This is a genomic window from Microbacterium psychrotolerans, from assembly GCF_031085295.1.
Lineage (GTDB): Bacteria > Actinomycetota > Actinomycetes > Actinomycetales > Microbacteriaceae > Microbacterium > Microbacterium psychrotolerans.
This window is the reverse complement of sequence record NZ_JAVFWO010000003.1, coordinates 1-113,400: the sequence shown is the minus strand read 5'-3', so window position 1 is coordinate 113,400 and position 113,400 is coordinate 1. Positions and strand designations below refer to the sequence as shown.

99 protein-coding genes and 2 pseudogenes (1 of these 101 only partly in view) are annotated in these 113,400 nt (G+C 71.1%); 53 read left to right on the top strand and 48 right to left on the bottom strand.

What is annotated here, in order from left to right:
• Positions 1-372, top strand: partial view of a hypothetical protein gene (locus tag Q9R08_RS09685; RefSeq protein WP_308867807.1) — the 3' portion only. 156 nt of this gene lie to the left of the window's left edge; only the last 372 of its 528 coding nucleotides appear in the window; its start codon lies off the left edge, out of view; the stop codon is at positions 370-372.
• A 50-nt stretch (positions 373-422) separates the two neighbouring features.
• Complete coding sequence (locus Q9R08_RS09680; RefSeq protein ID WP_308867806.1) at positions 423-914, top strand: SprT-like domain-containing protein; 492 nt, start codon at positions 423-425, stop codon at positions 912-914.
• Between the two features lie 6 nt (positions 915-920).
• On the opposite strand, the gene Q9R08_RS09675 is transcribed toward Q9R08_RS09680, so the two are convergent.
• A complete protein-coding gene (locus Q9R08_RS09675; protein WP_308867805.1) occupies positions 921-1,562 on the bottom strand; it encodes a 2-phosphosulfolactate phosphatase in 642 nt (213 codons plus the stop codon).
• A gap of 81 nt (positions 1,563-1,643) precedes the next feature.
• On the opposite strand from Q9R08_RS09675, the gene Q9R08_RS09670 reads away from it, so the two are divergent.
• Positions 1,644-2,150, top strand: coding sequence for a hypothetical protein (locus Q9R08_RS09670; RefSeq protein WP_308867804.1), 507 nt, complete (start codon positions 1,644-1,646; stop codon positions 2,148-2,150).
• 8 nt (positions 2,151-2,158) lie between these two features.
• On the opposite strand, the gene Q9R08_RS09665 is transcribed toward Q9R08_RS09670, so the two are convergent.
• Positions 2,159-2,752 (bottom strand): NADPH-dependent FMN reductase, encoded by a 594-nt coding sequence (locus Q9R08_RS09665; protein ID WP_308867803.1) that lies wholly within the window; start codon positions 2,750-2,752, stop codon positions 2,159-2,161.
• A gap of 143 nt (positions 2,753-2,895) precedes the next feature.
• Here Q9R08_RS09665 and Q9R08_RS09660 point away from each other — a divergent pair, with 143 nt between their 5' ends.
• Positions 2,896-4,638: a gluzincin family metallopeptidase gene (locus Q9R08_RS09660; RefSeq protein WP_308867802.1), complete on the top strand. Its 1,743-nt coding sequence runs from the start codon at positions 2,896-2,898 to the stop codon at positions 4,636-4,638.
• Complete coding sequence (locus Q9R08_RS09655; RefSeq protein ID WP_308867801.1) at positions 4,635-5,939, top strand: ComEC/Rec2 family competence protein; 1,305 nt, start codon at positions 4,635-4,637, stop codon at positions 5,937-5,939. Before Q9R08_RS09660 ends, Q9R08_RS09655 begins: the two co-directional genes overlap by 4 nt.
• A 58-nt stretch (positions 5,940-5,997) precedes the next feature.
• Here Q9R08_RS09655 and Q9R08_RS09650 read toward each other — a convergent pair whose 3' ends face one another.
• Together Q9R08_RS09650 and Q9R08_RS09645 are read right to left on the bottom strand one after the other, a co-directional pair.
• Positions 5,998-7,458 carry an ABC transporter permease gene (locus tag Q9R08_RS09650; protein ID WP_418001347.1) on the bottom strand — a complete coding sequence of 487 codons (1,461 nt, stop codon included), beginning with the start codon at positions 7,456-7,458 and terminating at the stop codon, positions 5,998-6,000.
• 23 nt (positions 7,459-7,481) lie between these two features.
• The gene (locus Q9R08_RS09645; RefSeq protein WP_308867799.1) at positions 7,482-8,300 is read right to left on the bottom strand and encodes an ABC transporter ATP-binding protein; all 819 of its coding nucleotides are present in this window, start codon (positions 8,298-8,300) and stop codon (positions 7,482-7,484) included.
• Positions 8,301-8,441: 141 nt separating this feature from the next.
• Between Q9R08_RS09645 and Q9R08_RS09640 the strand changes: the two genes are divergently transcribed.
• Positions 8,442-9,131 carry a hemerythrin domain-containing protein gene (locus Q9R08_RS09640; RefSeq protein ID WP_308867798.1) on the top strand — a complete coding sequence of 230 codons (690 nt, stop codon included), beginning with the start codon at positions 8,442-8,444 and terminating at the stop codon, positions 9,129-9,131.
• A 34-nt stretch (positions 9,132-9,165) separates the two neighbouring features.
• Here Q9R08_RS09640 and Q9R08_RS09635 read toward each other — a convergent pair whose 3' ends face one another.
• Positions 9,166-9,819, bottom strand: a complete 654-nt coding sequence (locus Q9R08_RS09635; protein ID WP_308867797.1) for a response regulator — start codon at positions 9,817-9,819, stop codon at positions 9,166-9,168.
• Positions 9,816-11,018 (bottom strand): sensor histidine kinase, encoded by a 1,203-nt coding sequence (locus Q9R08_RS09630; protein ID WP_308867796.1) that lies wholly within the window; start codon positions 11,016-11,018, stop codon positions 9,816-9,818. Before Q9R08_RS09630 ends, Q9R08_RS09635 begins: the two co-directional genes overlap by 4 nt.
• 272 nt (positions 11,019-11,290) lie before the next feature.
• Between Q9R08_RS09630 and Q9R08_RS09625 the strand changes: the two genes are divergently transcribed.
• The 9 genes from Q9R08_RS09625 (at position 11,291) to Q9R08_RS09585 (ending at position 21,482) form a co-directional block, all read left to right on the top strand.
• Positions 11,291-12,139, top strand: coding sequence for a nitrilase-related carbon-nitrogen hydrolase (locus Q9R08_RS09625; RefSeq protein ID WP_308867795.1), 849 nt, complete (start codon positions 11,291-11,293; stop codon positions 12,137-12,139).
• Positions 12,140-12,149: 10 nt separating this feature from the next.
• Positions 12,150-13,583 (top strand): dihydropyrimidinase, encoded by a 1,434-nt coding sequence (hydA, locus tag Q9R08_RS09620; protein ID WP_308867794.1) that lies wholly within the window; start codon positions 12,150-12,152, stop codon positions 13,581-13,583.
• A 30-nt stretch (positions 13,584-13,613) separates the two neighbouring features.
• Positions 13,614-14,630 carry a TIGR03842 family LLM class F420-dependent oxidoreductase gene (locus Q9R08_RS09615; RefSeq protein ID WP_308867793.1) on the top strand — a complete coding sequence of 339 codons (1,017 nt, stop codon included), beginning with the start codon at positions 13,614-13,616 and terminating at the stop codon, positions 14,628-14,630.
• Positions 14,631-14,640: 10 nt separating this feature from the next.
• Positions 14,641-15,570, top strand: coding sequence for an ABC transporter permease (locus Q9R08_RS09610; protein WP_308867792.1), 930 nt, complete (start codon positions 14,641-14,643; stop codon positions 15,568-15,570).
• Positions 15,567-16,358, top strand: a complete 792-nt coding sequence (locus Q9R08_RS09605; RefSeq protein ID WP_308867791.1) for an ABC transporter ATP-binding protein — start codon at positions 15,567-15,569, stop codon at positions 16,356-16,358. The genes Q9R08_RS09610 and Q9R08_RS09605 overlap by 4 nt, the downstream gene beginning before the upstream one ends.
• A complete protein-coding gene (locus Q9R08_RS09600) occupies positions 16,355-17,188 on the top strand; it encodes an ABC transporter permease (protein WP_308867790.1) in 834 nt (277 codons plus the stop codon). Before Q9R08_RS09605 ends, Q9R08_RS09600 begins: the two co-directional genes overlap by 4 nt.
• A 59-nt stretch (positions 17,189-17,247) precedes the next feature.
• Positions 17,248-18,438: an ABC transporter substrate-binding protein gene (locus tag Q9R08_RS09595; protein ID WP_308867789.1), complete on the top strand. Its 1,191-nt coding sequence runs from the start codon at positions 17,248-17,250 to the stop codon at positions 18,436-18,438.
• Positions 18,439-18,565: 127 nt separating this feature from the next.
• Entirely contained in the window at positions 18,566-19,882 is a 1,317-nt protein-coding gene (locus Q9R08_RS09590; RefSeq protein WP_308867787.1) for an aspartate aminotransferase family protein, read from the top strand.
• 67 nt (positions 19,883-19,949) lie between these two features.
• A complete protein-coding gene (locus Q9R08_RS09585; RefSeq protein WP_308867786.1) occupies positions 19,950-21,482 on the top strand; it encodes a CoA-acylating methylmalonate-semialdehyde dehydrogenase in 1,533 nt (510 codons plus the stop codon).
• Between the two features lie 44 nt (positions 21,483-21,526).
• Here Q9R08_RS09585 and Q9R08_RS09580 read toward each other — a convergent pair whose 3' ends face one another.
• Both Q9R08_RS09580 and Q9R08_RS09575 read right to left on the bottom strand, forming a co-directional pair.
• Entirely contained in the window at positions 21,527-22,507 is a 981-nt protein-coding gene (locus Q9R08_RS09580) for a diacylglycerol/lipid kinase family protein (RefSeq protein WP_308867784.1), read from the bottom strand.
• Positions 22,508-22,529: 22 nt separating this feature from the next.
• Complete coding sequence (locus Q9R08_RS09575; protein WP_308867783.1) at positions 22,530-23,000, bottom strand: Lrp/AsnC family transcriptional regulator; 471 nt, start codon at positions 22,998-23,000, stop codon at positions 22,530-22,532.
• A 124-nt stretch (positions 23,001-23,124) separates the two neighbouring features.
• On the opposite strand from Q9R08_RS09575, the gene Q9R08_RS09570 reads away from it, so the two are divergent.
• The 3 genes from Q9R08_RS09570 (at position 23,125) to Q9R08_RS09560 (ending at position 26,498) form a co-directional block, all read left to right on the top strand.
• Positions 23,125-24,573, top strand: coding sequence for a DUF6421 family protein (locus Q9R08_RS09570; protein WP_308867782.1), 1,449 nt, complete (start codon positions 23,125-23,127; stop codon positions 24,571-24,573).
• Between the two features lie 93 nt (positions 24,574-24,666).
• On the top strand, positions 24,667-25,380 hold the full coding sequence (locus Q9R08_RS09565; protein WP_308867781.1) for an SDR family NAD(P)-dependent oxidoreductase: 714 nt from the start codon (positions 24,667-24,669) through the stop codon (positions 25,378-25,380).
• A 47-nt stretch (positions 25,381-25,427) separates the two neighbouring features.
• Positions 25,428-26,498: a threonine aldolase family protein gene (locus tag Q9R08_RS09560; protein ID WP_308867780.1), complete on the top strand. Its 1,071-nt coding sequence runs from the start codon at positions 25,428-25,430 to the stop codon at positions 26,496-26,498.
• A gap of 107 nt (positions 26,499-26,605) precedes the next feature.
• Here the strand turns inward: Q9R08_RS09560 and Q9R08_RS09555 are convergent, their stop codons facing one another.
• The 3 genes from Q9R08_RS09555 to Q9R08_RS09545 form a co-directional block, all read right to left on the bottom strand.
• Positions 26,606-28,264, bottom strand: coding sequence for a coiled-coil domain-containing protein (locus Q9R08_RS09555; RefSeq protein ID WP_308867778.1), 1,659 nt, complete (start codon positions 28,262-28,264; stop codon positions 26,606-26,608).
• A gap of 205 nt (positions 28,265-28,469) precedes the next feature.
• Positions 28,470-30,383, bottom strand: coding sequence for a M3 family metallopeptidase (locus Q9R08_RS09550; RefSeq protein ID WP_308867776.1), 1,914 nt, complete (start codon positions 30,381-30,383; stop codon positions 28,470-28,472).
• A 62-nt stretch (positions 30,384-30,445) separates the two neighbouring features.
• Positions 30,446-31,033: an NUDIX hydrolase family protein gene (locus tag Q9R08_RS09545; protein WP_308867775.1), complete on the bottom strand. Its 588-nt coding sequence runs from the start codon at positions 31,031-31,033 to the stop codon at positions 30,446-30,448.
• 121 nt (positions 31,034-31,154) lie between these two features.
• Between Q9R08_RS09545 and Q9R08_RS09540 the strand changes: the two genes are divergently transcribed.
• From Q9R08_RS09540 to Q9R08_RS09525, 4 genes are all read left to right on the top strand, one after another.
• Complete coding sequence (locus Q9R08_RS09540; RefSeq protein ID WP_308867774.1) at positions 31,155-31,820, top strand: alpha/beta hydrolase; 666 nt, start codon at positions 31,155-31,157, stop codon at positions 31,818-31,820.
• Positions 31,821-32,093: 273 nt separating this feature from the next.
• Positions 32,094-33,758, top strand: coding sequence for an ABC-F family ATP-binding cassette domain-containing protein (locus Q9R08_RS09535; RefSeq protein WP_308867773.1), 1,665 nt, complete (start codon positions 32,094-32,096; stop codon positions 33,756-33,758).
• Positions 33,759-33,862: 104 nt separating this feature from the next.
• A complete protein-coding gene (locus tag Q9R08_RS09530) occupies positions 33,863-34,045 on the top strand; it encodes a PspC domain-containing protein (protein ID WP_308867772.1) in 183 nt (60 codons plus the stop codon).
• Positions 34,046-34,105: 60 nt separating this feature from the next.
• Positions 34,106-34,288 carry a PspC domain-containing protein gene (locus Q9R08_RS09525; RefSeq protein ID WP_308867771.1) on the top strand — a complete coding sequence of 61 codons (183 nt, stop codon included), beginning with the start codon at positions 34,106-34,108 and terminating at the stop codon, positions 34,286-34,288.
• A gap of 113 nt (positions 34,289-34,401) precedes the next feature.
• Here the strand turns inward: Q9R08_RS09525 and Q9R08_RS09520 are convergent, their stop codons facing one another.
• Positions 34,402-34,872, bottom strand: coding sequence for a hypothetical protein (locus tag Q9R08_RS09520; RefSeq protein ID WP_308867770.1), 471 nt, complete (start codon positions 34,870-34,872; stop codon positions 34,402-34,404).
• 111 nt (positions 34,873-34,983) lie between these two features.
• On the opposite strand from Q9R08_RS09520, the gene Q9R08_RS09515 reads away from it, so the two are divergent.
• From Q9R08_RS09515 to Q9R08_RS09470, 10 genes are all read left to right on the top strand, one after another.
• Entirely contained in the window at positions 34,984-39,840 is a 4,857-nt protein-coding gene (locus tag Q9R08_RS09515) for an ATP-dependent helicase (RefSeq protein WP_308867769.1), read from the top strand.
• Positions 39,833-40,621, top strand: a complete 789-nt coding sequence (locus tag Q9R08_RS09510) for a DNA-formamidopyrimidine glycosylase family protein (RefSeq protein WP_308867767.1) — start codon at positions 39,833-39,835, stop codon at positions 40,619-40,621. The genes Q9R08_RS09515 and Q9R08_RS09510 overlap by 8 nt, the downstream gene beginning before the upstream one ends.
• Before the next feature lie 287 nt (positions 40,622-40,908).
• Positions 40,909-42,117, top strand: a complete 1,209-nt coding sequence (locus tag Q9R08_RS09505; RefSeq protein WP_308868473.1) for an ABC transporter ATP-binding protein — start codon at positions 40,909-40,911, stop codon at positions 42,115-42,117.
• A gap of 99 nt (positions 42,118-42,216) precedes the next feature.
• Positions 42,217-43,401, top strand: coding sequence for an extracellular solute-binding protein (locus tag Q9R08_RS09500; protein WP_308867766.1), 1,185 nt, complete (start codon positions 42,217-42,219; stop codon positions 43,399-43,401).
• Complete coding sequence (locus Q9R08_RS09495; protein ID WP_308867765.1) at positions 43,394-44,332, top strand: ABC transporter permease; 939 nt, start codon at positions 43,394-43,396, stop codon at positions 44,330-44,332. Before Q9R08_RS09500 ends, Q9R08_RS09495 begins: the two co-directional genes overlap by 8 nt.
• Entirely contained in the window at positions 44,329-45,249 is a 921-nt protein-coding gene (locus tag Q9R08_RS09490; RefSeq protein WP_308867764.1) for an ABC transporter permease, read from the top strand. The genes Q9R08_RS09495 and Q9R08_RS09490 overlap by 4 nt, the downstream gene beginning before the upstream one ends.
• 26 nt (positions 45,250-45,275) lie before the next feature.
• Positions 45,276-46,931, top strand: coding sequence for an amidohydrolase (locus Q9R08_RS09485; protein WP_308867763.1), 1,656 nt, complete (start codon positions 45,276-45,278; stop codon positions 46,929-46,931).
• 25 nt (positions 46,932-46,956) lie between these two features.
• A complete protein-coding gene (locus tag Q9R08_RS09480) occupies positions 46,957-47,517 on the top strand; it encodes a cysteine hydrolase family protein (protein ID WP_308867762.1) in 561 nt (186 codons plus the stop codon).
• 124 nt (positions 47,518-47,641) lie between these two features.
• The gene (locus tag Q9R08_RS09475; protein ID WP_308867761.1) at positions 47,642-49,072 is read left to right on the top strand and encodes an NAD(P)/FAD-dependent oxidoreductase; all 1,431 of its coding nucleotides are present in this window, start codon (positions 47,642-47,644) and stop codon (positions 49,070-49,072) included.
• Positions 49,069-49,398, top strand: coding sequence for a cupin domain-containing protein (locus Q9R08_RS09470; protein WP_308867760.1), 330 nt, complete (start codon positions 49,069-49,071; stop codon positions 49,396-49,398). The genes Q9R08_RS09475 and Q9R08_RS09470 overlap by 4 nt, the downstream gene beginning before the upstream one ends.
• A gap of 13 nt (positions 49,399-49,411) precedes the next feature.
• Here Q9R08_RS09470 and Q9R08_RS09465 read toward each other — a convergent pair whose 3' ends face one another.
• Entirely contained in the window at positions 49,412-50,995 is a 1,584-nt protein-coding gene (locus Q9R08_RS09465; RefSeq protein WP_308867759.1) for a PucR family transcriptional regulator, read from the bottom strand.
• 167 nt (positions 50,996-51,162) lie between these two features.
• Here Q9R08_RS09465 and Q9R08_RS09460 point away from each other — a divergent pair, with 167 nt between their 5' ends.
• The 4 genes from Q9R08_RS09460 to Q9R08_RS09445 all read left to right on the top strand — a co-directional run bounded on the left by Q9R08_RS09460 (position 51,163) and on the right by Q9R08_RS09445 (position 55,327).
• On the top strand, positions 51,163-52,731 hold the full coding sequence (locus Q9R08_RS09460) for a CoA-acylating methylmalonate-semialdehyde dehydrogenase (protein ID WP_308867757.1): 1,569 nt from the start codon (positions 51,163-51,165) through the stop codon (positions 52,729-52,731).
• A gap of 22 nt (positions 52,732-52,753) precedes the next feature.
• Positions 52,754-54,163, top strand: coding sequence for an aspartate aminotransferase family protein (locus tag Q9R08_RS09455; RefSeq protein ID WP_308867756.1), 1,410 nt, complete (start codon positions 52,754-52,756; stop codon positions 54,161-54,163).
• Between the two features lie 143 nt (positions 54,164-54,306).
• Positions 54,307-54,714, top strand: coding sequence for a transferase (locus Q9R08_RS09450; protein ID WP_308867754.1), 408 nt, complete (start codon positions 54,307-54,309; stop codon positions 54,712-54,714).
• 43 nt (positions 54,715-54,757) lie between these two features.
• Positions 54,758-55,327: a thermonuclease family protein gene (locus Q9R08_RS09445; protein ID WP_308867752.1), complete on the top strand. Its 570-nt coding sequence runs from the start codon at positions 54,758-54,760 to the stop codon at positions 55,325-55,327.
• A gap of 4 nt (positions 55,328-55,331) precedes the next feature.
• On the opposite strand, the gene Q9R08_RS09440 is transcribed toward Q9R08_RS09445, so the two are convergent.
• Complete coding sequence (locus tag Q9R08_RS09440; RefSeq protein ID WP_308867750.1) at positions 55,332-55,730, bottom strand: DUF1304 domain-containing protein; 399 nt, start codon at positions 55,728-55,730, stop codon at positions 55,332-55,334.
• Positions 55,731-55,765: 35 nt separating this feature from the next.
• Here Q9R08_RS09440 and Q9R08_RS09435 point away from each other — a divergent pair, with 35 nt between their 5' ends.
• Positions 55,766-56,521 carry a LysR substrate-binding domain-containing protein gene (locus Q9R08_RS09435; protein ID WP_308867749.1) on the top strand — a complete coding sequence of 252 codons (756 nt, stop codon included), beginning with the start codon at positions 55,766-55,768 and terminating at the stop codon, positions 56,519-56,521.
• 196 nt (positions 56,522-56,717) lie between these two features.
• Here the strand turns inward: Q9R08_RS09435 and Q9R08_RS09430 are convergent, their stop codons facing one another.
• The 4 genes from Q9R08_RS09430 to Q9R08_RS09415 form a co-directional block, all read right to left on the bottom strand.
• Positions 56,718-59,207, bottom strand: a complete 2,490-nt coding sequence (locus Q9R08_RS09430; RefSeq protein ID WP_308867748.1) for a CHAT domain-containing protein — start codon at positions 59,205-59,207, stop codon at positions 56,718-56,720.
• Positions 59,208-59,277: 70 nt separating this feature from the next.
• Positions 59,278-61,326, bottom strand: coding sequence for a S8 family peptidase (locus tag Q9R08_RS09425; protein ID WP_308867747.1), 2,049 nt, complete (start codon positions 61,324-61,326; stop codon positions 59,278-59,280).
• Positions 61,327-61,399: 73 nt separating this feature from the next.
• Positions 61,400-61,867, bottom strand: a complete 468-nt coding sequence (locus tag Q9R08_RS09420) for a hypothetical protein (protein WP_308867746.1) — start codon at positions 61,865-61,867, stop codon at positions 61,400-61,402.
• A complete protein-coding gene (locus Q9R08_RS09415) occupies positions 61,857-62,474 on the bottom strand; it encodes an RNA polymerase sigma factor (protein WP_163617665.1) in 618 nt (205 codons plus the stop codon). The genes Q9R08_RS09420 and Q9R08_RS09415 overlap by 11 nt, the downstream gene beginning before the upstream one ends.
• 124 nt (positions 62,475-62,598) lie before the next feature.
• Here Q9R08_RS09415 and Q9R08_RS09410 point away from each other — a divergent pair, with 124 nt between their 5' ends.
• Positions 62,599-63,342, top strand: a complete 744-nt coding sequence (locus tag Q9R08_RS09410) for a glutamine amidotransferase-related protein (RefSeq protein WP_308867745.1) — start codon at positions 62,599-62,601, stop codon at positions 63,340-63,342.
• 2 nt (positions 63,343-63,344) lie between these two features.
• Here Q9R08_RS09410 and Q9R08_RS09405 read toward each other — a convergent pair whose 3' ends face one another.
• The 4 genes from Q9R08_RS09405 to Q9R08_RS09390 all read right to left on the bottom strand — a co-directional run bounded on the left by Q9R08_RS09405 (position 63,345) and on the right by Q9R08_RS09390 (position 67,183).
• Positions 63,345-64,145, bottom strand: a complete 801-nt coding sequence (locus Q9R08_RS09405; RefSeq protein WP_308867744.1) for a tryptophan-rich sensory protein — start codon at positions 64,143-64,145, stop codon at positions 63,345-63,347.
• Between the two features lie 75 nt (positions 64,146-64,220).
• Complete coding sequence (locus tag Q9R08_RS09400; RefSeq protein WP_308867743.1) at positions 64,221-64,706, bottom strand: glutaminase; 486 nt, start codon at positions 64,704-64,706, stop codon at positions 64,221-64,223.
• Positions 64,703-65,902, bottom strand: a complete 1,200-nt coding sequence (locus Q9R08_RS09395) for a cation:proton antiporter (RefSeq protein ID WP_308867742.1) — start codon at positions 65,900-65,902, stop codon at positions 64,703-64,705. Before Q9R08_RS09395 ends, Q9R08_RS09400 begins: the two co-directional genes overlap by 4 nt.
• A 96-nt stretch (positions 65,903-65,998) precedes the next feature.
• Positions 65,999-67,183 carry an ABC transporter permease gene (locus tag Q9R08_RS09390; protein WP_308867741.1) on the bottom strand — a complete coding sequence of 395 codons (1,185 nt, stop codon included), beginning with the start codon at positions 67,181-67,183 and terminating at the stop codon, positions 65,999-66,001.
• Positions 67,184-67,248: 65 nt separating this feature from the next.
• Between Q9R08_RS09390 and Q9R08_RS09385 the strand changes: the two genes are divergently transcribed.
• Entirely contained in the window at positions 67,249-67,839 is a 591-nt protein-coding gene (locus tag Q9R08_RS09385) for a TetR/AcrR family transcriptional regulator (protein WP_308867740.1), read from the top strand.
• Between the two features lie 27 nt (positions 67,840-67,866).
• Here Q9R08_RS09385 and Q9R08_RS09380 read toward each other — a convergent pair whose 3' ends face one another.
• The 4 genes from Q9R08_RS09380 to xylA form a co-directional block, all read right to left on the bottom strand.
• Positions 67,867-68,655: a GTP pyrophosphokinase gene (locus tag Q9R08_RS09380; protein WP_308867739.1), complete on the bottom strand. Its 789-nt coding sequence runs from the start codon at positions 68,653-68,655 to the stop codon at positions 67,867-67,869.
• Positions 68,656-68,728: 73 nt separating this feature from the next.
• Positions 68,729-69,574 carry a transposase gene (locus Q9R08_RS09375; protein WP_308867738.1) on the bottom strand — a complete coding sequence of 282 codons (846 nt, stop codon included), beginning with the start codon at positions 69,572-69,574 and terminating at the stop codon, positions 68,729-68,731.
• Between the two features lie 64 nt (positions 69,575-69,638).
• Positions 69,639-70,943 carry a xylulokinase gene (xylB, locus tag Q9R08_RS09370; protein WP_308867737.1) on the bottom strand — a complete coding sequence of 435 codons (1,305 nt, stop codon included), beginning with the start codon at positions 70,941-70,943 and terminating at the stop codon, positions 69,639-69,641.
• A gap of 186 nt (positions 70,944-71,129) precedes the next feature.
• Positions 71,130-72,320, bottom strand: coding sequence for a xylose isomerase (gene xylA, locus Q9R08_RS09365; RefSeq protein WP_308867736.1), 1,191 nt, complete (start codon positions 72,318-72,320; stop codon positions 71,130-71,132).
• A 100-nt stretch (positions 72,321-72,420) separates the two neighbouring features.
• Between xylA and Q9R08_RS09360 the strand changes: the two genes are divergently transcribed.
• A complete protein-coding gene (locus Q9R08_RS09360) occupies positions 72,421-73,584 on the top strand; it encodes an ROK family protein (protein ID WP_308867735.1) in 1,164 nt (387 codons plus the stop codon).
• A 15-nt stretch (positions 73,585-73,599) separates the two neighbouring features.
• Here Q9R08_RS09360 and Q9R08_RS09355 read toward each other — a convergent pair whose 3' ends face one another.
• Complete coding sequence (locus tag Q9R08_RS09355; RefSeq protein ID WP_308867734.1) at positions 73,600-74,595, bottom strand: LacI family DNA-binding transcriptional regulator; 996 nt, start codon at positions 74,593-74,595, stop codon at positions 73,600-73,602.
• A 174-nt stretch (positions 74,596-74,769) separates the two neighbouring features.
• Between Q9R08_RS09355 and Q9R08_RS09350 the strand changes: the two genes are divergently transcribed.
• The 4 genes from Q9R08_RS09350 (at position 74,770) to Q9R08_RS09335 (ending at position 80,268) form a co-directional block, all read left to right on the top strand.
• The gene (locus Q9R08_RS09350; RefSeq protein ID WP_308867733.1) at positions 74,770-76,059 is read left to right on the top strand and encodes an ABC transporter substrate-binding protein; all 1,290 of its coding nucleotides are present in this window, start codon (positions 74,770-74,772) and stop codon (positions 76,057-76,059) included.
• 62 nt (positions 76,060-76,121) lie between these two features.
• Positions 76,122-77,075, top strand: coding sequence for a carbohydrate ABC transporter permease (locus Q9R08_RS09345; protein ID WP_418001340.1), 954 nt, complete (start codon positions 76,122-76,124; stop codon positions 77,073-77,075).
• 14 nt (positions 77,076-77,089) lie between these two features.
• Positions 77,090-77,968 carry a carbohydrate ABC transporter permease gene (locus Q9R08_RS09340; protein ID WP_308868472.1) on the top strand — a complete coding sequence of 293 codons (879 nt, stop codon included), beginning with the start codon at positions 77,090-77,092 and terminating at the stop codon, positions 77,966-77,968.
• Positions 77,965-80,268: a beta-xylosidase/alpha-l-arabinosidase gene (locus Q9R08_RS09335; protein ID WP_308867731.1), complete on the top strand. Its 2,304-nt coding sequence runs from the start codon at positions 77,965-77,967 to the stop codon at positions 80,266-80,268. Before Q9R08_RS09340 ends, Q9R08_RS09335 begins: the two co-directional genes overlap by 4 nt.
• 75 nt (positions 80,269-80,343) lie before the next feature.
• Here Q9R08_RS09335 and Q9R08_RS09330 read toward each other — a convergent pair whose 3' ends face one another.
• The 4 genes from Q9R08_RS09330 to Q9R08_RS09315 are packed head-to-tail and all read right to left on the bottom strand — an operon-like array spanning position 80,344 to position 84,843.
• Positions 80,344-81,849 carry an alpha-N-arabinofuranosidase gene (locus tag Q9R08_RS09330; RefSeq protein ID WP_308867730.1) on the bottom strand — a complete coding sequence of 502 codons (1,506 nt, stop codon included), beginning with the start codon at positions 81,847-81,849 and terminating at the stop codon, positions 80,344-80,346.
• Positions 81,846-82,940 carry a Gfo/Idh/MocA family protein gene (locus tag Q9R08_RS09325; protein ID WP_308867729.1) on the bottom strand — a complete coding sequence of 365 codons (1,095 nt, stop codon included), beginning with the start codon at positions 82,938-82,940 and terminating at the stop codon, positions 81,846-81,848. The genes Q9R08_RS09330 and Q9R08_RS09325 overlap by 4 nt, the downstream gene beginning before the upstream one ends.
• Complete coding sequence (locus Q9R08_RS09320; protein ID WP_308867728.1) at positions 82,937-83,629, bottom strand: ThuA domain-containing protein; 693 nt, start codon at positions 83,627-83,629, stop codon at positions 82,937-82,939. Before Q9R08_RS09320 ends, Q9R08_RS09325 begins: the two co-directional genes overlap by 4 nt.
• Positions 83,626-84,843 (bottom strand): Gfo/Idh/MocA family protein, encoded by a 1,218-nt coding sequence (locus tag Q9R08_RS09315; RefSeq protein ID WP_308867727.1) that lies wholly within the window; start codon positions 84,841-84,843, stop codon positions 83,626-83,628. The genes Q9R08_RS09320 and Q9R08_RS09315 overlap by 4 nt, the downstream gene beginning before the upstream one ends.
• A 195-nt stretch (positions 84,844-85,038) precedes the next feature.
• On the opposite strand from Q9R08_RS09315, the gene Q9R08_RS09310 reads away from it, so the two are divergent.
• From Q9R08_RS09310 to Q9R08_RS09300, 3 genes and pseudogenes are all read left to right on the top strand, one after another.
• On the top strand, positions 85,039-86,037 hold the full coding sequence (locus Q9R08_RS09310; RefSeq protein ID WP_308867726.1) for a LacI family DNA-binding transcriptional regulator: 999 nt from the start codon (positions 85,039-85,041) through the stop codon (positions 86,035-86,037).
• A 230-nt stretch (positions 86,038-86,267) separates the two neighbouring features.
• The gene (locus Q9R08_RS09305; RefSeq protein WP_308867725.1) at positions 86,268-87,689 is read left to right on the top strand and encodes an aspartate aminotransferase family protein; all 1,422 of its coding nucleotides are present in this window, start codon (positions 86,268-86,270) and stop codon (positions 87,687-87,689) included.
• 37 nt (positions 87,690-87,726) lie between these two features.
• Positions 87,727-88,029 (top strand): annotated as a pseudogene (locus Q9R08_RS09300) (DUF7882 family protein); the annotation flags it as partial.
• A gap of 192 nt (positions 88,030-88,221) precedes the next feature.
• Here the strand turns inward: Q9R08_RS09300 and Q9R08_RS09295 are convergent.
• Both Q9R08_RS09295 and Q9R08_RS09290 read right to left on the bottom strand, forming a co-directional pair.
• Positions 88,222-88,548 carry a DUF7882 family protein gene (locus Q9R08_RS09295; protein ID WP_308867724.1) on the bottom strand — a complete coding sequence of 109 codons (327 nt, stop codon included), beginning with the start codon at positions 88,546-88,548 and terminating at the stop codon, positions 88,222-88,224.
• Between the two features lie 20 nt (positions 88,549-88,568).
• Positions 88,569-89,144, bottom strand: coding sequence for a TetR family transcriptional regulator (locus tag Q9R08_RS09290; protein WP_308867723.1), 576 nt, complete (start codon positions 89,142-89,144; stop codon positions 88,569-88,571).
• A gap of 107 nt (positions 89,145-89,251) precedes the next feature.
• Between Q9R08_RS09290 and Q9R08_RS09285 the strand changes: the two genes are divergently transcribed.
• Positions 89,252-90,283, top strand: coding sequence for an SDR family NAD(P)-dependent oxidoreductase (locus Q9R08_RS09285; RefSeq protein WP_308867722.1), 1,032 nt, complete (start codon positions 89,252-89,254; stop codon positions 90,281-90,283).
• Positions 90,284-90,391: 108 nt separating this feature from the next.
• Here the strand turns inward: Q9R08_RS09285 and Q9R08_RS09280 are convergent, their stop codons facing one another.
• The 7 genes from Q9R08_RS09280 to Q9R08_RS09250 form a co-directional block, all read right to left on the bottom strand.
• Positions 90,392-91,951, bottom strand: a complete 1,560-nt coding sequence (locus Q9R08_RS09280; protein WP_308867721.1) for an SLC13 family permease — start codon at positions 91,949-91,951, stop codon at positions 90,392-90,394.
• Between the two features lie 37 nt (positions 91,952-91,988).
• The gene (locus Q9R08_RS09275) at positions 91,989-94,031 is read right to left on the bottom strand and encodes an oxidoreductase (RefSeq protein WP_308867720.1); all 2,043 of its coding nucleotides are present in this window, start codon (positions 94,029-94,031) and stop codon (positions 91,989-91,991) included.
• Positions 94,032-94,057: 26 nt separating this feature from the next.
• Positions 94,058-95,218, bottom strand: a complete 1,161-nt coding sequence (locus tag Q9R08_RS09270; RefSeq protein WP_308867719.1) for a cystathionine gamma-synthase — start codon at positions 95,216-95,218, stop codon at positions 94,058-94,060.
• Positions 95,215-96,291 (bottom strand): pyridoxal-phosphate dependent enzyme, encoded by a 1,077-nt coding sequence (locus Q9R08_RS09265; protein WP_418001339.1) that lies wholly within the window; start codon positions 96,289-96,291, stop codon positions 95,215-95,217. Before Q9R08_RS09265 ends, Q9R08_RS09270 begins: the two co-directional genes overlap by 4 nt.
• 229 nt (positions 96,292-96,520) lie before the next feature.
• The gene (gene msuE / locus Q9R08_RS09260; protein ID WP_308867718.1) at positions 96,521-97,144 is read right to left on the bottom strand and encodes an FMN reductase; all 624 of its coding nucleotides are present in this window, start codon (positions 97,142-97,144) and stop codon (positions 96,521-96,523) included.
• Positions 97,141-98,001 carry a sulfurtransferase gene (locus tag Q9R08_RS09255; RefSeq protein WP_308867716.1) on the bottom strand — a complete coding sequence of 287 codons (861 nt, stop codon included), beginning with the start codon at positions 97,999-98,001 and terminating at the stop codon, positions 97,141-97,143. The genes msuE and Q9R08_RS09255 overlap by 4 nt, the downstream gene beginning before the upstream one ends.
• Positions 98,002-98,140: 139 nt before the next feature.
• On the bottom strand, positions 98,141-100,300 hold the full coding sequence (locus tag Q9R08_RS09250; protein WP_308867715.1) for a RecQ family ATP-dependent DNA helicase: 2,160 nt from the start codon (positions 100,298-100,300) through the stop codon (positions 98,141-98,143).
• Between the two features lie 66 nt (positions 100,301-100,366).
• On the opposite strand from Q9R08_RS09250, the gene Q9R08_RS09245 reads away from it, so the two are divergent.
• Together Q9R08_RS09245 and Q9R08_RS09240 are read left to right on the top strand one after the other, a co-directional pair.
• Positions 100,367-100,696, top strand: coding sequence for a DUF6412 domain-containing protein (locus Q9R08_RS09245; RefSeq protein WP_308867714.1), 330 nt, complete (start codon positions 100,367-100,369; stop codon positions 100,694-100,696).
• A gap of 85 nt (positions 100,697-100,781) precedes the next feature.
• A complete protein-coding gene (locus Q9R08_RS09240) occupies positions 100,782-101,537 on the top strand; it encodes a YidC/Oxa1 family membrane protein insertase (protein ID WP_308867713.1) in 756 nt (251 codons plus the stop codon).
• Between the two features lie 35 nt (positions 101,538-101,572).
• On the opposite strand, the gene Q9R08_RS09235 is transcribed toward Q9R08_RS09240, so the two are convergent.
• Positions 101,573-102,622 carry an FUSC family protein gene (locus Q9R08_RS09235; protein WP_308867712.1) on the bottom strand — a complete coding sequence of 350 codons (1,050 nt, stop codon included), beginning with the start codon at positions 102,620-102,622 and terminating at the stop codon, positions 101,573-101,575.
• A gap of 13 nt (positions 102,623-102,635) precedes the next feature.
• The gene (locus tag Q9R08_RS09230; protein ID WP_308867711.1) at positions 102,636-103,259 is read right to left on the bottom strand and encodes a TetR/AcrR family transcriptional regulator; all 624 of its coding nucleotides are present in this window, start codon (positions 103,257-103,259) and stop codon (positions 102,636-102,638) included.
• A gap of 129 nt (positions 103,260-103,388) precedes the next feature.
• Between Q9R08_RS09230 and Q9R08_RS09225 the strand changes: the two genes are divergently transcribed.
• Positions 103,389-104,195, top strand: a complete 807-nt coding sequence (locus Q9R08_RS09225; RefSeq protein ID WP_308867710.1) for a sugar phosphate isomerase/epimerase family protein — start codon at positions 103,389-103,391, stop codon at positions 104,193-104,195.
• A complete protein-coding gene (locus tag Q9R08_RS09220; RefSeq protein WP_308867709.1) occupies positions 104,195-105,322 on the top strand; it encodes a Gfo/Idh/MocA family protein in 1,128 nt (375 codons plus the stop codon). Before Q9R08_RS09225 ends, Q9R08_RS09220 begins: the two co-directional genes overlap by 1 nt.
• A 94-nt stretch (positions 105,323-105,416) precedes the next feature.
• Here Q9R08_RS09220 and iolD read toward each other — a convergent pair whose 3' ends face one another.
• The 5 genes from iolD to iolC are packed head-to-tail and all read right to left on the bottom strand — an operon-like array spanning position 105,417 to position 111,731.
• Positions 105,417-107,330, bottom strand: coding sequence for a 3D-(3,5/4)-trihydroxycyclohexane-1,2-dione acylhydrolase (decyclizing) (gene iolD / locus Q9R08_RS09215; protein ID WP_308867708.1), 1,914 nt, complete (start codon positions 107,328-107,330; stop codon positions 105,417-105,419).
• Complete coding sequence (gene iolB, locus Q9R08_RS09210; RefSeq protein ID WP_308867707.1) at positions 107,330-108,244, bottom strand: 5-deoxy-glucuronate isomerase; 915 nt, start codon at positions 108,242-108,244, stop codon at positions 107,330-107,332. The genes iolD and iolB overlap by 1 nt, the downstream gene beginning before the upstream one ends.
• Positions 108,245-108,285: 41 nt before the next feature.
• Positions 108,286-109,854 carry a CoA-acylating methylmalonate-semialdehyde dehydrogenase gene (locus tag Q9R08_RS09205; RefSeq protein ID WP_308867706.1) on the bottom strand — a complete coding sequence of 523 codons (1,569 nt, stop codon included), beginning with the start codon at positions 109,852-109,854 and terminating at the stop codon, positions 108,286-108,288.
• 24 nt (positions 109,855-109,878) lie between these two features.
• On the bottom strand, positions 109,879-110,775 hold the full coding sequence (locus Q9R08_RS09200; protein WP_308867705.1) for a class I fructose-bisphosphate aldolase: 897 nt from the start codon (positions 110,773-110,775) through the stop codon (positions 109,879-109,881).
• Positions 110,772-111,731, bottom strand: a complete 960-nt coding sequence (gene iolC / locus Q9R08_RS09195; RefSeq protein ID WP_308867704.1) for a 5-dehydro-2-deoxygluconokinase — start codon at positions 111,729-111,731, stop codon at positions 110,772-110,774. Before iolC ends, Q9R08_RS09200 begins: the two co-directional genes overlap by 4 nt.
• A 172-nt stretch (positions 111,732-111,903) precedes the next feature.
• Between iolC and Q9R08_RS09190 the strand changes: the two genes are divergently transcribed.
• A complete protein-coding gene (locus Q9R08_RS09190) occupies positions 111,904-112,662 on the top strand; it encodes a GntR family transcriptional regulator (protein WP_308867703.1) in 759 nt (252 codons plus the stop codon).
• Positions 112,663-112,711: 49 nt separating this feature from the next.
• On the opposite strand, the pseudogene Q9R08_RS09185 reads toward Q9R08_RS09190, so the two are convergent.
• Positions 112,712-113,400: pseudogene (locus Q9R08_RS09185) on the bottom strand (hypothetical protein); the annotation flags it as partial.

Sequence of the window (113,400 nt, the reverse complement as noted above, 5' to 3'; positions counted from 1 at the left end):
GCCCTGGTGATCTCGGAGCAGTCCGTGCGGGTCGCGCGCATGGCGGGCACCCGCAAGGACCTCTTGCGTGCCCGCATCCTCCACGCGACCGTGCTGCAGGCGCGCGGTGCCTACGCCGCCGCCGAGCAGGAGCTCACCACCTGTGCGGAAGAGGCCGAGGGACAGGGCTGGGCGAGCATCGGCGCCTTCGCCTACCAGCATCGGGGCAAGGTCCACTTCGACGCGGGCGACTACGAGTCGGCCCGCAAGGACTTCAAGCGCGCACTGTTCCTGCGCCAGGAGTCCGGCGCCACCGAGGACCAGCTCGAATCCACTCTCCTCGCGATCGACGCCGCCGACCGGCGCCGGGCCGCGGCGTCCGTCGCCAGCTGAGGTGGATGCCGTCGCTCCGAGTGTCGGAGATATGTTCTAGTCTCACTTCCATGTCGGAACTGCATCGCGTGCGGCACTGGGCCGAAGCCCTCATCGCCGCCCACCTCGATCCCTCGTGGAGCTTCGCGTTCGACAACGCCAAGCGGCGCGCGGGGCTGTGCGACTACACGCACAAGCGCATCAGCGTGTCGCGCTACCTGGCGGCGCGCTACGACGACGACACGAACCACCAGACGCTGCTGCATGAGGTGGCGCATGCCCTCGCCGGGCCGCGCGCCGGACACGGTCCCCGCTGGAAGGCGGTCGCGCGCGAGCTCGGCTACGTCGGCGGCGCGACCCACCAGGGCGAGACCGCGACGGAGCTCGCCCCGTGGGTGGGCGTATGCCCCGCCGGTCATGTCGCCTACCGGCACCGCAGAGCGACCAGGCCCACATCGTGCGCGAAGTGCGCTCCTCATTTCGACGAGCGCCACGCCTTCACGTGGACCCGGCGCGAGATCACGCGCGCGACCCGCCTGGCCGCGCTGACGCCGCGGGACTGACGCGAGTCAGTACACGACGAACGAGCCGTCGCGGAGAACCGGGACGACGGATGCCGCGTCCACCGCCGCGGCGTCGAGCACCTCGTCGCGAGCGCCGCGGTCGAGGAGCTCCTGACCCGAGCCGCTCGCGGTGAGCAGGTGGCGCATCGCGCCGCGCAGACCGCGGAACGCCTCGCAAGCGGCGGCGGACTCCGGCGAGGTGTGGTCGATGCCGAGCGCGCCGAGGGCGTCGACGATCGCCCCGGCGCCGAGCTGGTCCTCGACGGCGAACCTCAGCGGCGCGTCGGGCTCGCGGCCGGCGAGCTCACCGGCCGCGATCACGGCGATGCTCGTGCGCACGGCCCGGCGCTGCTGGATGTCGAGCACCGCGCCGGCCACCGCTGCGGCGTTGCGCAGGCAGCCCAGCAGCACCGTGCCCTCCCCCGCCGCGGCCGCCTCGGCGAGGGCGGCTCCGTTGAGCGACACCGCGTGGGCGGAGGCGTCGAGCGGCACGCTCTCGCCGCGCGCGACGGCATCCGTCACCGTCGTGGAGAACCGCAGCACATCGACGATCACGACGACGTCGGCGGGCGCGAGGCGTTGGAGTCCGGTGACTCCCCAGTCGTGGCGGACCTGGTAGCGGCGCTGGTCGAAGGGACTCTCGGGCATCCGTCCAGCGTAGAACGCGGCATCCGGGATCCGGGCAGCGCGACCCCGGCCCAGGCGGGAGGCAGGGTGCGAGACTGGAGCATGCGGATCCTGCTGAAGTTCGTGATCGACTGCGACCCCGACGCCGCGTGGCGGGCGGTGCACTCGCCGCGTGCGGTGGCCGAGCTCTACGGCCCGGTGATGGATCTCGCGCCGCTGGTGCCGCGCGGTCTGCCGACGTCGTGGACACCCGGCGACGACGTGCCGGTGCAGCTCTCGGCGTTCGGCACGGTGCCGATGGGTCGGCAGCTGATCCACGTCAGCGAGCGGTCGGTCGACGAGCCGGGCGGGCACGTGCGGGTCTTCCGCGACAGCGGCATCCCGCTGACCGGTCCGCTCGCGAGCCTCGACGTGTGGGATCACCAGATGGCCGTGTCGCCGGCGCCGGGGCAGCCCGGCAAGACGCTGTGGCGGGACCGCCTCGTCATCGGCGGCCCGACCGCGCCGCTGCTGTGGCCGGTGCTGTGGGGCATCTGGCAGTGGCGCGCCGCGCGCGTGAAGGCGCTCGCCCCGGGGTGGGCGCACGACCCCGAGCCCGCCGACGCCTGAGCGCGAGGTCAGGCCTGCGGGATCACGGTGAGCACCCGCGCGGTGTACTCGAGGAACTTCGCCATGAACATGCGGAGGAACTCCTCGGTCGACGCGACGGTGACCTCGCCGTCGGCCTCGATGAGTCCCGGCGTGAAGTGGATGTACGCCTCGGGGGTCGTCATCTGGCGCGCGTTGAGGAAGCTCAGCGTGCTGCGCAGCGACTGCTGGCCCACGGCCGTGCCGATCTGCCCCGGAGACGCGCCGATCACGGCGGTCGGCTTGTCGGTCCACGCGCTCTGACCCCACGGCCGGCTGCCCCAGTCGATCGCGTTCTTCAGGGCGCCGGGGATCGAGCGGTTGTACTCGGGCGTCACGAACAGCAGCGCGTCGGCCGAGCGCACCGCGTCTTTGAAGTCGAGCGCGGCCTGCGGGTAGTCGGTGTCGAGGTCGCGGTTGTACAGCGGAAGGTCGGCGTACGAGATCTCGAAGAACTCGAACTCCGGCGGCGCGAGCCGCTGCAGGGCCAGCGCCAGGCGCCGGTTGACGGATTCGCGTGACAGGCTGCCGACGATGACGCCGACGCGGTAGGGCGGTTCGTGCTCCACGATGTCGATCTGCATGGTGTCAGCCTGCACCCGCCGGCCCGCCGGCGCACCCCATCGGGCGGCCGTCCCGTCACGGCGTATCACCGGTGTGCGGCGACCGCTCTTCCCCAGCGGAGCAAACCGCTGCAAGGTGGAGCCGAGGACCCTGGGGGTGCGACATGACCGATGGTGTCGAGTACGCCGAGCCTGCCGACGAGCCGCGCACGCACGTGACGCTGCGGCTCATCGCGCAGGACCCTGCGGTCAGCGGCGACGACGGCAAGATTCTGACCGCACGGGTGAAGGTGCCCTGGTCACGCATGGAGGACGGCCCGCGCGGGGCCCGCCTCCACGTCGTCGACTACGACACGGCGACGGGTCGCTACGTCAAGCACGAACCGCTGGGGAAGGACGACCTGTTCGCGGATGCCGAGGACGAGGTCCTGCGCACAGATCTGGCCTTCCATGCCCAGCACGTCTACGCCACCGCGGCTCGCACGCTGTCGACGTTCGAGACGGCGCTCGGCCGGCGACTTCCCTGGGGATTCGGCAGCCACCAGCTCTACCTCGTGCCGCACGCGTTCGCCGAGGCGAACGCGTACTACTCGTTCGAGGATCGGGCGCTGCTGTTCGGCTACGTGCCGCCGGCCGACCCCCGTGGTGAGGCCGTCTACACCTGCCTGAGCCACGACGTGGTGGTGCACGAGACCACGCACGCCGTGCTGGACGGGCTCCGCCGCCGGTTCCTCGAGCCGAGCCTGCCCGATCAGGCGGCCTTCCACGAAGGCTTCGCCGACATCGTCGCGCTCCTCTCGGTGTTCTCGATGCGTCCGGTCATCGAGCAGGCTCTCGGCAAGCCGGACAAGAGCGGCCGCATCCCGCGCGGCCGCATCCAGCCGGACGCGCTCCGCAGGAGCATGCTCGCCCGCGTCGCGGAGCAGATCGGCAGCGTGCTCACGCAGGGCCGCGGAGCGCTCCGCGAGTCCGCGTTGAACCCGCCGCCGGCGGACTGGGCGAAACGGCCCGAGTTCGTCGAACCGCATCGGCGCGGCGAGGTCCTGGTCGCGATCGCCTTCGATCTGCTGATCGAGATCTGGCACCGGCGGCTCGTGGCCCTCTTCTCGCGCCCGAACAGCGAGGCCGCGGGCGGCCGGGGCATCACGGTCGACCGCGCCCGTGCCGCCGAGGAGGGCGCCAAAGCGGCATCCCAGCTGCTCACGATGCTGATCCGCGGTCTCGACTACCTGCCGCCCGTCGAGTTCGACTTCGGCGATCTGCTCAACGCCGTGCTGCTGGCCGACAACGAACTCGTGCCGGACGACGACCTCGGCTACCGCCAGCTGCTGATGGCGGGTTTCGCCAAGGCCGGCATCCAGCGATCGTCCGACCGGGTCACCGACGTCCTGGATGCGGAGCTCGCGCCGCGCTATCTCGGGATCAACTTCGCCGGGCTGCGCAGTGACCGCGACGAGGTCTTCCGGTTCCTGTGGCAGAACGCGCGCCGGCTCGACGTGTCGACCGACTACTACACGGTGATCGAGTCCGTGCTGCCGACGCAGCGGATCGGTCCCGACGGCCTGATCGTGCCGGAGTCGGTCGCCACGTACGTGCAGATGGCGGACATGACCGCGCGCGAGTTCACCGACGAGTCGGGGCTCCAGCTCTCCCCCGCGATCGCCCCGAACACCCCCGTGCAGCTGTTCGGCGGCGGCACGCTGATCTTCGACCAGTTCGGCAGGCTCAAGCTGCACATCCACAAGCGCCTCGACGACTGGCGCCGGCAGCAGAAGCGGCTCGACCACCTCGAGCGGACCGGGCGTCGCGACGCGTCGGCGCGCCTCGGATTCTCGGACGGCGTCGCCCGCGGGCAGACCTTCGCCGAGCTGCACCGCACCGAGCAGAGCTCCGGGGAGACATGGTGAGCACTCCGATCCGCGTCCGCGTCCGCATGTACCAGGTCGGCTTCGGCGACTGCTTCCTGGTGTCGGTCGAATACGACGCGCCGCTGCCGGACGGGCGCGACGAGCGGCACATCCTGATCGACTTCGGCACGAGTCATTCACCCCGGGAGGGCATGGCTCGGGGGCGCATGGGCGACGTCGCTGCGCTCATCGAGGAGCACACCGGTGGTGAGCTGGACGTGCTCGTGGTGACCCACCGGCACCGCGATCATCTGCGCGGGTTCGAGGTCGACGCCGGTGCGGCGATCATGAAGCGACTCGCACCCAAGCTCGTGGTGCGGTCGTGGACCGAGGATCCGGAGCTCGCCGAGACCGCGGACGGCCCGGCGGCGGCGCCGGACCAAGCGGGAGGCGTGAGTCGCGCGTCGGCGAGGTACGCCGCTCTTCTCTCGCGGGCGCAAGAGGAGGTCGCACGGCTCGCCACGCTCGTGGGGCTCGACGAGGAGGTCCGGACGGCGGCCGAGGACCAGCTCAAGAACGCCGAAGCGGTCGCTCTGCTGAACGAGCTCTCGCGCGACGGCCGCGGCCGCTATCTGCACGCGGGCATGGAGTCCGGCATCGACGACGTCGTCCCAGGGCTCACAGCGACGGTGCTCGGCCCGCCCACGGTCGATCAGGATCCCCGGGTCGCGCGACAGCGCGAGGAGGACCCCGAGTACTGGCTCACCGCACTGGGGGCGTCGCTGCGTGTCGTGGGGTCAGCCGCCGACACCGAAGCCCCAGCGCCGATGACGCATGGGCCGGGCCCGGTCCGCTGGCTGATCGATCGGCTCGCGAATCAGCGCTCCCGCTCCGCCGCACGGCTGGTCCGCGATCTCGACGAGGCGCTGAACAACACCAGCGTCATCCTGCTGCTCACGGTGGGCGGAGTGTCGCTGCTGTTCTCGGGTGACGCCCAGATCGAGAACTGGCGGCACACGCTCGATCGGCTGGGCGACGATGCCGACCTCCGCGACCGCCTGGCGAAGATCGACCTCTACAAGGTGGGCCACCACGGCAGCCGCAACGCGACGCCGCGATCGCTGCACGCACTGTGGAAGGCGCGCGCCGCCGACCTGCCCCGGCTCTCGGCGGTGATGTCGACGCGGCAGGGGGTGCATGGCAAGAACGACAACGCGGTTCCGCAGGGGCACCTCGTCGACGCGCTCCGCGAGGTGGCCGATCTCTACTCGACCGACGACCTCGACGCCGGCGAGGAGTACGTCGAACTCGTGACGGATGCCGCTCGCGGCCCGTTCCGTCTCGTTCCCCGACCCGCATGACCCGTCGAGAGCCGGCGAGCCGCGGCGCGAAGCCTGCGCCGCGGCCGCCGGCCCCGCCTCAGTCGGCGAGCGCCTCGACCGGGGCGACGCGCGTCGCCAGCCGGGTCGGCACGACCGCGGCCACCAGGGTGAGGATCGCCGTCGCGGCCACGATGATCGCGACCGGAATCCACGGGACGGCCGGCGCGACCAGCGTCGGCGCGGCGAACGACGGCGGCATCGGCACCGCACCGAGGAGCGACTGCGCACCGGCCCACCCGTACGCGGTACCGAGCACGAGCCCCGTGACCGTCGCGGTGATCGTGATGTGGGCGGCCTCGAGCAGCACCATGCGACGCACCTGACCCGTCGAGACGCCGAGCGCTCGCAGCAGTCCGAGCTCCCGCCGGCGCTGCACGACGCCGATCGTGAGGAGGTTGACGAGCCCCACCGCCGCGATGACGGCCGACACGGCGACCAGGCCCATCATGATGCCGGCGAAGGTGTCGAGGAGAGTGTTCAGCTCGTCAGGCGCATCGCCGCCCGCCGACGTCGTGAGCACCGCCTTGACCGTCTCGAGCGCGACGGCGAACATCGTGACGAGCGTCACGCCCATCACGACGCCGATGGCCATGCGGCTCGAACGCTCCGGGTGACGGAGGGCGTTCTCGGCCGCCAGGCGCGCCGTCGCCGATCGCCCGAAGAGCCGGCCGACGAGCTGCAGCACCGGCGGCATCACGAGCGTCGCGCCGAGCGCGAGGCCGGTGAACGAGAAGATCCCGCCGAAGAAGGCGACGATCACCCCGAGCGGCGTGACCAGTCCGAGCAGTATGCCGACGGCGAGGAGGGCGCCGCCGATCGCGAACAGCGTGATCGCGGCGCCGTTGCGCGTGCCTCGCCGGGCGAACGCGTCGTGGGATGCCTCGACCGAGCCGCCGAGCGCCTGCAGCGGCGTGACCGTCAGTACACGGCGCGACCCGGCCCACGCGGCGACCCACGTGGTCAGCGCGACGACCACCGCGGGGATGACGAGCACCGCCTGCACGACTGCGTAGTCGACGTCCTCGATACCCAGCGCCCAGGTGGCCAGCACCATACCGGCCCATGAGACCAGCGTGCCGCCGAGGAGTCCGAGCGCGGCGCCGACGACGCCGACGACCAGACCCTGTCGCGCGACCTCGGAGCGCTGCGAGCGCGCCGAGGCGCCGATCAGGCGCAGCAGTGCGATGCGCCGCGTGCGTCCGGCGATGACCGTGGCGAACGTGTTCGCGGTCACGATGGCCGCGACGTACACGGCGACGCCGATGAGCAGGACGCTCATCATCGCGAGGACGACGGCGAGCGTGCCGCTGTCCCCGATGAACGGATCGGCGCGCAGCACGGCGGCGATGAATCCGGTCGCGCTCAGCAGGATCGCTCCGAACGCGCTCGAGATCGCGGCGACGAGGATGCTCGCGCCCATGCCGCGCTCACGCAGCCACGCGAGCGGAGCGGTCGCGCCCGACGACGCGGCGGTGACGGATGCCGCCGGCTGCGGCATCCGGCCCGTCTGGGCGACCGCGGTCACGACGTCACCTCGGCGACCACATGGCCGACGGCCGACGCGGCGGGGACCGGAGCCCCGGCGCTCAGCTCGGTTGCGAGCATGTACGCCGAGATCTCCTCGGCGCTCTGGCGCGGCTTGTCGGCGACGATGCGCCCGTCGCCGAGGAACAGCACCCGGTCGGCGTGCGAGGCGGCGACCGGGTCGTGAGTGACCATCGCGATCGACTGTCCGTGCTCGCGCGTGGCAGCGGCGAGCAGGGCGAGCACCTCGCGGCCCGAGCGCGAGTCGAGGTTGCCCGTCGGCTCGTCGGCGAACACCAGGTCGGGCGCCGTCGCGAGTGCGCGGGCGATCGCGACGCGCTGCTGCTGGCCGCCCGACAGCTGATGCGGCCGGTGGCCGAGGCGGCTGGTGAGGCCGAGGCGTTCGACGAGACCGTCGATGCGCGCCCGTTCGAGCGCGGTCGGACGGCGTCCGTCGAGGTCGAACGGCAGCAGGATGTTGCCGAGCGCGTCGAGGGTGGGCACGAGGTTGAACGCCTGGAAGACGAATCCCACGCGGCGGCGGCGCAGGATCGTGAGCTCGAGGTCGGAGAGACCGGTGATGTCGGTGTCGCCGATCCAGGCCCGCCCGGAGCTCGGCGCGTCGAGGCCCGCCATGATGTGCATCAGCGTCGACTTGCCCGACCCCGACGGGCCCATGATCGCGGTGAACTCGCCACGGCGGATGCCGACGCTCACGCCGTCGAGGGCGTGCACGGTGCTCTCGCCCGTGCCGTAGGTCTTGTTGAGCTGCTGCACCCGGGCGGCGAGGCCCAGGTCGGTCGATGAGAGTTCCATGACTCCGACGTTAGGAACCCGCACCTGTCGCGCGCGTCGCCCGGACGAGGCATCGGCATACATCTCCGGGATGATCTTCCCTGCGCCTCCTCGCAGGACTATCGTCGCGTCCAGCCCGACCCCGCGTCTCGAGGAGCCGCCATGCCCGCTACGCCCCTGCCGCCCAGCGGCGCGCTGCCCGAAGCCCCGAAGACGTGCGACGCGAGCGGGATGGTGGAGATCCATCGTCTCTTCCGCCGCGGGTTCGGCGAGGCGCCGGATCTCGTCCGGCGGGTGCGCGCGGGCGACACCTCGCACGCAGCGGTCGTCGCGACGCAGCTCGAGACGCTGTCGCTCGGACTGCACGCACACCACGAGGGCGAGGACGAAAGGCTGTGGCCGGCACTCGATGAACGGGCCCCCGCCTGCGCCGCGCACGTCGAGCGCATGAAGGCGCAGCACGCCGAGCTGCTGGTGCACCTGAGTGCGATGGACCGGGCACTGCCGGCGTGGCGCGCTTCGGCGAGTGCAGCGGATGCCGCGCCCGTGCTCGCCGCCCTCGACGGCGTCAATGCGGCGATCGCGGTGCACCTCCCCGACGAGGAGACCAACATCGTGCCCGTCATGGAACACACCATCACCGAGGCCGAGGTGGAGTGGTTCTCGGAGCACGGCCGCAAGTCGATCCCCAAGGGCCAGATGTGGCAGCAGCTCGGCGAGATCCTCGCCGCGCAGCCCGACGGCGGCGACGAATGGCTGCACAAGCACATGCCCGCGCCGGGCCGTCTCGCCTGGCGCTGGATCGGCCGGCGCAAGTACGCCGCCCACCGCGTCGCGCTCGAGGGCCGCTGACTCACCCCACGCGGCGCGGGGGGTGGGGCCGGGACTACGCCAGGCCGTGCTCGAACGCGAACACGACCAGCTGCACACGGTCGCGCAGCCCGAGCTTCGTGAGGATGCGGCTGATGTGGGTCTTCACCGTGGCCTCCGAGAGGAACTCCCGCGCGGCGATCTCCGCGTTCGAGAGGCCGCGCGCGGCGAGGGCGAAGATCTCGCGCTCACGGTCCGTCAAGTCACCGTAGGCCGGCGGCACGGGCCGGGGCGCGGCATCCGTGAACCGTTCGAAGAGCTCGCGTGTGGCGGATGCCGCGATGACAGCCGACCCGGCATGGACGGTGCGGATCGCGGCGAGGAGGAACTCGGGATCGGCGTCCTTGAGGAGGAACCCGCTCGCGCCCTGCCGGATGGCCCGTGCCGCCGCCTCGTCGAGGTCGAAGGTCGTGAGCATCACGATGCGCGGCGCCGGTGAGCCGGGCTCCGGGGCATCGGCGAGGAGTTCGGCGGTGGCGGCCAGGCCGTCCATGACGGGCATGCGGATGTCCATGAGCACCACGTCCGGCCGCGACCGGCGCACCGCGTCGATCCCCTCCCGGCCGTCGGCGGCCTCGGCGACCACCTCGAGGTCTGGCTGCGAATCGATGAGCATGCGGATGCCGGCGCGGAACAGCGCCTGGTCGTCGACGAGCGCGACGCGGATCATGCGAGTTCCCCGATCGGCAGGTGCGCGCGCACGGTGAAGGCGCCGAACTCGTCGGCCGCGTCCAGGCGGCCGCCGGCAAGCTGCGCGCGCTCGCGCATGCCGATGAGGCCATGGCCGAACCTCCCCGGCTGGGTGCCCGGCACGATCGGGTTGCGCACGTCGAGCTCGACGCGGTCGGGAAGCCACGCGAGCCGCACGTCGACGGGTCCACCGGGGGCGCCGTGGCGGAGCGCGTTCGTCAGTGCCTCCTGCAGGATGCGGTAGACCGCGAGCTGCACGGCTGCCGCCGGCTCGCCCTCGGCCGAGCTGCGCTGCGGCGCGGGGTCGACGTCGACGCGCAGCTCGACGCCGGCGGCGCGCACCTGTGCGTAGAGCTCTTCGAGATCGGCGATCGTCGGCTGCGGCCCGTCTCCCTGGCGGTGGCGCAGCTGGCCGAGGAGCAGCCGAACGTCGGCGAGCGCCGAACGCGCGGTGCTCGAGATCGTCGCCAGCGCGTCGGTCGCCACGGCGGGATCCGCCGCGGCGGCATAACGCGCGCCGTCGGCCTGGGCGATGACGACGGCGAGCGAGTGGGCCACGACATCGTGCATGTCGCGGGCGATGCGCACCCGCTCCTGCTCGGCGACGGTCTCCGCCTCGGCGCGCTGCTGCGCCTCGCGGTTCTCCCGCGCGCGCACCGCCGTGCGCACGAGCGCGCCGATCGTCCACGAGAGCCCCAGGGCGAACGCTGCCGCGACGAGCGTGACGAGGGCGACGGGCAGCGTCTGCCACGACAGCCCGCCACCGGCGAACACGGGTCCGGCGAAGAGGTAGACGGTGATCACGAGCGCGCCGACGATCGCGGAGGTGAACCCTGCCCAGTACACCGGCCGCACCCCGTACGCCGCGGTGGCGTACAGCACCGCGAAGATCGCGACGTCCGAGAAGCTGGGCGGGCGCCCGAGGCCGATCTGCGCCACAGCGCCCAGCCACGCGAGCCCGAGCGCGAGCGCCGGTGACAGCCGGCGCACCGCGAGGGCGGCGCTGAAGATGCCGGCGATGAGCAGGCCGAACGCGGTGTGCCCCTCCGAGCCGAACAGGTACTCCACGCCGAACGCGCCCGTCGCCATGACCGCCTCGACCGGCCATGCGACCAGCAGGAAGACCAGTGCGATCGACACGTCGGTGACCAGCTGGTACGTCTTCAAGCGGCGGAACACCGTTTCACGTTACGGGACGCGCTGCGCGACGGCATCCGCCCAGAGATGTACCGCGGATGCCGCGGCATCCGCCCTGCGATCCATCGAAAGGTCTGCCGAACCAACCATTGCGCCGCACCGGGCGAGGCTTTACTGTCGCGTCACAGGCCGAAACCGACGGGAAACGTCGGGTCGACAGGATCGGGGTGCAGGGCCGCCGCGGGAGCGGAGCCCGCTGGTCCCACCCGAGGGACGAGGAACACGGCATCCGCCGGTTCACGAACGGAGAGACGATGACGACGGTACGCGCGGCGATTTCGCAGACCACCTGGACGGGCGACAAGGAGTCGATGCTCGACAAGCACGAAGGGTTCGCGCGGGACGCCGCGAGCCAGGGCGCGCAGGTGGTGTGCTTCCAGGAGCTGTTCTACGGCCCCTACTTCGGGATCACGCAGGACAAGAAGTACTACCGCTTCGCCGAGCCGGTCGACGGCCCCATCGTGCAGCGCTTCGCCGCCGTCGCCAAGGAGCTCGGGCTCGTGATGGTGCTCCCCATCTACGAGGAGGCCGAGACGGGGGTGTACTACAACACCGCGGTGCTCGTCGACGCCGACGGCACGATCCTCGGCACCTACCGCAAGCATCACCTGCCGCACCTCGACCGGTTCTGGGAGAAGTTCTACTTCCGCCCCGGCAACCTCGGTTACCCGGTCTTCGAGACCGCGGTGGGGCGCGTCGGCATGTACATCTGCTACGACCGCCACTTCCCCGAGGGATGGCGCGAGCTCGGCCTCGCCGACGCGCACATGGTCTTCAACCCCAACGCCACGAAGCCCGGGCTCTCGAACCGGCTGTGGGAGGTCGAAGGACCCGCCGCGGCCGTCGCCAACGGCTACTTCGTGCTGCAGCCCAACCGGGTCGGCCGCGAGGACAACGAGTACGGCGACCTCGCGGTGGACTTCTACGGCACGAGCCAGGTGATCGACCCGCGGGGCGACTTCGTCGGCGAGCGCGGCTCGGGCGACCACGAGGAGCTGCTCGTGCGCGACCTCGACCTCGACATGGTGCGCGAGATGCGCGACGACTGGCAGTTCTACCGCGATCGCCGTCCCGACTCGTACACCCGGATCGCGAAGCCGTAGGGGGCAGGACATGGCAACCACACTCATCACCGGCGGGACCGTCGTCTCGGCGACCGGGCGCGGTGAAGCGGACGTGCTCATCGACGGCGAGACCATCGCCGCCGTGCTGGCGCCGGGCTCGCAGCTTCTCGGGACGGATGTCGCGGCATCCGTCGACACCGTCATCGACGCCACCGGCAAGTACGTGATCCCGGGCGGCATCGACGCGCACACGCACATGGAGCTGCCGTTCGGCGGCACCAACGCCTCCGACACGTTCGAGACCGGCACACGGGCGGCCGCCTGGGGCGGCACCACCTCGATCATCGACTTCGCCGTGCAGCGCTATGGCGAGCGCGTGCAGGACGGCCTGGCCGCGTGGCACGAGAAGGCCGCCGGCAACTGCGCGATCGACTACGGCTTCCACCAGATCGTCGGCGGCGTCGACGACGACTCGCTCGCCGCGATGCGCGGGCTCGTCGACGAGGGCATCTCGAGCTTCAAGCTCTTCATGGCCTATCCGGGCGTCTTCTACTCCGACGACGCGCAGGTGCTGAAGGCGATGCAGGTCTCGCAGGAGACCGGCCTGCTCACGATGATGCACGCCGAGAACGGCCCCGCGATCGACGTGCTGGCGGCTCAGCTGGCGGATGCCGGCAAGAAGGCGCCGTACTACCACGGCATCGCCCGCGCCTGGCAGATGGAGGAGGAGGCCACCCACCGGGCCATCATGCTGGCGAACCTGACCGGCGCTCCGCTGTACGTCGTGCACGTGAGCGCCAAGCAGGCGGTAGACCAGCTCGCGTGGGCGCGCGACCAGGGGTGGAACGTGTTCGGCGAGACCTGCCCGCAGTACCTCTACCTGTCGCTCGAGGAGCAGCTCGGCGCCTTCAGCGAGGAGTGGGGGCAGTTCGAGGGTGCCAAGTGGGTGTGCTCCACGCCGCTGCGCAGCAGCAGGGACGGCCACCAGCACCACATGTGGCAGGCGCTGCGCACCAACGACATCCAGATGGTGTCGACCGACCACTGCCCGTTCTGCATGAAGGGGCAGAAGGACCTCGGTCTCGACGACTTCCGCGCGATCCCCAACGGCATCGGGTCGGTCGAGCACCGCATGGACCTCATGTACCAGGGCGTCGTCACCGGCAAGATCACGCTCGAGCGGTGGGTCGAGCTCACCTCGACCACGCCCGCACGCATGTTCGGCCTCTACGGCCGCAAGGGCGTCATCCAGCCCGGCGCCGACGGCGACGTCGTGGTCTACGACCCGAACGGCCACACCCGCATCTCCGCGGCATCCCATCACATGAACATGGACCACTCGGCGTGGGAGGGATTCGAGATCGACGGGCACGTCGACACCGTGATCTCCCGCGGCAAGGTCGTGGTGGACGGGGGGCAGTACCACGGCTCCAAGGGCGACGGCCGCTTCCTCAAGCGCGGCCTCTCGCAGTACCTCATCTGACCGTCCGCGGTCGCTGACCTAGGAGCAACCATGGACTTCGGAGTCGTTCTGCAGACCAATCCGCCCGCTGCGCGTACCGTGCAGCTCGCTCGGCTCGCCGAGGCGCACGGGTTCAGCCACGTGTGGACGTTCGACTCGCACCTGCTGTGGCAGGAGCCGTACGTCATCCACTCCGCGATCCTCGCCGAGACCAACCGCGTCACCGTCGGACCGTTCGTCACCAACCCCGCGACACGCGACTGGACGGTCACGGCGTCCGTCTTCGCCACGCTCAACGAGATGTACGGCAACCGCACGATCTGCGGCATCGGCCGCGGTGACTCGGCCGTGCGCGTCACGAACGGCAAGCCGGTGATGATGGCCGAGCTGCGCGAGTCGATCCACGTGATCCGGGAGCTCGCCAACTCCCGCCCGGTCGAGTACAAGGGCGCGACCCTGCAGTTCCCGTGGAGCCGCGGGTCGCAGCTCGACGTCTGGGTGGCGGCGTACGGCCCGCTGGCGCTGAAGCTCACCGGCGAGGTCGGCGACGGGTTCATCCTGCAGCTCGCGGACGTCGACATCGCCGCCTGGATGATCAAGACGGTGAAGGAGGCCGCGGCCGCCGCCGGGCGCGACCCCGAGTCGCTGGCCTTCTGCGTGGCCGCGCCCATGTACATCGGCGACGACCGGGCGCACATGCGCGACCAGTGCCGGTGGTTCGGCGGGATGGTGGGCAACCACGTCGCCGACATCGTCGCCAAGTACGGCGAGCACGGGGCCGTTCCCGACGCGCTGACCGACTACATCGCCGGCCGCCAGGGCTACGACTACAACACCCACGGCAAGGCCGACAACGACCACGTCGACTTCGTGCCCGACGAGATCGTCGAGCGCTTCTGCATCCTCGGCACCGCCGACGACCACATCGCCAAGCTCGAGCAGCTGCGCGAGCTCGGCGTCACGCAGTTCGCCGGCTACCTGCAGCACGACAACAAGGAGGAGACCCTCCGCGTGTACGGCGAGACCGTGATCCCCGCGCTCCAGACCCACGTCGCCGCGAAGAAGTGAGGACTGCGGCATGAGACCGATCGGCTGGTCGGCGCGGAGGCAGGGCGAGCTGCGCGGCTGGATCGCCGCGGGCTGGGGCGCCCTCGGCGTGCTCGCCGTGCTGGTGCTGTGGGAGCTGTACAAGTTCCTCGGCCCGAGCGACGGATTCGTGATCGGGGCGGTGGCCGGCGAGTCCGGCTCGGGGGTCATGATCCTGCCGCGCACCCACGACCGGGCCATGCCGCACGTGTGGGACATGGTCGCCCGGCTGTTCGCTCCGACCAGCGGCGGCGACACCCCGCCGCTGTGGGTCTCGGTCGCCGGCGCCGCGCTCGTGACGCTCGGCATCGCGGCGGTCGGCTGGCTGATCGGCGTCGCGGTCGGTGCGGTGCTCGGTCTCGTCATGCAGCGCTGGCGCCTGCTGGAGTGGGGCCTGCTCCCCTGGATCGTGGTCAGCCAGATCGTGCCGCTCATCGCCTTCGCCCCGGTCGTCAACGCGATCGGCAACCAGATCGACCGCGGCGGCGGCTCGTGGCCGCAGTGGCTGTCGGTCGCGGTCATCGCCTCGTACCTCGCGTTCTTCCCGGTCGCCGTCGGCGTGCTCCGCGGCCTCGGCTCACCCGACCGCATCCATCTCGATCTGATGAACAGCTACGCCGCCGGCTACTGGCCGACGCTCCTGCGCCTGCGCCTGCCCGCCGCGGTGCCGCACCTGCTGCCCGCTCTCCGGCTCGCCGCCGCGAACGCCGTGCTCGGCGCCGTCGTCGCCGAGGTGTCCATCGGCATGCGCGGCGGGATCGGCCGCATGCTGATCCAGCTCGCCGGCCAGGCCTCGAGCGACCCCGCCGCGCCGTGGGGCCCGACGTTCGGCTCGATCGCCCTCGGCCTGATCGCCGCCGGCTCGGTGGCCCTGATCGGCCTCGGACTCGCCAACTACCGCAGAGGAGAGGCCACCGCATGATGGACCTTGCCGTGCACGCAGCAGGAGTCGGAAAGGTGTTCCCGACGAAGACCGGTGAGGTGGTCGCGCTCACCGAGGTCGACCTCGAGGTCGCCGCCGGCGAGTTCGTGTCACTCATCGGCCCCTCGGGCTGCGGCAAGTCCACGCTGCTGCGCCTGATCGCCGACCTCGATCAGGCCACCAGCGGCACCCTCGAGATCTTCGGCAAGCCTGCCAAGCGCGCCCGCATCGACCAGGACTACGGCATCGCCTTCCAGCAGGCAGGTCTCCTGCCGTGGCGCACGGTGGCCGCCAACATCGGGCTGCCGCTCGAGCTGCACGGCACGAGCAAGGCGGAGCGGTCGACCCGCATCGCAGAACTCGCCGAGCTGGTCGGTCTCTCGGACTTCGTCGACCGCTACCCCGACCAGCTGTCGGGCGGCATGCAGCAGCGCGTCGCCATCGCGCGCGCACTCGCCGCGCAGCCGAGGCTCCTGCTCATGGACGAGCCGTTCGGCGCGCTCGACGAGATGACCCGCGAGCGGCTTCAGTCCGAGCTCACCCGCATCGCCGCCGAGACCTCGGCCGCCGTGGTGTTCGTCACGCACTCCATCCCGGAGGCAGTCTTCCTCTCCGACCGCGTCGTGGTGATGAGCCCGCGCCCCGGCCGCATCACCGACGTCATCGAGACGGGTCTCGGCGAACAGCGCGACGAGGCGCTGCGGGAGTCGGCGGCGTTCTTCGACCGCGTCACCGCCGTCCGCGAGGCCCTGCACGGCTCGCCCGTCGTGAGGGCGGGTGAATCATGACGGATGCCGCCACCACCATGCTGCCCGCCCCGCCGACGGGCCGGGCGCCGGGACCCGGTCCCGGCGAGCGCGAGCTTCCGGGCTGGCTGCGATGGGTGGCGCCCATCGTCGTCGGCATCCTGATCCTCGCAGTCTGGATCTTCTGGGTCGACGTGCTCGGCACCGCGCCGCGAATGCTGCCGAGCCCGATCGCGATCGCCGAGGAGTTCGTCCGCCGGTTCCCGATCATCCTCGACGACATGAAGATCACGGCCACGAACGCGCTGATCGGCCTCGTGGTCGGATCGCTCCTCGCGCTCCTGTTCGCCGGACTCGCCGCCGCGGCCCGACCCGTCGACGGCATGCTCGCCCCGCTGGTGTCGGCGCTCGCGGTCATCCCGATCGTCGCGGTCACGCCGATCCTCAACACCATGTTCGGGGCGTCGAGTCAGTTCGGGCGGCAGGCGGTGGCGACGATCGCGGCCTTCATCCCGGTCTTCGTAAACGTCCTGCGCGGCCTCCGCCAGACCCGGCCCGTGCATCGCGACCTGCTGCGCTCGTCGGCGGCATCCGGCTTCCAGACGTTCCGCGTGCTCACCCTGCCGACCGCACTCCCCTACCTGATGACGGGCCTGCGCATCGCGAGTTCGCTCGCCGTGATCGCGGCGCTGGTCGCCGAGTACTTCGGCGGGCCGGCCGACGGCATCGGCACCGCCATCGCGACCTACGCGAAATCGGGGCGTGCCGCCCTCGCGTGGGCGTACGTGCTCGGCGGCATCATCATCGGCCTCGTGTTCTTCCTCGTGACCACGCTGCTCGAGCGGCTGGCGACGAGGCGGTCGCCGGCCTGACCGGCGGGTCTCGACAGGCTCGACCACCAAGAAAAGACGCACCACACGAAAGGAACGCAATGAGACACAGCAACTCACGCAGCGTAGGTCTCCGACGTGGGCTGGCCGCGGCATCCGTCGCGACCATCGCGGCACTGGCTCTCGCCGCCTGCTCAGGCTCCGGCGACTCCGGCGACAGCGGCGACGACGCGGATTTCGAACCGCTCAGCTCGATCAAGCTGCAGCTGCAGTGGCTGCCGCAGGCGCAGTTCGCCGGCTATTACGTGGCCCAGGAGAAGGGCTACTTCGAGGAGGAGGGCTTCGACGACGTCGAGATCGTGCCCTCGGGCGGCGACATCGTGCCGCAGGACGCCCTCGTCGCCGGCGACGTCGACTTCGCGATCGCCTGGGTTCCCAAGGTGCTGGGCACACTGGAGGCGACCGGCGTCGAGCTCACCGACATCGCGCAGGTATTCCAGAAGTCGGGCACCCTGCAGGTGGCGTGGAAGGGCGACGGCATCACGTCCGTCTCGGACTTCGAAGGCAAGCGCATCGGCTCGTGGGGCTTCGGCAACGAGTGGGAGATCTTCGCGGCGATGGCCGCGGAGGACCTCGACTCCACCTCGGTCTCGATCACGACGCAGGACTTCTCGATGAACGCCCTGCTCGACCGCGATGTCGACGCCGCCCAGGCGATGACGTACAACGAGTGGGCTCAGATCCTCGAGGTGGTGAACCCGGAGACGGGCGAGCTCTACCAGCCCGAGGACTTCGACGTCATCTCGTACGAGGAGACCGAAGGCGCCATGCTGCAGGACGCGATCTGGGCCGATACGCAGCGCCTCGAGGACGACCCGGCGTACGCCGACGCGGCTGTCCGGTTCCTGAAGGCCGTGACGAAGGGCTGGATCTACGCCCGGGACAACCCCGAGGAGGCGGCGACGATCGTCTATGACATCGCGTCCAACGCCGAGGCCGCGTTCCCCGTCGGACCCGTGCACCAGCTCTGGCAGATGAACGAGGTCAACAAGCTGATCTGGACGGGCGCCGACTTCGGACTCGTCGACGAGGCCGCGTGGGACAAGACCGTGGCGGGAGCGCTGTCGGCCAAGAACCAGGACGACCTCGAGCTGATCACCACCGAGCCCGCCGACTCGGCCTACTCGAACGAGTACATCGAGAAGGCGCTCGCCGAGCTGAAGGACGAGGGCGTCGAGGTCGCCGGCGAGTACACGCCGATCGACGTCACCCTCACCGAGGGCGGCCAGTAGCCGACCTGGTCCCTGATCGTGTCGAAGCGCCCCCTTCGACACGTTCAGGGCCGGGATCTCGCTCAGGGACCGGAGCTCCCCGGGCCAGACCCTTGACCCGCCGACGGAGAACGGGAAGCGTGGCCGCATGACCGAAGACCTCGACGCCCTCGCGAAGGACCTCGACCGCGAGCACGTGTTCCACTCCTGGTCGGCGCAGGCCGGGCTCGACCTCCCCGTCATCGCCGGCGGCTCCGGGACGGTGGTGTGGGATCACGCAGGTCGGCGCATGCTCGACTTCTCGAGCCAGCTGGTGAACGTCAACATCGGGCACCAGCACCCCGCCGTCGTCGCGGCCATCCGCGCGCAGGCCGAGGAGCTCGCGACGATCGGCCCCGCCACCGCCAACCTCGCCCGCGGCAGGGCGGCGCAGCGCATCCTCGGCAAGGCGCCCGACGGCTTCGCCAAGGTGTTCTTCACCAACGGCGGCGCCGACGCGATCGAGAACGCGATCCGCATGGCCCGCCTGCACACCGGTCGCGACACCGTCCTGTCGACGTATCGGTCGTACCACGGCAACACCGGGGCGGCGATCGTCGCGACCGGCGACTGGCGACGGATGCCGAACCAGTTCGCCCGCGGCCACGTGCACTTCTTCGGTCCGTATCCGTACCGCTCCGAGTTCTGGGCGACGACGCCCGAGGAGGAGTCCGAGCGGGCGCTGCACCACCTCGAGCGCGTCATCCAGTCGGAGGGCCCCTCGACCATCGCGGCGCTGCTGCTCGAGTCCATCCCGGGCACCGCCGGCATCCTGCTGCCGCCCCCCGGCTACCTCGCCGGGGTGCGGGCGCTGGCCGACAAGTACGACATCGTGCTGATCCTCGACGAGGTCATGGCGGGCTTCGGCCGCAGCGGGCGCTGGTTCGCGTTCCAGGGGTACGACGTCGTGCCCGACCTCATCACGTTCGCGAAGGGCGTGAACTCCGGCTATGTCCCGGTGGGCGGCGTGATCATCTCGGACGCGATCTCGGCGACGTTCGACGACCGCGTCTTCCCCGGCGGTCTCACCTACTCCGGGCACCCGCTGGCGGCGGCATCCATCGTCGCCTCCATCGACGCGATGGAGTCCGAGGGCATCGTCGACAATGCGCGCCGCGTGGGCGACGACGCGATCGGCCCGGGGCTCCGCGACCTCGCCGAGCGGCATCCGCTCATCGGCGAGGTACGGGGCGAAGGCGTCTTCTGGGCGCTGGAACTCGTCTCCGACCGCGAGACGCGCGAGCCGGTGGGCGCCGACGTGATCGGCCGGCTCAAGAAGGAGCTCACCTCGCGCGGCCTGCTGCCGTTCGCCGCCGACAATCGCATCCACGTCGTGCCGCCCTGCGTCGTCACCGACGGGGAGGTGCAGGAGGCGATCGCGATCTACGATGAAGCCCTGACGAGCGTCGAGGAAGACCTCTTCTGACGCGTGCATCCCGCACTGCTGGGCGATCACGAAACGCTCAGGCGGATTCCAAAGGAGGAACACGACAATGACGGACACGATGGAGCACACCGAGACGGTGAATGCCGACACGACTGTCCTGGATCACTGGGTGAACGGCGCCCCCTGGGCGGGGGCATCCGATCGCACCGGACAGGTGTTCAACCCGGCACTCGGCATCGTGCAGAAGCAGGTGCGGTTCGCATCGCGCGCCGACGTGGGCGAAGCGGTCGACGCCGCGTCGGCGGCGTGGGCGCTCTGGCGGGACGCGTCGATCGCGAAGCGCCAGGCGGTGCTGTTCAACTTCCGCGAGCTGCTGAACCAGCGCAAGCAGGAGCTCGCCGAGATCCTCACCGCCGAGCACGGCAAGGTGCTCTCGGACGCACTGGGTGAGATCGCCCGCGGCATGGAGGTCGTCGAGTTCGCGTGCGGCGTCGGGCACCTCACCAAAGGCGCCTACTCCGAGAACGTCTCGACCGGCATCGACGTGTACACCCTCCGCCAGCCGCTGGGCGTCGTCGGCATCATCAGCCCCTTCAACTTCCCGGCGATGGTGCCGCTGTGGTTCTTCTCGGTGGCGCTCGCCGCCGGCAACGCGGTGGTGCTCAAGCCCAGCGAGAAGGACCCGACCGCCGCCAACTGGATGGCCGCGCTGCTGACGGAGGCCGGCCTGCCGGAGGGCGTCTTCAACGTCGTCCACGGCGACAAGGAGGCCGTCGATGCGCTCCTCGAGCACCCCGACGTGCGCGGGATCTCGTTCGTCGGCTCGACGCCCATCGCCAAGTACGTCTACGAGACCGCGACGGCGCACGGCAAGCGCGTGCAGGCGTTCGGCGGTGCGAAGAACCACATGCTGGTGCTGCCGGATGCCGACCTCGACCTCGCCGCTGATGCCGCCGTGAACGCGGGCTTCGGCTCGGCGGGCGAGCGCTGCATGGCGATCTCGGTGGTGCTGGCCGTCGACACGGTGGCCGACGAGTTCGTGGCCAAGGTGTCGGAGCGGATGAAGACGCTGCGCACCGGGGACGGGATGCGCGGGTGCGACATGGGCCCGCTGATCACCGGGCAGCACCGTGACAAGGTCACCTCGTACATCGACGTGGCCGCCTCCGACGGGGCCTCGGTGGTCGTCGACGGTCGCGACGTCGACATCGACGGCGACCCGAACGGATTCTGGCTCGGCCCGACCCTCATCGACAACGTGCCGACGACCTCGTCGGTGTATGCCGACGAGGTGTTCGGACCCGTGCTGTCCGTCGTGCGGGTCGAGGGCTACGAAGACGGCCTCGACATCATCAACTCCAGTCCGTACGGCAACGGCACCGCCATCTTCACCAACGACGGCGGCGCGGCACGCCGCTTCCAGCACGAGGCGACCGTGGGCATGATCGGCATCAACGTGCCCATCCCCGTGCCCGTCGCGTATCACTCGTTCGGAGGCTGGAAGGCGTCGCACTTCGGGGACACGAAGGCGTACGGGCCGCACGCGTTCGAGTTCTTCACCGCCGAGAAGGCCGTCACCTCCCGCTGGCTCGATCCCTCCCACGGCGGGATCAACCTGGGCTTCCCGCAGCACGACTGAGAATCGCGAGAGCGTAGGTCTCCGCACGCGGCGTGTGCGGAGATCTACCTTCTCGTGGTTCCTGAGGGAGCCGCGAAGACCTCCACCGCGCGGGGGATGGCGACGCAGCGCAGCGTGAAGCCGGCGGGCGCCTGCTCTTCGAGCTCGCCGTCGTGGACGAAGACCGACGGATGCCCCTCCTCGAGCCGCACCGTCATCGCGAACTCCGCCACGACGAGGCGCTCGACGTCGGAGCGGGGCGGCATGAGCCGGACGGCTCGCAGCACGGCGGCGGTGCGCCGCCCGAAGGCGAGCGACGCCATCGCGCGCACGCGTGAGCCGCGCGCGTGGTGGATGCGGACGTCGAGCGTCGGCTCGACGAGGGTCTCGCGCTGCATCGTCGCGACGCGCTGGGGATCATTGCGTCCGATGCCGACGAACACCGACCACACACGCGCTCGCCGGCCGTCGCGCACGATCGTCAGCGACTCGGCGGTCCTGAGTGTCCGCCACGCGGCGACGATCCCGCCCAGCCATTTGCCGAGGGACGCCCGGCGCCGATCGCGTTCGTCGATGAGCTCGGGGTACGTGCCCACCGACACCGCGTTGAGCGCCAGGATCGGCTCCCCGTCGTCCGCCCGCGCCTCGATCGCGCTCACCTCGATCGTGGTGCCGCTCTGGAGCGCGTCGATGGCCGTGTCCACGTCGTCGAGCCCCGCCGAGCGCGCGAAGTGGTTGAAGGTGCCGCCTGGCATCACCAGGAGCGGGCGCCCGTGCTCCCGCGCGAGCGCCGCCATGCGCGACACCGAGCCGTCGCCCCCGTAGACGCCGAGGACAGCGGGTGGTTCCTCCGATCGCATCGCACCGGCGATCACCTCGGCGAGGTCCTCGTCGGGGGCGAGCTCGTGGATCGTGGCCTCGGGCAGTCGCGCGGAGAAGGTCGCGGCGGGGTCCGCTCGGACCACGGCGGTGCCGGAGGCGGCGTTGCGCACGATGAAGACTCCCCGGCCGTCGGCGAATGCGGGCAGCTCGGATGACGAGGGCATGCTCCTGAGGCTACCCGCGGAGTCAGGCGGGGAAGACCGGCCTGTTCTCGTAGAACGTCTGCAGCACGACCGTGGTGCGCGTGTTGACAGACGCGGCGGAGCGGATGTCGCGGATGAGCGTCTCCAGGTGCCGCGGCGAGGCGACCCGCACCAGCAGCATGTAGCTCGCGTCGCCGGCGATCGAGTGGCACGCCTCGATCTCGGACAGGTGCTCGAGGAGCTCGGGCGCGTTGTCGGGCTGCCCGGGGTCGAGCGGCGTGATCTCGACGAAGGCGGCGAGCGGCTTGCCGACGGCTTCGGCGTCGACGAGGGCGCGATAGCCCGTGATGACGCCACGAGCCTCGAGCCGGCGCAGCCGTGTCTGCACGGCAGAGACGGAGAGCCCGACGGCCGCGGAGAGCTCGGCCAGCGTCGCACGCGCGTTGCGTGACACCTCGCGCACGATCCCTGCATCGATGTCGTCGTCGAGGCGTCCGGGGCCGTCATCGCTCATGCCCCGAGACTACCAGCGGCGTGCTTCGGCGACAGGAAGTCTTCCTGTCGAAGGTTCATATCACCGGAACATATCCCGTAGACTCGGTGCGAGATCATCCTCGACTCGAAGATCGGAGGTTCACATGTCCATCCACGCCCGCACCACGCAGGTCATCGTCGGCGAACCCGAGGTCGTCGAGGACCCCCGGCGCGCCGAGACCAGCGACGCCTGGCGGCGGCTCAAGGACGCGGCGACCGCGATCCAGGCCCTGCAGGCGCAGGACGGCTCCGTTCCGGATGCCGCCGCGCACGTCGACGCCCGCGCCCACGTCGCCGGGATCGTCGGGGGCATCCGCGCTCTCGCTCCCGCGTTCCCGCATGACGCCGAGTACCTCGCCGCGTCGGTGCGCGACTTCGAGCGCTGGGCGGACGAGGGCTTCGGCATCCCGGACTTCCTGGATTCGCTGCAGGCGTTCCAGCCGCAGCAGGACCGGGCCGACGGCATCCGTCATCTCGTCGTCTTCCCGATGTACACGCAGAACGGCTCGAGCGACCGTCGCGTCGAGGCCGTGCTCGTGGAGGTGATCTGGCCCGAGTTCATCGCGCGGCTCGAGGGCGGCGACTACGGCAACAAGCTGTTCGTGTCGCTGCGGTTCCTCGACTTCACGCCCGGGTACGACACCAACAGCGCCGTGCTCTTCCCCGAGACCGTGGCGATGCGCGAGATTCCGCGATTCACGTGGGGCGCGATCTTCCAGGACCGCGAGGCGGCGCGTTACCGACGCGTCGTGCGCGCCGCCGCTGAGATCACGAAGCTCGACCTGCCGGCGGATGCCGCGCGCATGCTCGACGACCAGGCGCTCACCGAGAAGACGTTCGTGATGTGGGACATCATCCACGACCGCACGCACATGCGGGGGGACCTGCCGTTCGATCCCTTCATGATCAAGCAGCGGATGCCGTACTTCCTGTACTCGCTCGAGGAACTGCGATGCGACCTCACCGCCTTCCGCGAGTGCGTCGCGATCGAGCGCCGGCTGTCGGAGCGGGTCGCCGCTGTCGCGGCCGGTGAACCGGTCGAACCGCTCGACCCCGCCGAGGTCGAGATGCTCGAGCACGCGAAGCTCGTGCAGTACGCCGTGATCTTCGACCGGATCTTCCGCTTCGCGATCACCGGGTCGCGCGTGCGCAACTACGACGGGCTCGGCGGTCAGCTGCTGTTCGCGTGGCTGCACCAGCGCGACGTGCTGCACTGGACCGACACGGCGCTGACGTTCGACTGGGAGAACGTGCCCGCCGCCGTCGTGGCACTCGGCGAGGCGATCGACGAGCTCTACTGGCGCTCGATCGACCGGCCCAAGACCGCGCACTGGCTCGCGGCCTACGACCTCGTGCGGACCACGCTGACGCCCCACCCGGCGTCGCGCTGGGCACGCGGACTCCCCGACGAGATCCTCGCCGGAGCGCCCAAAGGCTACACCGACGCGGTCATGGACGACGAGTTCCCGCTGTCGATGTTCTTCGAGGCGCTCGACAAGAAGATGAAGCCGGTCATCGAGTCGACCGCCGGCATCACCGGCCGCGACTCCTGAGCGCCTGCACCGTTCCCGCTGGGCTTGCACCGGCCTGGCGGGAACGTGGTCGTTCGCCGAGACCGCGGGTTCTCGACGTGGAAGGGTAGGAGCATGAGCGTTGCAGGCAGCCTTGTCATCATCGCCGGTGCGACGAGCGCGTCCGGTCTCGCGGCGACCCGCGAACTGGTGGCAGCGGGGGCGCGGGTCATCGCGGTCGGACGGGATCCCGAGAAGCTGAACGATCTCGTGGACTCCGTCGGAGCGGATGCCGGGGTCGCCGATGTGGGCTCGGCCGGAAGCCTGCGCGCCGAGGTGTGCGACCTGACCGATGAAACGGACGTCGCTGCCCTCGCCGAGCGCGTGCACGCCGCCGACGGCCCCGTCGACGGAGTGCTCCACCTCGTCGGCGGATGGCGCGGCGGCGGCGGCCTCGCAGGCCAGACCGAGGAGGACTACCGCTTCCTCGAGCGCTCCTTCACGGCGCTCCGTCACGTCAGCCGCGCGTTCGACGCCGACCTGCGCGCGTCCTCGTCGGCGCGCACCGCCATCGTCTCGTCGCTCGCCGTCAACCGCCCGCTCGCCGGCGGCGCCAACTACGCCGCCGTCAAGTCCGCGAGCGAGGCCTGGGCGCGAGCCGTCGCACAGGGGTTCGCGAAGGCCGCGAAGGATTCCGGGCAGCCGCTGGCCGCGGCATCCGTCATCTTCCGCACCAAGAGCCTCGACGGTCTCGAGGAGGCGCTCGCGCAGCGTTTCGCGGACCTCTGGGCGACGCCCGCTGCCGAGACGAACGACACGATTGTCGAACTCACCGACCCTTCGCTCTGACGATCCCCGGCGGAGCCGGATCGCAGCGCGAACTAGATTGGACACCCGTGACCACGATCCACGACCCGAACCTGCGGGGCTTCGCCTCGGACAACTACTCGGGCATCCACCCCGAGGTGCTGGCCGCGATCGCCGCCGCCAACGACGGCCACCAGGTCTCCTACGGCGACGACGTCTACACGGCACGCCTGCAGGAGGTCATGGCCGGCCACTTCGGCGAGGGCGTCGAGGCGTTCCCGGTGTTCAACGGCACCGGTGCGAACGTCGTCGGGCTGCAGTCGATGCTCCCCCGCTGGGGCGCCGTCGTCACGGCAGGCACCGCGCACATCAACGTCGACGAGGGCGGCGCCCCCGAGCGCGTGGCCGGCATCAAGCTGCTGACCGTGCCCACCGACGACGGCAAGCTCACGCCCGAGCTCATCGACCGCGAAGCGTGGGGCTGGGGCGACGAGCACCGTGCGCAGCCGCTGGCCGTGTCGATCACGCAGTCCACCGAGCTCGGCACGCTGTACACGGTCGACGAGATCACCGCCATCGCCGACCACGCGCACAGCCTGGGCATGCGCGTGCACATGGACGGCTCGCGCATCTCGAACGCCGCCGCGTCGCTCGGCGTGCCGTTCCGGGCGTTCACCCGCGACGCGGGCGTCGACGTGCTCAGCTTCGGCGGCACCAAGAACGGCGCGATGCTCGGCGAGGCGATCGTGGTGCTGAACACTGAGGCATCCGAGGGCCTGAAGTTCCTGCGCAAGCTCGACATGCAGCTGGCGTCGAAGATGCGCTTCGTGTCGGCGCAGCTGCTCGCCCTGCTCGAGGGCGACCTGTGGCTGCGCAACGCGTCGCACTCCAACGCGATGGCGCAGCGCCTGCGCGCGGGCATCGAGACGGGCCTGGCCGACGGCTCCATCCGCGGGGTCGCGTTCACGCAGCCGACCCAGGCGAACGGCGTCTTCGCCACCCTGCCCGACGGCGTCGCGGACCGCCTCCGCGCGTCCTTCAAGTTCTACGACTGGGATGCCGCGAAGAACGAGGTGCGCTGGATGTGCAGCTTCGACACCTCCGAGAACGACATCGACGCCTTCCTCGCCGCGATCGCCCGCGAGACCTCCGCCGTCTAGTCGAGACGCCGGGTCGGCGCCCCGGTCGCGTCGACACCGAGAGGCCCCGAACCCTGGGAAGAACTCGGGGCCTCTGCTCTCGGCGTGCGACGGCGTGGGCGGGCGCGTCACTCCTCTTCGGAGCTGCGGGAATCCGACTCGTCGGCGCGCTCGGGCTGCTCGCCGCCACCGGTCGCGGCGTCCTCCGCTTCCGCGGGCTCGAACCCCTCAGGCTCGAGCGTGAGGGCCTCGGCCTCGGCGGGCCCGACATCGACGGCTTCGCCGGACTCGGCATCCGACTGCTCCCGATCGACGTCCGCGATCCCGGCGTCATGGTCGGCGGCGACTGCCGGCGTGACGGACGTCTCGGGGCGGATGAGCTCCTTCACCTCGGCCATGAAGCTCATCAGCTGGTGCTGCTGCCAGCGCAGCTGACGCGTGCGGTCCTCGGCGTCGCGCAGCACCGCCTGCGAGTGAGTGGTCACCAGATCGATGATGCGCTCGGCCTTCACGTGCGCCCGCTCGAGGTGCTCGCGTGCGCGCAGCTGCGCATCGGCCTCGATCTGCTGCGACTGCGCGCGCATCAGCCGCTCGAAGTCCTCGGCCTTGACCGACACGCGCTGCGCGTGATCGAGCGACGCTGCGACCTGATCGTTCGCGTCCTGCGTGATGCGCTCGGCGTGGGCGACGGCCTGGTTGTGCAGCACGAGGAACTCCTGGTGCGCGTCGTCCTGGCGACGGGTGAGGGACGCCTCGAACTCGAGTGCCCGCAGGCGCAGCTCGCGCACCGCCTCCTCGGCGTCGGACCGATCGCGTGCCGTCTCGCGCGCGACGGAAGAGCGCAGCACGGCTGCCCCCTTCTCCGCCTCGGAGCGGATGGCCGCGGCCTCGCGCTCGGCCTGCGACACCTTCTCGGCGGCGTGCGCCGCCTCGCGCTCGATGCGTGCTTCATGCGCAGTCAGCTCGGTGTCGATCTTGAGGCGCACCTGCTGGGCCTCGTGCTGGGCCTGCGAGAGGATGGCCTCCGCCTCGGCCAGCGCCGAGGAACGCCGGTTCGCGATCTCTTCGCGGGCCGCCTCGAGCAGACGATCGCCTTGGACGCTCGCGTTGCGGATCAGGAGGCTCGCCTGGTCCTCGGCGACCCGCAGCACCTCCTCGAACTGCTGGCGGTTCGGCGACTCGGTCGTCGCGCCGACGAGCTCGTCGCTCAGTGCCTGCACCCGCTGCTCGGCGTCAGCGAGCTTCGCGTTCGCGAGTTCGATCTCGCCCCGCAGCTGCTGGACGACGTCGCCTTCCTCGTCGCGGGCGGCGGAAGCCTCGGCCGCGACCCGCGCGAGCTCCGCCCGGCGGCCCTCCTCGGCCTCTTCGAGCGCCGCCTCGAGCCGCTCGATCTCGTCCTGCTTGGCTTGCAGCGCGGCATCCAGCTCCGCGCGGCGAGCCGCGATGGCGGCGTCGATCTCGGCCTGGCGCTTCTCCGCGGCAGCCTGGAGCTCCGCCTCCAGTCGCTCCGCCTTCGCGCGGCTCTGCGCGACCGCGGCACCCGCACGACGCTGGTGCTGCTTCAGCTGCGCCACCTCGTCGTGCGCCGCGCGCACGCGCGCGTCGAGCCCGGCGATCGCGGCGTCGACCTCTTCCTTGTCGTACCCGCGGAATGTCGTCGTGAAGCCCGACCCGAACGAGGTCGTCGCCGCGTCGCCGCCGCCGCCGCCGCCGCCGCCGAGGAGGTTGTCGAACGGGGTCGGGTCGTCTTGGCCCGGAGTACCGGCGTTCACGGCGTGGTCGGACATCGGTGTGTCTCCGCTTCTGGCTTGCTGTGTCGGCGAGTGCTCTCGGCGGAGGCGTGCGTCCGGGCCCACAGCGCCGGCGAACGTGTCGCCTCGCGCGCGAGCAGCGGTGGCCGCACCGTCCTCGACGACACCGGGGGGTTGTGTCGCAGGTGACTGCGTATCAGGGTAGGTGAACCCTACAACGCCCGGCGGTGTTGGCGAAACGTCAGGCGCCGGCGAGCCAGTCCCGGTATGCCTCGAACGACGACGGGCGGCCGAGGAACGCCTCGACGAGGTCGTTCGCATCGCGCGATCCGCCCCGCTCGAGCACCTCGGAGCGGTAGCGGCGCGCGGCCTCGGCATCCATCAGTCCACCGGCGAAGCCGCTCAGCAGATCGCGCGCGATCACGAGGCTCCACTGGTACGTGTAGTAGCACGCGCCGTAGCCGGTGAGGTGCCCGAACCCCGCGTAGGAGTGGAGTCCCGGCAGCGGCTGGACCGGGCTGGCGTCGGCGTAGAGGCGCTCGGTCTCCGCCTGCAGATCGGCCGGCCGATCAACGTGCAGGTGGTACGACACGTTCGCGTGTCCGAGCTGCCGGCGCACCTCGAGCGCGCGTCCGAAGGCGTCGGCGGTGCGCATCCGCTCCACGAGATCGGCGGGGATGGGTTCGCCCTGCGCGTCGGCGCTGAACGAGGCGAGCACTCCGGCATCCCAAGCCCATTCCTCCAGCAGCTGGCTGGGCGCCTCGACGAAGTCCCATTCCGTCGCCACTCCGCTGAATCGCGCGAATCGCTGGCGGCCGCCGAGGATGTCGTGCACCAGGTGACCGAACTCGTGGAAGAAGGTCACCACCTCGTCGTGCTCGAGGAGGCCGCGGGAGAAGTTGCACAGCAGCGCGGCCTCGGGAAGCACCCGGCCCGCGACGCCCGGTGCCAGCGGGAAGCAGGCCGCGTGGCTGAACTTGCCCTCGCGCGGGTGGAGGTCGAGGTGGATGCGTCCCAGTCGCTCATCGCCCCGCATCACGTCGAACGACTGCACGTCCTCGTGCCAGGCGTGCGCCTCCACCGGCACGTACTGGACGTCGAGCAGGCGGCCGGTGACGTCGAGCACCCCCGCCACGACCCGCTCGAACGGGAAGTACGAGCGCACCAGCTGGGCGTCCACGTCGTACTGCTCGCGCTTGATCGCTCCCAGCAGGTACCAGAAGTCGGCGATGGTCACGACCTCGGCGTCGGGGACATCGCGCCGCAGCCGCTCGAGCAGCTGCGGGTACTCCGCCTCCGCCGCCGAGCGCGACGCCTCGTCGAGCCGCGACAGGAACGCGGGGATCGCCGCACCGGACCCGATCATGCGGGTCTCGGTCTCGTAGTCGGCCCAGTCGGGGTAGCCGAGCAGCCGGGCGCGCTCGGCGCGGACGTCGAGCAGTTCGGCCAGGATCGCGTCGTTCTCGGGCCACGCGAGGTCGTTGTAGGCGCTCACCAGCGCGATCCGCGTCGCACGGTCGCGGGCGTAGTCGCGGACCGGCATGAGGTCGGGGTAGTCGGTCGACAGCGTCACCCGCCCGTGCTCGTCGGCGGGGTGTGAGTCGATGAAGTCCTGCGGCATTCCCGCGAGCCCGTCCGCAGGGACGGCGATCTCGCGACGCCCGTCGCGGATGTTCCGTGAGAACGCCAGCGACAGCTCGGTGTCGCGGTCCGCGAGCTGCCGGGCGCGCTCGCGGTCGGCATCGTCGAGCTCCACGCCGCCGCGCCGGAAGTCGCGCAGCAGGTGGGCGAGCAGCCGCGCCTGATCGTCATCGAGCGCCGTCGCCTGCGCATCGGCGAAGGCCTTCCAGAGATCACGGTCGAGCAGCCGGGCCGCCGACAGCGACTCCACCGTCTGCACCTGCGCCTCGGCGCGCTCGCGCACCGCCTGGTCGGGGTGCGCCTCGCTGAGCACGTAGGCCTCGCTGAGCGCCTCGCTGAGCGCGATGTCGGCGTCGTTCCACAGCTCCAGACGCTCGACGGTCGTCAGCGACGGCTCGGATCTCAGCCGGTCGTCGATGTCGTGGACCTGGGCGATCCGGGCGGCGGGGCGCTCATCGGCGAAGGCCGCCCATCCGGCGGCGTCGGACGGAAAGGGCAGGGGCTCGAGGGTCACCCTGCGAGCCTAGGGGCGATGCAGACGGTTCGCGAAGAGATCCGGCGGTCGGCGCCGATCGGTCAGCGCAGCGCGCCCACGCTCGCGAGAGCCATGCGCACGAGAGTCCCCCGGCCGCCTTCCATCTCAGCCGAGAGGGCGTCGGATGCCGCTTCCTCCGGAGTCAGCCAGGTCACCTCGAGCGCGTCCTGACGGGGCTCGCAGGTACCGGTCACCGGCACGACGAACGCGAGCGACACCGCGTGCTGGCGGTCGTCGTGGTACGCGCTCACGCCGGGGAGAGGGAAGTACTCGGCCACGGTGAACGGCGTCGGCTGCGGCGGGAGCATCGGGAACGCCATCGGGCCCAGGTCGTTCTCGAGGTGGCGGAAGAGGGCGTCGCGGATCGTCTCGCCGTAGCGGACGCGGCCCGAGACGATCGTGCGCGAGATCTCACCCACCGGTGTCGCCCGCAGCAGGATGCCGACCTGGGTGACCTGCCCCATGCCGTCGGTGCGCACCGGCACGCCCTCGACGTAGAGCATCGGCAGCCGGCGGCGCGCCTCCTCCAGTTCGATGTCGCTCAGCCAGGCCGGATTGGACATGTTCCCCGCCGGCGGGCCGAACGGCTCGTCGCCCGCAGGTTCGGGGTCAGGGGTGCGCACGGACATGCCTCCTGTATACCCGCTCCGTTCCGATCTCGCCGCGCGTCACCCGTTCGGATTCTGATGTGCGTCGGGTCGCCCGAACGATCGCCTGCGTCGTGTCTGTCGCCGATGGGAGGATGAGGGCATGCCGGAAGCGCTCGTCCTCGACGCCGACGCCGTGCTGTGGTCGGCCGAACGCTCGGCCGTCGGCGGCCGGCACCTGCTGCTGCTCCTCCACGGCTACGGTGCCGACGAGCACGACCTCTATCCGCTCCGCCAGTACCTTCCCGACGCGTTCGTCGTCGCGAGCCTCGCGGCGCCGCTCGCGCCACCGTGGCCGGCACCCGGGCGATCCTGGTATCCGATCGACGGGTTCGAGGGCGCCGACGCCTCGCATGTGACCCGCGCGGCGCAGGCCGTGATCGCGTGGATCGACGCGCACGCGGCGGGTGCGGCATCCGTCGGCCTCCTCGGGTTCTCGCAGGGCGGTGCGGTGTCGCTGCAGGCGATGCGCCTCGAGCCGCAGCGCTTCGCGTACGCCGTCAACCTGTCGGGCTACGCCACACCCGGCGAGCTTCCGGGGGATGCCGAGCTCGCCGAGCGGCGCCCGCCGGTGTTCTGGGGCCGAGGGACCAACGACGACGTCATCCCGGGGTTCGTCGTCGCCCACACCACGCAGTGGCTCCCCGAGCACGCCGATCTCAGCGGCCGCGTCTACCCGGGTCTCACGCACAGCGTCTCGGAGCAGGAGCTCGGCGACGTGGCGGCATTCCTCGACAAGCGGCTGACGGCGCTCGACACGGTCGACTGATCGCGTTCCCTGGCCATGGTCGGCGTCGTCCGCTATGGTGTCTCTCGGCCTTTGTCCCCTCGGTGAGGAACTCCCTTGAAGCTGATCGACGCATCCGCGCTGTAATCGCGCTGCTCCGTCGACCCTCGACGTCTCGCAGCGCCTGAAGATTCCGCGCTGCTCGTCGATCCATCGCTTCTCCTCCCGCGATGCCTCAGCCTTTCTCGGGCCGGCACGCTCCGGGCGGGGGTCCGCGGTCCTCGGTGTCAGCGCTCTACTGACATAGGAGGCCTCATGCCTGCACACACTCTCACACCTGTCATCGTCCTCGACCGGGTCTCATTCGCCTGGGCCGACGGCACCGTCGCCCTCGCCGACGTCTCCGGATCGTTCGGCACCGGTCGCACCGGCCTCGTCGGTCGCAACGGCTCTGGAAAGTCCACGCTGCTGCGCCTCATCGCCGGAGGTCTCACACCCTCCGCGGGCCACATCGCGCGGACAGCGGATGCCGCGTACCTGCCGCAACGGCTGACTCTCGACGTCGATCGGCCCGTCGCCGACCTGCTCGGCGTCGGCGACACCCTCCGCGCGCTGCGCGCCATCGAGTCCGGCGATCCCGATCCGCGTCACTTCGACGCGGTCGGCTCCGACTGGGACATCGAGGCGCGCGCGCACGCCGCGCTCGCCGAGGCCGGACTCGCACCTGACATGCTCGACCGCAGCGTCGGGCAGCTGTCGGGCGGCGAGGCGGTGCTCACCGCGATCGCCGGCATCCGTCTGCGCAGTCCCGAGATCGCGCTGCTCGACGAGCCGACCAACAACCTCGACCGCGACGCCCGCGCGCGCCTGTACGACATGGTGCGCTCGTGGCGAGGCGCCCTCGTCGTGGTGAGCCACGACACGGCGCTGCTCGAGCTGATGGACGACACGGCCGAGCTGTACGCGAACGAGCTGTCGGTGTTCGGCGGTCCGTACTCGCAATGGCGGGCATGGCTGGATGCCGAGCAGGGCGCCGCCCGTGACGCCGAGCGGGCGGCGCGCCAGGCCGTCAAGCGCGAGAAGCGCCAGCGCATCGAGGCCGAGACGACGATCTCGCGCCGAGCCGCGATGGGGCAAAAAGCGTTCGACGAGAAGCGCGTGCCCAAGATCGTCGCGAACGGTCGCCGGATGGCGGCCCAGGTCTCGGCCGGCAAGCTGCGCGGCGAGAAGGCCGACCGCGAGGCGTCCGCGCGCGAGGCCCTCGATGTCGCGGAGCGCCGCGTGCGCGACGACGACATCGTGAAGATCGACCTGCCCGACCCCGGCGTGCCCGCGGGACGCCGCATCGCCACGCTGGGCGACGGCGAGCGCTCGTGGGTGATCCAGGGGCCCGAGCGGGTCGCGCTGATCGGCCCGAACGGAACGGGCAAGACGACGCTGCTGGAGCGGCTCGTGGGTTCCGGGAGCACGAACTCCTCAGATTCCGGCGGCCTCGGTGCGCCATCCCGTCTGGGCGAGCAGCCCGACGGGTTCTTGAGGAGTTCGGCACGCGGCGCGCTGCACACCGACCGCGTCGGGTACCTGCCGCAGCGCGTCGACGGGCTCGACGATGCGGCGTCGGTGCTCGAGAACGTCGTTCCGTCGGCACCCGGCGTCACGATCGTCGAGCTGCGCAACCGGCTGGCGAGGTTCCTCATCCGAGGAGCCGCCGTCGAGCGCCCGGTGGGAACGCTGTCGGGTGGCGAGCGCTTCCGGGTGGCTCTCGCCCGGCTGATGCTCGCCGATCCCCCGCCGCAGCTGCTCGTCTTCGACGAGCCGACGAACAACCTCGACCTCGACACGGTTGACCAGCTCGTCGACGCGATCGCCGCCTACCGCGGTGCGGTGCTCGTGGTGAGCCACGACGACGCGTTCCTCGAGCGCATCGGCGTCAGCCTCGTGCTCGAGCTCGACCGCGACGGCACGCTGACGGAGCGCTGAGCGCGGGCCGCGGCCGAGCCTCGCGCTCGGCCGCGGCCTGCTCCCCTGCCGGTCCGGGGGCCAGCACCCGTGCGCCGCCGGCCCGACTCGCGGATGATGAAGTCATGAACGCACTCGTGAGACCTCAGCAGGGCCGATGGATCGCCGGCGTCTGCGCCGCCGTCGCCAACCGCTTCGGGTGGAACGTGACCGTGATCCGGATCCTCACCGTGATCGCAGTCGTCTTCTTCGGCCTGTCGCTGTGGGCCTACATCCTGCTCTGGATCCTGGTCCCCTCCGAGCGCTGACGCCGAGCAGCCGCTCGCGCACCCCTGGCGCACACACCTTCGCCACGCGATGATGAACGCATGCATCGCCTGGTCCGTCCCCGACGGGGACGCATGCTCGCCGGGGTCTGCCAGGGCATCGCAGACCGCTTCGGCTGCAGCGTGGTGCCGGTGCGTGTGCTCACGGTCGCGTCGACCGTGTTCTTCGGCGTATCGATCCTGATGTACCTGCTGCTGTGGATCCTCCTGCCGGACGAGAACTGACGTCGGTCAGGGAGCGACGGCCGCGTCGGCGCCGACGCCCGCGGCGATCTCGCACCGATCCGATCGGCTTCGGCACGGCCGAGGTCCCGATCGGACGCCGACCGGACCGCGGGTCAGGGCTTCTTCGGCTCCTTGGTGCGGCCGGGGGCGCTGCCGCTGTTGCCGGGACCGCTGGAGGAGTCGCTCTCCTCCGTCGCCGGCGCGGTCGGCGCCGGAGCCGGTGCCTGCTCGATCGCCGGATCGGTCTGCCCGTCGTCACCCGCATCCGGCTGCGGTTCCGCAGGGGGAACCGGTGGAGTGGGAGAGGGAGACGATGTCGGCGCGGGCGGCGAGGCCCGGGGAGTGACGCGCACCTCCGACGCGGGCGCGGGATCGGCGGGCCTGGGCGAGCGGTCGCCCTGCACCGCCCCGAACACCGCGGTGACCACGACCACGAGCGACAGCGCGAGCGCGCTGACCAGCGCTCCGAGCGCGAAGGTCTGCACTCGTCGCGACCGCACCCACGAGGCGTCGACGCCCGTGGGCGTGGCCGTAGGGGTGAGCGGCGCCGGGGTCTCCGACCCGCTCGAGGGCGTCGACTCCATCACGATCCTCGGCGGTGAGCGCGTGCGGGGGGACACGCGAGCACCGATCCTACGCGACCGGGTTGCGGCCCGCCCTGGCCGGATGTCGGCGATCGCGACGAAGATGGAGTGATGGGAGACGTCCTCGAGCGGTTCGGTCCTGCCACGCAGGACTGGTTCCGTGGCGCCTTCCACGCCCCGACCGACGCCCAGAAGGGCGCGTGGCAGGCCATCTCCGCGGGCAAGCACGCACTGGTGGTCGCGCCGACCGGCTCCGGCAAGACGCTGTCGGCATTCCTGTGGGCGATCGACCGCATCTTCCATGACAAGGCCGCCGCTCCGGCGAGCGCTAGCGCCTCCGGCAGGAAGAAACGGACCGACGCTGCCGCAGTCCCCGCGACCCGCGTCCTCTACATCTCGCCGCTGAAAGCGCTGGGGGTGGACGTCGAGCGCAACCTCCGGTCGCCGCTCGTGGGCATCGGCCAGTCCGCGCGCCGGCTGGGCCTCACGGTGCCCGACGTCACGGTGGGCGTGCGCTCCGGCGACACCCCCGCGGGCGACCGCCGCAAGCTGGTTCAGACCCCGCCCGACATCCTCATCACGACCCCCGAGTCGCTCTACCTCATGCTGACGAGCCGTGCGGGCGAGACTCTGCGCGACGTGCACACGGTCATCGTCGACGAGGTGCATGCCGTCGCCGCGACCAAGCGCGGCGCGCATCTGGCCGTGAGCCTGGAGCGGCTCGACGCGCTGCGTCGCTCGTTCGCTCCCGAGGCCCCGCCTGCCCAGCGCATCGGCCTGTCGGCGACCGTCCGTCCGATCGACGAGGTCGCCCGGTTCCTCGGTGGTGCCGAACCGGTCGAGATCGTCGCGCCCCGCGCGACGAAGGCGTTCGACATGAAGGTCGTCGTGCCGATCGGCGACATGCTGAACCCGCCGCCCGCGCCCAGCCCGTACCGATCCGACGACGACGCCTGGGCCGATCCGGATGCCGCGTCCTCGGCCGACGGGCCGGAGGAGGCGATCGACGAGGACTGGTTCGCCGACGGCTCCGGAGCCGCGGCTGGTTCGGGAGGCGATCCGCGCCGGGCGTCCGGCGCCGGCGAGACCGAGATGACCGGGTCGGTGTGGCCGCACGTCGAAGAGGCCATCGTCGATCGCATCCTGCTGCACCGCTCCACGATCGTGTTCTGCAACTCGCGCCGGCTCGCCGAACGGCTCACGGGCCGGCTCAACGAGATCTACTCCGAACGCCTCGGTCTCGACCTCCCCGAGCAGGCGGTCCCCGCGGCGATGATGGCGCAGGCCGGCGCGACGGCGGGCGCCGACCCCGTGCTCGCGAAGGCGCACCACGGGTCGGTGTCGAAGGAGCAGCGGGCGCAGGTCGAGGAAGAGCTCAAGTCGGGCGTCCTGCGATGCGTCGTCGCGACCTCGAGCCTCGAGCTGGGCATCGACATGGGCGCCGTCGACCTCGTGATCCAGGTCGAGGCGCCGCCGAGTGCGGCATCCGGACTGCAGCGCATCGGCCGCGCCGGCCACCAGGTGGGCGAGGTCAGTCGTGCCGCACTGTTCCCGAAGCACCGCGGCGACGTGCTGCACACCGCGATCGTGACCGAGCGGATGCTGGCCGGACAGATCGAGGCGATCGCCATCCCGCAGAACCCGCTCGACATCCTGGCGCAGCAGACGGTGGCCGCCGCCGCCATCGCGCCCGTCGACGTCGAGGGCTGGTACGAGACGCTGAAGCGCAGCGCCCCCTTCCGCTCGCTCCCCCGGTCGGCCTACGAGGCCACGCTCGACCTCATCGCCGGGCGATTCCCGTCCGACGAGTTCGCCGAGCTGCGTCCGCGCGTGGTCTGGGACCGCGACCTGGGCGTGCTCACCGGGCGCCCGGGCGCTCAGCACATCGCGGTCACCAGCGGCGGCACGATCCCCGACCGCGGGCTGTTCGGCGTCTTCATCGCCGGTGAGTCGCAGAACGCCCGCGTCGGCGAGCTCGACGAGGAGATGGTCTACGAGTCGCGCGTGAACGACGTGTTCACCCTCGGCACGACCAGCTGGCGCATCGTCGAGATCACGCACGATCGCGTCAACGTGGTCCCCGCGTTCGGCCAGCCCGGCAAGGTGCCGTTCTGGCACGGCGACGGCATCGGCCGTCCGGCCGAGCTCGGCGAGGCCCTCGGCAGGTTCTCGCGCGAGGTGTCGACCGCGAAGCCCGAGAAGGCCGAGTCGCGCCTGCACGACGCCGGGCTCGACGAGTACGCGCAGGACAACCTGCTGGCCTACCTCGCAGAGCAGCGGGAGGCCACCGGCACGCTGCCGACGGACCGTCAGCTGACCGTCGAGCGCGGGCGCGACGAGGTCGGCGATTGGCGCGTCATCCTGCATTCCCCGTACGGCATGCAGGTGCATGCGCCGTGGGCGCTCGCCGTCAACGCCCGCATCCGCGAGCGGCTGGGGGTCGACGGATCCGCGGTCGCCAGCGACGACGGCATCATCGCCAGGATTCCCGATGCCACGGCCGAGCCGCCGGGAGCCGACCTCTTCGTCTTCGACCCCGATGAGCTCGACCAGATCGTGACCGAGGAGGTCGGCGGCTCCGCGCTGTTCGCCTCGCGGTTCCGGGAGTGCGCGGCGCGGGCGCTGCTCATGCCCCGGCGCAATCCCGGGAAGCGCACCCCGCTGTGGCAGCAGCGGCAGCGCTCTGCGCAGCTGCTCGAGGTGGCCCGCCGCTACCCGACGTTCCCGATCATCCTCGAGACGCTGCGCGAGGTGCTGCAGGACGTCTACGACGTCCCCGCCCTCCTGCGGCTCATGCGCGGCATCGGCGAGCGCCGCATCCGCCTCATCGAGACCGAACCGGCGCAGCCCTCGCCGTTCGCGCGCGACCTGCTGTTCGGCTACGTCGGCGCCTTCATGTACGAGGGCGATTCGCCGCTGGCCGAGCGCCGGGCCGCCGCGCTGTCGGTCGACCCGGCGCTGCTGTCGGAGCTGCTCGGCAAGGTCGAGATGCGCGAGCTCCTCGACCCTGACGTCATCGCCCAGTTCGAGCGCGAGGCGCAGCGGCTCGATCCCGAGCGCCGCGCGCGCGGCCTGGAGGGCGTCGCCGACCTCCTGCGTCTGCTGGGTCCGCTCGACGCGACCGAGGCCGCCCTGCGGCTCGAGGCGGAGGGCGACGGCGTCGCGGATGCGCACGCGACCTCGGGCGAGGCATCCGCTCTCCTCGACGCGCTGATCACTTCGCGCCGCGCGATCCCGGTGACGATCGCCGGGGCGACGCGCGTCGCCGCGATCGAAGACGCCGGGCGTCTGCGCGATGCGCTCGGGGTGGCTCTGCCGGTGGGCATCCCCACCGCGTTCCTCGAGCCGGTCGCCGACCCGCTCGGCGACCTGCTCGCCCGCTACGCGCGCACCCATGGGCCCTTCACGGCGGATGCCGCGGCCGACCGCCTCGGCATCGGCGTCGCCGTCGCCCGTCACACCCTGCAGCGGCTCGAATCGCAGGGCAGGGTCACGAGCGGCTTCTTCCTGCCCGACCCGCCCCCTGGCTCGGACGACGGCTCGGGAACGCGGGGCGACGAGGCGGAGTGGTGCGACACCGAGGTGCTGCGCCGGCTGCGGATGCGTTCCCTCGCGGCGATCCGCGGCAGCGTCGAGCCGGTGCCGCAGCATGCCTACGCACGGTTCCTGCCTGTGTGGCAACACGTCACCCGGCCGCTGGAGGGCATCGACGGCGTGGCGGCGGTCGTCGAGCAGCTGGCCGGCGTCCCGATCCCCGCGAGCGCCTGGGAGTCCCTCGTGCTTCCGGCTCGGGTCGCCGACTACACGCCGGGGATGCTCGACGAGCTGACCGCCACCGGCGAGGTCATCTGGTCGGGCCACGGCACGCTGCCGGGGCGCGACGGCTGGATCGCGCTGCATCCGGCGGACGCCGTGCCGCTGACGCTCTCCGTGCCCGACGACGCCGAAGAGATCCCGCCGGGGTCGCTCGAGGCCCAGCTGCTGGCCGCGCTCGACGGCGGCGGCGCCTACTTCGCCGCGCAGCTGCGGCAGGCGACCGGCGCCGAGAACGAGCAGTCGGTCGTCGAGGCGCTGTGGCGGCTCACCTGGGCGGGACGCATCACCAACGACACGTTCGCTCCCGTCCGGGCGCTCGTGTCAGGCGGTTCGCAGGCGCACCGCGTCAGCAGACGCACCCCGCGGGCGCGCCTGTACCGGGGCGCCGCGGTGCGGTCCGTCGCGGCATCCGTCCCCGCCCGTCCGCCGGCGATCGGCGGACGATGGTCGCTGCTGCCGGCGGCCGAGCCCGACGCCGCCCTGCGCGCGACCGCGACGGCGAGCCTCCTGCTCGACCGCTACGGCGTCGTCACCCGCGGCGCGGTGCAGTCCGAGGGCGTGCCGGGCGGGTTCGCGCAGACGTACCGCGTGCTCGCCGGCTTCGAAGAAGCCGGCCACTGCCGGCGCGGCTACGTCATCGAGAAGCTCGGCGCCGCGCAGTTCGCCGCCTCCGCCACCGTCGACCGGCTGCGTGAGTTCGCCGGCCTCTCCGACCCGCCGCCGCTGCGCAGCGTGACGCTCGCCGCCACCGACCCCGCGAATCCGTACGGTGCGGCGCTGGCATGGCCCGCGCTCGAGGGCGTCGGGCATCGCCCCGGACGCAAGGCAGGTGCGCTCATCGTGCTCGTCGACGGCGCGCTCGCCCTGTACCTGGAGCGCGGAGGAAAGTCGGCGCTCGCGTTCACGGGCGAGGAACCGGTGCTCGCCGCCGCCACGCGCGACCTCGCCGCGACCGCTCGCGCGCGACGGCTCGACACCCTGACGATCGAGCAGGTCAACGGCGCCTTCGTGTACGGCACCGCGGTCGGCAGGGCGCTGCGGGATGCCGGCTTCGTGGAGTCCCCGCGCGGCCTCACCCTGCGCCGACCCACGGCGGGTGCCGCGGCGCGCCAGGCTCCGGGGCCGGAGGACCGGGCGGGCGCACGTGCCTGAAGGCGACACCGTCTTCCGCACGGCCCGCCGCCTCGACGCAGCACTGGCGGGGGCGACGGTGACGCGGTTCGAGCTGCGCGTCCCGCAAGCGGCCACGATCGACCTTCGCGGCGAGGTCGTCCACGGCGTGGTCTCGCGCGGCAAGCATCTGCTCCACCGCATCGGCTCGTGGACGCTGCACACCCATCTCAAGATGGAGGGCGAGTGGCACGTGTACCGGCACGGCGAGCGGTGGCGTGCGCCCGGGTTCCGTGCGCGCGCGGTGATCGGCGCGACGGCGCCGGACGGCACCGCGTGGGAGACCGTCGGCTTCGACCTCGCCGACATCAAAGTGGTGCCCACTGCCGACGAGGACGAGCTCGTCGGGTACCTCGGCCCCGACCCGCTGTCCGACTCGTGGGACCCGGTCGAGGCGGCTCAGCGCCTCGCCGCCGACACCCGCGCGGTACACGTCGCCCTGCAGGATCAGCGCAACATCGCCGGCTTCGGCAACGAGTACGTCAACGAGATCCTGTTCGTGCGCGGCGTCCTTCCCACGACGCCGGCGAACGAGACGGATGCCGCCGCCATCGTGGACCTCGGCGCGCGCATGATCCGCGCGAACCGCAACCGGTCGGGCCGCACGTTCACCGGCGACGAGCGCCCCGGACGATCGACCTGGGTCTACCGCCGCGAGGGCCGGCCGTGCCGGCGATGCGGGACCCTCATCCGCGGCGGAAGCCTCGGTGCCGATCCCACCCGTGAGCGCATCGTCTTCTGGTGCCCGTCCTGCCAGCGCTGACGCCGCTTGCAGCACGCTTTCATCACGATGCCGGGCGGACGAACTGTCGCCCGGGCACCGGCATCCCTTCGACCCCCGAGGGGTGCACCGTTGAAACACCGCGGATTCCTGGCCGTTACACAAGTCCGGACGAACTGTCGCACCGGAGGCCGCACGCACCCCGGATCGTCTGGTTCGGAGGTGGCCGCGTTGCGGGTGGGCACGTCCCGCTATTGAATACTCGACACACCCGATCGGCCGTGCAGCGTTGCGCGGCCCGCGACCAGAAGGACCCTCACGAGGTGACGATGTCCACAGGCACGGCGACCGCGGCGGCAGACCCCGCGGAGCAGGTTCCCGGCGAGAGCGAGGCCGCGCGCGGGGCCGTCGTCCTGTCGGGGATCACGAAGTACTACGGCGAGCAGCTCGCCGTCGACGACCTGTCGCTGACGATCCAGCCGGGTGAGTTCATCTCGCTGCTGGGACCCTCCGGCTGCGGCAAGACGACGACGCTGCGGATGATCGCGGGCTTCGAGCAGCCGGATGCCGGCGACATCCGCATCTCGGGACGCTCGGTGCTCGCGGCGCCCCCGTACAAGCGCGACGTCAACACGGTCTTCCAGGCGTACGCCCTGTTCCCGCACCTGTCGGTCGCCGAGAACGTCGCGTACGGGCTTCAGCAGCGCCGCACTCCGAAGTCCGAGGTGCGCGAGCGGGTCACGCAGGCGCTCGACATGGTGCAGATGCGGCGGTTCGGCGACCGGAAGCCCACGCAGCTGTCGGGCGGCCAGCAGCAGCGCATCGCACTCGCGCGGGCACTGGTGAACCGCCCCGCGGTGCTGTTGCTCGACGAGCCGCTCGGCGCGCTGGACCGGCAGCTGCGCGAGGAGATGCAGCTCGAGCTGAAGCTCCTGCAGTCGCGGCTGGGCATCACGTTCGTCTTCGTCACGCACGACCAGGGCGAGGCCCTGTCGATGAGCGACCGCATCGCGATCATGCGTGCCGGCCGCATCGAGCAGCTCGCCGACGCCGACACGGTGTACGCGCGTCCGGCGTCGGCGTACGTCGCGGCGTTCGTCGGTCAGCAGAACTTCTTCCGCGGCCCAGCGGCCGAGGCGGGTGCGGCGATCACCTCGCCCCACGCGCTGGTGCGCGCCGCGGCACCCGTGCTGACCAGCACGAACCTCGGCGAGGCGGCCGTCCGGCCCGAATTCATCCGGATCGAGAAGGACCCCTCGGCGGGCTCGGGTACGGCGACCGGCGCGAGCCTCTCCGAGGCGAACGCGACCCGCGGTGAGCTGATCGGCGTCTCGCATCTCGGCGACACGATGCAGTTCCTGGTGCGGCTCGGCGCCGATCAGAGCCTGATCGTCCGGAGGCCCACGCCGGACGCCCCGGCGCTGGCCGTCGGCGACCACGTGGTGTGCACGTGGGGAGCGCATCACGTGCTGCTCTTCCCCGCCGCCGACGACGCGGCCGCGGAGCAGGGCGGCTACATCGCGCCCCCGACAGCCTGACCAGACCGACCGCCTGACCCGAACAGCACGCCCGACCCGACGCACGCCCCCAGCCGCGGCATCCGCCTCTCCGGCTCCCGACCCGACCAGGAGTACCCGATGACCCAGCCTCGTACGCCGCTTCGCATCCTCGCTCCCGAGGCTGCCGCGCCCGTGATCGCGCGCGAGCTCTCGCGGCGCCGCTTCCTGAGCTTCGCGGCACTCGCCGGCGGCACCGCCGTGCTCGCCGCCTGCACGCCGGGCGGCGGCGGGTCGCCCGCGCCACAGGCCACCGGCGGAGACCTGGAGGGGAGCCTGTCGGTGTACACGTGGGGCGAGTACGACTCGCCGGACGTCGTCGAGGGATTCACCGACGAGCTCGGACCCAAGGTCACCCTCGACTCGTACTCCTCGAACGAGGAGCTCATCGCGAAGCTGGTCGCCGCGAAGGGCACCTCGGGCTACGACATCGTCGTGCCGACCGGCGTCTTCATCCCGCAGATGATCGAGAACGGCCTGCTGACGAAGTTCAACAAGGAGCTTCTGCCGAACATGTCGAACATGGATCCAGCCTTCCTCGGCCGTGCCTGGGATCCGGGCAACGACTACTCGGTCTGCAAGGCGTGGGGAACGACCGGATACGTCTACGACAAGACGGTCATCACCCGCGAGCTGACGACGTGGAACGACTTCTTCGACGCCGCGCAGAACGAGGCGAGCGGCAAGACGGCGATGTCGGACGACCCCGCGGGCATCATCGGCTCGTACTTCTGGGCCAACGACCTGGACTGGAACACCGAGGACCCCGACGAGCTCGAAGCCTGCCGCGCCTTCCTCGTGGAGCAGATCGCGCCGCACATCTCGGCGTTCGACTCCTACCCGGGCACGAACGCGATCCCGCAGGGCACGCAGGTGCTGATGCAGGCGTGGAACGGCGACGCACGCCTGGGTCTGATGGAATCGAGCGAGCCCGAGCGCTGGCAGTGGGTGCTCCCCGGCCCCGTGACCGAGCTGTGGATGGACAACTGGGCGATCGCCGCGGGAGCGCCGCACCCCGAGGCGGCTCACGCCTTCATCAACTACTCCATGGCGCCGGAGAACCTCGCCCTCAACCTCGACTACATCGGCTACAACGTGGGCGGCAAGGACATGCAGGCCGCGGCCGAGGAGAGCGGCCTGGAGTACACCGACATGATCTTCTTCAGCCCCGAGCAGCTCGAGACCATGCACGAGCAGGAGCTCAACGACTCGCAGACGACCCGCGTCGAGATCTACAACGAGGTGAAGGCTGCCGCCGGTGCGTAGTCGTTCGGCAGGAGCCGCGCTCGCCGTTCCGGCGTGGGCGTGGCTCCTCCTGTTCTTCGTCGCGCCCGTCGCGATGGTGGTGTGGTTCAGCTTCGGCTACAAGCCGGGCGTCTTCGGCAGCCATGCGAACGACATCCTCTCGTTCGACCGGTATGCCGAGGCCGTCTCGCCCACGTTCTTCGCGACGTTCCAGAACACCCTCTGGGTGGGTGTGATCGGCACCGTGCTGTGCTTCGCGATCGGCGCACCGGTGGCGTACTGGATGGCCTTCAAGGTCAAGCCTGAGCGCCGCGGCATCCTCATCGCCCTGGTGCTCGTGCCGTTCTGGACGAACTTCCTCGTGCGCACGATCGGGTGGCAGGTGATCCTCGCGCCCGAGGGCTGGCTGTCATCGCTGCTGCAGGGCATCGGCGTGCTCGACGGCCCGCTCGAGCTGCTGTACACGCGGACCGCGGTGATCATCGGCGTGGTCTACAACTATCTGCCGCTGATGATCCTGCCGCTGTTCGTCGCGTTCGACCGTGTCGGACCGGCCCTGCGCGAAGCGTCCAAGGATCTCGGCGCAGGCAAGCTCACCACCTTCCTGCGCGTGACCCTGCCTCTGTCGCAGCCAGGGATCATCGCCGGTGTGCTGCTGGTGTTCATCCCCCTCATGGGCGACTACATCACCGCGACCGTGCTCGGCGGCGCTAAGGGCAACATGGTCGGCCAGCTCGTCGCGAGCCAGTTCCAGACCGCCCAGAACTGGGCGCTCGGCTCCGCGATGGCCGTGCTGCTCATGGTCGTGATCATGCTGACGATCGGCGCGTTCGCGGTGATCATCTGGCTGATCGCCCTGCCCTTCCGCTCGCGCAGCCGGCTGGTGCTGGGTCCGGTGGCCGACACGACGACGGATGCCGCGCCGGCAGGCGCGCTGGAGGCGACGACGTGACCACGCAGACCGAGACCGAGACGATCCTGCAGGCCCAGGCCCGCGAAGCGCGCCCGGCCGCGGCTCCCCGCCGGCGCGCGCGCAGGTCGTGGTCGGACGTCGCCTTCGGCGTCTGGGGCGTGCTGGTGATGCTCTTCCTGTTCCTGCCGATCATCGTGATCGTCATCTACTCGTTCAACAGCGGACGCCTCCTCGTGTCGTGGGACGGCTTCGGGTTCGACGCCTTCAGCACGATCCTGGTGAAGCCGGCCATCCAGAGCGCCGTCCGCGTGTCGCTGATCACGGCGCTCATCGCGGCGATCATCGCGACCGTGCTGGGCACGCTCGCCGGCATCGCGATGGCGCGTCATCCCGGCAAGTGGGTGTGGTGGTTCCTCGGGCTGCTGCTCCTCGTCTCGGTCACCCCCGAGATCGTCGACGCAGTGGCGCTGCTGCCCTGGATGGTGTTCCTCGGCCAGGACCTGGGCATCTCGATGTTCAACGACGGCATCGTGCGCCTCTCGGTCGGCTCATCGCTGTTCGCGACCGCCGTGGTGTCGTACATCGTGCGCGCACGACTCGTGGGTCAGGACATGAACCTCGAAGAGGCCTCCGCCGACCTGTACGCGAAGCCGTTGACGACGTTCCGCCGCATCACCCTCGCACTGGCGATGCCGGCGGTGCTCGCCGGATTCCTGCTGGCGTTCACGCTCAGCCTCGACAACACCATCGTCGCGGCCTTCGTCCAGGTGTCCGGCACGACCCCGTGGCCGGTGTACGTGCTGAGCGCGCTGCGCTCGGGCCTGCGCCCCGAGATCGCGGCGGTGTCGACGATCATGCTCGTGCTGACGCTCATCGCGCTCGCGCTCGTCGCGCTCGTCCTCAAGCGCGCCGGCGACTCCGCGACGCAGATCGCCCGCACGATGACCGGCGGCTGACCGGACGTCTCAGCGATAGGAGACCCATGCCCTACGCCGACCTCGTCTTCACCGGCGGCCCCGTGTTCACGGCGAACACCGTGCGGTCGCGGGCGACTTCGGTCGCTGTCGCGAGCGGGCGCATCGCGGCCGTCGGCGGCGACGACGTCCGCGGCCTCGTGGGGCCGTCGACGGAGGTGGTGGACCTCGCGGGACGGATGCTGATCCCGGGCTTCCAGGACGCGCACGTGCATCCGGTGTGGGGCGGGCTCGACATGCTCCGCTGCGACCTGTCCGAGCTCGGTACGGCGTCGGAGTACATGGAGGCGATCGGCCACTATGTCGGTGCGCACACCGACGACGAGTGGATCCTCGGCGGCGGCTGGCAGATGTCGGCGTTCCCGGGCGGCACGCCGACGGCATCCGCCCTCGATGCCGTCACGGGCGACCGGCCGGCGTTCTTCCCGAACCGCGACGGCCACGGGGCGTGGGTCAACTCGGCGGCGCTGCGACGCGCCGGCATCGATCGCGACACGTCCGATCCCGCCGACGGACGTATCGAGCGCGACGCCAACGGCGCCCCGTCGGGCACCCTGCACGAGGGCGCGATGGCGCTGGTCAACCGCCTGCTGCCGGAGGAGCCGCTCGAGCGCCTGACCGAGGCGCTCCTGCTGGGTCAGCGGTACCTCCACTCCTTCGGCATCACCGGCTGGCAGGACGCGATCGTCGGCCCATACGGGGATGCCGGCGACCCCGGCCCCGCCTACCTCGCGGCGGCGGCCGACGGCACCCTCACGGCGCGGGTGGTCGGAGCGATCTGGTGGGACCGCACGAAGGGCCTCGAGCAGATCCCGTCGATCCTCGAGCGCCGCGAGCGGTACCGCGGCGGGCGCTTCGCCGCGACATCCGTCAAGGTGATGCAGGACGGCGTCGCCGAGAACTTCACCGCGTCGATGCTCGAGCCATACTGCGACGGCCACGGCCACTTCACCGACAACTCCGGCATCTCGTTCGTCGCGCCGGAGATCCTCAACGAGGCCGTGCCGCTCCTCGACGCCGAGGGCTTCCAGGTGCACTTCCACGCGATCGGCGACCGCGCGGTGCGCGAGTGCCTCGACGCGGTCGAGCACGCGATCGCCCGCAACGGCCGCGGCGACAACCGTCACCACATCGCCCACATCCAGGTCGTGCACCCCGAGGACGTGCCGCGCTTCCGCCGGCTCGGCGTCGCCGCCAACATGCAGTCGCTGTGGGCGACCTACGAACCGCAGATGGTCGAGCTGACCCTGCCCTTCCTCGGTGAGCCGCGCAGCGCCTGGCAGTACCCCTTCGGCGACCTGCTGCGGGCCGGCGCGGTGCTCGCCGCCGGCAGCGACTGGTCGGTGTCGACACCCGATCCGATGGCCGCGATCCACACCGCCGTGAACCGCACCGCCGCGCCCGGCTACGAGGAGGGCGAGTACGACGCGTTCCTGCCGGAGCAGGCGATCGACCTCGCGACGTCGCTCACCGCCTACACGGCAGGATCGGCGTGGGTGAACCACCTCGACGAGACCACCGGCACCATCGAGGTCGGCAAGCTGGCCGACCTGGCCGTGCTCGACCGCGACCCGTTCGCCGGACCCGCAGACCAGATCGGGGCCACCCGAACACTCCAGACGTTCGTCGAGGGCAGGCGCGTCTACGCCGCGACGGATGCCTGACATGCCCGCCCCTATGCTGTTGCGGGTGACCCGACTCCTGCTCCTCATCGACATCCAGCGCGACTACTTCCCGGGAGGGCGGCATCCGCTCGTCGACCCGGATGCCGCGGCCGATGCCGCTGCGCGGCTCCTCGCCGCCTTCCGCGCGACGGGTGAGCGGGTCGTCCACGTCCAGCACGTGTGGGACGGTCCGGATGCCGCGTTCTTCGCGGCGGGCACGCCCGGTGTCGAGTTCGACCCGCGCGTCGCGCCCGACGGTGCCGAGCACGTCGTGGTCAAGCACGAGCCGAACGCCTTTCTCGGCACGGGGCTCGAGGCTCTGCTGCGCGCCGCGGCACCCGACGAGATCGTCGTCGCCGGGATGATGTCGAGCATGTGCGTCGATGCGACCGTGCGCGCGGCATCCGATCTCGGCTTCCGCCTCGCCGTCGCACAGGACGCCTGCGCGGCGCCCGACCTCGCCTACGACGGCCGCACCGTGCCGGGCGCGCAGGTGCACCTGGCGTTCATGGCGGCGCTCGACGGCACCTACGCCCGTGTCGCCGACGTCGACGCGCTCGCCGCGGAACTCGCTCCCGCGGCCTGACCCGATCGGGGGCGCACGACAACCTGTCCGACCGACGCACAACTCCCGACACGCGGGGGCCCGCACTGCCGCCGCCGACGGGCGAGGATGGGAGCACCAGACACCCGCATCGGAGTTGATAACCGTGGGCACGACCGTCTTCGAACGACAGCGGCCGGCAGTATCCGTCGTCCAGCATTCCCTCGCCGACACCAGGCACTCCGTCTTCTGGCGCGATGACCTTCCCGAGAGCCTGAGGCCCGATCGACCCTCCCTGGTCGGCACGCACCGCGCCGACCTGGTCGTCGTCGGTGGCGGCTACACCGGCCTGTGGACCGCCCTGCTCGCCACCGAGCGCGACCCGGGCGCGAAGGTGGTCGTCGTCGAGGCGCAGCGGGTGGGCTGGGCGGCTTCGGGGCGCAACGGCGGGTTCTGCGAGGCGAGTCTGACGCACGGCCACGAGAACGGCATGGCGCGCTGGCCCGACGAGATGCCGGTGCTCGACAGGCTCGGTCGCGAGAACCTCGACGCGATCGAGGAGTCGGAGGCCCGCTACGGCATGGACTTCCAGTTCGAGCGCACCGGCCAGCTCGCACCCGCGGTCGAACCCCACCAGGTGGAGTGGCTGAAGGAATGGGCCGCGGAGGACGAGGAGGGCGTCGTCTATCTCGACCGGGCCGAGGCACAGGCGTCCGTCCACTCCCCCACGTATCTCGCCGCCGTCTGGGAGAAGCACGCGTGCGGCATGGTGCACCCCGCCCGCATGGCGGCGGAGCTCGCCCGCGTGTGCGAGGAGCGCGGGGTGGAGATCTTCGAGCGCTCCCATGTGACAGGACTCGACACCACGGGTCCCGGAGTCGTCGTGGTCACCGCCGACGGCCGGGTCGAGGGTTCCCGTGCGGCGCTCGGCACCAACGTGTTCCCCTCGCTCATCAAGCGCAACCGGCTCATGACCGTGCCGGTGTACGACTACGTGCTCATGACCGAGCCGCTCACCGACGCGCAGGTCGCCTCGATCGGCTGGCAGGACCGGCAGGGCATCGGGGATCTGGCGAACCAGTTCCACTACTACCGGATCACGCAGGACAACCGGATCCTGTTCGGCGGGTACGACGCGATCTACCGCTACGGCCGTCGCCTCGACCCCGCCTACGAGCAGCGACCCGACACGTGGGCGAAGCTCGCCAGCCACTTCTTCACGACGTTCCCGCAGCTCGAGGGGCTGCGGTTCACGCACCAGTGGGCGGGGGCGATCGACACCTCGACCCAGTTCACGGCGTTCTTCGGCACCGCCCGTGAGCGCCGCGTCGCCTACGCCGCAGGGTTCACCGGTCTGGGCGTCGGATCGACGCGCTTCGCCGGCGAGGTCATGCTCGACCTCCTCGACCGCGTCTCGAACGAGCGCACCGAGCTCGAGATGGTGCGCAAGCGCCCGCTCCCCTTCCCGCCCGAGCCGGCCGCCGCGATCGGCATCAACGCCACGCGCTGGTCGCTCGATCGCGCCGACCACAACGAGGGCAAGCGCAACCTGCTGCTGAAGACGCTCGACGCCGTCGGTCTGGGGTTCGACTCGTGAACCCCGGAGTCGTGACGGATGCCGCGACCGTCGTGCTCGCGCTCGAGCCGCTGCCGGCCGGGCAGGTCGTCGAAGGCTCCCCGCGCACCGGCTACGTCGAGCTGACGGACGCGATCGGCGTGTGGGAGCACACGCCGGGCGTCTCCACCGACGTCGAGGCCGACGAGGTCTTCGTGGTGCTCTCGGGCTCAGCCACCGTGTCGTTCGATGATCCCGCGCTCGCACCCATCGAGCTGAGCGCGGGCTCGGTCGCACGGCTGACCGCGGGTATGCGGACGGTCTGGACCGTCCGCGAGACGCTCCGGAAGGTCTACATCGCGGGCTGACTGCCGGCGCGCGTCAGCGACCGGCGGACCGCCGCACCAGCAGTGCGAGGTGGAGCGCCGTCTGCGTCTCGCCGTCGTCGAGGTCGGCGCCCAGCAGCTCCTCGATGAGGGCGATGCGCTGGTAGAACACCGAACGGGAGAGATGGGACGCCCCCGCCGCCGCGGTGCGGTTGCCCGGGTGCGCGAGCATCGCCTCGAGGACGTCGAGCAGATCGCCCGAACGCGACAGGTCGTGCGCGATGAGCGGCGCGAGCATGCGCTCGCCGTGGTCGAGCACGCGGTGGTCGTCGCGCAGGGCCGCGACGAGCTGCACCAGCGGGCGGTTCTCCGCGCGCCGCAGATGCGGGCCGCGTCCCGCCCGGCGACGCCGGCCGCCGGCGAGATCGACCGCCTCGTGCACCGAGGCGAGGGCTGCATCGATGCCTTCGGCGCCGCGACCGACAGAGACGGTGACCCGTTCGACATCGGCGGCGTCGACGAGGGCTCGCACGAATGCCACCACGGCGGCATCGTCGAACGCGGCATCCGGCGGCAGCGACACGAGCATCGTCGCCGCGGGTGGGGCGACACCGGCCGGCGCCGACCCCGCGAGGGCGCGTCCCCGCAGGGCGCGCGCCGCGGCATCCGCTCGCTCCACCGCGACGGGCGCACCCGACACGACCAGGCCGTACAGCTTCGCGCCACGCAACGGCAGCCCGGCCGCTTCGAGGCGCGCGGCCGCGCCCCCGACGCCCGCGAATCGGCCGGCGAGCAGTCCGTCGACCAGACGCCGGCGCCCGATGCGGACCCATTCGTCGGCGTCCCCGTCGGCGAGACGGCCGACCGCCAGTGCGATGGCTCCCTGCTCGAGCACCGCCATGCGGCCTGCCGCGTGCTCCGGGCCCGGCAGCGCGATGAGATTGCCCCAGCGGATGCCGCGCGCCTCGACGGGAATGATGAGCCAGTCGTCCGCGCCTGCCGCAGCGCCGCGCTGCCGACGCTGCTCGGAGCGCCGGTGGGCCGAGCGGGAGCGCAGCTCCCACTCGGTGAAGAGCTCCTCCTCCATCGCGAGCGGCACCTCGGCCGCCACGACCTCGTAGCCGAGGTTCTCGAGCACGATGGGCGCACCGAGCGTCTGCGCCAGCTGATGCACGATGAAGTCCGCGGGCGAGCCGCGCAGCACGAGGGCAGTGAAGCGTTCGCGCACCTCGTCACGCGCGCGCAGCGCGTCGGTCTGCCCCGTGATGATGCGGCTGTGCACCGCTTCGGTGACGGTGACGAACTTCACCTCGCGGTGCAGCACGATGAGCGCGAGGCCGCGCGCCGCCGCCGCCTCGACGACCACGGCGGGTACGTAGCGGTAGTGGGTGCCGAGCTCGAGCACGAGGCCCGAGAGTCCGGCGTCGGCGAGCTCGTCGATGAACCTCCGCAGGTCTGCGGGCTCCGCAGGCCACGAGGAGCCGGTCGACAGCAGCAGCTCGCCGCCATCGAGCAGGCGGGCGACACCCGCGCTGTCCGAGACGTGGAGCCAGCGCACGCGTGCGTCGAGCGCGTCGTCGCCGACGAGCACCTCGGGAACGCCCTGGGCGACCGCGTCGAGCGCGATCACCTCGCGCACGGTCGGGAGGGTCTCATCTGCGGATCGATCTGCCGGACGATCCGTTTGGATCGTCCGATCTTCGCGACGGTCGGGCACCGTAACCGCCTCTTCTTCTCTGACAGGCTGGGACGCGTCAAGCCTAAAGGATCGCCACACGATCTGTCCGACGCCGAAAGGGATCACCCATGAGCATTGCCGAGAGCGCCGTCGCCACCGCGACCACGGACGCGGATGTGCGGGTGATCTCGCATTGGGTTGATGGTGTGGAGGTGGTGTCGTCGTCGGGTCGGATGGCGCCGGTGTTCAATCCGGCGACGGGTGTGGTGTCGGCCCATGTGGCGTTGGCGGATCAGGTGGAGATCGATGCGGCGATCGCGTCGGCGGTGCGTGGGTTCCGGGTGTGGTCGGGGTGGTCGATCGCGCGGCGGCAGGGGGTGTTGTTCAGCTTCCGGGAGCTGCTGAATGCGCGCAAGCGGGAGTTGGCGGAGATCATCACGGCCGAGCATGGCAAGGTCGTCTCGGATGCGATGGGGGAGATTCTGCGGGGCCAGGAGGTCGTGGAGCTGGCGTGCGGGTTCCCGCATCTGATCAAGGGTGCGTTCAGTGAGAACGCGTCGACCGGTGTCGATGTGTACTCGGTGAAGCAGCCGCTGGGTGTGGTCGGGATCATCAGTCCGTTCAATTTCCCGGCGATGGTGCCGATGTGGTTCTTCCCGATCGCGATCGCCGCGGGCAACGCGGTGGTGCTCAAGCCGAGTGAGAAGGACCCGTCGGCGGCGTTGTGGCTGGCGGCGCTGTGGCAGGAGGCGGGGCTGCCGGACGGGGTGTTCACGGTGCTGCAGGGCGACAAGACCGCGGTCGACGGACTGCTCACCTCACCCGACGTGGCCTCGATCTCGTTCGTGGGGTCGACGCCGATCGCGCAGTACATCTACGAGACCGCGTCGAAGCACGGCAAGCGGGTGCAGGCGTTGGGTGGCGCGAAGAACCACATGCTGGTGCTGCCGGATGCCGACCTGGACCTGGTCGCGGACCAGGCCGTGAACGCCGGGTACGGTGCGGCCGGGGAACGCTGCATGGCGATCAGTGTCGTGCTGGCCGTCGAGCCGGTCGCCGACGAGCTCATCACGAAGATCACCGAGCGGATCGGCAAGCTCAAGATCGGCAACGGCGCCGGGGTGGACGGGGTGGAGCCCGACATGGGGCCGCTGATCACCGACGTGCACCGGGACAAGGTCGCCTCCTACGTCGACATCGCCGAGCAGGACGGCGCCACCATCGTCGTCGACGGTCGTAACTTCACCGTCGACGGGCACGAGGACGGGTTCTTCTTCGGCCCCACCCTCATCGACCACATCCCCACCACATCCCGCGCCTACACCGAGGAGATCTTCGGACCGGTCCTGTCCGTGGTGCGCGTGCAGTCCTACGACGAGGGGCTGGCGTTGATCAACTCCGGCCAGTTCGGCAACGGCACCGCCATCTTCACCAACGACGGCGGCGCCGCCCGCCGCTTCCAGAACGAGGTGCAGGTCGGCATGATCGGCATCAACGTGCCCATCCCGGTGCCCGTCGCCTACCACTCCTTCGGCGGCTGGAAACAGTCCCTGTTCGGCGACGCCAAGGCCTACGGCATCCACGGCTTCGACTTCTACACCCGCGAGAAAGCCATCACCAGCCGCTGGCTCGACCCCGCCACCCGCAACCACTCCGAACACACCGGCATCAACCTCGGCTTCCCCCAGAACAACTGACCTGGATCTCAAGGACTCCCCCATGACCGATACGCTCGCCGACGCCGCCGTCTACACCGACCCGGCCGGTGACCGCCGCCCGCTCCCCGACCGCGAGGCGGAGGCGCGTGTCCGCGCCGACGACCGCGGACACGTGTTCCACTCCTGGAGCGCTCAGGCGCTCATCGACCCGCTGCCGATCGCGGCGGGCGAGGGCTCCACGTTCTGGGACTACAGCGGCAACGCCTACCTGGACTTCAGCTCGCAGCTGGTGAACCTCAACCTCGGTCACCAGCATCCGGATCTCGTCGAGGCCATCCAGCGGCAGGCCGGCCGCCTCGCGACCATCCAGCCGTCGATGGCGAACGATGTGCGCGGCGAGCTCGCCCGCCGCATCGCCGATGTTGCGGGCGACGGCTTCGAGAAGGTGTTCTTCACGAACGGCGGCGCCGACGCGAACGAGAACGCCGTGCGCATGGCGCGTCTCGTGACCGGTCGCCGCAAGGTGCTGTCGATGTACCGCAGCTACCACGGCAACACGACCACCGCGATCTCGCTGACCGGCGACCCGCGGCGCTGGCCGAACGAGCCGGGCGACGGTTCGACGGCGAAGTTCTTCGGGCCCTACCCCTACCGCTCGGCGTTCCACTCGTCGAGCCCGGAGGAAGAGACGCAGCGCGCGCTCGAGCACCTCGAGCAGACCATCGTGCTCGAAGGTGCGTCGACGATCGCCGCCATCCTCATCGAGACCATCGTCGGCACCAACGGTGTGCTGGTCCCGCCGCCCGGGTATCTCGCGGGCGTCCGCGAGCTGTGCGACCGCTTCGGCATCGTGTACATCGCCGACGAGGTGATGGTGGGCTTCGGGCGCGTGGGCCAGTGGTTCGCGTTCCAGGCGTTCGATGTGCAGCCCGACCTCATCACCTTCGCGAAGGGCGTGAACTCCGGCTACGTGCCGCTCGGCGGCGTCGTGATCTCGGACCGCATCGCGTCGCACTTCGACACCGTGTCGTTCCCCGGCGGCCTCACCTACTCCGGGCATCCCCTCGCGTGCGCGGCGGGCGTGGCGACGTTCGAGGTCTTCGAGCGCGACGGCATCCTCGAGCGCGTGCGCGACCTGGGCTCGCGCGTCGTCGAACCCCGCCTGCGCGACATCGCATCGCGGCATCCGTCCGTCGGCGATGTGCGGGGTATGGGCCTCTTCTGGGCGATCGAACTGGTCAAGGACCGCGACACCCGCGAGCAGCTCGTGCCGTTCAACGCGAGTGGAGCGGATGCCGCGCCCGTGGTCGCCGTCGCCGCGGCGTGCAAGCGCGAGGGCGTGTGGCCCTTCACCCACTTCAACCGCGTGCACGTCGCCCCGCCGCTCGTGATCAGCGAGGACGAGCTGGTGCGCGGCCTGGACGTGATCGACCGCGCTCTGTCTGCCGCTGACGAGTACGTGGAAGGCTGATTCGAACCTTCTTCCGGCCCCGCATCCTTCGGGATGCGGGGCCTTCTGCTGCCGTGACCGGATCGTTCCGATGCGCGGGAATGAATCACCGCTGTCCTCGGTTATTCCTGTACTCAGCACTATGTGCTGCTCAGGAGGGGATTGTGGGCAAGAACTACATCGACATCGAGAACGACCGGGGCGAGACGCTGCGCTACCGCAAGCACGTCAACGGTCGTGGCCTCATCGCGCATGGAGCGAAGGTGCACCCGAGCGCCGTCGTCGAAGCGGGGGCGTATGTCGAACCGGGGGTTCAGATCGCCGCGGGCGCTCACGTCGGCCGTGGCGTGTGGGTCGAGACGGATGCCGTGATCGGCCCCGACGTCGAGATCGCCCCGCACGCCCACATCGGTCCGCGGGCCGCTATCGGCCCGCGCGCGAAGATCGGTGTGCGCACGCAGGTCGGCCACGACGCTCGCGTCGCCGGGGGCTCGCTCATCGGCGACGACCAGACGATCGCCGACGGCGAGCGCGTCGCCACCGACAAGCGGGGTCTCCGCCTGGCGGCCTGACGCACGATCGCGAAGCGTCGCGAGCACCGCCTAGGCTCGCGACGTGGTCAGACGCGTCCTCATCGGCATCCTCGTGCTCGTCCTCGCCGGCGCCGCCGTGTGGTGGTTCGCGGGGCGCGACCACGATTCACGGGACGGTGCTGTCGCGCCCCTCGGCGGTGCTCCGACGATGCCCGCGATACCCGCCGACGCGTTCGAGATGACGGTGGAGAGCGTGCACGACGGCGACACGCTGCGCGCCCGCGTCGCGGCGCCGAACGCCGTGGTCGGCGACCTCGAGTCGACGCGCGTCCGCCTGCTCGGCATCGACACCCCGGAGATCTCCCCCGTCGTCGACTGTTGGGGCTCGGAGGCGACCGCGAAGCTCACGGCACTGGTGCCGGCGGGATCGACGATCTGGGTGGCGCCCGACGCCGAGGTGCACGACCAGTACGGCAGGACGCTGCTCTACATCTGGACGCCCGACGGCCGCTTCGTCAACGGGTTGCTCGTCGCCGAGGGTGACGCGCGCGTCGAGATCTACTCGCCCAATCGCAGCCAGGAGGCGGTGCTCCGCTCCCTCGAGGCGACAGCTGTCGCCGGCGGAGCCGGCCGGTGGGGCGCGTGCGACTGAGCGCTCACGCGAACAGGAACAGCACGAATCCGATGAGCGGCAGCGTCCCCTGGATGAGCGCGGGCCGCAGGTACTTCATGCCTGTGGTCAGCAGCACGAGCGCGGCAGCCACCATCGACCCGAGGCTGAACACCACGAGCGCGAGCCCGGCGGCGCGCACGGGGGCGGCATCCGCTCCGGCGAAGATCAGCACGAGGCCGATCACCACGCCGATCGCGAGGAACAGGTTGTAGAACCCCTGGTTGTACGCCATCGGCTTCGTCGTGTCGGCGGCGGCCTGGTCGGCGACGCCGAAGCGCTTCCAGACCTTGGGCTGCGTCCACTGCACGCTCTCCATCACGAAGATGTACACGTGCAGCAGCGCCGCCAGCGCTGCGAAGACCGTTGCGAGGATCGTCACCATGAGCGAACGATAGCGCCCCGGCTACGCTGAACGGTATGGCGAAGGGCGGGTCGCGCGCAGGCGGACGAGGACGAGGCGTCCCGGGCAAGCGTCCGGGCGCCGCATCCGCCTCCGGAGCCAAGGCGAAGCCGACGAAGACCCGCCGCCCGCAGCCGTCGCCGGGCCCGTCGCCGACACCTCCCGCCGAGCCGCCCATGCCGACGACCTTCCTCCTCGGCGCGATCCCCGGCGCGACACCGGGCAAGTGGATCGACACCTGGAAGGAACGGATGCCGCGCACGAGCCTCGAGCTCGTGGCGCTGGCCGTCGCCGAGCAGCGTCGGGCCCTGCGCGACGGCGAGGTCGACGCGGCGCTGGTCCGCCTGCCGATGGACAAGGACGGGCTGCACGTCATCCCGCTCTACGACGAGGTGCCGGTCGTGGTCTGTGCGAAGGAGTCGCACCTGACGGCTGCCGATGAGCTGGACATGGCCGACCTGGTCGGCGAGGTGCTGATCGTACCGGAGGACGACGTGCTCGGGGTCCGCGTGCCCGGCGCCGTCGAGCCGCGGTTCGCTCCCCCGGCAGACACCGCCGAAGCGATCGCGACCGTCGCCGCGGGGGTCGGGATCGTCGTGGTGCCGATGTCGCTCGCGCGGCTTCACCAGCGGAAGGATGTCGAATACCGGCCGCTCCTGGACGGCCCTGCGTCGACGGTCGCGCTGGCGTGGCCCGCGGATCGCACCACGCCCGCCGTCGACGCGTTCGTCGGCATCGTGCGCGGCCGCACGGCGAACTCCTCCCGCGGCTGACCGCGCTGCGTGGGCGAGGGACGCCGCCCCAGTCCCCAGCGCGGCGCCCCTCAAGGATCGGCGCCGAAGACGCGCAGCCCCGACCTGCGTTTTCCAAGGGTCTTCTCCCGCTCCCGACCCCCCGTCGGGAGGCGCGAGCCGTTCCAGTGAGCAGGAGCGGCCGGCATCCGTCCTGATACAGGCTCCGCGGGAATTCTCAGAACCCGGCGCCGTGCACCTGGAACGGGGCGACGATGCCGGTGCGCTCGGATGCCTCCGCCAGGGCTACCGACGGTGCGACACCGGCGGCGAGCCCCTCGTGCATCGCTGCAAGGAGCTCACAGGCCTCGTCGTCGGCGACGACCACAGGAGCGGCCACGACTGATCTGGCGCCCGCGTGCAACCAGACCCGCGTCATCCCCACAGCTTCTTCACCCCATCGGACGGAGGAGCGGCCCACCTCGCACGCGGACAGCACGACGGTGTCCGGAACGTCGGGGATGAGGTCGATGTCGTAGCCGAAGAGCGTGCCATCGGCCAATTCGAGACCCGAGAACATGGGGTTGTCGACCGCGTGCCGCCCATGCGCGGCGATATGAAGCAAGTCCACGTGCGAGGCCAGCGCCGTCACGGTGGCGACGGTCGCGTCGTCGCTCCCCAGCACCTCTCTGCGTCCCCAGGCGGCCGACGCCGAGGACACCTCCTCGTCACCACGCGCGACGCGCGGGCCGGTGGCGAATCCCGCCATGACCGGCGCGGGCACATCCCGGGACCGCTCGCGGATCCACGCCGCGACCGACTGCGCAACGGAGATGGGGCGACGGCGTGTCGCGGGAAGCATCGTCCAGGGGACTCCGGCCAGTACGCCCGGTGCAGTGATGAGAATGCGTTCAGCACGTGCCAGAGCACCGATCGGTGCGCAGAGGATGCTCGAGAGCGTATTCAGACGATCCTGCAGGCCGCGTCGAACCACCATCGCCATCGGCCCCTCGACCAGTGTCGCCGCCATGTCGAGATCTGCGCGCAGTCCGCTGAGTGCGGAGCGCGCCGCGGTCCAGTCCAGCTCCACCAGGTCCGATCGTCCACGTGAGACCGCGAGCGCCGCGAGCCGGATGCCGTCGAAGACGTACGTGACCAGCAGGTCGCTCTCCCCCAGTTCCGCCGTCGCGTCGCCGAGCGAGACTCGTGCGCGAAGCTCGCCCGCGGCCGTCTGCGACCACTGCCGTTGGCGGGCGCGGTCGCTGAGCAATGCGGCTCGCGGCGTCAAGAGCCACTCGCCGTCCGGATGAGACGTGCGCAGCACCCGCAGCTCCGCGAGATCAGCAGCGAGCTCGGGGTCTGGCGGGGGTCGGAGTGGAAGGAACGAACCGCTCTGCGCGCGGGCCCTCTCCGACCATTCGAACACAGCCGCGTGGCTTCCCGACCGTAGCGCTGATGTCAGGCCCGTAGTGATGAGCCCCGCCCCTCGCATGGCGGCGGAGACTTGGAGGTCGAGGCTGCCGACCGCCCGGCGTGTCCGGTCCAGCAGATCGAGACCTGCCGCCGCGTGCCGCCGGGCATCCGCTTCCCGCCCGGACGCAGCCGCCTGCGCCGCGCGCATCTCATGCGCGAGCAGCCCGACTTCGAGTGGCGTACGGCGCCCGACGCGGACGACGGGCCGGGGCGCGCGTCGACCCAAGCGGATCCGCGCCAGCGCTTGCGTGAGCCGGAGCGCCTCCGCCTCTGCACCGAAGCCATGCTCCTGCAGGGCGTCGGCCACTTCGTCGACCTTCCTGGGAGAAGGAAGTCGTCGGGTCAGCCGCACGGGCGACCCCGTGCGGTCGATGCGCCCGACCGCCAGACGCGCACGCAGCCCGATCGCCTCCGCGCGAACCGCCCAGCCCGAGCTGCCGATCGCCGCGAATCGCCTGGCCGACGCCGCCGCCACCTCAGCCGCGCGCTCGGGGTCGTGGCTGAGCAGAGATCGCGCGAGGTGGTAGTCCGCGGTCGCACGGTCGCGCGGTGCACGATGGCGACCGAATGCCGCCGAGACGGCGGAAAGGCTCCGCTCGGCCTCCGTCACCAGCCCGGCCTCCCGGAGTACCTCGGCGCGATCGAGTTCGTTCACCGCTGCCCACATCTCGGACTCGTCGTCGAGCGGCTCACGGACGGACTGCATCGTCCGCAACGCCGACACCAGATCGCCCGCCAGCATGGACGTATAACCGCGATTGTGGACCGCGAGATTGGCTTCGGTGATCATTCCAGCCGCGCGGTAGGCCTCCTCGGCCGCGACAAGATCGGCCATCGCGGACTGAAGCCGGCCGCGTTGCATGTCGACCAGGCTGCGGTTCATCCGCATGTTGGCCTGACGCACCGGCTGGTCGCTGAGCCCTCGAATGCTCTTGTCGAGCCACCCCGCGGCCTCGTCGAGCAATCCCCGCTCGAGCGCGAGCGAACCCAGCTGACCGTGCAGCTGCGCGATTGCGGCGTCCGACAATCCTTCACGGCTGAGGGCTTCGAGACACAGCCGCTCTCCGCCGTCGACGTCACCCAGCCGGGCCAGCACGTAGGCCGTCGTCCCCGCTATGCGCGCGCCCAGCTCGACGTCGCCTTCCGCCTCCGCCCGCGCCGCGCCTGTGGCGAGCACGCGGCGCGCGTCCACGAACCTGCCACGCGTCGCGAGATGCCATCCCCGCTCGTACAGCTGTGCGCCGGTCGCCCCCACACAGCAATGATGGACCCCCGAGAGGGACGAGTGCGACCGGCGAACGGGCGTCGCCGGTCGCGCGACGTCTCTAGGGCTGCGGCTGGACCGGACGTGCGGCCCGACCGACCGCTTGTGCAGCCTGACTGTGTGCACCGTCGGGAGCCTGCTGCGAAGACGACATGTCGCGCATCTTCACCCACCTGAGCGCCGCGTCGATCGGGTCGCCGGGCACCGCTGCGGACTTGGCCGACGTGGACCCCATGAGTGACGGCGCGAGGGCGCGGGCGATGCGGCCCGCGACAAACGGTGCCGCGAACGACGTTCCGCTCCAGATCGCGTAGCCGCCTGAGAAGTCGTCGGGGTCGAGGCTCTGCCGGCGGCGATTCTCTCGGTCCGCGCGAGTGCCGGCCTGAACGCCGCCCTCGAACTGCGGGAACGCGCTGACGACGGAGGTCCCGGGAGCGAACGTCGTCACCCACTGTCCGATGTTGCTGTACAGCGCGACCGACGTGGCCTGGGGGTTGAGGGCCCCCACGGCGATGTGTGGGGCGATGTCGTGGGGCTCGGTCAGTCCCAGCTCCGGATCGCCGCCCGCCCAGAGCGCAGCCGGGAACGCCGGCCGGTTCGTCGCGTCGTTTCCCGCGGAGCAGACGACGACGCAGCCTCTGCTGCGCAGCGCCACCAGCGCCTTGTGCAGCCTCAGACTGAACCGTCCGTCCTCCGGCGTCTCGTGGTAATAGCCGAGCGAGAGGCTCACCACGTCGACGACGTTGCGCTCCTTGTCCGAGTCCATCCAGAGTGCAAGGTCCTCGAGCGCATCGATCAGTTCGCTTTCGAGCACCGCGCCGTTGCTGTCGGCGACACGGATCGAGATGAGATTCGCCTCCGGACACACCTGACGGATGATGCCGCAGACGAACGTGCCGTGCCCGGACGCGGCGTCGAGGAACCCGTCGAGGGGGCCGGACTGATCGCCGTATGTCTCGGGATCCGTGAGCGGATCCTCGACACCGATGACGTCGCCCGTGCCGGTCTTCCACGGGAGTCGACGGCGGACGAGTACAGGATCGAGTCCGTCGATGGTGTCATCACCCTCGTCCTCGATGTCGTCGAAACGCGCGGGCCCGGACCGTTCGGGCCGGGTCTGCGGGCCCGGCTCGGCGGGGAGCCAGGGATGGATGCCGCACCCGGTGTCCACGACGGCGACGACGGGCCGGCGGCCACCCTCCGCCACCGCGCGGGTGCGACGAGGCGGTGTGCCGAGGAACGACACGAGTTCGAGCCCGCCCGTCCCGGGATAGGCGTAGCCCGCGGTGCCGCTGGGGTTGGTCATCCCATGCGGGTTCGTCATCCCGTGCGGGTTCGTCATCCCGTGCGGGTTCGTCATCCCGTGCGGGTTCGTCATCCCATGCGGATTGACCCCCACCGGGTCGATCGTCAGAACGTGGTCGAGGCTCACATTGCGCAATGCGCCCGTGTCGGCAGACGGCACCGCCACCAACGGCGCCCGGGGGGCCCGCGATCGGGTCTCGGCGCGAACCGGGTCAGCGGCGCGTGCGGCTGCCATGGCCACGTCGCGACGCACCTCGCGACGGAGCTGCCGAATCCGCTCCTCGCTCACCCCCAGGGCGGCAGCGTCGTCATCGGACAGCGCGCGCGGATCGGTCTGCGCGCCACCGGCCGCCTCACCGTCCTCGGAGGAATCGGCCTTCTTCTTCTCTGCCGCGATCCGGTCCCGCTCTTCTCGGATCCGATTCTCGAGTTCCGCCTCCTCGATGGCCAGACGCCGCGCGTGCTGGAGCAGCCGCCACGCATCCACGGCGGGAACCGGCTCGTCGTCGCGGTTGTCGCTCGGAAGCTGGATGATCCGCGCCCTCGTCAAGGCGGGCTCGTCGTCGCGGACCGGCCGGACCTCCTCGAGATCGAGCTCCCATCCCAGTTCATGCGCCGCCGCGAGCAGCGCCCCCTCCGCTTCCGTCGGCTCGCCGGAGATGAGCAGATGGCCGGGAGCGTACGCCGACGGGAACGCCTGCACGCCGGGCACGACATCCCGACCGGGATCGAGCGGCACTCCCCGCGGCGCGCCGGCCTTCACCCGGTCGCGCCACGATCCGCCGACTGCTCCGTCGTCCACCATGTCTTCTCCTCACACACAGCGGATCCGCGGCCCCCAGGCCGCGGCATCCGTCTCCCGTACTTCGAACTGCTGGTCAGACCTCGAACTGAGGCGTCTGGAAGTCGCGCAGCGCGCCGTCGGCGTCACGCACGACGAGACGGAGCCGCGCCACCCCTGGCGTGACCTCGTCGAAGGCGAACCGTCCGTGCTCGCCCGGTTCGGCCGACCATTCGCGGTCGCCCTGCACCAGCCGGATGGCGAGTGCGGCGGCATCCACCCATCCGTCCACGCGTCGATCGCCGCTCTCGGTCGCAGTCACGTGCAGCAGCACGCTGGTGGTGCCGTCGCTGAACTGCAGCGTCGCGGTGTCGGTCTCGCCGCGGACGGCGGCGAGAGTCCCCTCGACAAGCGTCAGCAGCGCGTACTCGCGCGAGAGGTCCTCGACGGCGACCGCGGCCACCATGCGGTCGACCAGGTCGGCCGGCACGGGGTCGACCTCCGCCCACATCCGGCGCATGCGTGCGAAGAGCGCGGCGTCGGCCGCGAAGTCCTCAGTTTCCATCGTCGTCACCTCTCCATCCGTCGCCCTCGAGGACGGCGCGAAGCTTTGCGAGGCAGCGCTGGCGGGTCGGTCCGATCGATCCGATGGGCATCGCGAGGTCCTCTGCGATGCGGGCATAGTCGGGGCGGTCCTCGAACGCGACGATCCGCAGCAGGCGCTGGCATCGATCGTTGAGCGTGGCGACCGCTGTCCAGAGGCGACGGGTCTCGTCGTCCTGCGCCGCGGTCTGCTCGGCGGATTCGTGGACAGGAAGGTGCGGTTCGAGCGACTCGGCCTCGGTGGCATCGGCGCGCCGATGCTGCTTGCCGACCCGCCACGCCTCGCGGCGCGCGCACATCGTGAGCCATCCCGACACCGCGAGCGGGTCGTTGATGGTCTCGTGGCGGCGTACCAGCGTCAGCCAGGTCGTCTGCACGACGTCCTGTGCCAGCGCAGGGTCGACTCCGTACGCCCGCACGACGTGCCACAACGGCGGCGTCATCAGGCGGACGAGCTCGTCCATCGCACGGCTGTCACCTTCACGCCACCGCACGAAGAGTGCGGCGGCGCGCTCCCATCGCGCCGGCTCCGCGGAGTCGACGGATGGCTCGGCGCCGGCCTGCGTCATAGCGCCCATTCTGTCCACACCATGCCCGAGCGCGATAGTGCGGGTTTGATACACGAATACCGGCCGAATACGGCGGATGTCGCCTCTTTCGCGCGCGCTGCGACCCGAGACCTAGAATTCGTGCATGACGACCGCGCCGCTGCTCTATGTCTGCGTGCGGCCGCAGCTGGGCGCGGCGGCCGCCGAGTACGAGTCGTTCCGGGCCGCGATGCGCGTCGACGAGAGCCGGCTCGCACGTCACGACCTCGTGCGCGAGCCGCTGCCCGACGACGTCTTCGAGCGGTACGCGGGTTTCCTGATCGGCGGCAGCCCCTTCAACGTCACGGACCCGGAGTCGACGAAGACAGACGCGCAGCGGCGCCTCGAGGCCGACCTGGCGCGCATCGCCGAAGCCACGGCCGACGGCGGAGGACCCGCGTCGCTGTTCACCTGCTACGGGATCGGTATCGCGACCCGCACGCTCGGCGGAACCGTCAGCCGCGCGTTCCCCGAGGACACCGGCCCGGTTGCTGTGGAGCTCACCGCGGATGCCGCGAGCGACCCGCTGTTCGGAGCACTGGCGCACCGCTTCACCGCGCTCACCGCCCACAAGGAGGGCACGGAGTCGCCCCCGCCCGGCGCGGTCCTGCTGGCACGGAACGACGGATGCCCCATCCAGGCTTATCGGGTCGGCGACAGGCTCTACGCGACCCAGTTCCACCCCGAGCCGACCACCAAGGCGTTCACCGAGCGCATGGCGGCGTACCGCGACGACGGCTACTTCGACTCCGCGGACTACGACGCGATCGCGGGCCGCGTGCTCGCGGCATCCGTCAGTCAGCCGGCGCGTCTGCTGCGCGCGTTCGCCGAGCGTTTCGGTCCCGCCTGACCTCACGCCTCGGCGTTGCGGACGGCCGTCGCCTCGCGGAGGACCGTGCCCACGATCGCAGAGCCGAGGATCAGGACGGCGACGACCACGGCCGTCCAGCCGATCGCCGCGCTGGAGGGTTCGCCGGTGAGACGACCCACCGCCAGCCAGATCAGCCCCCACGCGAGGGCGAGCGCAGGGCCGAGCCGCCATCGGCTCGCCGCCTCGATGCCGAGCCCGACGACGGCGACCACGATGAGTACGACGACGCCCCACAGCTCGGCCGCGTCCCCCCACTCGGGCGGCGCGATGGACGTCAGCCAGGCGGCGATGTTCGCGACGGTCGCCAGCGTCACCCACCCGAGGTGCAGGCCGGTGACACCGTCTACGAGCAGCCGGTCGGCCCAGCCGTCCGCCGGCTCGATGACCGTGCGGTGGAAGGTGACGCCGAGGAGGGCCAGCAGCACGATGATGGCGAGGACGGTGAGTGCCAGCGAGCCGAACTGGGCGGTGACCAGCCACAGCCCGTTGAGGGCCATCGTTCCGGCGATGAGCCAGCCGAGCGCGCGCTGTCGTTCACTGCCCCGCTGCCGGGGCAGCGCCTGCCAGATCGTGTACGCGAAGAGGCCGAGGTAGATCGCCGACCAGATCGAGAACGCGGGTCGCGCGGGTGCGAGGTACGAGCCGTCCTGGTCGAGTGCCCCCTCCTGCAGATCCTGCACGGCGGTACCGCCGAACAGGCCGGTGCCGACCATGGCGGCGACGATCATGAAGCAGAACGCGCTGATGACGACGATCTGTCGAGTGAGATCCCGTGCGGCCATGCTCACACGCTACGGCCGCCCCTCGCTCCCGCGGAGCGCATTGACAGGTCGCGCTCCGGCCGATAGCAGGCCCTGTCAGGCGCCAGGTGGAGGGTCGAGCAGCAGTGCCACCCGCTCGGCGAGATATGCCTCCAACGGCATGAGTCCCCCGGCCGCGCTCCACCGCACGCGCGGCATGCCCTCCACTGCGACGAGGGGGCCGGACTCCCCGCCGGTGTCGAGGACGTCGGGCTGCAGCATCCGCCATCCGACGTGCACGATCTCACCCTCCGCGAACCCGCCGCGCCGGGCGGCTGCGGCGAGCTCGGCGCGCTGCCGTTGGGACTCGGCGGTGTAGCCGCGCCGGGCCTCCTGACGCGCGCGGACGATGTCTCCCGTCGCGAGCACGGCGTCGTCGGTGAGCAGCAGCACGCCCAGGTGCCACGCGCCACCGCGGCGCTCGACGCGCGGGGCGCGCGCGACCCCGAGGATGCGCCGCGGCACGACGACCTCCCCGAGCGCTTCGCGCGGGGCGCCGGCGAGCCGCGCGCGGACGGCGTCGAAGAGCTCGAGGGTGCTCACGCCATGTCGTCCTCGAGAGCCGGAGTGGCCTTGACCCGCTCACCGCGCAGCGCCATGCCGATGAGGGGGAACAGGAGGACCGACAGCATGCCGCCGGCGACGAGCACGGTCTGGTGCGCAGTCGTCAGGATGTTCTCGTCGACCCCGATCTGCGTGACCGCGACGATGACGGGCAGCCCGGTGGCGCCGAGCAGTGCGATGGACACCCGATCACGCCGCGATGATCCCACCGGAGCGGCGAGGGTCGACGGCAGCCCGCGGACCAGCAGCAGCGCCACGAGCACGACCGGGACCAGCAGGAACGTGCTCGGGTCCTCGAGGAGTGCCTCCAGGTCGAAGGTGACCCCGGTGTAGATGAAGAAGATCGGCACGAGGAAGCCGAACGCGACACCTTCGATCTTGCTCTCGACTGCTTTGCGGTCGGGCTCGGACGCATCGCGCATGAGGAGGCGCCAGATGATGCCGGCCGTGAAGGCGCCGAGCAGCATGTCGAGGTCGAGGGCGATGCTGAGCGCCACGAGCGCCGAGAGGATGACGAAGACCACGCGGATCGCGAACTGCCCGGACGTGTGCAGCGTGGAGCTCACGAACGCGTGCATCGCGCCCCGCGGAACGCGGAACGCGAGCCAGATGGCGAGCCCCGCGAACGCCGCGAAGAGGGCGAGCACGACGGTCGACACACCGGGTTCGCGGCCGCCGAGGAAGATCGAGATCGCGATGAGCGGACCGAACTCGCCGACGGCGCCGATGGCGGCGACGGCCTTGCCGAATGGCGTGGGCAGCTCGCCGGCGTCGCGGAGGATGGGCAACAGGGTTCCGAGAGCCGTCGAGCACAGCGCGACGCCGATCACGATCGCCGCCTCGCCGGACGCGAGCAGGAAGCCCGCGGCGATGCCGGCGGCGAGGCTGATGAGCCACCCGAGGGTCGCGCGGCGACCGAGGCGGCCGCGGAAGGACCCGAACTCGATCTCGGTGCCCGCGACGAAGAAGAGCATCGCGAGCCCGAACTCCGACAGGGCGTCGATGAACTCGCTCGGCACCGCCCAGCCGAGCACGGCGGGACCGACCAGGATGCCGAGCACCAGTTCGAACACCACGACCGGGACGCGTATCCACCGGCCGATCCCCCGCGCCAGCAGTGGCGCGAGCACCGCCAGGATCGGGATCACCAGCAGCGTCGGTTCGAGGTCGTCCACGCGAACAGACTAGCCACGCGCCTCGCCGCGCGAAGACTGGTTCCGGCGCCGCCCGTCGGGGCGACGCCGGAACACGTGCATCGAGGTCGCGGCGGGTCAGCGCGCGAGCGGCTCGGCCGGTTCGAGTGATGGCGCTGACGCGCCCGACGTCGGTGGCTCCGCGGGCTCGAGCTGACGCTCCGGCGGCGTGAGCTCGGCGCGCGTGCGCTGGTGTCCGACGAGCGCGAGCACGACACCGCCCACGAGCCAGGCGCCCAGGATGATCCACTGCGCCGCCGTGGCCGCATCCGGGAAATACATCACCGACCGCAGCAGCGTCGCCGACGCGCCCGGCACGAAGAACTGGCCCACCGCACCCCACGGCTCCGGCAGGAACTGCGGCGGCATCGCGGCACCGGCGATCGGGTTGGCGATGAACATCGTGATGATCGCGCCGACGGCGATACCGGGAGGACCCATCAGCGCCGCGAGGCCGATGATGAGCGCCGACGTGGCGCTCACGCCGAGCCCGATGACGGTGGCGTTCATCAGCCAGTCGCCCGTCAGCATCCCGAACCAGGTCTGCATGACGAGCGTGATCAGCGCGCCCGCGACAACACCGAAGACGACCAGTCCGATGAGGCGCCGCACGACCCCCTGCACGAGCAGCGTCAGCAGGATGCCGCCGAGCATGCCGCCCAGCACGAGCGGGAAGACGGATGCCGCGAGCCCGGCGCCGGTGCTGTCGCCCTCGGCGAGCGGCACGACGTCGGTGACGGTCACGGTCGGGATCTCGGGAGCGGATCCCGTCGCGCCCTCGGGCACCTGCGGCATCTGACCGGACTTCAGCGCGCCGACGATCGCGATCAGCTGCTCGGTCAGGGCCGCTTTCGCGGTGCTGTCTATCTGCGTCTGGAGCTGGGTCGCCACGCCGCGGAGCGCCGCAGCCGCGACCGGGCTCGCGGCGGTCGCGATCAGCACCTCGGGATCGTCGCCGAGCAGGATGGCGCCGTAGAGCTCGCGCGATTCGATCTGCGAGACCGCGTCGTCGCGCGAGCCGACCTCGCTGAGGTCGAAGGGCGCGGGCTCCTGCTCGGCGAGCTTGTCTTCGACGGCGCTCACCGCCTCGGCCGGCCCGGAGATGCCGACCGGCAGGTTCTGCGGCTGCGATGTGGCGGCCGGCCAGACGAAGGCCATCACGATGACGGCCACGATGACGGATCCGAGGAGCCCGAACGCCGCAGCGACGGGCCAGCGGGTGGGGCGTGCCGGGGTGGCCCGGCTCTCGCGATGAAGGGACATCGCGACCTCCTTAAAAAGAATGACTGTTCTGTTTGCCACCATAACAGAATCGCTATTCTGTTTCCATGCCCAGAGTCTCGGACGCCTACCGCGAAGCCCGCCGTGACGAGATCGCCCGCGCCGCCCTGCGTGTGCTCGAGCGCAACGGCGTGCGCGACACCTCCATCGCCGACATCGTCGGAGAGTCGGGTCTGTCGACCGGGGCGATCTACTCGCACTTCTCCAACAAGGCCGAGCTCGCCCGCTACGTCGTCGGGCGCTTCCTGCTGCCGCGTATCGACGCGCTGGAGGCGGCGGGCACCCGCAACGAGATCGTCACGCCGCGCCAGGCGCTGCGGGGCATGCTGTCGGCCTTCAGCGAGGCCGGGCTGTCGACCTCGCTCGTGCTCCAGTTCTGGGGTGAGGCGATGGTCGAGCCCGGACTGCACGAAGAGATGCTCCGCACCGCCGGGCGCCTCCGTGCGTCGCTCTCGCTCGCCATCGGACCGTGGGCGCGCGCGCAGACGACGGACGAGGCGGATGCCGAGGCCCTGGCGGCCGACACCGCACGGTCGATCGCGGCCCTGGCACAGGGCTACATCGCCAACACGGCGGTGTTCGGCCCGCGCTCCGTCGAGGACTACCTCACCGGCACCGGCGCCGTCCTCGCGAGCTGACCGCGCCCGCCGGTTCGTCGAGCGGCGTCAGACCGGGCGGGCCTTGTCGTCGCCGACATGCGGTGGCGCGGGCGCCGGCGCCGGAGCGACGCGCTCGGTGATCTCCCGGACGGCCAGCGGAGCCGTCTGCCCGGCGCTGCCGCCGCGGATCTGCCGATGCAGGCGCTCCATGCGGGCGTCGAGCTCGGCGGCGGTGTCGGCGGCGTCCTTGAGACTCGCCAACAGCTCGTCGGGCACGCGCGTGGCGTACTTGTAGTAGATCTTGTGCTCGAGGCTCGCCCAGAAGTCCATGGCGATGGTGCGGAACTGAACCTCGACCGGCACCTCGATGCGCCCGGTCGAGAGGAAGACCGGCACCTCGAGGATCGCGTGCAGGCTCTTGTAGCCGTTGGGCTTGGGCGAGGCGATGTAGTCCTTCACCTGCAGCACCCGCACGTCGTCCTGGGCGGTCAGCAGGTCGAAGAGGCGGTACACGTCGGCGGTGAAGCTGCAAGTGATGCGGATGCCCGCGATGTCGGTGATGCGCCGGCGGATCGACGCGAAATCGCCGTCGATGCCCTTGCGCTGCACCTTCTCGACGAGGCTGTCGGGCGACTTCACACGACTCGAGACGTGCTCGATCGGGTTGTAGTCGTGGGTCAGCAGGAACTCGTCGCGCAGGATCCCGATCTTCGTCTCGACCTCCTGCAGCCCGAAGCGGTACTCCATCATGAAGCGCTGCAGTTCGTCGCGCAGCTCCCTGAGTTCGCTCGGGGAGACCGTGATCTCACCCTCGTCGGACGCCGTCGCGGGCACCAGCGGTGCGGGAGTCGCCATGCGATTCACGCTAGGGGGCGGCCCTACGAGAGTCCTGTGAAAGACGGATGCCGCGGCCCTGCGCGGCGGCACCTCACGCGTCGTCGAGGGCGCGCTGGGCGCGCTCGGCCTCCTTCGCCGCATCGCGCGCCTTCGCCGCCGCCGCGGAGTGCTCCCGGTCGACGACCACGAGCTTCTCCACTGCGGCCTGCTCGTCCTTCTCGAGCGCGGCGAGGTCGCGGCGGAGGTCGTCGATGCGCTCGCGCACGTGGTCGACCCGCTCCTGCGCCTTCGCGCGGCGGGCGTCGACCCGGGCGAGCTCACGCTCCGCCTCGTTCGCCAGGCGCTCCGCCTCGCGCGCGGCCTTCTCCGCCGCCTTGCGGGAACGGCGCTCCGCGAGGTCGTCGCGCGGCGGCGGCGTGACGACGCCGGGCATCGACCCGCCGACCGCGTCGGCGAGCGTGCCGGGCTCGATGTCACCGGCCTCCAGCGGCGTGACGAGGCGGGCCGTCATGACGGCAGCGGCGGCTGCGGCATCCATCACCGCGGCATTGATGGTCTTCTCGACGTCCTCGCGCGCGGCGGCGCTCAGCGTGCCACCCGCATCCTCGGCCAGGCCGACCGCCTGCTGCGCGAGCGCGGCGACGAGCTGGCGCCGCTGCTTGCCGAGGCGCGCCAGCTCGGCGCCGTCGAGGTCGTCCTGCGCCTCGCGCAGCGCCGCCGACAGCTCGATCGCGTCGGCCAGCTGCCCCTCGCGGGCGAGCAGGTTCACGGCCCACGCCGCGACGGTCGGCTTGCGCAGCGCCTTGATCCGCTTGGCGACGTCTCCGGCCGCCATCCCGGCGCGAGCGTTGCGGGCGGCCGTGAACTCCGACGGCGGCAGGGCGTAGAGCTCGGCCGCGACGGCGTCGAGATCTGCGTCTGCGTCGGCCTCCGGCATCCGCCCATTCTTGCGCGTGAGGCCGCGCTCGCGCGCCCCTGTCCCCGCGCGCCGGCCAGGACCGTCAGGCGGAGAGGACGGATGCCGCCTGCCGCGCGGCGCCGAGGGCGACGTACTCCCCCGGCTCGGGTACCTCGACGGGAAGCCCCAGCACCAGCGGCGCGATCTCGCGCACGGCGCCCGATTGCGCGCCGCCGCCGATGAGCAGTGCGCGCTCCAGCGGAACGCCCAGGCCGCGCAGCGCCGCGAGTCCGGCGGCGAGCCCCGACAGCATGCCCTCGACGGCGGCACGCGCGAGGTTCTCGCGCGTCGTCGAGGCGAGGGTCATGCCGGTGAGCGATGCCGTCGCGTCGGGCAGGTTCGGCGTGCGCTCGCCCTCGAAGTACGGCACCAGCTGCAGGCCCGCAGCGCCCGGTTGGGCGGCGAGGGCGAGGCGCGACAGCTCGGCGTGGTCGACACCGAGCACGCGCGCGATCGCGTCGAGCACACGCGCGGCGTTGAGCGTCGCGACCAGCGGCAGGAAGCGCCCGGTGCAATCGGCGAACCCGGCGACCGTGCCGGTCGGGTCGATCGTACGCTCCTCGCTCACCGCGAAGACCGTTCCGCTCGTGCCGATCGACACGACGACATCGCCAGGCCGGGCGGCGAGCCCCAGGGCCGCGCCCGCATTGTCGCCGGTACCGCCGCCGACGCGGCGGCCGGCGGCATCCGTCACCCACTCGTCAGGACCGAGCACCCGCGGGAGCACCGCATCGTGACCGAGCGCCGCGACGAGGAGGTCCCGGTCGTACCCGCCGGTCGCGGGATCCCAGTAGCCGGTTCCCGAGGCGTCCGACCGGTCGGTGACGAGCTCGTCGAGGACCGGGCCTCGTGGCGACTCGCCCTCGGGGCCGAAGCCGCGCAGCCGCCAGGTGAGCCAGTCGTGCGGGAGCGCGACGGCGGCGACACGAGCGGCGTTCTCGGGCTCGTGGTCACGCAGCCACCGCAGCTTCGTGATCGTGAAGGATGCCACCGGCACGAGGCCCGTCCGGCGCGCGAGCTCGTCGGCACCGAACTCCGCCGTGAGGTCGGCCGCCGCCTGTGCCGAGCGGGTGTCGTTCCAGAGCAGGGCGTCGCGGACCACCCGCCCGTCGGCGTCGAGCGCGACCATGCCGTGCTGCTGCCCGCCGACCGCCCACGCCTCGACGTCGTCCACGCCGCCCGCATCGGCGAGCGCCGCCTGCAGCGCCGTCCACCACGCCTCGGGGTCGACCGCGGTGCCGTCAGGGTGCGACGCACGCCCCTGCCGCACGACGGTGCCGGTGGCGGCATCCGTGATCACGACCTTGCACGACTGCGTCGACGAATCGACGCCCATGACCAGCGTCATCGCGCTTTCCTTTCATTCGCGCCGTCCCCGCTCGCCCGTTCGCCCGCGAGCCCGCGAGCCCGCTCGACCGCGAGAGTACAGCTGGCGGACGAGGAGCAGGGAGGTTGCCTACCCTTCGTCCACCAGGCGTTCTTTCGCGGCCGGGCGAGCGACCGGGGCCGGGACGGACGCGGAGGGACGGATGAATCAGCCGCGGGCGCCGAGCAGGTGCTCGGTCGCGAGCTGCTGCAGGCGGACGAAGCCGAAGCCCTTGCCGCCGAGGTAGGCGTCGGCGTCGAACTCCTCGTACGCCGAGCGGTCGGCCAGGAAGTCGTCGTACGACTCGCCCTCGTTGAGCGTCGGGATCGACAGCTCCGCGACGCGGGCGGCCTCGAGCGCCTCCTGCACCTCAGGGTCGGCGCGGAAGGCCGCGGCGCGCTCCTTGAGCAGCAGATAGGTGCGCATGTTCGCGGCGGCCGAGTCCCAGACTCCGGTCTCGTCCTCGGTGCGCGACGGCTTGTAGTCGAAGTGGCGCGGGCCGTCGTAGGCGGGGACGCCCCCGGGGCCGCCGTTCTCGAGCAGATCGACGAGCGCGAACGCGTTGTGCAGGTCGCCGTGACCGAACACGAGGTCCTGGTCGTACTTGATGCCGCGCTGACCGTTGAGGTCGATGTGGAAGAGCTTGCCGTGGTACAGCGCCTGGGCGATGCCGGCGGCGAAGTTCAGTCCCGCCATCTGCTCGTGGCCGACCTCGGGGTTGAGGCCCACGAGCTCGGGGCGCTCGAGCGAGTCGATGAACGCGATCGCGTGACCGAGCGTCGGCAGCAGGATGTCGCCGCGGGGCTCGTTGGGCTTCGGCTCGATCGCGAAGCGGATGTCGTAGCCCTTGTCGGTCACGTAGTCGCCGAGCAGGTTCACGGCCTCGCGGTAGCGCTCGAGCGCAGCGCGGATGTCCTTGGCCGAGTCGTACTCGGCACCCTCGCGGCCGCCCCACATGACGAAGGTCTTGGCGCCCAGCTCGGCACCGAGGTCGAGCTGACGGAACACCTTGCGCAGCGCGAACCGGCGCACCTGGCGGTCGTTCGACGTGAACCCGCCGTCCTTGAAGACGGGGGCCGAGAAGAGGTTGGTCGTCACCATCGGCACGATGAGGCCGGTGTCGGCGAGCGCGCCCTTGAGGCGGTCGATCTGGGTCTGGCGCTCGGCATCCGTCGAGCCGAACGCGAACAGGTCGTCGTCGTGGAAGGTGAGGCCGTAAGCGCCGAGCTCGGCGAGCTTCTCGACGGCGTGGACGACGTCGAGGGCGGGGCGGGTCGGTCCGCCGAAGGGGTCGGTGCCGTTGTAGCCGATGGTCCAGAGACCGAACGAGAACTTGTCGGCGCGGGTAGGGGTGGGCATGACGCTCCTTTGCGAGAAATGTTGCTGACGACAACCTATACCAGAACGGATGCCGCGTCCACTGCGCGATCGCGTCGCGGGTCGCCTCTACAGTGAGGGTATGAACGAGCCGGTCGGCAGCCGCCAAGCGAACCTGTCGCGGCTGCTGCGCCTCGCACATCTCGATGGACCCGTCTCGCGCGCGACGCTGACCGGAGCCACCGGCCTCAACCGCTCGACGATCGCCGACCTCGTGGGCGACCTCGTCGCGCTGGGCGTCGTCGAGGAACGCGCGCCCGATCCCAGCCGGCGCGTCGGTCGGCCGTCTCCGCTGGTGGCGCCGCACCCGCGCGTCGTGACGATCGCGGTGAACCCCGAGGTCGACGCCCTCACGATGGCTGCCGTCGGGCTGGATCGCACGGTGCGGCGGCGCGAGCGCCTCGAGATGACGGGGCTGCTGGGCCCCGAGGGGACCGCGCAGCTCATCGGCGAGCGCATCGACGCCTGGCGTCGGGACGACCTAGCCGAGGCGGCGATCGCAGGAGTGGGCGTCGCCGTGCCCGGACTCGTGCGGGCTTCGGACGGACTGGTGCGAGACGCCCCGCACCTGCGGTGGACCGACACCGCCCTGCGCGAGCTCATCGAGACCGCGACCGGCCTGCCCACCGTCGTCGGCAACGACGCGGCGCTGGGCGTCCTCGCCGAGCACCTGTTCGGCGCCGCGCGCGGCATCGACCACGTGGTCTATCTCAACGGCGGCGCGAGCGGCATCGGCGGCGGCTTGATCGTGCACGGGATGCCGGTGGCCGGCGCCTCGGGCTACTCCGGCGAATTCGGGCAGAACCGCCCCGGCATCGCGTCGAGCGCCGATCGCCGCGCGAGCGGCGGCGTGCTCGAGGACGAGGTGAGCCGCGCACGCCTGCTCGCCGTCCTCGGTCGCGACAACGCCGACGAGCCGGCCCTCGCCCAGATGCTGCGCGAGGCGCGCTCATCCGAGGTCCGCGACGAGATCGCACGGCAGCGCCGCATCCTGTCCACCGCGCTGGCCAACGCCGTCAACGTGCTCAATCCGGCCGTCGTGGTGCTCGGCGGGTTCCTGGCGATGCTCGCCACCGACGATCTGGACGGGTTCACCGAGGCGGTCGTCGCGCAGACCATGCCGGCGAACGGCGAGGACCTCGAGATCCGGCCGGCGGCCCTCGCCGAGGATCGCCTGCTCATCGGCGCCGCCGAGGCCGCGTTCGCCGAGCTCTTGCGTGATCCGGCCGGCGTCGCGCTGAACTGAGCGGCCCGGTCGGCGTCAGAGCGGAGGTGCGGTCGTCCCCCGTGGGATGAGGCGCGTCGGCAGCGTCACGTGCGTCGCCGCCGGGACCTCGCCGTCCATGAGCGTGAGCAGCAGCCTCGCCGCTTCGGCGCCCAGGGTCTGCATCGGCTGGCGGACCGTCGACAGGGCCGGCGCCGACTTGGAAGCCTCCGGGATGTCGTCGAATCCGATGACCGAGAGGTCGCGCGGCACACCGAGCCCCAGTTCCGCGGCGACCTTCACGATCTCCATCGCCGAGATGTCGTTGGCGGCGAAGATGGCGGTCGGGCGATCGCCGCGTCGGAGCATCTCGAGCGCAGCGACGCGCACGGCGTCCTGACGGTAGCTGCCCGAGCCCACCAGCGCCGGCTCGACCAGGAAGCCGGCATCCGTCAGCGCCCGCCGGTAACCGGCGTCGCGCGCGATCGACGAACGCAGGTCGGGTCGGCCGGCGATGAAGCCGATGCGCGTGTGACCCAGTTCCAGCAGGTGCCGGGTCGCCTGCAGCGCGCCGCCGTAGCTGTCGGACTCGACGGTGGGCAGGTCGGCGGGCCCGGTGTGCGGGTCGATGGCGACCACGGGGACCTCGGCGCCGACGTTGACCACCGTGGGGGTGACCATGATGGCGCCGTCGATGAGCGTGCCGCTCAGGCGCGACAGCGAGCGCCGCTCCCACCCCTCCGCAGAGCCGTGCGATCCGGAGTACGCGAGGAGGTCGTAGCGGGAGTCGCGCAGCGCCTGCCCGACGCCCTTCAGGATCTCGGCGCTGAACGGCTCGAAGTCGGCGACGAGCACACCGATCACGCCCGTCGTGCGCGACCGCATGCTGCTGGCGATGAGGCTGGACTCGTAGCCGAGTTCGGCGACGACGGCGAGGACGCGGTCGGCCGTCTCACTGGCCACGCCGTAGCGGCCGTTGACCGCTTTGGACACGGTCGCGACGGAGACGCCGGCCGCAGCGGCGACATCCGTGATGGTGGGACGACGCTTCATGATCTCGATAGCGTAACGGCATGGAAACCGTTTTCGAAAACGTTTGACAAACTATTTGTTGTGCACGCACACTTTTGCTTGCTCGGTCGCAGCGCCGAGCGGTGCGCGACCCGATCGCGCCGACCACCGCACCCCGGAGCAGAGGTGCTCCTCGATGAAGAGAACGGGAATCACATGATGGGCAAGAGAATCCTCGCGGGTTCGGCAGCACTCGCCGTCGGCGCGCTCGCGCTCGCCGGCTGCAGTGCCGGCGGCTCCGACGAGAACAGCGACGGCAACGTCGAGATGACGCTCTGGCAGAACTCGACGACCGGTCCCGGCCAGCAGTTCTGGAAGGACGCGATCGCCGCGTTCGAGGACGAGAACCCCGGCGTCACGATCAAGATGCAGTCAGTCCAGAACGAGGACATGGACGGAAAGCTGCAGACGGCTCTGAACGCGGGCGACGCGCCCGACATCTTCCTTCAGCGCGGCGGTGGAAAGATGACCGCGATGGTCAACGCCGGCCAGCTGATGGACCTGACCGACGCCATCTCGGACGACATCAAGAGCGAGATCCCCGAGGGCTCGTTCGCCGCAGAGACGTATCAGGACAAGGTGTGGGCGATGCCGCTCTCGGTTCTGCCGGGCGGGTTCTTCTACAGCCAGGATGCGTTCGACAACGCCGGGATCACCGAGACCCCCGAGACCATCGACGACCTCAAGGACGCGGTCGCGAGCCTCAAGGAGACGGGCATCGCGCCGATCGCCCTCGGAGCGAAGGCCGCCTGGCCCGCCGCGCACTGGTACTACTTCTTCGCCATCCGCGAGTGCAGCCCCGAGGTCATCGAGGAGACGGGCGACACGAAGGACTTCAGCGACGAGTGCTGGCTGCGCGCCGGTGAGGACCTGCAGGATTTCGCGGCGATCGACCCCTTCAACGAGGGCTTCCTCACCACCGAGCCCCAGCAGGGCGCGGGCAGCTCGGCCGGCCTCATCGCCAACCGCCAGGCCGCGATGGAGCTCATGGGTGCGTGGGACCCGGGCGTGATCGCCTCCCTGACGCCCGACGAGAAGCCGCTTCCCGACCTCGCGTGGTTCCCGTTCCCGGAGATCTCGGGCGGCGACGGTGAGCCGGGCTCGATGATGGGCGGCGTCGACGGGTACTCGTGCTCGGTCGATGCCCCGAAGGAGTGCGCCGACTTCCTGAACTTCGTCGCCAGCGCCGAGCAGCAGACGGCGTACTACAAGGCGTTCAACTCGCCGCCGGTCAACACCGTGGCGCAGGAAGCCGTCACCGAGCCGTACCTGCAGCAGATCCTCGAGGCGTACAACAACGCTCCGTTCGTCTCGCAGTGGCTCGACACGGTGCTCGGTCAGAACGTCGGCAACGCCCTCAACGTCGCCGTCGTCGACATGCTCGCCGGCAACAGCGACCCGCAGAAGCTCGTCGACGCGGTCACCGCGGCAGGCAAGCAGGGCTGATCGTGTCTACCCGCGAGATGTCTTCCGACGCTCGCGGCCTTGCAGAGCACGACGGGGGCGGCATGACGCCGCCCCCGTCGGTGCCGCAGGGCCGCCGGCGCCCCCGAGGCCTAGGCTGGGCCGGCCGCCTCGAAGTCGCGATCCTGGTGGGGCCGGCCCTGATCTTCTTCGTCGGCTTCGTGATCTTCCCGGTCATCATGGCCGCGTACTACGGGTTCTTCCGCTGGTCGGGCTTCGGCCCGGCGACCGACTTCATCGGCCTGCAGAACTACGTCACGATCTTCACCGACCCGATCTTCCAGCAGGCGCTCGGCCACAACGCCTTCATCGTCGTCGCCTCGCTCGTGCTCCAGGGCCCGATCGCGATCCTGCTGGCGCTGCTGCTGAACCGCAGGATGCGCGGTCAGTCCGTCATCCGCGTCCTCATCTTCGTCCCCTACGTGATCGCCGAGGTCATCGTCGGCACCGGGTTCAGCCTCATGCTGGCTACCAACGGAGCGGTGAACGGCTTCCTCGAGAAGGTCGGTCTCAGCTGGCTCGCGCAGGACTGGCTCGCCGACCCCAGCATCGCGATCTGGACCCTCATGGCGATCCTGACCTGGAAGTACATCGGGTTCGCCGTCATCCTCTTCCTCGCAGGGCTCCAGGGCATCCCCCAGGAGCTGTACGAGGCCGCCGCGATCGACGGCGCGTCCTACTGGCAGATCCAGCGGACCATCACCCTCCCGCTGCTGGGGCCCACCCTGCGCATCTGGGCGTTCCTGTCGATCATCGGCGCGCTGCAGCTGTTCGACCTCGTGTACATCATCTGGGGCCAGTACGTGTCGTCCGTCGCGGGCACCAACACGATGGCGATCTACATGGTCGCGACCGGCCGCAACTCCGGCAACTTCGGCTATGGCAGTGCCGTCGCCGTCGTCATCTTCGTCATCTCGCTGGTGGTCGCCCTGATCTACCAGCGCACGATCCTGCGCCGTGACACCGCGGGGGCCATCACAGAGAGGGGCGTCAAGTGAGCTCCACGGACTCGATGAGCACCCGGACCATCACGCTGCGCGACACGGTGCCCGGACGCCGCCGCGACGTCAACAAGCTCCCCTGGGGCAGCCCGGCGGTGTACTTCATCGCCCTGGTCATCATCGCGCTGATGCTCGGGCCGGTGCTCTACATCATCATCGGCGGCTTCCGCACCAACTCAGAGATCACCGTCGACCCGTCGGGCCTGCCGGTGAGCTGGAACCCGCAGAACTACGTCGACGTCCTCACCAGCGGACTGTTCTGGACCGAGGTGCTCAACTCGACGATGGTCGCCCTCGCGACGACCGTCGGCGCGGTGGCGCTCGGCCTCATGGCCAGCTACGTGATCGCCCGGTACAGCTTCGCCGGTCGCGGGGCGCTGTACGCGCTGTTCGCCGCCGGCCTGATGTTCCCGATCACGGTGGCGATCACGCCGCTGTACATCGTGGTGCGCAACCTCGGGCTGATGAACACGCTGCCCGGCGTCATCCTGCCGCAGATCGCGTTCGCGCTGCCGACGACGATCATCATCCTCGTCCCGTTCCTGAAGGCGATCCCGGACGAGATCCAGGAGGCCGCCTACATCGACGGTTGCGGTCGCCTGTCGTTCTTCTGGCGGATGGTGCTCCCGCTCGCAGTGCCCGGAGTGATCACCGTCGGCATCCTCGCCTTCATCGGAAGCTGGAACGGCTACCTGCTGCCGCTGTTCATCCTGAACGACGAGGCACAGTTCACCCTCCCGCTGGGTGTCCAGGCGTTCTCGTCGCAGTACTCCGTCGACACGGCGAAGGTGCTCGCGTTCACGTCACTGTCGATGCTGCCCGCGCTGGTGTTCTTCAGCCTCTTCGAGCGGCGGATCGTCGGCGGCCTGACGGGGGCGGTCAAGGGATGAGCGGCGTTGTGATGCCCGCGGTCTCGCCGCGGGTGCAGTCCGTCCACGCGCAGATGACGCTGGACGAGAAGCTCGCGCAACTCGTCGGCTACTGGGTCGACAAGGGCGGCGAGGTCGTCGCCCCGATGGCCGGCGAGCGCGGCAACACCGGGCCGTACGAAGAAGCGACCCTCCATGGCCTCGGTCACCTCACCCGCGTGTACGGCACGCGTCCCGTGGATCCGATCGCGCGGGCCGAGTGGCTCTGGGCGGAGCAGCGGCGCCTGCGTGCCGAGACCCGCCTCGGCATTCCGGCGATCGTGCACGAGGAGTGCCTGACCGGTCTCGCGGCGTGGAAGGCCGCGACGTTCCCGACGCCCTTGGCATGGGGTGCCGCGTTCGACCCCGAGCTGACCGAGGAGCTCGGCGCGGCGATCGGCCGGTCGATGGCCGCTCTGGGGATCCACCAGGGTCTCGCCCCCGTGCTCGACGTCGTCACCGATCCCCGCTGGGGCCGCGTCGACGAGTGCATCGCCGAGGATCCCTACGTCGTCGGCACGATCGGCACCGCGTACGTGCGCGGGCTGCAGTCGGCCGGGGTCGATGCGACCCTCAAGCACTTCGCCGGGTACTCCGCATCGCAGGCGGGCCGCAACCACGCCCCCGTGCAGATGGGCCGGCGGCGGCTGCAGGATGTCGTGCTGCCGCCGTTCGAGATGGCGATCCGCGACGGCGGCGTGCAGTCGGTCATGAACTCGTATGCCGAGATCGACGGCGTTCCCGTGGCCTCGGACCCCGCTCTGCTCACAGCTCTGCTGCGGGACGAGTGGGGGTTCGAGGGCACGGTCGTCGCCGACTACTTCTCGGTCGCGTTCCTGCACTCGCTCCACGGCGTCGCCGGCGATCTCGGCGAGGCGGCAGTGCTTGCCCTCCGCGCCGGCATCGACGTCGAGCTGCCCACCGCCGACGCGTTCGCGGGGCCCCTGCGGGCCCGGCTCGCCGCGCATCCCGACGAGGTCGAGCTCGTCGACCGTGCCGTGCTGCGCGTCCTCGCGCAGAAGGAGCGGCTGGGGCTGCTCGACGCCGACTTCGAGGCGCCGCCCACCGAGATCGACCTGGACGATCCCGGGCTGCGTGCCCTGGCGCGCCGTGCCGCCGAGGAATCGGTCGTCCTGCTGACCAACGACGGCCTGCTGCCCCTCGCGACTCCCGGGCGGATCGCGCTGATCGGCCCCAACGCCGACTCGGCCGAATCGCTGATGGGCTGCTACTCGTTCGCGAACCACGTGCTCGCGCACCACCCGGGCACTCCCCTGGGGTTCGAGATGCCCAGCATCGCCGAGGCGCTGCTCGGCGAGTTCGCCGGCGCCGACGTGGTGCTGGAGCGCGGCTGCGAGGTCGAGGATCCCGACACCACCGGGATCGCCGCCGCAGTGGAGGCGGCCGCGGCCGCCGACGTGGCGATCGTCGTCGTGGGCGATCGGGCCGGACTGTTCGGCCGCGGCACCGTGGGCGAGGGCAACGACGTCGACGACCTCGAGCTGCCCGGCGTACAGCGTCGCCTGGTCGAGGCGGTCATCGCGACCGGCACACCGACGACCGTCGTGGTCGTCTCAGGACGCCCGTACGCGATCGGCTGGATGCTCGAGGGACCGGGCGCCGCGAGTGCGGTGCTGCAGGCCTTCTTCCCGGGCGAGGAGGGCGGACCCGCCATCGCGGGGATCCTGTCCGGCCGCACCGAGCCGTCCGGGCACCTGCCCGTGTCGCTCCCCCGGTCGGCCGGCGCCCAGCCGTACACCTACCTGCACCCGGTGCTCGGCGGGCCGACCGAGATCACGAGCGCCGACAACACCCCCGCCCTGCCGTTCGGCCACGGTCTGACGTACACGACGTTCGAGCGCGGATCGCTGATCACGGCGGATGCCGCGACCGACGGCATCCTGGATGTCTCGGTCGTCGTCGCCAACACCGGCGACCGGCTGGGAACGGATGTCGTGCAGCTGTACGCACGGGATCGGGTGGCGTCGGTCACGCGCCCGGTCGCTCAGCTGCTGGCGTACCAGCGGGTGTCGCTGGAGCCCGGCGAATCGGTGGCGGTGAGCTTCGCCGTGCCGGCCGCACGCCTGGCGTTCACCGGGCGCGACGGTCGCCGCATCGTCGAGCCGGGCGAGATCGACCTCTGGGTCGGCCCCTCGTGCGCGCAGCGCGACGCGGAGGCGCGGGTCGAGTTGACCGGCAACGTCCACGTCGTCACGGCGGCGGATCTCCGCACCGCGACGGCGACGGTCCGGACCGGCGCGGACGCCCTGCCCGTGCGCTGAGCCGAACCACCTCGAAAGAGAAGAGGGCCCCGCGGCATCGCGCCGCGGGGCCCTCTTCGTGCCGTCGTGCGCCCGTTACGCCAGGTCGAGCTCCACGGTGGCGAAGGAGTGCGGCGGCAGCGAGACGGTCAGCACACCCGCATCGATCGACGTCTCGAGCGACGCCGGTGCGACGGCGTCGGGGCTCTCGGGAGTGTTGTGGGAGGCGGCATCCGCCCCCGTCAGCACGCGGGCACGGCGCACGGTGGCCGTGCGACCCCGCAGGTCGACGCGCACGTCGAGCGGCGTGTCGAGCGACAGGTTCGACAGCGACACGAGCGCCGAGTCGTCGGTCGTCGACGCCGACACCGACAGCGCCGGCACGTCGTCGGTCGCCGTCGGGGTCTCGAGCACGTGGGCCGGCAGTGCGGTCGCGTCGTGGTGCCCGCGATTCATCTCGAACACGTGGTAGGTCGGGGTGAGCACCATCGCGCCGTCGTCGTCGGTGAGGATCATCGCCTGCAGCACGTTGAGCGTCTGTGCGATGTTCGCCATCTTCAGCCGCCCGGCGTGGCGGTGGAAGGCGTCGAAGTGCACGGCGGCGACCAGGGCGTCGCGCACGGTGTTCTGCTGGAACAGGAAGCCGGGGTTGGTGCCGGCCTCCACGTTCCACCAGGTGCCCCACTCGTCGAGGATGAGGCCCACCTTGCGGTCCGGGTCGTAGGAGTCCATGACGGCTTCGTGCCGGCGGATGACCCGCTCGATGTCGATCGCCTTGCGCATCGTGCCGTAGTACTGCTCGGTCGAGAACTCGACGGCCGGCTCGGTGTTGATGCCCGCACCGGCGTGCGTGTAGTAGTGGAACGAGACGCCCTGGAACACCGGCGCCGGCTGCGAGCCGCACGTCAGGCAGCCGAGCGACTCCATGAGCGCGCGTGTCCAGGTGATGTCGTCGTCGGACGCGCCTGCCGCGATGCGGTAGAGCTCGTTGCCACCGTGGTTGCGGCAGAACGTGCCGTAGCGGCGGGCCTCGAGAGCGTACTGCTCGGCGGTCATGTTGCCGCCGCAGCCCCACGCCTCGTTGCCGATGCCCCAGAAGGGCACGCGCCAGGGCTCGTCGCGGCCGTTCTCGCGCCGCAGGCGCGCCATCGGGCTGTCGCCGTCGCGCGTCAGGTACTCGACCCACTCGCTCATCTCGCGCACCGTGCCGCTGCCGACGTTGCCGTTGACGTATGCGTCGGCGCCGAGCATCTCGCACAGGTCCATGAACTCGTGCGTGCCGAAGTGGTTGTTCTCCACCACGTCGCCCCAGTGCGAGTTGATCATCTGCGGGCGGTTCTCACGCGGTCCGATGCCGTCGCGCCAGTGGTACTCATCGGCGAAGCAGCCCCCGGGCCAGCGGAGGTTCGGGATGCCGAGCGCCCGCAGCGCCTCCACGACGTCGGAGCGGATGCCGCGCACGTTCGGGATCGCCGAGTCCTCGCCGACCCAGAAGCCGCCGTAGATGCAGCGGCCGAGGTGCTCGGCGAAGTGGCCGTAGAGGTGGCGGCTGATGACGTCTCCGGGGACGTCGAGGTCGATGACGGCGCGGGCCGTGGTCACAGGCTTCTCCAGTCGGATGCGGGGGTCAGGGGAACGAGGGAGGGGCGCTCCGCGGTGGTGCGCAGCGGCACGCGCACGCCGGATGCCGCCGAGTCCGACAGGGCGGTCATGATCTCCAGGACGTGCAGCGCGATCGCGCCGCTCGCCCGCGCGGGACCGGCGACGAAGTCGAGCAGGCCGATGCCCCGGCCGGCGTCGGCGTAGCCGGCGGACGGCTCGAGCGTCTCCCACGAGCCGCTCCGGAGGTGGAGCTGCACGTCCCCCGCGAACATGTTGGGGTCGGGCACGATCAGCGATCCGTCGACGCCGTGCACCTCGATCGGCGCGGCAGTCGACCGGACGCCGTCGAAGCTCATGGTCACGGTCGAGATCGCGCCGGACGCGTGGTGCAGGATGCCGGTGAGGTGGGTGTCGACGTCGACGCCGATGCTCTCGCCCGCCCGGGGCCCGGTGCCGATGACACGGACGTCGCGCGAGCGCGATGCGGCACCCGACACGGCGGCGACGGGCCCGAGCAGCTGCACGAGCGAGGTGACGTAGTACGGGCCCATGTCGAGCAGCGGTCCGCCGCCCTCGCGGTAGTAGAAGTCGGGATGCGGGTGCCACGACTCGTGGCCCGCCGAGATCCACATCGCGGATGCCGACACCGGCCGGCCGATCAGGCCGTCGTCGATCGCGGCGCGGGCGGTCTGCACCCCCGTGCCGAGCACCGTGTCGGGCGCACTCCCGACGCGGACGCCCGCAGCCGCTGCGGCATCGACGACCTGCGTCGCGTCGGCGAGCGTCGCCGCGAGCGGCTTCTCGCCGAAGACGTCCTTGCCGTGCGCGATGGCTGCCAGCGCCACCTCGGCGTGCGCGGCGGGGATCGTGAGGTTGAGGACGGTGCCGACGCCGGGATCGGCGAGCAGCTCGTCGGTGCCGAGCGCGCGGCACCCGGGGATGCTGTCGGCCGCGGCCTGCGCTCGTGAGGCGTCGAGGTCGGCGACGGCGACGATCCGCACGCCCTCGGCGCCGCCGAGCGTGTCGAGGTACTGCCGCGAGATGACGCCGAGCCCGACGATGCCGATGTCGGTCGCGCTGCCGGCGGTCATCGCGCCGCCCACAGGATGCCGCGCTCGATGATGGTGCGGACGTTGACGTCCTGCAGCACGTCGAGGCTGTGACCCGGTGTCGACACGAAGACGCGCCCCTGGCCCCAGTCCCGCGTCCACACGGCCGGCGACGTGATGGGCCGATGCCACGGATGGTATGGCTGCACCGGGTGGGTGGTCGTGGCGAGGACATCGATGAGGTCGTCGTGGAGCACCCAGTACTGCTCGGTGGTGAGCCGGAAGTCGTCGATGCCGGCGGTGATCTCGTGCCTGCGACCCAGGTCGGTGACCTCGACCGTGTAGTCCAGGTAGTTGTCGGTCTGGTCGCCGTGAACCTCGTCGGGGTGCTTGGAGGGGTGGGTGGCGAACTGGCCGCCCACGAGCTGCAGGTAGTCCGAGCTCGCGCGGAACGAGTCGGCGATGCCGCCATGCCAGCCGGCCAGACCCGTGCCGGCGGCGACGGCCTCACGCAGACCGCGCACAGCCTCGTTAGAGGCCTGCGACATGGTGACGGACTGCAGCACGAGGTCGGTCGCGGCCATGCGGTCGGCGTCGGCGTACACCTGCGGGTCCTCTTCGACCGTGACGTCGAAGCCGCTGTCACGGAGGAACGGCAGGAAGAGCTCGGTCGCCTCGACCGGGTGGTGTCCGTCCCATCCGCCACGGACGACGAGGGCGGTGCGGGTCATGAGAGGTTCCCTTCCAGGGGGTGTTCGGGGGCGTCGACGGCGCCGGCGGCGACCGTCGTCAGGATGCTGTCGTGCGCGGCGCTCTGCTCGACCGCGGCGAGCACGCGCTGCACCTGGGTCGCGTCGGCGAAGGTGGGCGACACCGGGATCTCGCCGGCGACGGCGCGCACGAAGTCGACGGCCTGGTGCGTGAACAGGTGCTCGTACCCGAGGCCGTGGCCGACGGGCCACCACGCGCCGGCATACGGATGCTGCGCCTCGGTGACCTGCACGCGCCGGAAGCCCTGCGCGACATCGGCGGCGGCGTCGTAGACCTCGAGCTCGTTCATCCGCTCGAAGTCGAACGCGATCGCGCCGCGGTCGCCGTTGATCTCGATGCGGTTGGCGTTGCGGCGTCCGGTCGCCAGGCGCGTCGCCTCGAAGACGCCGAGGGCGCCGCCGTCGAAGCGGGCGGTGAAGGCTGCCGCGTCGTCGACGGTGACCGGGAGCCGATCGGAAGTGTCGGCGGCGACGCCGCCCAGACCCTCCACCGCCCCGCGACGCGGCCGCGAGGTGACGAACGTGCGCAGGGTCGCCGAGACCGCCGTGATGTCCTGCCCAGTGAGCCATTGCGCGGTGTCGATGCTGTGGGCGCCGATGTCGCCCAGTGCACCGGAGCCCGCCCGATCGCGGTCCAGGCGCCAGGTGTGGGGCGCGTCGGGGTCGCTCAGCCAGTCCTGCAGGTACTGCGCCCTCACGTGCCGGATCTCGCCGACGCGGCCCGCTGCGATGAGCTCTCGGGCGAGGGTGAGTGCGGGGGTGCGGCGGTAGCTGAAGCCGCACATGGCGACGACGTCGGCGCGGGATGCGGCATCCGTCATCTGCTCCGCCTCGGCGACGGAGTTCGCCAGGGGCTTCTCGCACAGCACGTGCTTTCCGGCGGCGAGCGCGGCGAGCGCGATCTCGGCGTGGGTCTGCCCGGGGGTGCAGATGTCGACCACGTCGATGTCGTCGCGTTCGACGGCCTCGCGCCAGTCGACCGTGTGCTCCGGCCACTCCCAGCGCGCTGCAGCCTCGGCCGTCGCGTCGGCGCGATGGCCGACGAGCAGCGCCGGCTGCGGCGTCAGCGGCAGGTCGAAGAAGCGCGGCGCGGTGCGCCACGCGTGGGTGTGCATGCGGCCCATGAAGCCGGTGCCGATCAGTGCGATCCGCAGCGGCGATGTCGTCGTCGTCATCGGGTGTGCCCTTTCCAGCCACAGACGATGCCATCGCCCGCTCGGCGCCGCGACAAAGTTGCGCAAAACCTCCCGCGTGCGCGAAAGTGGTGCGGTGCCGCCGAGAGGTCATCTGGTCGCCGAGACCATGGGATCCACCCGCCCTCTCGGCAGTCAGGTGACGTCTCACGGGCACGCGTCCAGGCAAGGCGGCCGGTGTCTGCGCGCGTGAGCCTTGCCGCTGTCGCGGCGGCCGCGGGGGTGAGTGTGGCGACGGCGTCCCGCGCGCTGTCGGGCCGCGGAGACCTCGCCCCCGCGACCCGGCGTCGTGTGCTGACGGCCGCCCGCGCACTCGGCTACACCCGCGACCCCGCCGCGGGCGGGCGGCCGCCGGGATCGGCGCGCCTCGTCGACCTGGTGCTCGGCTGGTTCCACAACGCGTACTCCGACGAGGTGACCGCCGGCGCCCGCAGTGCGGCAGCCGCCGCCGGATACGACCTCGTGCTGACCGAGGAGCGCGACACCCCCGACGACGACTGGCCGATGCGCATCCGCAGGCGCGGTTCGGCGGGCGTGGTGCTCGGGCTCATCTCACCGACTGCGTCGCAACTGGCGGCGCTCAACGATGCCGAGATCCCGGTCGTGCTGATGGATCCGCAGGCCGAGACGTCGCGCGGTCTCACCAGCGTTCGCACGACCGACCGCGAGGGCGGCGCGGCCGCGGCGATGCACCTGGCCGAACGCGGCGCGACCCGGTTCGCGGTGGTGCTCGGGTCACCGCCGTATCGCTACGGTCGCGCGCGGAACACCGGCTTCCGCGAGGCGCTGCGACTCGTCCGCCCGGACGCCGACCTGATCGCGGTGCAGGCCGACTGGGGTGGAGCGGCCGCGCGCGAAGCCGCGCTGCCCGTGCTGCGCGCGCTCCGGCCCGGCGAACGGCTCGGCGTCTTCGCGTGCTCCGACGAGATGGCCGCGGGCGTGTACGCCGCTGCCGCGGCGACGGGGCGCCGCATCCCCGACGACGTGCTCGTCGTCGGCTTCGACGACCTGCGCGGCGCCCGCTGGCTCACACCGCCGCTCACCACCGTGCGCCAGCCGATCCGCGAGATGGCCGCGGCCGCCGTCACCGCATTGACGGATGCCGCCGCGGGCGCTCCCCTGCCGACCTCCCCCATCGTGCTCGCGACGCAGCTGATCGGGCGCGGCTCGACCTGAGTCCCCGTGACCTCCTCGCGCGTTCGGGGCGCACGAGTGTCGTCCGGGGCGTACCGCGTGCGCCCCGGACGTCACTGCCGCGCCCCAAACCACCCGAAGGACGATGGATGCCGGAGACCCCGGGAGTCCGGACGGACCGGCGACTGCGGCATCCGAACCGGACGAAACGTCCCGTCCGCGCGCGCGGGACACCCGAGTAGCGTGGGAGCACGTCCGACGGAAGGCTCCCCATGTCGATCTCGACCGAACGCCACGCCCGCACCGACCGCGCCGCGAGGAGCGAATCCGAGCTGCAGCAGATGGCGAAAGACCACCTGTGGATGCACTTCGCCCGCCAGTCGGTGATGACGGACGGCCCCGGCGTCCCGATCATCGTCAAGGGCGAGGGCCACCACATCTGGGACTCCCAGGGCAAGCAGTACATCGACGGTCTCGCCGGCCTGTTCGTCGTGGCCGCCGGTCACGGCCGCCGGCGCCTCGCGGAGGTCGCGGCCACGCAGGCCGAGCAGCTCGCCTTCTTCCCGATCTGGTCGTATGCGCACCCCGCCGCCATCGAGCTGGCCGACCGTCTGGCCGACTACGCGCCCGGCGACCTCAACAAGGTGTTCTTCTCCACCGGCGGCGGCGAAGCCGTCGAGACTGCGTTCAAGCTCGCCAAGTACTACTGGAAGATCCAGGGCCAGCCCACCAAGCACAAGGTCATCTCACGCTCGGTCGCGTACCACGGCACCCCGCAGGGCGCCCTGGCGATCACCGGCATCCCGGCCATGAAGTCGATGTTCGAGCCGGTCACGCCGGGAGGCTTCCGGGTGCCGAACACCAACTTCTATCGCGCCGCCGATATGGGCGCGCCGGCGGACAACCTCGAGACCTTCGGCGTCTGGGCGGCGGACCGCATCGAGGAGATGATCCTCTTCGAAGGTCCCGACACCGTGGCGGCGGTCTTCCTCGAGCCGGTGCAGAACTCGGGCGGCTGCTTCCCGCCGCCTCCCGGATACTTCCAGCGGGTGCGCCAGATCTGCGACAAGTACGACGTGCTGCTCGTCTCGGACGAGGTCATCTGCGCCTTCGGCCGCATCGGCCACATGTTCGCGTGCGACGCGTACGGCTACGTTCCCGACATGATCACGTGCGCCAAGGCGATGACCAGCGGCTACTCGCCGATCGGTGCGACCATCGTCAGCGACCGCATCTACGAGCCCTTCGCCCACGGCGACCGCGCGTTCTACCACGGCTACACGTTCGGCGGTCACCCGGTGTCGGCGGCGGTCGCGCTCGAGAACCTCGACATCTTCGAGGAGGAGGGCCTCAACGAGCGGGTGCGCGAGTACTCGCCGGTGTTCCGGTCGACTCTCGAGAAGCTCAACGACCTGCCCATCGTCGGCGACGTGCGCGGCGACGGCTACTTCTTCGGGATCGAGCTCGTCAAGGACAAGGCGACGAAGGAGACCTTCGACGACGACGAGTCCGAGCGGCTGCTGCGCGGGTTCCTCTCCAAGGCGCTCTTCGATGCCGGCCTCTACTGCCGCGCCGACGACCGTGGCGACCCCGTCATCCAGCTCGCGCCGCCCCTGACGGTGGGCCCGAAGGAGTTCGACGAGATCGAGCAGATCCTCCGCGGCGTGCTCACGGAGGCGTGGACGCGACTCTGAGGCATCGGCGCGCGGTTTCGAGGGTTATTGTTGGCCCGTGGGCACGATCTACTACGGCGGCGGCGCGATGCCGATCCATATCGAGGACCGCGCATTGGCGCACCTCAAGGTCGTGATTGCGACCAAGCTCCGACGCGATGAGAGCTTCACCGTCTCGTGGACCCACCCCGACGATCAGCCCCGCGGGCGCAGCACGATCTGGCTGCACCCGTCGATCCCCCTCCGATTCGTCTTCGACGACCCCGAGCCGGCGCAGCTCAGCCGCGAGTGGATCGAAGAGCTCGCGAACTCCGCCAGCTCGACCGGCGGCATCCTGCTGGTCGCAGAGCACTTCGACACCGGCCCCGTGCCGGTGGCCGAGGGCGCAGGAGCGGCGGCCATCGAGGGCGGAGCGGTGGACGTGTCGCTCGGCAAGGTCGACGTGGAGCACATCGACGTCGACCGCCTCACCGTCGGTGGCACCGAGGTGACAGCCGACGACGTCTCCTCGTAGGCACGACGCGGCGCGCCGGGGGACGTCGGCAGGCACCCCTCAAGCGGGCTCGGGCTGCGACGACTCGTCTTCCTCGGAGGGCTCGGGGAGGATCGTGAGCCCGCTCGGTCCGCTCGCCGCGAGCATCAGCTCCTCGACCCAGCGGCGGTTGATGCGCGGCTGACGGCTGCCGAAGAAGTGGAACTGGATCGGCACAGAAGGGTGGATCCAGAAGCTGCGCCGACCGCTGCCGTCGCCGATCTCGACGTCGAACATGAAGGGTTCGGAGCGGCGCAGCTTGTTCATCATGACGATGCGCAGGTGGGCCAGCGTGCGGTCGTCGATGTCCACCGAGTTGGCGTTCGTGTCGTAGATGAACCGTCCCATGGCAGGAGCCTAGTGCCGCATCACCGCGGAGCGAATGCAGCGGCGAAGAGCGCTCGGGCACGTCGCGCGACGGCAGGTCGCTGCGCGCTGTCGGCGCGGGCGAGCTCGGTCGCGAGCATGCCGGCCGCCAGCGTCACGTCGTCGGTTTCGATGTGGCTTCCGATGCGGCCCGCGGCGCGATCGCGCGCGACGAGACGCTCCACCAGGGCCTGGAACCGGGCTCCGAGCACGGCCACCCGCGTGTCGGTGAGATCGGCGGTGATGAGCTCGATGAACGCGGTCGAGACGACCACCTGGTCGACGACGCGGTCCAGCAGGTCGTCGACCGTCCGCTCGGGGGCCGACGTGAACTCCTCGAGGTCGCGCACGTTGTCTTCGAACACGGCGACGGCGAGCGCCGTGCGGTCGGGGAAGTGGCGGTAGAGGCTGCCCTGGCCCACCCCCGCGCGCTTGGCGACGGCGCTGAAGGGCGCACCGAGGCCGCCTTCGGCGTAGACCTCGCGCGCGGCGGCGATGAGGGCGCGACGGTTGTCGGCGGCGGCGGCGGGGCCGCGATTCTGGCGGGGGTGCGCACGGGGGGATGCGGTGCTGGGCACGGGTGTAGCCTAGTACCGGACAAAGATGTCCGGTAGGAGCCGCCCCGAAGGACCCTCATCCCGGACACGCAGTCCCGATGCATGCACGAAGAAAGGGAAGAACGCCCATGAGCACCACCACCGCTCCCCTCACCGGAGCCTCCAGCATCCAGTCATGGCTCGACGACCCGGCCGGCGGCGCCGCGCTGCGCGGTCTGCTCGCCCAGGGCGGCCAGAGCGCGGAGGCGCTCAGCCCCATCGCCTCACTCCCGATCTCGAACCTCGTCGCGATGAGCGGCGGCGCCTTTCCGCAGGCCGCGCTCGACGCCCTGATCGCTCAGGTCAACCCCGACGGGGTTCCGGATGCCGTTGCCGGCGCCGACGAGACCCCGAAGGCGGAGTGGGCCGAGAAGGTCACCGCGGGTCGCTTCACGGGCCAGACGGTCATCGTCACCGGCGCCGGCTCGGGTATCGGCCGTGCCACCGCCTCGCGGGTCGCCCGCGAGGGCGGTCGCGTGATCGCCGTCGACGTCAGCCAGGAGCGCCTCGACGAGTTCGTCGCGGCGCACGCGGGCGCCGATGTCGTGGCGCTCACCGCCGACATCACCGACGACGAGGGCGTCGCCCGCATCATCGAGTCGGCCGGCGGCAGGATCGACGGCCTGGCCAACATCGCCGGGATCATGGACGACATGACCCCCGTGGGCGACGTCACCGACGCCGTCTGGGATCGCGTGTTCCGCGTGAACGTCACCGGCACGATGAAGCTCATGCGCGCCGTCATCCCCGCCATGCTCGCGCAGGGCAGCGGCTCGATCGTGAACACCTCGTCCGAGGCATCCCTCCGCGGCTCGGCCGCCGGCGCCGCGTACACCGCATCGAAGCACGCCGTCGTCGGCCTCACCAAGTCGAGCGCGTTCATGTACGGCCCGAGCGGCATCCGTGTCAACGCAGTCGCACCGGGCGCGGTGATCACCAACATCGAGGCGAAGTTCAACTCGCCGCTGGGCGCCGATCGCGTCCGGACGGGCATGTCGGTGATGGTCCCGCCGGTGACCCCCGACCGCCTTGCCGCGTCGATCACGTTCCTGCTGAGCGACGACGGCGTCAACGTCAACGGCCAGAACCTCGCCAGCGACGGCGGCTGGTCGGCCGCGTAACAACCCGCGACGCCCCGGCTGACCCGAGCCGCCGGGGCATCGCGCACCAGGTGCTCCCCGTCGCGGTCTGCGATGTCGATCCGCGGATCGCGACGGGCGAGCGAACGGCTAGAACGGCCAGATCAGCGGCACGTAGAGGACCGCGGCCGCGAGGAAGAACAGCGCGAGCGGCAGCCCCAGCTTCCAGTAGTCGCCGAACCGGTAGCCCGCCGGCTCCATCACCATGAGGTTCGCGGGCGTCGCGATGGGCGTGAGGAACGCCGCCGCACCCGCTACGGCGAGCGCCATCATGAAGGGCTGCACCGACAGGTCCAGCGCATGGGCGACCGAGATGGCGATCGGCGCGACGATGAGCACCGTCGCCGTGTTGCTGATGAGCTGGCCGAGCACCAGCGTGACCCCGCACAGCGCGAGCAGCGCGACGTGGGGGCCGGCGTCGCCGAGCATGGACAGCAACCCCTCCGCGATCAGATCGGCCGTGCCGGTGCTGATGAATGCCGTCGACAGCGGGATCATGCCGGCGATGAGTACTACGGTCGTCCACGAGATCGCGTGATACGCCGCGGTGGCGGTGACCGTGCGGGTGAGCACGAGCGCGCACGCCGCGAGCAGTGCGGCCACTGCCGGCGGCACGAGCCCGGTTGCGAGCAGCACGATCATCGCCAGAAGGATGCCGATGGCGCGCTTCGCGCCGCGCCCGAGCGGAACCGACCGGCGAAGCTGCGCCGGGTCGTCGACCACGAGCACGCCGGGGTCCTGCGTCCGCCGCGTGAGGTCGTCCCACGCCCCCTGGAGCAGCAGGGCGTCACCGGACTGCACAATGAACTCGGTGCCCTTGAGGTGCTCGTCGCCCCGTCTCGCCGCCAGCACGACGAGGTCACCGTCGGGCGTCGTCATCCCGGCGCACACCCGCTCGCCGATCAGCGGCGACCGTGGCGCCACGACGACCTCGGTCACTCCGGTGTTCGGGCCGAGGAGCATGCCGGTGTCGAGCGTCAGCGAATACTGCCGGCGCAGCATCCGCGCGTGCCGTACGAGGTCGACGGGCATGAGCGCGCCCTTCCGCTCCGGCACGAGTCGCCCCCCGAGGAGCAGGATCACGACGGTGCCGAGGAGCACCGGGATGCCGACGAGCGCGAATTCGAAGAACCCGAACTCCCGCCCGCCCGCGCCGACGGCGAACTCCGACACGATGATGTTGACCGGCGTGCCGGTGAGCAGGAGCAGCGAGCCCGCGGATGCCGCGAACGCGAGCGGCATGAGCAGCTTCGACGACGCGATGCCGGCACGAGCCGCGACCACGACCACGAGCGGGAGCAGGGCGGCGACCGCACCGTTGATGCTGATGAGCGCCGTCAGCCCGGCCACGAGCAGCGCGATCACCACGACCAGCGTGGTTCGCTTGGTACCCGCGCTGCCGATCACCTTCTGCCCCGCCCAGGCGGTGACGCCCGTGGCGTCCAAAGCCTCGCTCACGACGAACAGCGCGGCGATGAACAGCACGGTCGGATCGCCGAATCCTGCCAGGGCCTCCGGGAGCGTGAGGACGCCGGTGAAGAACAGAGCCAGCGCGACGCCGATCGCGACGATCCCGATGGGCACGCGGTTGCTCACGAAGGCGATCACCGCGAGCACCAGGATGACGAGGGTTGCGGTGATGGGGTCCACGCGCCCAGCGTAGCCACCGGCCTCGCGGGGCCCGGCTTCAGCCGCGCAGCGTCGCCAGCCCGGCGACGTCGTACGCGAGCTCGACGGCCTCGAAGACCGCCGCGTCGATCGTGCGCGGTGCGAACGCATCGCCGATGGTCACCACGCGCGGTGCGGCTGGTGCGGCTGTGACGAGGCCCGGGATGCCGACCGACGCACGCGGCTCGACGGCCACCACCGCGTCGACGCCAGGAATCATCTCCACAGCACCTGTCAGCGTGTCTCGCACCGTCACGGCGCCAGGCTCGATCCCCTCCACGAGGTGCGCCGGGCGGCGCTGGAACCCGCCGTGCGCGCCCAGGCGCTCGAGCAGCAGCGGCCGGTCGTATCCGGCGCCGATGTGCGGGAACACCGTCTCGAACGGCGTCACGAGCTCGAGCTCGTCGACGCGTTCGAGGAGGGTCAGCACGATCCCGGCGGCGTACGCCGTGCCGTCGGCATCCACCACCGCGATCCGTCGGCCGAGCGGCGCTCCGGCCGCCGCGGGGGCCACGGCCGCGAACGCATCGGTCGTGCCCTCGGCGGGGAAGCCTCGGGAATACGCGCCGCCGAGCGCGAGCGACGTGGCGACCGGGGCGACGGCGCCGGTCGCGACCACGATGCCGTCCGCGCCCTCGGCGCGCAGCAGGTCGGCGTCCGCCTCGACCCCGAGACGCACCGTGACGCCGGCGGCCGCCAGGTCGCGCTCGAGGTCGTCCACGAGCAGCCCGACGCTCTCGCGCCCCGGCACGCGCCGGGCGAGGCGCAGCTGGCCGCCGAGTTCGTCCGCGCGCTCGACGAGGGTGACGGCGTGACCGTCGGTGGCGAGCTCGACGGCGGCGCGCATGCCGGCGGGCCCGCCGCCCACGACGATCCACCGCTGCGGCGACGACGACCGCGGACGCTCACCGCGCTCGAGCTCGCGACCGGCGAGCGGGTTGACCGTGCACGACATGGCGAGTCCGCGGCTGCCGCGGCCGAGGCATCCCTGATTCAGGCGGATGCAGTGACGGATGCCGGGCTCGCGGCTGTCGACCGGTTCGAGCCCGATCAGCTTGCGCGCGAGGTCGGGGTCGGCGATCTGGGCGCGGGTGAGCGCAACCATGTCGGCGACGCCGGAGGCGACGACCTCCTCCGCGTCCTCGACCGAGCGCGCGGCGCCGACGCCGAACACGGGGAGGTCGGGGTTCGCCGCCTTCATGGCGGCGACGTCGTCGCGCAGCCACGCGTACGGCATGGGCGACGATGGGAAGACGTAGTGCACGTTGTGGTACCCGCCGGCCGCGAGGTCGAGGAAGTCCACGCGGGCCTCTGCGCGCAGGCGCGCGACGACCTCGCGCATGCCGGCGCCGTCGATGCCGTCGGGATGGAACTCGTTCGCGACGATGCGGATGCCGACCGTGAAGTCGTCGCCCACGCGCTCCCGCACGGCGCGCAGCACCTCCCGCGGGAACCGCGTGCGCCCCTCGAGGTCGCCGCCGTACTCGTCGCCACGGGCGTTGTACAGCGGCGAGAGGAACTGGTGCAGCAGATAGCCGTGCGCCATGTGGATCTCGACGCCGTCGAATCCGCCGTCGCGCGCATGCGCGGCCGACAGCGCCCAGCCGTCGACGAAGGCCGCGATGTCGGCGCGATCCATCTCGCGGGTAGCGTGCGCCGTCGACGGGGACAGGACGCGCGAGGGCGCGTACACCGCGCGGGGGCCGTCGGGACCGTCGGGCTGCGCCTGCGCGCCGTGGTGGTTGAGCTGCACGAAGATCTTCGCGCCCGCTTCGTGGACGGCATCCGTCATCCGCTTCGCGGCGGCGACGCCCTCGGGACGGTACGCGTCCTCGAAGCCGCGGATCGAGCCTGTCGGATGGACGAAATGGTTGCCGGCCACGAACAGCCCGCAGCCGCCCCGCGCACGTCGCACGTAGTACGCGGCCTCGCGGTCGGACTCGACGCGGTCGGAGTACTGCTTCGAGTGCGCGGTCTGCATGATGCGGTTCGGCACCTCGATGGCGCCGATCCGCAGCGGCTGCGCGAGGACGGAGGAGCGGATGCCGGGGCGCGCGGTCATGCCTCCGAGCCTAGGCGCGCCTCCGGTCAGAGGCCGGCGAGGGCCTGGTCGAGGTCGCCGAGGAGGTCGGCGACCGACTCGATGCCGACCGACAGCCGCACCACCTCGGGCGGGACGGCGAGCTCGGTGCCGCGCACCGAGGCGTGCGTCATCTCGTCCGGGTAGTTCATGAGCGACTCGACGCCCCCGAGCGACTCGGCCAGCTGGAAGAGGCGCGTCGACTCGGCGAAGCGGCGGGCGGAGGCGGCATCCGCCAGCGCGACCGAGACGATGCCGCCGAACCCGCTCATCTGCGCGGCGGCCAGCTCGTGCCCGGGATGCGACGACAGGCCCGGGTAGTACACCCGCGCGACGCGGTCATGCGCGGCCAGGAACTCTGCGATCGCCTGGGCGTTCTCGCTGTGGCGCTGCATGCGCAGCGCGAGGGTCTTGATGCCGCGGGTCGTGAGCCACGCGTCGAGGGGGCCGGAGACGGCGCCGACGGCGAACTGCAGGAACTTCGCCTCGCCGTACAGGGCATCGTCGTTGAGCACCAGCGCACCGCCGACGACGTCGGAGTGGCCGCCGAGGTACTTCGTCGTCGAGTGCACCACCACGTCGGCGCCGAAGGCCAGCGGCTGCTGCAGGGCGGGCGACGCGAACGTGTTGTCGACCACGACCAGGGCGCCGGCGTCGTGCCCGAGCCGCGCGAGACCTCGGATGTCGGTGATGCGCAGCAGCGGGTTGCTCGGCGTCTCGACCCACACGATGCGCGCCGGTCGCTCCTCGAGCGCGGTGCGCACCGCGTCGAGATCGCTCATGTCGACCACGCGGATGCCGACACCCCACGCCCCGAGCACGCGGGCGATGAGGCGATACGTCCCGCCGTACACGTCGTTGCCGAGCAGCACCTCGTCGCCGGGCTTGAGCGCCGCACGCAGCAGCGCATCCTCGGCGGCCAGCCCCGACGCGAACGACAGGGCGTGCGCGCCGCCTTCGAGCGCGGCGAGCTGCGTCTCGAGCGCGGTGCGGGTCGGGTTGCCGCTGCGGCCGTACTCGTAGCCCTCGCGGAGCCCGCCGATGCCGTCCTGCGCATAGGTCGTGGAGAAGTGCACCGGCGGGATCACGGCCCCGGTGGTCGGGTCGAATGCCTGCCCGGCGTGCACCGCGCGGGTCTCGAAACCGGAGTCGTTCGTGGGCTCGGTCATGCGGGTGCTCCTTGGTCGGTGGTTCCGGATGTCTCGTCCCCGCGCGGTGCGCCGGGTTCGGCCGATGCTTCACGCCGGCTGTGGGCGGGCGGGCGGGCGCCACGGTGCTCGGCGACGGGGACGTCGAACCCGTGGTCCCGCATCCAGTCGTCGTCGTAGAACCGGTTGAGGTAACCGCGACCGTGGTCGGGCAGCAGCACGACGACCACGTCGTCGGCGGGCAGGTCGCGGGCGGTGCGCAGCGCGGCGACGACCGCCATCCCGCTCGATCCCCCGACCAGGAGTCCCTCTTCGCGCGCGAGGCGGCGCGTCATCTCGAACGTCTCGGCGTCCGAGATCCGATGGATCTCGTCGGGCACCGCGGGGTCGTAGCTGTCGGGCCAGAAGTCCTCGCCGACGCCCTCGACGAGGTACCCGTGGATCGGGCCGCCCGAGTAGATCGAGCCCTCGGGGTCCGCGCCGACCACCCGCACCGTGCCGCCCGACACCTCGTGCAGGTACCGGCCCGTGCCGGTGATGGTGCCGCCGGTGCCGATGCCGGCGACGAAATGCGTCACGCGTCCGTCGGTGTCGCGCCAGATCTCCGGCCCGGTCGTCTCGTAGTGGCTCAGCGGCCCGTTCGGGTTCGCGAACTGGTTCGGCTTGAATGCGCCGGGGATCTCGCGGACGAGCCGATCCGACACGCTGTAGTACGAGCGCGGGTCCTCCGGCGGCACGCTCGTATCGGTCACCACGACCTCGGCGCCGTAGGCCCGCAGCACGTCGACCTTCGGACCCGCGAACTTGTCGGGCACGACGAAGATCATGCGGTAGCCGCGCTGTACCGCCACGAGCGCGAGGCCCACGCCGGTGTTGCCGCTGGTGGGTTCGACGATCGTTCCGCCGGGCGCCAGCAGACCGTCGCGTTCGGCGGCATCGATGATGCGGCGGGCGATGCGGTCTTTGGCGGAGCCGCCGGGATTGAAGTACTCGACCTTGGCGAGCACAGTGGCCGCGATGCCGTCGGTGACACGGGTCAGGCGGACGAGGGGGGTGTTGCCGACGAGGTCGGCCACGCTCTGGGCGTAACGCACGATGAGTCCTGGAGTGTTGCCGCGCGGGAGCGCGGAGGGTTGGCGGGGTCGCGGAGGTCTGCGCGAAGCGAACGCTTCAGCAGCAGGGGCGACAACACCGACAGGTCAACACGGGCGCCAGTCTAGACGCACACCGAGGGCGCCGTCGAGGACGCCTTCGGTTGCACGGCGCAGAGACGCCGATGACGGATGCCGCGACCCGGCGCACCGGCCGGTCGCGGCATCCGAGTCACCAGGTCGCTACGTACTCCGACCGGCGAACGAGCGCGGCCTGCTCGATGAGAGGGAGCGAGCGATCGACGGCCTGCACGATGCGGCGGGCGACGTCGGGCGAGGTGAGCTCGTAATTCGCGAAGTCGGTCGTCGACGCGTACACGCCGATCGGCAGCGTGAGCGCCTGGAAGAACCCGAACAGCGGCCGCAGCTGGTGCTCGATGATCAGCGCGTGCCGTTCGCCGCCGCCGGTCGCCGCGAGCAGCACGGGCGTGCCGACGAGGTCGTACTGCCCGACGAAGTCGAACAGGTGCTTGAACAGCCCGGTGAACGAGGCCCGGTACACCGGACTCGCCACGACCAGCAGGTCTGCGGATTCGATCGCCTGCAGCGCCGACTCGACCTCGGGCGCGACCTCCTCGCGCTTGAGCGCACCCGCGAAGCCCGGTCCGAGCGCCGCGATCTCGACGAGCTCGACCTGCGCCGGGATGCGCTCTGCCACCGATGCCAGGATGCTGCGCACCAGCGCGGTGGTGCGGCTGGGCTCCTGCAGGGAGCCGGAGACCCCGACCACGCGCAGCGGGCGGTCGGAGATCGTGGTCGTGGTCGTGATCGTCGCGTCCTTCAGCAGCTCGGTCATACCGGCACCACATCCAGCGACGGCGCGGGACCGACGGCCGCGAGCCGGCCGCGCGAGCGCGACCACTGGCTCCACGAGCCGGGGTAGACGACCACGTCGATGCCCGCCAGAGCACCCGCGAGGGCCGTGTGGGTCGCCGCGATGCCGGAGCCGCAGTAGGCGGCCACCGCAACTCCGTCGGTGACACCGGCGGCGGCGAACGCGGCGCGGATCTCCTCGGGCGAGCGGAACTTGCCCGCTGTCAGGTGGACCGTCGTCGGCAGATTCACGGCGCCCGGGATGTGACCACCGACGGGGTCGAGCGGCTCGGCATCCCCTCGGTAACGCTCCGGGGCCCGTACGTCGAGCAGCAGCCCGTGGTCGGGCCACTCCTCCACGCCGTCGATGTCGGCCAGTCCCTGGGTGATGTCGCCGAGGACGACATCACCCGGCGGCCTCGGCAGGACGTCGCCGGTCTCCAGCGGCAGCCGTTCGGCGAGCCAGCCGCGCAGGCCACCGTCGAGCACGCGCACGTCGGTGAGACCCGACCGGGTCAGCACCCACCAGGCGCGCGCCGCGGCCACCGAGTGGACGTCGTCGTACGCCACGACCGTGTCGCCGTCGCGGATGCCCCATCGCCGCGCGGCTGCCTCCAGCTGGGCGCGCGGCGGCAGCGGATGCCGGCCCTCGCGCGGGTCGCCACGCCGGGCGAGCTCGCGATCGAGGTCGACGTAGACGGCTCCCGGCAGGTGCCCGTCGAGGTAGGCCGGTCGGCCCTCGGGCTGATCGAGACGCCATCGCACGTCGAGGATCCGCGGCGGGGTGCCGCCGCGGATGAGATCGGCGAGCTCTGGCGGCGAGATGAGTGGGGAAGGCATGAGGTCATGCTCGCCCGCGTGCGGAGCCCGCGGAACGCTGTGACGACACACACCGCGACACGACGACACGCGGCGTCACACGCCGTCATTCCGGGTCGGCGCGGCGGCGTCGGCGAAGCGCGGGGGCCGAGGGCCGGTGTCAGCCGCGCAGGGCCAGGGCGAACGGAAGCACGGCGGCGGCGCCGGCCCGGCGCAGCGCGCGAGCGGCGACCGTGAGAGTCCAGCCGCTGTCGACCCGGTCGTCGACCAGGAGAACGGGGCCTGCGGGGATGTCGAGCCCCGCGGCCGAGAACCGATCCCACACCCCCGCCAGCCGGAATGCGCTGTTGCCGCCCGGCTGGCCCGTGGGTCCGCCGTCGACGAGGTCGAGAGACCCGAGGTACGGCAGTCGGCCGACCTCGGCGATGCCGCGGGCGAGGGAGTCCACCAGCTGCGGCTTCGTGCGCGACGGCATCGCCACGACCGCCACCGGTCGGGTCTCCCAGCCCCAGTCGGCCAGGACGCGCACGCACGCGCCGAGCACGTTCGGCGGCACGGGTGAATCCGCGGCGCCGGCGGCGAAGAGGTCGCGCAGGACGCCGCCCCAGCCGAGGTCGGTGAGGCGTGCGAGCGCGCGGCCCTCGCCGGCCTGCTCGTCCACCGCGATGCGGCCCTTGACGGGCACGCCCAGCCGATCGGCTCCGGTGGGCCACTGCCGTCGCGCTTCGATCGGCACGCCGACGCGGTCGAGAGCTGCGGCCGCGGCATCCGTCGCTCCGGCGGCGATCGTGGTCGGGAACCAGGTGCCCGCGCAGTTGTCGCAGCGGCCGCAGGGAACGGCGGTGTCGTCATCGAGCGAGCGCTGCAGGAACTCCATGCGGCAGCCCACGGTCTCTTCGTACTCGACCATGTGCTCCTGCTCCGCGACGCGCTCGGCGGCGATGCGGCGGTAGCGCTCCTCGTCGTAGGTCCACGGCTCGCCGGTCGCGGTCCACCCGCCGCGCACACGCGCGACGGCACCGTCGACATCGAGCACCTTCAGCAGCAGCTCGAGGGGCGTGCGGCGGATGTCGACCATCGCCTCCAGCGCGGGCGTCGACATCGGCGCGCCCGCCGCTGCGAGCGCCGACAGCACACGCTCGGCCCGCTCACGGTCGGGCATCGACGCCGTGGCGAAGTACTGCCAGATCTCGCGGTCCTCGGTGCCGGGGAGCAGGAGCACATCGGCGGACTCGGTGGCACGACCGGCGCGGCCGACCTGCTGGTAGTACGACACCGGCGACGACGGAGCACCGAGGTGCACCACGAAACCGAGGTCGGGCTTGTCGAATCCCATGCCGAGCGCGCTGGTCGCCACGAGCGCCTTGACCCGGTTCTCTTTGAGGAGAGCCTCGGACTCCTCCCGCTCGTCGGTGTCGGTCTGCCCCGTGTAGGCCCTCACGTCGTAACCGCGCTCGCGCAGGAGCCGGGCGGTGTCGTTCGCCGCTGCGACCGTCAGCGTGTAGATGATCCCCGAGCCGGGAAGGTCGCCCAGGTGGCTGATGAGCCAGGCCAGCCTGCTCGGCGAGTCGCGCAGACGCAGCACCCCCAGCCGGAGCGACGCCCGGGCGAGCGGACCTCGGATGGTGAGCACGCCTGCGGCTGCGGCCGACGGATCGAGTCCTCCCCCACCGGCCGTGCTGCCGGCGTCCAGCTGCTCGGCGACATCGGAGACCACACGGCTGTTGGCCGTCGCCGTGGTGGCGAGCACCGGGACGCCCGCCGGCATCCGGGCGATCAGGTCGCGCAGGCGCCGGTAGTCGGGCCGGAAGTCGTGCCCCCAGTCGCTGATGCAGTGAGCCTCGTCGACGACGAGCAGTCCGATGCGTGCCACCAGCTGCGGCAGCTGCTCGTCGCGGAAGGACGGATTGTTCAGACGCTCGGGCGAAACCAGCAGGACGTCGACCTCGTCTCGGTCGAGCCGGCCGAGCACGTCACCCCACTCGTGCGCGTTCGTGGAGTCGATCTTGACGGCGCGCACACCGGCTCGCGCGGCCGCTGCGATCTGGTCGCGCATCAGCGCGAGGAGCGGAGAGACGAGCACCGTCGGTCCGGCACCGCGACGGCGCAGCAGCAGCGTCGCGACGAAGTAGACCGCCGACTTGCCCCACCCGGTGCGCTGCACCACGAGCGCGCGCCGGCGGTCGTCGACGAGCGCCTCGATCGCCTCGTACTGCCCGTCGTGGAAATCGGCATCGTCGCGCCCGACGAGCGCGCGCAGCACCTCGAGGGCCTCCGTGCGGGTCGTGGTCGTCGCAGTCACGGTTCCACCCTGCCTCATGCTCCTGACACCCCGGCACACGCCAACCCCGCGTGCTACCGTGAGCCGCATCGGGAGGAGGTGCGCGTGATCGAGTCGATCGGTGTCCTGCTCCGCGTCCTCTTCGAGTCCGTCGGCGTAGCCCTTCGCCCGATGGTCGAGCTCGTCGGCGCGATCGGGGCTCCCGGCTCCGGCACCTTCGCATTCGCCGCGGCCACGACGACGGTCGCCGTCGTCGCGACCCTCGCCCTGCTGGCGGTCGCGATCGCCGTCTTCCTGTCGCCCGCTCGGCCGGTCACGACCGCGCCGCATCCTCGCCGGGCGATCTCCGACGCGACGCGGCTCACCGCGTCCCACCCCGACGCCCCGGGACACTCTCGTCCGCGCGCACCGGGTTCGGCGGCCCTGGCCGCGTAGCTCCGTCGCTCGTCCTCCCGAGGACCGCTCGCCGGTGCCGTCGTGGCCGCATGCCACGAACCGACACCGGACGAACGGAGACATCTTGGACCTCTACGCATTCCCGCCCATCGCCGCGATCCTCGACGCGGCCTATTCCCTCCTCATGGGCCTCTCCGCCCTGCTCGAGCCTCTCGCCGGATCCGCCGCTGCAGCGGCATCCGTCATCCTCGTCACGCTGCTCGTGCGCGCCGCGCTGATGCCCGCCGGTGTCGCACAGGCGAAGGCGGAGCAGATGCGCAGCCGCCTCGCCCCGAAGCTCAGGGAACTGCAGCGGCGCCACAAGGGCGACCGCGAACGTCTGCAGCGCGAGACGATGAAGCTGTACGCCGACGAGAAGGCCTCGCCCTTCGCCGGGTGCCTGCCGATGCTCGCGCAGGCACCCGTCGTCGCCATCGTCTATGCACTGTTCCTTCACACCGCGATCGCGGGACACGCCAACGCGCTGCTCGCCGAGCAGCTGTTCGGCGTGCCGCTGGGGACGAGTCTCGTCGGGGCGGTGGCCGCCGGCGGCGCGACGGCTTCGACCTGGGGGGTCTTCGCAGGGGTGCTCGCGCTGATCGTCGTGGTCGCCGAGCTCACCCGCCGGGCGTTCCGACCCTCGGTCGACGGCTCCGCGGGCCCAGATTCGCCACTGGCGGGCGCGGGCATGGCACGAGTGGCCGGGCTGCTGCAGTTCACGACCGCGGTCTTCGCGCTCTTCGTCCCCTTGGCGGCCGCACTGTATCTCGCCGTCACCGTCACGTGGACGCTGGTGCAGCGTCTGGTGCTCCGACGGTTCTACCCGCTCGCGACGACCTGACGCGGCGCCGGCCGACGTCGAGGTCGACTGCCGCGTCAGTCCTCGCGCGCGTGGAGCACTCCCGTCACAGCGCCCAGTACGGCGCCCGCCAGGGTGTCGATCACGCGTTCGGTCGCCACCGCCACGGTGTCGACCGAGCCGGTCGCAGCACCCGTGAGCAGCAGCACCAGCGGCGTGATGAAGACCAGCGCGAGCGCGTAGTTGCGCACGATGAACAGCTCGATCGTGAACTGCAGCACTCCCAGCAGCAGCGCGAGCCACAGCGCGGGAACGGGCAGGGGCGCCAGCAGCAGGTACACGCCCGCACCCAGGATCGTGCCGATCATGCGGTGCAGTCCCCTGCTGAACGCCGCACGGCGGTCGGCGGCCACACCGATGACCGCGATGGCCGCGCCGACGATCCAGTAGGCCCGGTCGGGGTCGAGCACCAGGCCGAGCGCGATGCCGACCACCGTCGCGATCGCCACGCGGGCGAGCAGCACGCGCTGGCTCGCCGGCCATGCTGGCCCAGGGAGAACCCGGCGGAGTGGCCGCGCGGCCACCCGGCGACGACTGGGCAGCACGAGGGGGACCAGCGACACCGCGCCGGCGAACAGGATGCCGCTCGCCACCGCCGCGACGTAGGTCGCGGCATCCGCTCCCGAAGCGACGATGTGCGACGACAGCCCGTAGACGAGCACGATGAAGAGCGGCCCAGGCGGCCCGACTGCGAAGCCGAACATGGCCGCCGCGGCGGCGATGGTCACGATGGCGAGCCCGATGATGGTCGCGACCGGCGACGGTCCGGCCAGCGCACCGAGCGTCGCGGCGACGAGCAGCCCGCCCGCCACGAAGGGCACCACCCGCAGCCGCTCCAGCACCGGCAGATGGGTGCCGTACAGGGCGACGAAGGCGCCCGTGGCCGCCTGGAAGCCGAGGTCGGGGCGGCCGAGCAGCGTCATCACGGCGATCGGGACCGTCATCGCGATCGCGGCACGCAGCCCGATCCCCCACCGCGGCGCAGGTGCCGGTGCGAGACGGAAGAGGCTCGACACCGCGTGGGTCAGGTCGGCGGCGAACCGGCGACCGGTGCTCTTGCGGGGCATGCGCTCGTCCTGCTCAAGCCGACGGCTCGGCTGCTGTGCTGCCGCTCAGCAGCTGGTCGAGCAGGCTGAGGGCGGCGTCCTGCGGAGCGTCCGCGTCGAGCAGCCACTGGGTCTGCAGGCCATCGGATGCCGCGATCACGAGGGCGGCGACGGCCAGCGGGTCGACGTCGGCCCGGATGCGTCCGGTCGCCTGATTGCGGCGCACGCGCGCGGCGAGATCGGCCCGGACGCGCGCGAAGCGGGTGGTGGCGAACTCCCGTGCGGCCGGATGCCCCTCCTCGAGCGCCGAGGCCACGAGGGTCGAGTAGAGCTGCACGAGCCCCTGCACCTCGCGGTTCGACTCGGTCCAGCCGCGCAGCATCTCTACGGGCGTCATGTCGGCGTCGGCCGGATGCTCGTCGTCGCCACGACGCTCGGATTCGCGGTACACCTCGACGAGCAGCTCTTCGAGCGATCCGAAGTAGTGCTTCAATGCGGCGTGCGTGACGCCGACCTCCTCGGCGATCGCGCGCAGGCTCGTGCGGTCGGAACCGCGCCGCGCGAACACCTCGATGGCCCGGTCGAGGATCTCCTGGCGACGGGCGACGCCCTTCGCGTACGACCCGCGCAGGGCCGGCTGGTGCTCCTCATCCGCCATGCGGCCCATGTTATCGAATAAAAACCTCCACATGGAGGTTTTCGTGGTAGCGTGATGCCGTCCGGGCGATCCCCGTCCGTCGACGCCACTCAGACACACGTCAAAGCAGACATCGAAGGAGCGCGACCGATGCCGGTCCAGACATCCATCCAGCTGTTCACCGTCAAGGACGCACTCGAGGCCGACCTCGACGGCACCCTCGCCGAACTCGCCGCGCGCGGTTTCACCGCCGCCGAGCCCTATGACTTCGTGCGTCGGGCAGAGCCCCTCGCCGCCGCCCTCAAGGCCAACGGCATCGCCGCGCCCACCGGGCACGCGTTCCTCGCATCGACCTCGTTCGTGAACCCCGACGGCACGACGACCACTCGTCCCGTGCCCGCGCCGGAGGCCGTCTTCGACGCCGCCGACATCCTCGGCATGACCACGGTCATCGAGCCCTACACCGACCCCGCCCTCTGGCAGAGCCGGGAGCACATCGCCGAGATCGCGCAGCAGCTCAACGCCGCCGCCGAGATCGGCGCCGCGCGCGGCATCCGTGTCGGCTACCACAACCACGCTCACGAGCTCGAGGCGACCTTCGACGGCAAGACCGGCCTCGAGGTCCTCGCAGACCTGCTCGACCCCCGCGTCGTGCTCGAGGTCGACCTGTACTGGGTCGCCCGCGCGGGCGTCGACTCACCGACCCTGCTGCGCGCTCTCGGCGACCGCGTGATCGCCGTGCACGTCAAGGACGGCACGCTCGACCCCGAGGCCGTCGCGGCCTACCCGCCGGCCGACCAGGTCCCCGCGGGCCAGGGCGTCGTGCCGCTCGACGAGGCGCTTGCCGCGGCATCCGCTCTCGAGGTCGCGATCGTCGAGTTCGACCACTTCAACGGCGACCTGTTCGACGCCGTCGAGCAGAGCCGCGTCTTCCTCGACGAGAAGGTCGCCGCCTGATGACCGCCTCTTCCGGAGCCGTCGGCGTCGGCCTCATCGGCGCGGGCAACATCAGCGACCAGTACCTCACACACCTGTCGAGCTTCCCCGACGTGCGCGTGATCGCGATCGGCGACCTGCTCGAGGACCGCGCCCGCGCCCAGGCCGAGAAGTACGGCGTCCCCCGCTCCGGCGGCGTCGACGTGGTGCTGAACGACCCCGACATCGAGATCGTCGTCAACCTCACGATCCCGGCCGTGCACGTCGAGGTGTCGGAGGCGATCATCGCCGCCGGCAAGAACGTGTGGACCGAGAAGCCGATCGGCGTGGACCGGGACGAGTCCCAGCGACTGCTGCAGAAGGCGGATGCCGCGGGCCTCCGCGTCGGCGTCGCGCCCGACACCGTGCTGGGCCCGGGCGTGCAGACCGCCAAGCGTGCGATCGCGCGCGGCGACATCGGCCGTCCGCTGTTCGCGACGACCACGTTCCAGTGGCAGGGCCCGGAGCTCTGGCACCCGAACCCGGCGTTCCTGTACGCCAAGGGCGCCGGTCCGCTGCTCGACATGGGCCCCTACTACGTGTCCACACTCGTGCACGTGTTCGGCCCGGTCGCCGCGGTCGCCGCGCTCGGCCTCCGGGGCGTCGAGAGCCGCACCGTGAAGTCCGGGGAGCTCGCCGGCCAGGAATTCCCCGTCGAGATCCCGTCGACGCTGTCGGTGCTGATGGAGTTCGAGCAGGGCGGTCAGGCGCAGAGCCTGTACAGCACCGACTCCCCGCTGCTGCGCCACGGCGTCGTCGAGATCAACGGCACCGAGGGCACGATCGTGATCCCCGACCCGAACACGTTCGGCGGCGACATCACGATCACCCGCCCGCTCACCGAGGCGTCAGTGCGTGAGCAGGAGATCGTCCAGGTGCCGCAGGAGGGCGTACTCGCCGGTCGCGGCCTCGGTCTGCTCGACATGGCCCGCTCGATCCGCGACGGCCGCCCGCACATCGCCACCGGCGAGTTCGGCTACCACGTGCTCGACACGCTGCTGTCGATCGAAGAGGCCGCCGAGTCGCGCACCTACGTCGAGGTGCAGAGCACCCTCGGCGAGGTCGGCTCGCTGGACGCGGACTTCGACCCGCTCGCGTCGACGCTCTGACCCGACACCGGTTCACTCGAAGGCCCCCTGCCACGCGGCAGGGGGCCTTCGTCGTGACGGGACGGATGCCGCGGACCGGCGCTCCCGCCCGTGCTCAGCCGAGCAGCGGGCGCTGGGCCTTCTGCTGGGTCAGGTAGGCGTCGCGGGCGTGCTGCGTGGTGTCGAGCGTCGAGACCTCGGCCACCGGCACGTCCCACCAGCCGGCGCCGTCGGGGGCGTAGATCAACGGGTCGCTGTTGATGTGGATGAACGTGGACCGGTCGGATGCCTTCCCCTGCGCGACGGCCACCTTCAGGTCGTCGATGGCGGAGGTGCCGGGCTCGATCTCGATGACGTCGAGGCCGTAGCTGCGGGCGTTCATCGCCAGATCGACGGGCAGGACCTTGCCGCCCTGGAAGTTGCGGGCCTCGCCGTCGTACTCGCGGTACCAGGTGCCGAAGCGCTCGGAGCCGACCGTCTCGGAGAGGTGACCGATCGACGCGAAGCCGTGGTTCTGGATCAGCACCACGATGATCTTGATGCCCTCGGCGACCGCGGTCACGAGCTCCGTGTTGAGCATGAGGTACGACCCGTCGCCGACCATGACGATGACGTCGCGGTCATCGCCGTCGGCGAGGAGGCCGCGCTTGACCCCGAGCCCGCCCGCGATCTCGTAGCCCATGCACGAGAACGCGTACTCGACGTGGTACCCCAGCGGGTCACGCACGCGCCACAGCTTGTGGAGATCACCGGGCAGCGAGCCCGCTGCCTGCACGACGACATCCTGCGGGGCGCTGGACGACTGGACGGCGCCGATGATCTCGGGCTGCCCGGGGAGGGCGAGCCCCGACGGCGCGAACGCTGCGTCGACCGCGGCATCCCACTCCGCCTTCTCGCGCGCGATGCGCTCGGCGTACTCGCCCGAGACCGCGAAGCCCTCGAGCTCGAGCGCGAGCGCCGACAGCGCCTCGCGGGCGTCGGCGATCACCGGCAGCTGCGAGCCGTGCTTGTAGGCGTCGAAAGAGGCGACGTTGACGTTGACGAACACGACGTCGGGGTTCTGGAACGCGGTGCGCGACGCGGTGGTGAAGTCGCTGTAGCGCGTGCCGATGCCGATGATCACGTCGGCCTCGGCCGCCAGGCGGTTGGCGGCGAGCGTGCCGGTCGCACCGACCCCGCCGAGATTCTGCGGGTGATCCCAGTCCAGCACCCCGCCGCCGGCCTGCGACGTGCCGACCGGGATGCCGGTGGCTTCGACGAACGCGCGGAGCCGGTCTTCGGCGCCGGAGTAGAGCACGCCGCCGCCCGCGACGATGAACGGGTTCTTCGCCCCGCGGATCGCCGCGACGGCACGAGTCAGCGCACCGCGCTCAGGCAGCGGGCGGCGGAGGTGCCACTCGCGGTCCTGCAGGAACTCGACGGGCACGTCGAGCGCCTCGACCTGCACGTCCTCGGGGAGGGCGATGGTCACGGCGCCCGTCTCGACGGGGTCGGTGAGCACCCGCATCGCCGCTAAGGCGATCGAGTAGAGCTGCTCCGGGCGCTGGACGCGGTCGAAGAACCTCGACAGGGGACGGAAGGCGTCGGTGACCTGGATGCCGGTGTCCCACGGCTGCTCGAGCTGCTGCAGGACGGGGTCGGCGACGCGGGTCGCGAACGTGTCGCTCGGCAGCAGCAGCGCCGGCAGGCGGTTGGTGGTCGCCAGGGCGGCCGCGGTGAGCATGTTCGCTGCGCCCGGTCCGACCGAGGCGGCCGACGCGAACGTGGCGCGGCGACGGTGCATACGTGCGTAGCCGACGGCCTGGTGCACCATCGCCTGCTCGTTGCGGGCCTGGTGGTACGGCATCAGGTCGGGCTGCTCGACGTTCAGCTGCTTCAGCGCCTGGCCGATGCCGGCGACATTGCCGTGGCCGAAGATGCCCGACATGCCGGGGATCGTGCGCTCGCGGATGTCGCCGTCGACGGTCCACTGATGGGCCAGGAACTCCACGAGCGCCTGGCTGACCGTCATCCGTCTCGTCTCACCCATCAGTTGCGGCCTTCCTTGTGCTCGGTGAAGGGCAGCCGTTCGTCCACGCGCTGCCCGGTCCAGGTCTCGCGCACCCACGCGTGCGCGGGGTCGTCGCTGATGAGCCACTGCCGCTCGGGATCGGGGCCGGCCATGACGTTGAGGTAGTACAGGTCGTAGCCCGGGGCCGCGACGGCCGGCCCGTGGTACCCGAACGGCACGAGCGCGATGTCGCCGGTGCGCACCATCGCGTTGATGTCGATGTCGCCGGCGGGCGAGGAGTAGGTGCTGAACATCCCGAACGCGGCCTTCGCCGACGACGGCGCCCCTGCCACCGGCGTCGTCTCGAAGTAGTAGATCTCCTCGAGGCGCGACTCGTGGCCGGGCACGCGCTCGTCGTGCTTGTGCGGCGGGTAGGACGACCAGTTCTCGGCCGGTGTGATCACCTCGCACACGATGAGACGTGCGGCGTCTATCGCCCGCGGGGTGCCGAAGTTGTGCACCTGGCGGCTCGAGCGCCCCGCCCCCCGCAGTTCGACGAAGGTGTCGGATGCCGGGACGTACTGCCAGTGCCGCGGCTCGGCCGTCGGCGCCTCGGCGATCGCGACACGCCCGCGGCCACGGATCTCGGCAGTCGCACCCGTCGGGAGGTACAGCACGTCGGTCGGCCCGGCGAATACCGAGCGCCGGCCGCGCAGGCGGGTCTCCCACTCTCCCGGGTAGTGGCGGTGCAGCACGTCGAACGATCCGGCGAGCGGGACGACCATCCGCTCCACACCGCGGTCGTCGAGTGTCAGCGACTCGCCCTCTGCGATGTCGGCGACACGGATGCCGGTGTGCTGCCATCCGGGAATCGACGCGTCCACGACGCTCTCCCAACCCTCACGGGCGAGGTCGCCGCGGCGATGGAACCAGCGCTGATCCGAAGTGCTCATCTCGTGCTCTCGTGAATCGATGGTGGGGACGGATGCCGAGGTCAGTTGTTCTGGGGGAAGCCGAGGTTGATGCCGGTGTGTTCGGAGTGGTTGCGGGTGGCGGGGTCGAGCCAGCGGCTGGTGATCGCTTTCTCGCGGGTGTAGAAGTCGAAGCCGTGGATGCCGTAGGCCTTGGCGTCGCCGAACAGGGACTGTTTCCAGCCGCCGAAGGAGTGGTAGGCGACGGGCACCGGGATGGGCACGTTGATGCCGATCATGCCGACCTGCACCTCGTTCTGGAAGCGGCGGGCCGCTCCCCCGTCGTTGGTGAAGATGGCGGTGCCGTTGCCGAACTGGCCGGAGTTGATCAACGCCAGCCCCTCGTCGTAGGACTGCACGCGCACCACGGACAGGACCGGTCCGAAGATCTCCTCGGTGTAGGCGCGGGATGTGGTGGGGATGTGGTCGATGAGGGTGGGGCCGAAGAAGAACCCGTCCTCGTGCCCGTCGACGGTGAAGTTACGGCCGTCGACGACGATGGTGGCGCCGTCCTGCTCGGCGATGTCGACGTAGGAGGCGACCTTGTCCCGGTGCACGTCGGTGATCAGCGGGCCCATGTCGGGCTCGACCCCGTCCACCCCCGCGCCGTTGCCGATCTTGAGCTTGCCGATCCGCTCGGTGATCTTCGTGATGAGCTCGTCGGCGACCGGCTCGACGGCCAGCACGACACTGATCGCCATGCAGCGTTCCCCGGCCGCACCGTACCCGGCGTTCACGGCCTGGTCCGCGACCAGGTCCAGGTCGGCATCCGGCAGCACCAGCATGTGGTTCTTCGCGCCACCCAACGCCTGCACCCGCTTGCCGTGGCGCGACGCGGTCTCGTAGATGTACTGCGCGATCGGCGTCGACCCCACGAACGAGATCGAGGCCACGTCGGGGCTTTCCAGGAGACCGTCGACCGCGGCCTTGTCGCCCTGCAGCACCGTGAACACCCCGTCCGGCAGCCCCGCCTCCTGCCACAGCGCCGCCAGCCACAACGCCGCCGACGGGTCCTTCTCACTCGGCTTGAGCACCACCGCGTTGCCCGCGGCGATCGCGATCGGGAAGAACCACATCGGCACCATCGCCGGGAAATTGAACGGACTGATGATCCCGACCACACCCAGCGGCTGCTTCACCGAGTACACATCGACACCGGTCGACGCGTTCTCACTGAACGCACCCTTGATCAGATGCGGGAACCCGCACGCCAGCTCCACGACCTCCTGGCCCCGCAGAATCTCCCCCATCGCATCCGAGACGACCTTGCCATGCTCGGCCGTGATGATCTCCGCCAACTCCCGCTTGCGAGCATTCAGCAGCTCCCGGAAGCTGAACAACACCCCCTGCCGCCGCGCGATCGACCACCCCGACCACACCCGGAACCCACGCACCGCCGACGCGATCGCCGCATCGATCTCCGCCTGATCCGCCAACGCCACATGGGCCGACACCACACCCGTCGCCGGATTGAACACCGGCGCCATCCGACCCGACGACGACACCACCTCCACACCATCAACCCAATGCGAGATGACGCGGACGTCGGTGTCCGTGCCCGAGATGGCGGGGGAGGTGTCGGTGATGCTCATGGGAGGTCCTTCGTGAGGGGGTGTTCAGAGGTCGGTGTGGACGAGGCCGGCCGCGATGTCCACGGCGGCGGCGACGTCATCGTCGGGCGGGTAGAGGAGCATGCGGCCGACGGTCAGCCCGCGCACGCCGGGAAGCGACAGCGCGTCCTCCCAGGACGCGAACGTCTCGTCGGGATCCACGCCCGAGTCGCCGCCCAGCAGCAGGGTCGGCATCGTGGTGGCCGCCATGACGCGTTCCATGTCGTCCACGACGGGCAGCTTCATCCACGTGTTGGCGCTGGACGCGCCCAGGCCGGAGGCGATCGCGATCGACAGGATGACGGCATCCGTCGACAGGTCGTTGACGACGCGACCGTCGCTGCGGCTGCTGAGGAAGGGCTCGAGCATGATCGGAAGGCCCGCGGTCGACGCCTCGGTGACGGCGCCGGCCATCGCCGTGAGCGTCGAGACGGTGCCGGGATCGGCGAGGTCGATGCGTACGAGCGTCTTGGCGAAGTCGATGCCCGACGCGACCATCGTGCGCACGTCGTAGGCCGTCATGCGGTCGTCCAGCTCGAACGAGGCGCCACGCAGCCCGCCCCGGTTCATCGAGCCGACGACGATCTTGTCGTCGAGGAGGCCGAGCGCGGCGAGGTCGTCGATGACGTCGGGCGTGCCCAGCACACCGTCGACGCCGGGTCGGCTCAGCGCAGTGGCCAGCCGGTCGAGCAGGTCGTATCGGTCCGCCATCGCTGTCGGGTTCCCGCCCACCGCAAGCGCGCCGCGGGCAGGATGGTCGGCGGCGACGATGAAGAGGCGCCCGTCCCCGCGCAGCACGTCGCGACGTCGGCGACCGGTGAGGGCGTCACGGATCGCCTCCGGCCGGGTCGCCCGGATGTCGCGGAGGCGGGCGAAGTCGTCCTCGGTGAGGAACTGGGTCATCGCAGCGCCCCTGCCTCGAGGATCTCCGTGACCTCCGCCTCGACGGGCATCGCCGTCGAGCACTCCAGGCGCGACGCGACGATCGCACCGGCGACGTTGGCGAAGCGGAGGATGCGCTCGAGATGCCAGCCTGCGAGCAGGCCGTGGCAGAGGGCTCCGCCGAACGCGTCTCCGGCACCCAGGCCGTTCACGACCTCGACGAGATAGGGCGGCACGACGACGGACTCGTCCCGCGTCTTCGCCAGCACGCCCTTCGGCCCCTGCTTCACGATGGCCAGCTCGACCCCACGCTCGAGCAGCGCGTCCGCGGCGCGCTCGGGCTCGGTCTCACCGACCGCGACCTCGCACTCCTCGCGGTTGCCGACGGCGACGGTCGCATTCTCGAGGGCCCGCGCCATCTGGACGCTCGCCTCCGCGGGATCCGTCCAGAACATGGGACGGTAGTCCAAGTCGAAGACGGTGTGTCCGCTGCCTCGCGCCTGGAGCGCCGCGTGGTGGGCCGCGCGACTCGGCTCCTGGCTGAGTCCGGTCGCCGTGAACCACAGGATGCGGGCCGACCGCACCGCGTCCAGGTCGAGCTCCGCCGGTGCGACGTCGAGGTCGGGTGCCTTCGGCTCGCGGTAGAAGTACAGCGGGAAATCGTCGGGCGGGAAGATCTCGCAGAAGGTGATGGGAGTCTTCAGCGTCTCGTTCACACGCACGTAGCGGTTGTCCACGCCGAGGCGGCCGAGCTCCGCGAGCAGATACCGACCGAAGGGGTCGTCGCCGACACCCGAGATCAGTGCGACGCGCCGACCGTGCCGCGCGGCGGCGACGCTGACGTTCGCGGCGCTGCCGCCGAGGAACTTGCCGAAGGTCTGCACCTCTTCGAGCCCCACGCCGGACTGCAGGGGGTAGATGTCGACACCCAGCCGCCCGAAGGCGAGGACGTCGAAGGGTGGGATGCTCTCGGTCATACTCCGCTGTACAACTCTCCGCGGGCGCCGATCGACGCCCGCATCGGTGGACAATTTGTCCTGACAATAACACAACGATTCGCCCAGCGACACTCCGCATCATGGTCGGCTGACAAAGTGGCCGCGATGTAGCATTGTCGGGACATTATGCTGTCGGGACTTGGAGTGAGTGATGGCAGACGACGTGGTCAAGCTGGACGACTTGCTCGCCGACCTGGATCGCACCGGCCCGGTGCCGCTGTACTTCCAGGTGTCGAGCGCGATCGAGGGGGCGATCCGCTCCGGTGAGATCCCACCGGGTGCGCGCCTCGAGAACGAGATCGCCATCGGCCAGCGCGCCGGACTGTCGCGGCCGACGATCCGGCGCGCGATGGAGGAGCTCGTCGACAAGGGCCTGCTCGTGCGGCGCCGGGGCATCGGCACGCAGGTCGTCCAGGGTCAGGTCACCCGGCAGGTCGAGCTCACCAGCCTCTACGAGGATCTGAAGAACTCGCAGCACGAACCGGGCACGCTCGTCCTCGAGCACGACACCCGCCCGGCCGATCCGGTGACGGCCGAGGCGCTGCGCGTCCCCGTAGGGTCGGACATCGTCTACCTCCGTCGCCAGCGCTCCACCGACGGCGTACCCGTCGCCGTGCTCACGAACTATCTGCCGCTGGACTTCGCCGACATCACCACGGAGCAGCTTCAGCAGAAGGGCCTGTACGAGATCATGCGCGCCCGCGGCGTGACGATCCGCGTGGCCAATCAGAAGATCGGCGCGCGCCGCGCCCACGGCGACGAGCCCGGACTTCTCGATATCGACAAGGGCGGCCCCGTCCTCACGATGGAGCGCGTCGCCTTCGACGCCTCGGGCCGCGCGGTCGAGTTCGGGCACCACTGCTACCGCCCCGACATGTACAGCTTCCAGACGACGCTCGTCGCGAAGTAAGCCGGCCCGCACTCGAGCGAGTGCGGTATCCGGGTCACGATGCGGCGGATCAGCCGAAGAGGTCGCGCAGCCCTGGAATCTCGAAATTCGACAGCTGCTCGCCGATGCCCGAGACGGCCTCCCCCGCACCCGAGACGAGATCGCCCGCGCCGCCCAGGTCGACACCGCTCGCGATCGCGTCGAGGTCCACCCCACCCGCGATGGCATCGAAGTCGATCCCCGTCGCCACCGCCTGCGCCAGCAGTGGAGCCGCGACGGCGCTCACCACGGCGGCACCGGCGACCGCGCCGAGCAGCCCGCCGGCACCGACGAGCGCGGCGCTCTTCGCCATCCCACCGCTCTGCGACGTCCGGCCGCTGCGACCGACCCGCGCGAGCAGCCCGGCCATCGCCCCCGGTCGCAGCGCCTCGGTGCGGGCTGCGGCGCGCGCCAGCTCGGGCGCGTCCGCGGTGCGCGGCTGCTCCGACGGGCGCAGCTCGGAACGCATGCCCGCCTGCACCTGGGAACGCTGCTGCGGCGTCAGCCGGGCGAAGGCCTCGCGGTGGATGGCCTCGACCTGGTGCGGGTCCGACGTCTGCAGCAGGTACTCATAGCGCGCGATCGCGGCGCGGTCCGCGGCGGTCGGGGTGGCAGCACGTCCCGGCACGGCGACGGCCGCGGGCGCTGGAGGAGTGATGCCGGCGCCGGGCACCGCGGGGGGCGTGACGCCGACCCCGGGCGCCGCGGGCGGCGTGAGCC

Excerpts from the sequence above, each read along its gene's own strand:
- Q9R08_RS09680 (WP_308867806.1), top strand. The coding sequence starts at position 423 with ATGTCGGAACTGCATCGCGTGCGGCACTGGGCCGAAGCCCTCATCGCC.
- Q9R08_RS09675 (WP_308867805.1), bottom strand. The coding sequence starts at position 1,562 with ATGCCCGAGAGTCCCTTCGACCAGCGCCGCTACCAGGTCCGCCACGAC.
- Q9R08_RS09670 (WP_308867804.1), top strand. The coding sequence starts at position 1,644 with ATGCGGATCCTGCTGAAGTTCGTGATCGACTGCGACCCCGACGCCGCG.
- Q9R08_RS09665 (WP_308867803.1), bottom strand. The coding sequence starts at position 2,752 with ATGCAGATCGACATCGTGGAGCACGAACCGCCCTACCGCGTCGGCGTC.
- Q9R08_RS09660 (WP_308867802.1), top strand. The coding sequence starts at position 2,896 with ATGACCGATGGTGTCGAGTACGCCGAGCCTGCCGACGAGCCGCGCACG.
- Q9R08_RS09650 (WP_418001347.1), bottom strand. The coding sequence starts at position 7,458 with ATGCCGCAGCCGGCGGCATCCGTCACCGCCGCGTCGTCGGGCGCGACC.
- Q9R08_RS09645 (WP_308867799.1), bottom strand. The coding sequence starts at position 8,300 with ATGGAACTCTCATCGACCGACCTGGGCCTCGCCGCCCGGGTGCAGCAG.
- Q9R08_RS09640 (WP_308867798.1), top strand. The coding sequence starts at position 8,442 with ATGCCCGCTACGCCCCTGCCGCCCAGCGGCGCGCTGCCCGAAGCCCCG.
- Q9R08_RS09635 (WP_308867797.1), bottom strand. The coding sequence starts at position 9,819 with ATGATCCGCGTCGCGCTCGTCGACGACCAGGCGCTGTTCCGCGCCGGC.
- Q9R08_RS09625 (WP_308867795.1), top strand. The coding sequence starts at position 11,291 with ATGACGACGGTACGCGCGGCGATTTCGCAGACCACCTGGACGGGCGAC.
- hydA (WP_308867794.1), top strand. The coding sequence starts at position 12,150 with ATGGCAACCACACTCATCACCGGCGGGACCGTCGTCTCGGCGACCGGG.
- Q9R08_RS09615 (WP_308867793.1), top strand. The coding sequence starts at position 13,614 with ATGGACTTCGGAGTCGTTCTGCAGACCAATCCGCCCGCTGCGCGTACC.
- Q9R08_RS09610 (WP_308867792.1), top strand. The coding sequence starts at position 14,641 with ATGAGACCGATCGGCTGGTCGGCGCGGAGGCAGGGCGAGCTGCGCGGC.
- Q9R08_RS09605 (WP_308867791.1), top strand. The coding sequence starts at position 15,567 with ATGATGGACCTTGCCGTGCACGCAGCAGGAGTCGGAAAGGTGTTCCCG.
- Q9R08_RS09600 (WP_308867790.1), top strand. The coding sequence starts at position 16,355 with ATGACGGATGCCGCCACCACCATGCTGCCCGCCCCGCCGACGGGCCGG.
- Q9R08_RS09595 (WP_308867789.1), top strand. The coding sequence starts at position 17,248 with ATGAGACACAGCAACTCACGCAGCGTAGGTCTCCGACGTGGGCTGGCC.
- Q9R08_RS09590 (WP_308867787.1), top strand. The coding sequence starts at position 18,566 with ATGACCGAAGACCTCGACGCCCTCGCGAAGGACCTCGACCGCGAGCAC.
- Q9R08_RS09585 (WP_308867786.1), top strand. The coding sequence starts at position 19,950 with ATGACGGACACGATGGAGCACACCGAGACGGTGAATGCCGACACGACT.
- Q9R08_RS09580 (WP_308867784.1), bottom strand. The coding sequence starts at position 22,507 with ATGCCCTCGTCATCCGAGCTGCCCGCATTCGCCGACGGCCGGGGAGTC.
- Q9R08_RS09575 (WP_308867783.1), bottom strand. The coding sequence starts at position 23,000 with ATGAGCGATGACGGCCCCGGACGCCTCGACGACGACATCGATGCAGGG.
- Q9R08_RS09570 (WP_308867782.1), top strand. The coding sequence starts at position 23,125 with ATGTCCATCCACGCCCGCACCACGCAGGTCATCGTCGGCGAACCCGAG.
- Q9R08_RS09565 (WP_308867781.1), top strand. The coding sequence starts at position 24,667 with ATGAGCGTTGCAGGCAGCCTTGTCATCATCGCCGGTGCGACGAGCGCG.
- Q9R08_RS09555 (WP_308867778.1), bottom strand. The coding sequence starts at position 28,264 with ATGTCCGACCACGCCGTGAACGCCGGTACTCCGGGCCAAGACGACCCG.
- Q9R08_RS09545 (WP_308867775.1), bottom strand. The coding sequence starts at position 31,033 with ATGTCCGTGCGCACCCCTGACCCCGAACCTGCGGGCGACGAGCCGTTC.
- Q9R08_RS09540 (WP_308867774.1), top strand. The coding sequence starts at position 31,155 with ATGCCGGAAGCGCTCGTCCTCGACGCCGACGCCGTGCTGTGGTCGGCC.
- Q9R08_RS09535 (WP_308867773.1), top strand. The coding sequence starts at position 32,094 with ATGCCTGCACACACTCTCACACCTGTCATCGTCCTCGACCGGGTCTCA.
- Q9R08_RS09530 (WP_308867772.1), top strand. The coding sequence starts at position 33,863 with ATGAACGCACTCGTGAGACCTCAGCAGGGCCGATGGATCGCCGGCGTC.
- Q9R08_RS09525 (WP_308867771.1), top strand. The coding sequence starts at position 34,106 with ATGCATCGCCTGGTCCGTCCCCGACGGGGACGCATGCTCGCCGGGGTC.
- Q9R08_RS09520 (WP_308867770.1), bottom strand. The coding sequence starts at position 34,872 with ATGGAGTCGACGCCCTCGAGCGGGTCGGAGACCCCGGCGCCGCTCACC.
- Q9R08_RS09515 (WP_308867769.1), top strand. The coding sequence starts at position 34,984 with ATGGGAGACGTCCTCGAGCGGTTCGGTCCTGCCACGCAGGACTGGTTC.
- Q9R08_RS09505 (WP_308868473.1), top strand. The coding sequence starts at position 40,909 with ATGTCCACAGGCACGGCGACCGCGGCGGCAGACCCCGCGGAGCAGGTT.
- Q9R08_RS09500 (WP_308867766.1), top strand. The coding sequence starts at position 42,217 with ATGACCCAGCCTCGTACGCCGCTTCGCATCCTCGCTCCCGAGGCTGCC.
- Q9R08_RS09485 (WP_308867763.1), top strand. The coding sequence starts at position 45,276 with ATGCCCTACGCCGACCTCGTCTTCACCGGCGGCCCCGTGTTCACGGCG.
- Q9R08_RS09460 (WP_308867757.1), top strand. The coding sequence starts at position 51,163 with ATGAGCATTGCCGAGAGCGCCGTCGCCACCGCGACCACGGACGCGGAT.
- Q9R08_RS09455 (WP_308867756.1), top strand. The coding sequence starts at position 52,754 with ATGACCGATACGCTCGCCGACGCCGCCGTCTACACCGACCCGGCCGGT.
- Q9R08_RS09440 (WP_308867750.1), bottom strand. The coding sequence starts at position 55,730 with ATGGTGACGATCCTCGCAACGGTCTTCGCAGCGCTGGCGGCGCTGCTG.
- Q9R08_RS09435 (WP_308867749.1), top strand. The coding sequence starts at position 55,766 with ATGGCGAAGGGCGGGTCGCGCGCAGGCGGACGAGGACGAGGCGTCCCG.
- Q9R08_RS09425 (WP_308867747.1), bottom strand. The coding sequence starts at position 61,326 with ATGGTGGACGACGGAGCAGTCGGCGGATCGTGGCGCGACCGGGTGAAG.
- Q9R08_RS09420 (WP_308867746.1), bottom strand. The coding sequence starts at position 61,867 with ATGGAAACTGAGGACTTCGCGGCCGACGCCGCGCTCTTCGCACGCATG.
- Q9R08_RS09415 (WP_163617665.1), bottom strand. The coding sequence starts at position 62,474 with ATGACGCAGGCCGGCGCCGAGCCATCCGTCGACTCCGCGGAGCCGGCG.
- Q9R08_RS09410 (WP_308867745.1), top strand. The coding sequence starts at position 62,599 with ATGACGACCGCGCCGCTGCTCTATGTCTGCGTGCGGCCGCAGCTGGGC.
- Q9R08_RS09405 (WP_308867744.1), bottom strand. The coding sequence starts at position 64,145 with ATGGCCGCACGGGATCTCACTCGACAGATCGTCGTCATCAGCGCGTTC.
- Q9R08_RS09390 (WP_308867741.1), bottom strand. The coding sequence starts at position 67,183 with ATGTCCCTTCATCGCGAGAGCCGGGCCACCCCGGCACGCCCCACCCGC.
- Q9R08_RS09385 (WP_308867740.1), top strand. The coding sequence starts at position 67,249 with ATGCCCAGAGTCTCGGACGCCTACCGCGAAGCCCGCCGTGACGAGATC.
- Q9R08_RS09380 (WP_308867739.1), bottom strand. The coding sequence starts at position 68,655 with ATGGCGACTCCCGCACCGCTGGTGCCCGCGACGGCGTCCGACGAGGGT.
- Q9R08_RS09375 (WP_308867738.1), bottom strand. The coding sequence starts at position 69,574 with ATGCCGGAGGCCGACGCAGACGCAGATCTCGACGCCGTCGCGGCCGAG.
- xylB (WP_308867737.1), bottom strand. The coding sequence starts at position 70,943 with ATGACGCTGGTCATGGGCGTCGATTCGTCGACGCAGTCGTGCAAGGTC.
- xylA (WP_308867736.1), bottom strand. The coding sequence starts at position 72,320 with ATGCCCACCCCTACCCGCGCCGACAAGTTCTCGTTCGGTCTCTGGACC.
- Q9R08_RS09360 (WP_308867735.1), top strand. The coding sequence starts at position 72,421 with ATGAACGAGCCGGTCGGCAGCCGCCAAGCGAACCTGTCGCGGCTGCTG.
- Q9R08_RS09355 (WP_308867734.1), bottom strand. The coding sequence starts at position 74,595 with ATGAAGCGTCGTCCCACCATCACGGATGTCGCCGCTGCGGCCGGCGTC.
- Q9R08_RS09350 (WP_308867733.1), top strand. The coding sequence starts at position 74,770 with ATGATGGGCAAGAGAATCCTCGCGGGTTCGGCAGCACTCGCCGTCGGC.
- Q9R08_RS09345 (WP_418001340.1), top strand. The coding sequence starts at position 76,122 with ATGACGCCGCCCCCGTCGGTGCCGCAGGGCCGCCGGCGCCCCCGAGGC.
- Q9R08_RS09340 (WP_308868472.1), top strand. The coding sequence starts at position 77,090 with ATGAGCACCCGGACCATCACGCTGCGCGACACGGTGCCCGGACGCCGC.
- Q9R08_RS09335 (WP_308867731.1), top strand. The coding sequence starts at position 77,965 with ATGAGCGGCGTTGTGATGCCCGCGGTCTCGCCGCGGGTGCAGTCCGTC.
- Q9R08_RS09325 (WP_308867729.1), bottom strand. The coding sequence starts at position 82,940 with ATGACCGCCGGCAGCGCGACCGACATCGGCATCGTCGGGCTCGGCGTC.
- Q9R08_RS09320 (WP_308867728.1), bottom strand. The coding sequence starts at position 83,629 with ATGACCCGCACCGCCCTCGTCGTCCGTGGCGGATGGGACGGACACCAC.
- Q9R08_RS09315 (WP_308867727.1), bottom strand. The coding sequence starts at position 84,843 with ATGACGACGACGACATCGCCGCTGCGGATCGCACTGATCGGCACCGGC.
- Q9R08_RS09305 (WP_308867725.1), top strand. The coding sequence starts at position 86,268 with ATGTCGATCTCGACCGAACGCCACGCCCGCACCGACCGCGCCGCGAGG.
- Q9R08_RS09295 (WP_308867724.1), bottom strand. The coding sequence starts at position 88,548 with ATGGGACGGTTCATCTACGACACGAACGCCAACTCGGTGGACATCGAC.
- Q9R08_RS09285 (WP_308867722.1), top strand. The coding sequence starts at position 89,252 with ATGAGCACCACCACCGCTCCCCTCACCGGAGCCTCCAGCATCCAGTCA.
- Q9R08_RS09275 (WP_308867720.1), bottom strand. The coding sequence starts at position 94,031 with ATGACCGCGCGCCCCGGCATCCGCTCCTCCGTCCTCGCGCAGCCGCTG.
- Q9R08_RS09270 (WP_308867719.1), bottom strand. The coding sequence starts at position 95,218 with ATGACCGAGCCCACGAACGACTCCGGTTTCGAGACCCGCGCGGTGCAC.
- msuE (WP_308867718.1), bottom strand. The coding sequence starts at position 97,144 with ATGACCGAGCTGCTGAAGGACGCGACGATCACGACCACGACCACGATC.
- Q9R08_RS09255 (WP_308867716.1), bottom strand. The coding sequence starts at position 98,001 with ATGCCTTCCCCACTCATCTCGCCGCCAGAGCTCGCCGATCTCATCCGC.
- Q9R08_RS09250 (WP_308867715.1), bottom strand. The coding sequence starts at position 100,300 with ATGAGGCAGGGTGGAACCGTGACTGCGACGACCACGACCCGCACGGAG.
- Q9R08_RS09235 (WP_308867712.1), bottom strand. The coding sequence starts at position 102,622 with ATGCCCCGCAAGAGCACCGGTCGCCGGTTCGCCGCCGACCTGACCCAC.
- Q9R08_RS09230 (WP_308867711.1), bottom strand. The coding sequence starts at position 103,259 with ATGGCGGATGAGGAGCACCAGCCGGCCCTGCGCGGGTCGTACGCGAAG.
- Q9R08_RS09225 (WP_308867710.1), top strand. The coding sequence starts at position 103,389 with ATGCCGGTCCAGACATCCATCCAGCTGTTCACCGTCAAGGACGCACTC.
- Q9R08_RS09220 (WP_308867709.1), top strand. The coding sequence starts at position 104,195 with ATGACCGCCTCTTCCGGAGCCGTCGGCGTCGGCCTCATCGGCGCGGGC.
- iolD (WP_308867708.1), bottom strand. The coding sequence starts at position 107,330 with ATGGGTGAGACGAGACGGATGACGGTCAGCCAGGCGCTCGTGGAGTTC.
- iolB (WP_308867707.1), bottom strand. The coding sequence starts at position 108,244 with ATGAGCACTTCGGATCAGCGCTGGTTCCATCGCCGCGGCGACCTCGCC.
- Q9R08_RS09205 (WP_308867706.1), bottom strand. The coding sequence starts at position 109,854 with ATGAGCATCACCGACACCTCCCCCGCCATCTCGGGCACGGACACCGAC.
- Q9R08_RS09200 (WP_308867705.1), bottom strand. The coding sequence starts at position 110,775 with ATGACCCAGTTCCTCACCGAGGACGACTTCGCCCGCCTCCGCGACATC.
- iolC (WP_308867704.1), bottom strand. The coding sequence starts at position 111,731 with ATGACCGAGAGCATCCCACCCTTCGACGTCCTCGCCTTCGGGCGGCTG.
- Q9R08_RS09190 (WP_308867703.1), top strand. The coding sequence starts at position 111,904 with ATGGCAGACGACGTGGTCAAGCTGGACGACTTGCTCGCCGACCTGGAT.